The 115343-nt window shown below is 42.3% G+C and carries 85 protein-coding genes and 1 pseudogene (1 of these 86 running past the window's edge); 45 read left to right on the top strand and 41 right to left on the bottom strand.

The genetic code is table 11. The annotated features are described in order from the left end of the window. The 4 genes in view from Q4557_RS04095 to Q4557_RS04080 are tightly spaced (at most 14 nt apart) and all read right to left on the bottom strand, a layout consistent with a single transcriptional unit that may run on beyond the window. Window positions 1–6025, bottom strand: partial view of a beta-ketoacyl synthase N-terminal-like domain-containing protein gene (locus Q4557_RS04095; protein ID WP_303410979.1) — the 5' portion only. It extends 71 nt beyond the left edge of the window; only the first 6025 of its 6096 coding nucleotides appear in the window; it begins with the start codon at window positions 6023–6025; the stop codon falls past the left edge of the window. 14 nt (window positions 6026–6039) lie between these two features. Further along, window positions 6040–8307, bottom strand: coding sequence for a PfaB family protein (locus tag Q4557_RS04090; protein ID WP_303410855.1), 2268 nt, complete (start codon window positions 8305–8307; stop codon window positions 6040–6042). Next, a complete protein-coding gene (locus tag Q4557_RS04085; RefSeq protein ID WP_303410853.1) occupies window positions 8304–16652 on the bottom strand; it encodes a type I polyketide synthase in 8349 nt (2782 codons plus the stop codon). Before Q4557_RS04085 ends, Q4557_RS04090 begins: the two co-directional genes overlap by 4 nt. After that, window positions 16649–17506 (bottom strand): transcriptional regulator, encoded by an 858-nt coding sequence (locus Q4557_RS04080; protein ID WP_241901113.1) that lies wholly within the window; start codon window positions 17504–17506, stop codon window positions 16649–16651. The genes Q4557_RS04085 and Q4557_RS04080 overlap by 4 nt, the downstream gene beginning before the upstream one ends. A 519-nt stretch (window positions 17507–18025) precedes the next feature. On the opposite strand from Q4557_RS04080, the gene fusA reads away from it, so the two are divergent. Next, window positions 18026–20056: an elongation factor G gene (fusA, locus tag Q4557_RS04075; protein ID WP_102475708.1), complete on the top strand. Its 2031-nt coding sequence runs from the start codon at window positions 18026–18028 to the stop codon at window positions 20054–20056. 192 nt (window positions 20057–20248) lie between these two features. Then, the gene (locus Q4557_RS04070; protein WP_303410850.1) at window positions 20249–21076 is read left to right on the top strand and encodes a 4'-phosphopantetheinyl transferase superfamily protein; all 828 of its coding nucleotides are present in this window, start codon (window positions 20249–20251) and stop codon (window positions 21074–21076) included. Between the two features lie 106 nt (window positions 21077–21182). Here Q4557_RS04070 and queF read toward each other — a convergent pair whose 3' ends face one another. After that, window positions 21183–22037, bottom strand: coding sequence for an NADPH-dependent 7-cyano-7-deazaguanine reductase QueF (gene queF / locus Q4557_RS04065; protein ID WP_303410848.1), 855 nt, complete (start codon window positions 22035–22037; stop codon window positions 21183–21185). 121 nt (window positions 22038–22158) lie between these two features. Between queF and syd the strand changes: the two genes are divergently transcribed. Further along, window positions 22159–22812 carry a SecY-interacting protein gene (syd, locus tag Q4557_RS04060; protein ID WP_102520708.1) on the top strand — a complete coding sequence of 218 codons (654 nt, stop codon included), beginning with the start codon at window positions 22159–22161 and terminating at the stop codon, window positions 22810–22812. Between the two features lie 139 nt (window positions 22813–22951). Here the strand turns inward: syd and Q4557_RS04055 are convergent, their stop codons facing one another. Then, entirely contained in the window at window positions 22952–23725 is a 774-nt protein-coding gene (locus Q4557_RS04055) for a Zn-ribbon-containing protein (protein WP_102475705.1), read from the bottom strand. Window positions 23726–23769: 44 nt separating this feature from the next. Then, complete coding sequence (locus Q4557_RS04050; protein WP_102437528.1) at window positions 23770–24102, bottom strand: hypothetical protein; 333 nt, start codon at window positions 24100–24102, stop codon at window positions 23770–23772. Between the two features lie 191 nt (window positions 24103–24293). On the opposite strand from Q4557_RS04050, the gene Q4557_RS04045 reads away from it, so the two are divergent. Then, window positions 24294–24680, top strand: a complete 387-nt coding sequence (locus Q4557_RS04045) for a DUF3192 domain-containing protein (RefSeq protein WP_102475704.1) — start codon at window positions 24294–24296, stop codon at window positions 24678–24680. On the opposite strand, the gene Q4557_RS04040 is transcribed toward Q4557_RS04045, so the two are convergent. Next, window positions 24677–24907 (bottom strand): DUF2789 domain-containing protein, encoded by a 231-nt coding sequence (locus Q4557_RS04040; RefSeq protein WP_102437524.1) that lies wholly within the window; start codon window positions 24905–24907, stop codon window positions 24677–24679. The two genes, Q4557_RS04045 and Q4557_RS04040, sit on opposite strands and share 4 nt — an antisense overlap. Before the next feature lie 165 nt (window positions 24908–25072). Here Q4557_RS04040 and Q4557_RS04035 point away from each other — a divergent pair, with 165 nt between their 5' ends. Together Q4557_RS04035 and Q4557_RS04030 are read left to right on the top strand one after the other, a co-directional pair. Continuing rightward, window positions 25073–25711 carry a GNAT family N-acetyltransferase gene (locus tag Q4557_RS04035; protein ID WP_102437597.1) on the top strand — a complete coding sequence of 213 codons (639 nt, stop codon included), beginning with the start codon at window positions 25073–25075 and terminating at the stop codon, window positions 25709–25711. Continuing rightward, complete coding sequence (locus Q4557_RS04030) at window positions 25712–26026, top strand: DUF962 domain-containing protein (RefSeq protein WP_102475703.1); 315 nt, start codon at window positions 25712–25714, stop codon at window positions 26024–26026. A 1606-nt stretch (window positions 26027–27632) separates the two neighbouring features. Here the strand turns inward: Q4557_RS04030 and Q4557_RS04025 are convergent. Next, window positions 27633–28019, bottom strand: a complete 387-nt coding sequence (locus Q4557_RS04025) for a DUF3301 domain-containing protein (protein WP_102437520.1) — start codon at window positions 28017–28019, stop codon at window positions 27633–27635. Continuing rightward, window positions 28016–29044 (bottom strand): DUF3549 family protein, encoded by a 1029-nt coding sequence (locus tag Q4557_RS04020; protein WP_102437518.1) that lies wholly within the window; start codon window positions 29042–29044, stop codon window positions 28016–28018. Before Q4557_RS04020 ends, Q4557_RS04025 begins: the two co-directional genes overlap by 4 nt. A gap of 119 nt (window positions 29045–29163) precedes the next feature. Between Q4557_RS04020 and Q4557_RS04015 the strand changes: the two genes are divergently transcribed. From Q4557_RS04015 to purU, 5 genes are all read left to right on the top strand, one after another. After that, complete coding sequence (locus Q4557_RS04015) at window positions 29164–29481, top strand: YqcC family protein (RefSeq protein ID WP_102520705.1); 318 nt, start codon at window positions 29164–29166, stop codon at window positions 29479–29481. Window position 29482: 1 nt separating this feature from the next. Then, window positions 29483–30328 carry a tRNA pseudouridine(65) synthase TruC gene (gene truC, locus Q4557_RS04010; protein WP_102437514.1) on the top strand — a complete coding sequence of 282 codons (846 nt, stop codon included), beginning with the start codon at window positions 29483–29485 and terminating at the stop codon, window positions 30326–30328. 440 nt (window positions 30329–30768) lie between these two features. Continuing rightward, entirely contained in the window at window positions 30769–31233 is a 465-nt protein-coding gene (locus Q4557_RS04005; RefSeq protein ID WP_102520704.1) for a flavodoxin, read from the top strand. Then, window positions 31185–32657 carry a PTS transporter subunit EIIC gene (locus Q4557_RS04000; protein ID WP_303410841.1) on the top strand — a complete coding sequence of 491 codons (1473 nt, stop codon included), beginning with the start codon at window positions 31185–31187 and terminating at the stop codon, window positions 32655–32657. The genes Q4557_RS04005 and Q4557_RS04000 overlap by 49 nt, the downstream gene beginning before the upstream one ends. Window positions 32658–32857: 200 nt before the next feature. After that, a complete protein-coding gene (gene purU / locus Q4557_RS03995; protein ID WP_303410839.1) occupies window positions 32858–33730 on the top strand; it encodes a formyltetrahydrofolate deformylase in 873 nt (290 codons plus the stop codon). 100 nt (window positions 33731–33830) lie between these two features. On the opposite strand, the gene Q4557_RS03990 is transcribed toward purU, so the two are convergent. The 14 genes from Q4557_RS03990 to Q4557_RS03925 all read right to left on the bottom strand — a co-directional run bounded on the left by Q4557_RS03990 (window position 33831) and on the right by Q4557_RS03925 (window position 50797). Then, window positions 33831–34166 (bottom strand): rhodanese-like domain-containing protein, encoded by a 336-nt coding sequence (locus tag Q4557_RS03990; RefSeq protein WP_303410978.1) that lies wholly within the window; start codon window positions 34164–34166, stop codon window positions 33831–33833. A gap of 94 nt (window positions 34167–34260) precedes the next feature. Next, window positions 34261–34470, bottom strand: coding sequence for a DUF2892 domain-containing protein (locus Q4557_RS03985; protein WP_102437507.1), 210 nt, complete (start codon window positions 34468–34470; stop codon window positions 34261–34263). Window positions 34471–34492: 22 nt separating this feature from the next. Then, window positions 34493–37756, bottom strand: coding sequence for an efflux RND transporter permease subunit (locus Q4557_RS03980; RefSeq protein ID WP_303410836.1), 3264 nt, complete (start codon window positions 37754–37756; stop codon window positions 34493–34495). A gap of 3 nt (window positions 37757–37759) precedes the next feature. Continuing rightward, entirely contained in the window at window positions 37760–38833 is a 1074-nt protein-coding gene (locus tag Q4557_RS03975; RefSeq protein ID WP_102530718.1) for an efflux RND transporter periplasmic adaptor subunit, read from the bottom strand. 214 nt (window positions 38834–39047) lie between these two features. Beyond that, window positions 39048–40352, bottom strand: a complete 1305-nt coding sequence (locus tag Q4557_RS03970; protein ID WP_303410832.1) for an OmpP1/FadL family transporter — start codon at window positions 40350–40352, stop codon at window positions 39048–39050. A 404-nt stretch (window positions 40353–40756) separates the two neighbouring features. After that, complete coding sequence (gene putP, locus Q4557_RS03965) at window positions 40757–42208, bottom strand: sodium/proline symporter PutP (protein WP_102475696.1); 1452 nt, start codon at window positions 42206–42208, stop codon at window positions 40757–40759. Window positions 42209–42369: 161 nt separating this feature from the next. Then, window positions 42370–43074, bottom strand: coding sequence for a DUF3379 domain-containing protein (locus Q4557_RS03960; RefSeq protein ID WP_303410830.1), 705 nt, complete (start codon window positions 43072–43074; stop codon window positions 42370–42372). Then, entirely contained in the window at window positions 43067–43630 is a 564-nt protein-coding gene (locus tag Q4557_RS03955) for a sigma-70 family RNA polymerase sigma factor (protein ID WP_102437495.1), read from the bottom strand. The genes Q4557_RS03960 and Q4557_RS03955 overlap by 8 nt, the downstream gene beginning before the upstream one ends. Before the next feature lie 96 nt (window positions 43631–43726). After that, complete coding sequence (locus Q4557_RS03950) at window positions 43727–45349, bottom strand: BatD family protein (RefSeq protein WP_102520699.1); 1623 nt, start codon at window positions 45347–45349, stop codon at window positions 43727–43729. Then, complete coding sequence (locus Q4557_RS03945) at window positions 45343–47331, bottom strand: VWA domain-containing protein (protein WP_303410825.1); 1989 nt, start codon at window positions 47329–47331, stop codon at window positions 45343–45345. The genes Q4557_RS03950 and Q4557_RS03945 overlap by 7 nt, the downstream gene beginning before the upstream one ends. After that, on the bottom strand, window positions 47331–48335 hold the full coding sequence (locus Q4557_RS03940; protein WP_102475692.1) for a VWA domain-containing protein: 1005 nt from the start codon (window positions 48333–48335) through the stop codon (window positions 47331–47333). Before Q4557_RS03940 ends, Q4557_RS03945 begins: the two co-directional genes overlap by 1 nt. Then, window positions 48323–48874: a DUF4381 domain-containing protein gene (locus tag Q4557_RS03935; protein ID WP_303410822.1), complete on the bottom strand. Its 552-nt coding sequence runs from the start codon at window positions 48872–48874 to the stop codon at window positions 48323–48325. Before Q4557_RS03935 ends, Q4557_RS03940 begins: the two co-directional genes overlap by 13 nt. Further along, complete coding sequence (locus Q4557_RS03930) at window positions 48875–49822, bottom strand: DUF58 domain-containing protein (protein ID WP_241904013.1); 948 nt, start codon at window positions 49820–49822, stop codon at window positions 48875–48877. Between the two features lie 18 nt (window positions 49823–49840). Continuing rightward, entirely contained in the window at window positions 49841–50797 is a 957-nt protein-coding gene (locus Q4557_RS03925) for a MoxR family ATPase (RefSeq protein ID WP_102437486.1), read from the bottom strand. Window positions 50798–51197: 400 nt separating this feature from the next. On the opposite strand from Q4557_RS03925, the gene fadI reads away from it, so the two are divergent. From fadI to Q4557_RS03910, 3 genes are all read left to right on the top strand, one after another. Beyond that, window positions 51198–52508, top strand: coding sequence for an acetyl-CoA C-acyltransferase FadI (fadI, locus tag Q4557_RS03920; protein WP_076537168.1), 1311 nt, complete (start codon window positions 51198–51200; stop codon window positions 52506–52508). A gap of 5 nt (window positions 52509–52513) precedes the next feature. Next, entirely contained in the window at window positions 52514–54634 is a 2121-nt protein-coding gene (fadJ, locus tag Q4557_RS03915) for a fatty acid oxidation complex subunit alpha FadJ (protein WP_303410820.1), read from the top strand. Window positions 54635–54897: 263 nt separating this feature from the next. Continuing rightward, window positions 54898–55086 (top strand): hypothetical protein, encoded by a 189-nt coding sequence (locus tag Q4557_RS03910; RefSeq protein ID WP_241901111.1) that lies wholly within the window; start codon window positions 54898–54900, stop codon window positions 55084–55086. Between the two features lie 198 nt (window positions 55087–55284). Here Q4557_RS03910 and Q4557_RS03905 read toward each other — a convergent pair whose 3' ends face one another. From Q4557_RS03905 to Q4557_RS03895, 3 genes are all read right to left on the bottom strand, one after another. After that, entirely contained in the window at window positions 55285–56334 is a 1050-nt protein-coding gene (locus tag Q4557_RS03905) for a hypothetical protein (RefSeq protein WP_303410818.1), read from the bottom strand. A gap of 88 nt (window positions 56335–56422) precedes the next feature. Continuing rightward, window positions 56423–60712, bottom strand: coding sequence for an EAL domain-containing protein (locus tag Q4557_RS03900; RefSeq protein WP_303410816.1), 4290 nt, complete (start codon window positions 60710–60712; stop codon window positions 56423–56425). Window positions 60713–61002: 290 nt separating this feature from the next. Further along, a complete protein-coding gene (locus Q4557_RS03895; RefSeq protein ID WP_303410975.1) occupies window positions 61003–63735 on the bottom strand; it encodes an insulinase family protein in 2733 nt (910 codons plus the stop codon). Window positions 63736–64109: 374 nt separating this feature from the next. On the opposite strand from Q4557_RS03895, the gene sixA reads away from it, so the two are divergent. After that, window positions 64110–64583, top strand: a complete 474-nt coding sequence (gene sixA, locus Q4557_RS03890) for a phosphohistidine phosphatase SixA (protein WP_102437476.1) — start codon at window positions 64110–64112, stop codon at window positions 64581–64583. 146 nt (window positions 64584–64729) lie between these two features. Here sixA and smrB read toward each other — a convergent pair whose 3' ends face one another. After that, on the bottom strand, window positions 64730–65257 hold the full coding sequence (smrB, locus tag Q4557_RS03885) for an endonuclease SmrB (protein ID WP_102437474.1): 528 nt from the start codon (window positions 65255–65257) through the stop codon (window positions 64730–64732). An 80-nt stretch (window positions 65258–65337) separates the two neighbouring features. On the opposite strand from smrB, the gene prmB reads away from it, so the two are divergent. The 6 genes and pseudogenes from prmB to Q4557_RS03855 form a co-directional block, all read left to right on the top strand. Further along, window positions 65338–66282: a 50S ribosomal protein L3 N(5)-glutamine methyltransferase gene (gene prmB, locus Q4557_RS03880; RefSeq protein WP_303410812.1), complete on the top strand. Its 945-nt coding sequence runs from the start codon at window positions 65338–65340 to the stop codon at window positions 66280–66282. A 56-nt stretch (window positions 66283–66338) separates the two neighbouring features. Next, window positions 66339–67433, top strand: a complete 1095-nt coding sequence (gene aroC / locus Q4557_RS03875; RefSeq protein WP_102437470.1) for a chorismate synthase — start codon at window positions 66339–66341, stop codon at window positions 67431–67433. Next, entirely contained in the window at window positions 67433–68599 is a 1167-nt protein-coding gene (locus Q4557_RS03870; protein ID WP_303410809.1) for an MFS transporter, read from the top strand. Before aroC ends, Q4557_RS03870 begins: the two co-directional genes overlap by 1 nt. Next, the gene (locus Q4557_RS03865; protein ID WP_102437466.1) at window positions 68596–69735 is read left to right on the top strand and encodes an ATP-NAD kinase family protein; all 1140 of its coding nucleotides are present in this window, start codon (window positions 68596–68598) and stop codon (window positions 69733–69735) included. The genes Q4557_RS03870 and Q4557_RS03865 overlap by 4 nt, the downstream gene beginning before the upstream one ends. A 3-nt stretch (window positions 69736–69738) precedes the next feature. Continuing rightward, on the top strand, window positions 69739–70014 hold the full coding sequence (locus Q4557_RS03860; RefSeq protein WP_076537149.1) for a YfcL family protein: 276 nt from the start codon (window positions 69739–69741) through the stop codon (window positions 70012–70014). A gap of 18 nt (window positions 70015–70032) precedes the next feature. Then, window positions 70033–70554, top strand: a pseudogene (locus Q4557_RS03855) (RNA methyltransferase); the annotation flags it as partial. A 102-nt stretch (window positions 70555–70656) separates the two neighbouring features. On the opposite strand, the gene Q4557_RS03850 reads toward Q4557_RS03855, so the two are convergent. Together Q4557_RS03850 and mnmC are read right to left on the bottom strand one after the other, a co-directional pair. Beyond that, a complete protein-coding gene (locus tag Q4557_RS03850; RefSeq protein ID WP_303410805.1) occupies window positions 70657–71196 on the bottom strand; it encodes a hypothetical protein in 540 nt (179 codons plus the stop codon). Window positions 71197–71229: 33 nt separating this feature from the next. Then, entirely contained in the window at window positions 71230–73227 is a 1998-nt protein-coding gene (mnmC, locus tag Q4557_RS03845) for an FAD-dependent 5-carboxymethylaminomethyl-2-thiouridine(34) oxidoreductase MnmC (protein WP_303410803.1), read from the bottom strand. 337 nt (window positions 73228–73564) lie between these two features. Here mnmC and fabB point away from each other — a divergent pair, with 337 nt between their 5' ends. From fabB to purF, 9 genes are all read left to right on the top strand, one after another. Continuing rightward, window positions 73565–74776: a beta-ketoacyl-ACP synthase I gene (fabB, locus tag Q4557_RS03840; protein ID WP_076537142.1), complete on the top strand. Its 1212-nt coding sequence runs from the start codon at window positions 73565–73567 to the stop codon at window positions 74774–74776. 230 nt (window positions 74777–75006) lie between these two features. After that, window positions 75007–76140 carry a 4-phosphoerythronate dehydrogenase gene (locus Q4557_RS03835; protein WP_102437460.1) on the top strand — a complete coding sequence of 378 codons (1134 nt, stop codon included), beginning with the start codon at window positions 75007–75009 and terminating at the stop codon, window positions 76138–76140. A 2-nt stretch (window positions 76141–76142) separates the two neighbouring features. After that, window positions 76143–77159 (top strand): aspartate-semialdehyde dehydrogenase, encoded by a 1017-nt coding sequence (locus tag Q4557_RS03830; protein ID WP_102437458.1) that lies wholly within the window; start codon window positions 76143–76145, stop codon window positions 77157–77159. 197 nt (window positions 77160–77356) lie between these two features. Continuing rightward, on the top strand, window positions 77357–80761 hold the full coding sequence (locus Q4557_RS03825) for a FimV/HubP family polar landmark protein (RefSeq protein ID WP_303410799.1): 3405 nt from the start codon (window positions 77357–77359) through the stop codon (window positions 80759–80761). Window positions 80762–80904: 143 nt separating this feature from the next. Continuing rightward, window positions 80905–81690 carry a tRNA pseudouridine(38-40) synthase TruA gene (gene truA / locus Q4557_RS03820; RefSeq protein ID WP_102437454.1) on the top strand — a complete coding sequence of 262 codons (786 nt, stop codon included), beginning with the start codon at window positions 80905–80907 and terminating at the stop codon, window positions 81688–81690. A gap of 90 nt (window positions 81691–81780) precedes the next feature. Beyond that, entirely contained in the window at window positions 81781–83082 is a 1302-nt protein-coding gene (folC, locus tag Q4557_RS03815) for a bifunctional tetrahydrofolate synthase/dihydrofolate synthase (RefSeq protein ID WP_303410796.1), read from the top strand. A gap of 4 nt (window positions 83083–83086) precedes the next feature. Beyond that, on the top strand, window positions 83087–83713 hold the full coding sequence (locus Q4557_RS03810) for an SPOR domain-containing protein (protein WP_102437449.1): 627 nt from the start codon (window positions 83087–83089) through the stop codon (window positions 83711–83713). A 115-nt stretch (window positions 83714–83828) separates the two neighbouring features. Beyond that, a complete protein-coding gene (locus Q4557_RS03805) occupies window positions 83829–84317 on the top strand; it encodes a CvpA family protein (RefSeq protein WP_076537127.1) in 489 nt (162 codons plus the stop codon). Window positions 84318–84356: 39 nt separating this feature from the next. After that, window positions 84357–85868, top strand: coding sequence for an amidophosphoribosyltransferase (purF, locus tag Q4557_RS03800; RefSeq protein WP_102476956.1), 1512 nt, complete (start codon window positions 84357–84359; stop codon window positions 85866–85868). 171 nt (window positions 85869–86039) lie between these two features. On the opposite strand, the gene Q4557_RS03795 is transcribed toward purF, so the two are convergent. Next, the gene (locus tag Q4557_RS03795) at window positions 86040–87998 is read right to left on the bottom strand and encodes a hypothetical protein (RefSeq protein ID WP_303410791.1); all 1959 of its coding nucleotides are present in this window, start codon (window positions 87996–87998) and stop codon (window positions 86040–86042) included. A 403-nt stretch (window positions 87999–88401) separates the two neighbouring features. Between Q4557_RS03795 and Q4557_RS03790 the strand changes: the two genes are divergently transcribed. Beyond that, the gene (locus tag Q4557_RS03790; RefSeq protein ID WP_303410789.1) at window positions 88402–90387 is read left to right on the top strand and encodes a DNA topoisomerase III; all 1986 of its coding nucleotides are present in this window, start codon (window positions 88402–88404) and stop codon (window positions 90385–90387) included. A gap of 284 nt (window positions 90388–90671) precedes the next feature. Here the strand turns inward: Q4557_RS03790 and Q4557_RS03785 are convergent, their stop codons facing one another. Continuing rightward, window positions 90672–91970, bottom strand: coding sequence for an alpha/beta fold hydrolase (locus Q4557_RS03785; protein ID WP_303410787.1), 1299 nt, complete (start codon window positions 91968–91970; stop codon window positions 90672–90674). Window positions 91971–92239: 269 nt separating this feature from the next. On the opposite strand from Q4557_RS03785, the gene Q4557_RS03780 reads away from it, so the two are divergent. The 10 genes from Q4557_RS03780 (at window position 92240) to Q4557_RS03735 (ending at window position 102944) form a co-directional block, all read left to right on the top strand. Further along, complete coding sequence (locus Q4557_RS03780; RefSeq protein ID WP_102437439.1) at window positions 92240–92884, top strand: MBL fold metallo-hydrolase; 645 nt, start codon at window positions 92240–92242, stop codon at window positions 92882–92884. A gap of 345 nt (window positions 92885–93229) precedes the next feature. Beyond that, complete coding sequence (locus tag Q4557_RS03775) at window positions 93230–94273, top strand: XdhC family protein (protein WP_303410783.1); 1044 nt, start codon at window positions 93230–93232, stop codon at window positions 94271–94273. Then, complete coding sequence (locus tag Q4557_RS03770; protein ID WP_303410781.1) at window positions 94273–94905, top strand: nucleotidyltransferase family protein; 633 nt, start codon at window positions 94273–94275, stop codon at window positions 94903–94905. The genes Q4557_RS03775 and Q4557_RS03770 overlap by 1 nt, the downstream gene beginning before the upstream one ends. A gap of 3 nt (window positions 94906–94908) precedes the next feature. Further along, window positions 94909–95373 (top strand): (2Fe-2S)-binding protein, encoded by a 465-nt coding sequence (locus tag Q4557_RS03765; RefSeq protein ID WP_303410779.1) that lies wholly within the window; start codon window positions 94909–94911, stop codon window positions 95371–95373. A 2-nt stretch (window positions 95374–95375) separates the two neighbouring features. Beyond that, the gene (locus tag Q4557_RS03760) at window positions 95376–97619 is read left to right on the top strand and encodes a molybdopterin cofactor-binding domain-containing protein (protein ID WP_102476965.1); all 2244 of its coding nucleotides are present in this window, start codon (window positions 95376–95378) and stop codon (window positions 97617–97619) included. A gap of 295 nt (window positions 97620–97914) precedes the next feature. Further along, window positions 97915–99417 (top strand): pepsin-like aspartic protease, encoded by a 1503-nt coding sequence (locus Q4557_RS03755; RefSeq protein ID WP_303410775.1) that lies wholly within the window; start codon window positions 97915–97917, stop codon window positions 99415–99417. After that, complete coding sequence (locus tag Q4557_RS03750; protein WP_303410773.1) at window positions 99414–99980, top strand: GNAT family N-acetyltransferase; 567 nt, start codon at window positions 99414–99416, stop codon at window positions 99978–99980. Before Q4557_RS03755 ends, Q4557_RS03750 begins: the two co-directional genes overlap by 4 nt. 68 nt (window positions 99981–100048) lie before the next feature. Further along, entirely contained in the window at window positions 100049–100849 is an 801-nt protein-coding gene (locus Q4557_RS03745) for an SAM-dependent methyltransferase (RefSeq protein ID WP_303410771.1), read from the top strand. Window positions 100850–100897: 48 nt separating this feature from the next. Further along, entirely contained in the window at window positions 100898–101176 is a 279-nt protein-coding gene (locus Q4557_RS03740) for a hypothetical protein (RefSeq protein WP_102476969.1), read from the top strand. Between the two features lie 46 nt (window positions 101177–101222). Next, window positions 101223–102944 (top strand): GGDEF domain-containing protein, encoded by a 1722-nt coding sequence (locus tag Q4557_RS03735; protein ID WP_303410769.1) that lies wholly within the window; start codon window positions 101223–101225, stop codon window positions 102942–102944. A 145-nt stretch (window positions 102945–103089) separates the two neighbouring features. On the opposite strand, the gene xthA is transcribed toward Q4557_RS03735, so the two are convergent. From xthA to Q4557_RS03690, 9 genes are all read right to left on the bottom strand, one after another. Continuing rightward, window positions 103090–103899: an exodeoxyribonuclease III gene (xthA, locus tag Q4557_RS03730; RefSeq protein ID WP_303410767.1), complete on the bottom strand. Its 810-nt coding sequence runs from the start codon at window positions 103897–103899 to the stop codon at window positions 103090–103092. Next, on the bottom strand, window positions 103899–104198 hold the full coding sequence (locus Q4557_RS03725) for a YciI family protein (RefSeq protein WP_102437429.1): 300 nt from the start codon (window positions 104196–104198) through the stop codon (window positions 103899–103901). Before Q4557_RS03725 ends, xthA begins: the two co-directional genes overlap by 1 nt. An 18-nt stretch (window positions 104199–104216) precedes the next feature. Then, window positions 104217–104762: a septation protein A gene (locus tag Q4557_RS03720; protein ID WP_076537104.1), complete on the bottom strand. Its 546-nt coding sequence runs from the start codon at window positions 104760–104762 to the stop codon at window positions 104217–104219. A gap of 295 nt (window positions 104763–105057) precedes the next feature. Next, window positions 105058–105888 (bottom strand): tryptophan synthase subunit alpha, encoded by an 831-nt coding sequence (gene trpA, locus Q4557_RS03715; protein ID WP_198590468.1) that lies wholly within the window; start codon window positions 105886–105888, stop codon window positions 105058–105060. A gap of 4 nt (window positions 105889–105892) precedes the next feature. Continuing rightward, on the bottom strand, window positions 105893–107098 hold the full coding sequence (trpB, locus tag Q4557_RS03710) for a tryptophan synthase subunit beta (RefSeq protein WP_303410764.1): 1206 nt from the start codon (window positions 107096–107098) through the stop codon (window positions 105893–105895). A 73-nt stretch (window positions 107099–107171) separates the two neighbouring features. Continuing rightward, the gene (trpCF, locus tag Q4557_RS03705; RefSeq protein WP_102519773.1) at window positions 107172–108623 is read right to left on the bottom strand and encodes a bifunctional indole-3-glycerol-phosphate synthase TrpC/phosphoribosylanthranilate isomerase TrpF; all 1452 of its coding nucleotides are present in this window, start codon (window positions 108621–108623) and stop codon (window positions 107172–107174) included. Further along, window positions 108623–109663: an anthranilate phosphoribosyltransferase gene (gene trpD / locus Q4557_RS03700; RefSeq protein WP_102437425.1), complete on the bottom strand. Its 1041-nt coding sequence runs from the start codon at window positions 109661–109663 to the stop codon at window positions 108623–108625. The genes trpCF and trpD overlap by 1 nt, the downstream gene beginning before the upstream one ends. Then, window positions 109663–110298: an aminodeoxychorismate/anthranilate synthase component II gene (locus Q4557_RS03695; RefSeq protein WP_102437589.1), complete on the bottom strand. Its 636-nt coding sequence runs from the start codon at window positions 110296–110298 to the stop codon at window positions 109663–109665. The genes trpD and Q4557_RS03695 overlap by 1 nt, the downstream gene beginning before the upstream one ends. A gap of 38 nt (window positions 110299–110336) precedes the next feature. Beyond that, the gene (locus Q4557_RS03690) at window positions 110337–111887 is read right to left on the bottom strand and encodes an anthranilate synthase component 1 (protein WP_303410757.1); all 1551 of its coding nucleotides are present in this window, start codon (window positions 111885–111887) and stop codon (window positions 110337–110339) included. A gap of 475 nt (window positions 111888–112362) precedes the next feature. On the opposite strand from Q4557_RS03690, the gene Q4557_RS03685 reads away from it, so the two are divergent. The 4 genes from Q4557_RS03685 to scpB all read left to right on the top strand — a co-directional run. Next, complete coding sequence (locus Q4557_RS03685; protein ID WP_102437423.1) at window positions 112363–113223, top strand: PHP domain-containing protein; 861 nt, start codon at window positions 112363–112365, stop codon at window positions 113221–113223. After that, window positions 113220–113840, top strand: coding sequence for an L-threonylcarbamoyladenylate synthase (locus tag Q4557_RS03680; RefSeq protein ID WP_076537094.1), 621 nt, complete (start codon window positions 113220–113222; stop codon window positions 113838–113840). Before Q4557_RS03685 ends, Q4557_RS03680 begins: the two co-directional genes overlap by 4 nt. 241 nt (window positions 113841–114081) lie before the next feature. Then, a complete protein-coding gene (locus Q4557_RS03675; RefSeq protein WP_076537092.1) occupies window positions 114082–114870 on the top strand; it encodes a ScpA family protein in 789 nt (262 codons plus the stop codon). Window positions 114871–114903: 33 nt separating this feature from the next. Next, on the top strand, window positions 114904–115343 hold a 440-nt coding region (gene scpB / locus Q4557_RS03670; RefSeq protein ID WP_303410749.1), incomplete at its 3' end, for an SMC-Scp complex subunit ScpB.

Below are 115343 nucleotides of genomic sequence, written 5' to 3'. Positions count from 1 at the left end.
CGTCACCAATAATGATGCGCTTGCCGTTTTCATCTTTCACGGCGCTGATATGCACGTCTAATGACATTTGCTTGTTCAGCGGGTTAATTTGACCGCGATACTTCCACTTTATGTCAGATAAAATCTGGCCAAACTTCGGATTGGTAAAGCCTTTACCTAAGTCTTTACTGATGGCGTAAGTTTGCATTAACTCGATAATAGCTTCAACGCCTAATGAGCCAGGCATAACCGGATCTTGATGAAAATGGAACTGGAAGAACCAATCGCTTGGGTCAATGGTGCGTGAACCCGATAGGTAACCTAGACCATTTTTACCGCCTTTATCAACGATTTCAGCTTTGTCGATAAAGTTAAGCTGACCGCCAGCTAAGCGATAATGTGGCTGGTTAGCAGGGGCGTGGAATACCCGCGACTGCTTATCGAGTAAATCGACAGTAATATCAGCGGCGACATTATTATCAATATGCCAAGGATGAGTAATACGGCCGTTATCAATCCCTAATTGGTTTTTAAGGGCGTCGCCTTTAAAGTAACCAAATACTGCGCTGCCTTTATAAAATGGCTCGCCATCAACACTTAATTCAAAGGTAAAGCTTTGAATGATGTTACTACCTGCAATCACGGTGGATAATAACTTTGAGTCATTGACGATAGTTTTACCGCGTAAATCAACATCACGTAATAGCTCACCGCTACCATCTAGGTTACGGAAGAATAACTCTTGGCCCGGGAAACCTAGTGTGGTGCCCATATAGCCTGAGATAAAGCCGTTAGGTTGCAGAGAAATTTCCATTAATACCGAGTAAGGCATCACTGAAGCGTGGCTGTTTTTTGTAAAGTACCAAGCGTCTGCAGGCACTTCGTATTCAGCGATACACGATGACGGCTTTTTAAGTTCGCCACGTTTACCTTGAATATCGACCACTCGCGTAGTGAGCTGCAAATCACCACATGGGGTACGTGGTGGTATAAAGCCGCGGTAAATGCTGAAGTCTGGGCCAAAACAGTTTTCAATGTTGCCGGTTGCAAATTCGAACATGTGGTATGGCGTAAAGGGTAGCGTATCAGGGCTGCGGTTTGGGTAATCAGGAATAAGCGGCGCTTCAACATGTTGCAGCGGAATAACGCCTTTATTGGTTGCTGCAGATAGGTCAGGTATTTGTGACATTAACGGTGCATTTTTTGATGCTTGGCCGCTAGCTTTACTCGTCTCAGTACTCGAAACAGTCGCAGTGTCGTTAATAACAGTATCGTTAATATATCGCGCGCACTCGCTCTCTTCTTTAAGCATCACACCCAGATTTTGGAAATCAACCACAGCTTTACCGTTAAGCAAAATATCAATATTGGCTTTGGCATATGGGCGAGGGTGAATACCAATCTCAGTCACTTCCATGCGGTAAGTCAGTTCACCGTGTTGTGGCAGAACTTGACCACGACAACGCACTTTTTGCGAGGCATTTTCAAGTGGCTGGAAACGACCATTTTCAACTAAGGTGTGCATACCAATATGCAGCATGAAGAACTGCAGTAATTGACCACAACCTTCAGCCATTAGTGAGCCAGCCATGACTTGGTCGCCCTTAAAGTGACACGGGAAATACCAGTGATCAGGTGCCAGTGTTTTATGACCTTCAATGAAGCCTAAGCCCCATGCGCCGCCATGAACATCTAGATTGCCAACTTGCTCAATCATTAAGAATTTTTCAGAGGCGAAGCATAATGAATCTTGCTTACCTGAAGCCAGTTGATGGTTTTGATGCTCACCCGCAAAACAAGCGCCGATATCGGCGTGCAGTAAGTTATGGATTTGACCATAATCAAACTGGGTTTGAGCGCAATGCAATAATGGCTCAAAACGTGGCTTATTCGGGTTGTTAAACGCATCTTCACGCAGTTTAATTTCATCTTCGGTGCGAATTACGCCTTTACCATCATCAAGTTCTTGGTCAGTAAAGAAGCCTGCACAACCACCGTCCATTTTCAGGATCATCTTATCGCCAACAAAACACTCGTAAGAGAAGAAGAATAATAAGGTGTCGCCATTTTTAGCGAAATTATTAATCTTAATGTCATAACGAAGCGTGTCGCCACCGCGTGGTAAGTCGTCTAAAAAGGTCAGCGTACAATCAAGTAAACGATAAACGCGCTCACCTTTGTTTTCAAAATCAATGCCCAAGTAACTGATCAGCATTAAGTCACATTGACCAGATTCAACCGCGACAGCCCAAGGTATTTGGCCATCAACTAAATAGGGCGCATCAACTGGGATATCATATTCAGTGGTCATTGAACATGGCTTATATTGGTTCATGGTGGCATCTAATTTAGTGACGCGCGAGACCAATAAGTAATCAGTGGTAGGCAGGCGTACGCGGCGTGAGTAGTTATCAATAACAGCGTAATCAGGACCAAACACCTTGGCGATGTCGCCTTCAGCGTATTCAACTAAATCAGCATAATTCCAGATACATGGCTTATCCGCAGGGATAGGCGCGATATAAGGTGGCACACTGGCATGATTTGGGCGCAGTGTCGGCGCGACTGCGACTGCGACTGCAACTGGCTGAGCTAGCACGTTTACTGCTTGAGTCGGGGCGCTTTGTACTGGTAAAGCGTACGACTGACCATTGGCCTGCGCAAGTTGCTGCTTCATCAGTGCATCAGCCACTTTCAAACCTTCATTACGGCTTTTTAAGAATGCCAGTTGCGCTTGATGTGCTAACCACTGGTTTTGTTCAAAAGCAGTTAGATGTGCTGGCGGAACTTGTGCTTGAGCTTGTGCAAGCGAAGGTGTTTGCACTGAAGATGCAGGTTCCTGTTTAGCAGGACTGAACTGGGTAGAACGATCTGAAAACGGCATAGGGGACTCTATTATTGTTGATGGTGAATTCACCATCGCTTGTTTAGTCGTTGAAGTATTTTGCTGCTCACTCATTTGAGGTGCTTCAAAATGTCCTCGGCTCGTCATTGCTGTGACAGCAGCAGACGCTAAGGGTTTTATTTGGGCTGTTTTAGCTCGGATGCTATTAATCTCAGCCAGTGGCGCATCGACAATATGTTGGTAAATATCGCGGCCACCAAGGCTAACTTGCTTAACTAAGCTGAGCTTCTTGGCTGTTTGCTGCTGGATATCGATGTCTAAACGCTGCTGACTCGCACCTTGTTGCTGTGAAGTTTGACTCAGCAATAGCTGTGAACATTGGTTTTCACTCAATGTGGCTATGATTGCATGTTGTGGCTCTGCTGCGTTATTGAGAGCAAAAGACTTAGGCAGTGCTAACAAACCATGTAATAAACTGGCGATTCCAGATGCAGCAAAGGTATGGCCAATACAAGATTGAGCAGTAGTGCTTAGGGACTGGCTAAACAACTGCGATAAGGCTTGCGAAGCCTTGATGCTTGACGTGTTTAAACAAGCAGGTGCTTGGTTTAATTCTACTAATTTAATATCCGTACTAGTTAACCCTGTTTGAGTCAGCAAGGTATCAGCGATTGAGCCGATTTGTTCACTATAACCAAATTCAAGGCTTTCAATGGTGCCGTAACTGCCAGCAAAGCCAGATGCATTTATATCTGAATCAGTCATATCTTGATCAGAAAGCGCGCCTAGGGCTTGATGAATCAAGTCCACATTGGAAGCATTTGCTGTAGCGGCTTGTAATACGATTGCGCCAGCACCTTCACCAATTGATAAGTTCTGCTTACTGGCACTAGCTTGAGCAAGCGAGGCTGTCTTTAGGACGATATTCTCAATGCTACCTGATAAGTCTACTGCAGCAATAATCACTGCATCCAAAGGCTCTTGGCGAGATTCCATCGCCAGTAGATTTTGCGCCACATCAATACAGCGGTTAACCGATTGCTCACCGGCAGAAATCGTGAAAGCAGGGCCATTGAAGTCCCAAAGTGATGAGATGCGCGATGCCATAATATTACCAATGAAACTGGTATATTGATTTAACTTCGCCGCATCTAACACGCTATCCATCGCAATGGTTTCAAGGGCTTGGTATTCAGACTCTGACAAGTTAACGCCATGAGCTTTTAGGCTGGCTGCTATTTGCGTATGCAAGTTAACACGGCCACGGAATTGATGTAATTCAAGCTCTGTTTCCATTGCGACTAGCACAGCAACCTTACTGCCAGATTCAAGCTTTGCGTCATGAATGGCTTCATCTGCGACTTTCATTAATAGCAATTGTTGCGAGATTAAGCGGTCATCTTCATTTGGCGGCACTTTGAAGCGCAAGAAGTCAAAATCAAACTGATTGATGTACGCACCTTTTGGCGCCGCTTCACCTTCAAGGTTAATACCAAACTGTGATAATAATTCTGGGTGTTTATCTAAGCCTTTCCAACGTTGTTCAGGCAGGGCTGTAAATGCCGATTGTTTAGCATCAATCGCTTTAGCAAAGGCATTAATACTTGATAGTGGCCCGAAATGAGCCGCCATACCGGTAATGTGCATTGGCGCTTGGGCATTGATTGTAGAAGCATTAGGCGTAGAAGACTGAGCAGTAGAGCTATGAGCTGTTGTAGCCGACGCTGTATTTTGAGCTTTACCTTGATACGACTCAATCAACAAATGCGCGTTACAACCACCAAAGCCAAATACAGAGACTCCCGCATGACGGGCATTATTTCCCGCTTTGTCTGGCCAAGGCAGTACGTCACTTGGCAAGTTAGTTTTACCAAAAGTACTATTTGGTGAGTTGATGGGTGCGCTGACATTGATACTCGGTGGTAACACGCCTTGGCGCATGGCAAAAATCATTTTCATGATCCCTGGCATACCTGCAGCCGTTAATAAGTGACCTAGATTTGATTTAGCCGAACCAATTAACGGCGTATTCGAGCCATTAAGCTTATCTGCAAAGAAGCGTTCCATTGAGGTCAGTTCAACTTTATCACCTAGTGGGGTTCCTGTTGCATGGCACTCAATCACTTCAATGTTGGCAGGGCCAAAGCTTTCATCATGCATAGCCGCATCGGCATAAGCACGTTCAAAGGCTTTTACTTGGCCGTCGCTATTTGGGCTTAGTACAAATTGGCCTTTACCGTCATTAGATAGTCCAATACCGCTCACTAAAGCGTATATATGGTCACCATCACGCTCTGCATCTTCAAGACGTTTTAGCACTAATACGCCAGCACCTTCACCAGCAAACAGACCTTTAGAATTACTATCAAAAGGCGCTGAAATACCATGGTCTGGGTAAGCGTGAAATATGGAAAAACCCATATTAATAAAGAATGGGTCAGCACCTGATACAGCGCCAGCTAACATCATGTCAGCTTTACCAGTATGTAAGTAATCACAGGCAAGTTTTAATGAGTAAACTGAACTAGCACAAGCTGCATCAAGGCTTAATTGCGCCGCGCCTAAACCCAGTGCATCAGCAACCAGTTTGGACGCGTTATGGGCAATGGCACCATTTGACAGTGATGCTGGGATTGGTTGTTGATTAAAGCCTTCACTATCAAATGATTGTAAATTGAAGTTGGGTTGCTGCAATTTATGCTGCAAGGCTTTTTCAACTGCGCTGTGATATAGCGGTACAAATAATTCATTTGATTTTGCGGTTGGGAACGACAAGGTTCCCATGACAATACCGGTGCGATTAAGCGTTAGATTGTGCTCAGCGTTATTAATATCTACGCCGGCATCAACCAGTGCTTTACGGGCAGTATCGGTAGCCCATAAAAAGCTGTCGTCTAAGCCGCTAAATTGCTGCGCTGGAATGCGGTATCCTTCAGCATTGAAACTGAAGTTTTGAATGTAGCCGCCTTTGTCGCAATAAAAGCGGTCTGATTCACCTTGTACACCCTGATAATCGGCCGGATTAGCGTTCAGTTTTTGACTGCTAATGGTGCTGCGAGAATCTTTTTTATCCAGCAGGTTTTGCCAAAATTTAACCGGCGTGTCTGCGTCAGGGTATTGGGTGGCTAAGCCGACGACTGCGATTTTAGGGACGCTGCCAGCGTTATTTTTATTAGCATCGCTAGAGGCAATATTTTTCATATTCGATTGAGAACTCAAGATTGTTCTCCTTCTAATTGTGGGGCTAAAGTAGCATCCGCTTGAAGATTGTTCACTTCAAACTTAAGTGTGCTAGCCAACAAATTCGCTAACCCTTGTGTAAGGCAGGTCAGCGAAACAGGTGCTTTGTGGCTGATAAGCTGGGCGATACATTTAAGCAGCGCAGTTTGATCGTCTCCACCTTTGGCATTGACGGCAATGGCTTGGCAAGGCTCTGAAACTGTAGGACTTGTGCGAGCAATTTTATCAATCAAGGTGGTTGTTTGGCGATCTGCACCGATTTCAACAAAAAGTTTCGCGCCTAATTTACGTGCGTTGTTAACCAACTCAGTAAAGTTAAGCGGCTGACAAAAGGTGTCAGCGATTGAGGTTGCAATATCAAGGCTGCTGACATTAATCGGTTGTGAACTTGCAGCGCTGATAAATTTTATCTGTGCAGTTTGTTCAAGCTGCTCATTGTGGTGAAGCGCTTGTTGATAGAATTGAGCCACTTCGCGATGAATTAGCATGGCTGGCGCAGTATGCATTGCGGTCACGCGATTTGCTGCCATGCCGCGTTTGCCGATTTGTTTTAGCAGCGCTTTACAACTGGCTTCACATCCTGCCAGCACGCAAGTATCACCTTGAATGATAGCGAGATAACAACGAGGATATTGGGTTAAAACCGCTTCAATATCGGCTGGGGTTGCTCTAACCACAAAACTATTCCACACGATATCGTCGCTTTGATTCAACTGCCATGCCTGGCGCACGCAATCTAAACGACCTGAAATATCGGTAGTAAAAATAGTACTGGTTTGCGTCGCCTCAATCATACTGTGGGGTTGCTTCCAAATACCAAGACTTGCCCACATCGCCGCTTCGCCCATGGAGTAACCCATGGCAAAGTTAGGTTTTACATTAAAATATTCGCTAAGCACTTTGGTTAAGATATAACTTGCACCCACACCTGCAATCGCCAGTTCACCCAAACTCATATCAGTGACTTTAGCGTTATCAGCATAAATGCTATCTGCTTGCAGCATGGCTTTTACATCACCATCACGTTCTAGCTGAGCATATAAGTCAGGGAAGAAGCGTGGCAGTTGACTGAACATCTGTGGGTATACAGTGCCGACACCCGGGTAGACGAAACAAAGACCATTCGTGCCCAATGGCTCATTGGCCGTGAGTATCAAACAGCTACCTGATGGGGTCTTGTATTCAACTTCCGATGGCGAGCTTGCTAATGTATCTGAAGTACTTAGCATCGCCAACATGGCTTCAATCTCGCTGCATGCAGTTTCAATTGAATTGCCCATGATCACCGCAGCTTTACCTGCTTGGTGATCAAACTGGTTTAGATTGTTCAACATCAGTGCTAACAGCGTGCTGTGGTTAACATTGATTGCTGCACTGGTATTTGTATTAATAATAGCGTTTAGCTGGCTTTGTAACTGCGTCAGTTGCTGCTGTATACCTGAGACTGTGCTGGCAGATATTGGGAAAAACAATCTGGTGTTATCCAGTAATGAGCTTGCCTCACCAAGTTCAGTTCCCTGAACGAATACCACCGCGTGTTGTAGCTCGGCTTCAATAAAATTGAAACTGGCTACACGGCTTTGGTGCATCTCACTAAACCAATACTGTTTATTCGTACTGTTATTCTTACTGTCATTCGTTGTTGGCAAGCTACGAGTCGCAAGGTGGCCAATCAACTGAATCAGTTCAAAAAACTTATCTTTATAGCTAGTGCAATGAGTCGCATCGATTTGAGTTGGACTAACATGAGCCCGTTTGGCTTGAGTGAGTGCTTGTTGCACGGCATCTGATAACTCGTGGCCTTCACCCATACCGGTTAAATAGGCATGGGGATGACATCGATGTTTTGCTGCAACAATGGCTGGCATCATTAACAAGCTATATGGCAAAGCTGGATGGCTTAGCAATACCGTTTGTTGTTGCTCAATACGTTCAATCGCTTGAGCTAAATAATCGCGAAAACTCATGTTTAAGTTTGTGGCGGTATTTGATGTGCCATCTAATGACGACACATCAATTTCAAGCGGGATGGCTGTCGCGCCTAATGTTTCAGCCAATGAACAAGGTTTGATAGCAGCAAATGCATTGTTATTTGCATGCAAGGAACCATTAGCTCCATTAGCAGCTTGCGCCAATGATGCAGCATCATTGGCAATCAGTTTTAAGGCGATGCGCATGCTTTTTACTGATGCAACTTTTGTTGGCTCAGGCTTTGACATCACAGAAGTTGATTGATTGCTCACACCGACTCCTGCAAATCAGCAAGTGCTTTAGCCGGGGCTAAAAAAGCCTCATTCAAGCTTTTGCTAATGGTTGTTTTTGCCGCTGTCATGGTGCAACTTAAGCGACCATCTTCATGGTAAAGCGCAATGTCAGCAGTCAAAGAGCGACTAGTACTTTTTACGACATTAAGCACTAAATAACCTTGGTCATTTGATGCAAATGGCGCATAAGTGGTTAGCTCACCAATGGTTGATGGCAAACTTGCTGCGTCATGCTTTATTCGCGCCCACACTAGCATTGCTTGTAGCAGTAGATCTTCTGCAAATGCCTGACTACCACCGATTTCAAGTTGCGCTTCAAAACCTAAACAATCAGTTTGTTCAATTTCTGGTAAGGTCACTTTACAAATAAGCTGGCTATCATTTGCAACCAATACTTGCTTGATCCCTTGTAAACGTGGGCCATGAAATAAGCTGCCGTTTGAATAAAGTTCACTGTCAGTACTAATGGCCTTGTTGTTTTTAACCTTATCAATGATTGACGCTAACTGAGCCATTTTATCGGTTGCTGTAGTGGCAACTTCATTAAGTAATGCACTGTTGACGATTAAGTTCGCTTGGTATTGCGGTCTTAATAACGCGTTAGCATCACTGTTACCGTCAAGTACCCGGCTAGAAATCAATGCTTTTAAGCCTTCAGCGGTTTCAGTTAACTGCAGAGTTAACTCTTGTGGCTGGGCCGACTCAAAAATAATGCCTTTAAGTAACTTATAATCTTTGGTGCTTACAGGTAAACCACATAGCTTTTGCGCTGTTTCACGCATCCATTGTATGGCGCACACTGTCGGCAGTACTGGATTACCCGCGATGCAATGATCTTCAATGAAGGGCATTGCAACCGGATTAAGTACTCTTACAACAGATAAGCTGCGAGGCTTATCTGCTGCAGTTGCACTGTTAGATACAGTATTTAAAAAAGATAATGTCAGCGAACTCTCAGCATTTAGCGCAGAGTCCGCATTAAGCTTTTTTACAGCTGAACCTGTTGCTTGTGCTGAAGAATCTGAACCTTGCATGCTCGAACCAATCAGCATTTGAACACCGGTTTCAGATAACAGACTGTGGGCAAATAAGTTTGCGCCTTTATCTAACGGAATAACGTAAACGCCACGTTCAACAAACATCTTCTTCAATGCTGAGCTGACCATTCCGCCATCCCAAGGGCCCCAGTTAAAGCTCATTACTTTGGCTTGCGGATAGTTATTGGCAAGTTGTAATGCGGTTTTATTGAGGATCTCATTGGACATTGAATAGTCACTTTGTCCGGTGTTGCCGTAGAAACCAGCAGCAGATGAAAACATAGCAACCAGCTTTAATTTACTCGTATCAATGGCATTAATGATACCTGCAAAGCCGGTGACTTTAGTGCCGTATACACGACCTAATTCAGCTAAGGTTTTGTCTTGGATATGCTTATCAGCCAATACACCTGCGCCATGAATGATGCCGGTAATTGATTTGAAAGCTGAAAGCGATTGCTTAATGGCATCATCTGAGCTGACATCCATACTGATATATTCAGCACTTGCGCCCACTTCAGTGAATGCTGCTAAGGCGCGGTCAATTTCTAAACTACTGGTAATTGGCCATACTAACGCGTCAATTTGTTTTGGCGTTGGCTTGTTACCTTGAGATTGAATAAAACCAATTGCAGCCGCTTTTAATTCTTTAGCTTGTTTGCCTTGCGCCCATGTTGGCAAGTTTGCCCCAAGGTGTTGGCTACGGCCTGCAAGGATAAAGTGAGACTTTGTCTGTTTAGCAAGTGTAAGCGCACATTCAAATGTAACCCCCTTAGCACCGCCTGTGACTAACACAGTATCATTGCTATCAAGGGTCGTAGTTTGATAGCGAGTTTTTGCGGTTGTGGTCGCTGTTAATGTATGACGGCCTTCGCTACTAATACCTACCTCAACAATCTGATTGGCAGCATTAACATCAAATAACTCAGCAATAACGGCATCAGCAAGGTCCACAGCTTCAAAGCTTGGGGCGATATCTAATGCTCGACAAAACACTGTTGGCCATTCATGGCTAAGGGTTTTGCTTAGACCTGAAAGCGCTGCTTGATTTAACTCAGCAGTGGCAAGTTCATTACTTTTTAAGTAACCAAAACCACCATCAATACGACTAACCGTCATAAAGCTTACACGTTCAGTTTTTGCTAATTCGGTAAAGCTTTTCTGCAGGTGCTTAGCCATTAAAAAAGCTTGTTCAACAGCAACAAAACCTGCATCACTTAGCGGTATGACATTGTTCGCAGTGGCAAGTTGTGGTTGTAGGTGAACAAAGCCAGCCACTTTATGGGCTTTACTGATTTGTGCAATGACATCACTAATCGCGTCATCATTTACAGCCGTTAGGTTGTAACTTTTGATATCACTGCTTAGCGGTGATTGTGCGCTAGTGACTGATTCTGGACTACGAATAACGGCGACGGTTAGGCCTGTTGCGGTAAGTTTTTCTGCGAGAACGCCTGCGTTATGACCATCATCATTGATGACGATACACGCTTCTTTAGAAAAACCATCAACTAACTTATCCGCCGCTGGTAGCTTTTTTAGCGCGACTTCCTGATGTGGAGGTAAGTCAGTTGCTAATTCAGATACTGTAGTCGCTGTCGTGTCAGAAACTACATCAGCTGATAGCTTGCTGTTTATAGCGCCTGTGGCGAGTTTAGAGTTCATATAAGATACGATTTCACCAAGCGTGCGACACTCAGCTAAATCTTCTGGGTTAAGCTCTGGTAAACCTGCTAGCTCGTCTTGTACCGTACCAAGAATCTCTACGCGCTTGATAGAATCGATACCCAGATCTGCTTCCATGTCCATGCTAAGTTCTAGCATTTCAGTTGGGTAACCAGTTTTGTCAGCAACCACTGACATCATGGTGCTTTGTACTTGTTCAGCACTTAAACCAGAAGCGACAGGTGTTGCAGGATGAGAGCCATCAGCGGCTTGTGTATGAGTTCCTACGGCTGGCAGTTTAGAGCCTTCAGCGGGTAACTTAGAGTTCATATAAGAAACGATTTCACCAAGGGTACGGCACTCAGCTAAATCTTCTGGGTTAAGCTCAGGTAAGCCTGGTAGCTCATCTTGAACAGTCCCTAAAATTTCTACACGTTTGATTGAGTCGATGCCTAAGTCTGCTTCCATATCCATGCTAAGTTCTAGCATTTCTGTTGGGTAACCAGTCTTCTCTGCAACAACTGACATCATAGTGCTTTGAATTTGTTGGGCGCTCAAGGCTGTCTCCGCGGATAAACCAGAAGCTACAGCAGCGGCAGAAATCGCTGGTGATTCAGAGCTCATAGCGCCTGCGGCTGGCAGTTTGCTGTTCATATAAGAAACGATTTCGCCAAGGGTACGACACTCAGCTAGATCTTCTGGGTTAAGTTCAGGTAAGCCTGGTAGCTCATCTTGTACTGTGCCTAAAATCTCAACACGTTTGATTGAGTCGATGCCTAAGTCTGCTTCCATATCCATGCTAAGTTCTAGCATTTCAGTTGGGTAACCGGTTTTTTCGGCAACCACTGCTAGCATGGTATTCAATACAGTTTCAGCCGATAAACCTGAAACGACATTAGAAGCAACTGGCGCAACTGAAGCTGTAACGGCTCCAGCGGTAGGCAGTTTAGAGTTCATGTAAGATACGATTTCGCCAAGAGTACGACACTCAGCTAAATCTTCAGGGTTAAGTTCAGGTAAGCCTGGTAGCTCATCCTGTACAGTGCCTAAAATCTCAACACGTTTGATTGAATCAATACCTAAATCCGCTTCCATATCCATGCTAAGTTCTAGCATTTCAGTTGGGTAACCGGTTTTTTCAGCAACCACTGCTAGCATGGTATTCAATACTGTTTCAGCCGATAAACCTGAAACTACAGCAGAAGCAACTGGCGCAGCTGCAGCTGTAACGTTTCCTTCCGCTGGTAGCTTAGAGCCTTCAGCGGGTAACTTAGAGCCTTCAGCGGGTAACTTAGAGTTCATAGCGCCCGCGGCTGGCAGTTTGCTGTTCATGTAAGATACGATTTCGCCAAGGGTACGACACTCAGCTAAATCTTCTGGGCTAAGCTCTGGTAAACCAGGTAGCTCATCTTGTACCGTGCCTAAGATTTCAACACGCTTGATTGAATCGATACCTAAATCCGCTTCCATATCCATGCCAAGTTCTAGCATTTCAGTAGGGTAACCGGTTTTTTCAGCAACCACTTCGAGCATGGTATTCAATACGGTTTCAGCAGATAAACCTGAAGCTACTGGTGCGGCTTGAGCTACTGAAATTGCTGGTGGCGCAGAGTTCATAGCGCCCGCGGCGGGCAGTTTGCTGTTCATATAAGCTACGATTTCGCCAAGGGTACGACACTCAGCTAAATCTTCTGGGCTAAGCTCTGGTAAACCAGGTAGCTCATCTTGTACCGTGCCTAAGATTTCAACACGCTTGATTGAATCGATACCTAAATCCGCTTCCATATCCATGCCAAGTTCTAGCATTTCAGTGGGGTAGCCAGTTTTTTCAGCAACCACTTCTAACATAGTGTTCAAGACTGTTTCTGCTGATAAACCAGCAGGCATTAATTGCACTGGAGCTGCAGACGCTGAAATAGGTTCTGCAGTAACGGTTCTTGCTGGTGCTAATGGGGCTGTTACTTTTGCTGCAGGCTCTTGTGCTATCTGTGATTGTGTTACCGGAGCTTTTGCTACTGGCGCTGCAACAGGCGCAGGTACTTGAGTTGGCGTTTGAACTGTCGCTGTTGCTGCAACAGCCTGAGTCATTGCTGGTGCTGCTGTTGTTGCTACTGTCTGCGGCTGAACTGGCAGCGAAGTGCCTGTTAGCATAGCAAGGGCAGACTGGCTTGATTGTGCTTGCTGCTCAAGGAACAATGTATGGCTTTGTAGTGTTTGTGCTTGATGCTGGTGGAATAGCTCCATTGAGCGCTGTAAGCTCTCTGGAATAGCGAGTCCTGCCGCAACCATTTTGCTTTGCTCTGTCATCAGGTGAGTAAAGGTATCACCGTATTGTTGAGGAATAGCCAAGAACTGCTGATGTAAGTTTGCAGCTTGTTGCTGGGCATTGAAAAATGCTTCTAAGCTACCAGTTCCTGCAGCAGGTTGCGCTAGTGCATTGCCAGCTACAGGCGCAGTGGTTACTGTATTGCTAACAGCTGGTGCGTTGGCATTGGCTGAGGCCACTTCAATATATTCAGTTTTTATCACTTCTTTTTCCACAATCTTTTCTACGATTTTCTCAACTGGCTTTTCAACAATCTTCTCAACGATGGTTTCAACCACTTGTGATGTTACTTGGCCTGTCGCCAATGATTTTTCCATTTTTGCAAGGGTTGGCGCGCTAATATGGTTCGATGCATTCAGTTTGACGTTCATGCCTTTAGGTTTAGCAGGCGCTGCAATGTCAGCTTGGTATGGATCAATTTCAGTCAAGGGTGCGCCCAATACACAAAGTTGCATAGCAGCAATGCGAAGCTGGGTATCACTATTACCTTTAGGATTCGGGTTTATGCTGACAACAGAAACTGACTCAGCTTTATCGCCCAAGGTGGCTTGTACCAGTTTTTGAAGAATGTTCTTAGGACCAAATTCAACAAATACCCGTGCACCCGCGTCATACATATTATTTAGCTGATCAGTAAAGCGCACTGATTGCAGCATATGTTGCTTGAATGCCGCTTTAATTGATTTAGCATCTGTTGGGTGTTGCTCACCGCTAGCATTTGAGAACAAGGCCACTTTACTTGCGCTAAATTTGGCTTTATCGATCGCTTTAGCAAATGGCTTTTGTGCATGACCCACAAGCGGAGTATGGAAGGCGCCAGATACTGGCAGTGCAATTGCTTTAAAGCCTAATGCGCTAATGGCTTTAGCCGCAGCTGCGCAACTTTCAGTAGGACCTGCAATAACAAGCTGAGTCGCTGAGTTGTAGTTAGCCACTTTTACGCCATCAAAATCACTGATGCAGCTTTCTAATTTTGCGATATTTTCAGCATTGGCCGCGTCAGCATCATTTGCTGGCAAGATAATGGCGTACATGGTGCCTTTATCAAGTGCATTACCGTCTTTATCAACAGCAGATGCTGCCATTGACTCGCCGCGTGCAAAAGATAATTGGTAGTAGTCATCATTAGAGATAACACCCGCTGCACATAATGCAGAAAGCTCACCAAAGCTGTGACCCGCAAACATGTCAGCAGCAAATCCTGCTTGAGTGAATAACTGGTATTGACTCATGCTGACGACACCAATGGCGCTTTGGGCGTTATCAGTGCTCGTCAGTAACGCTGCTTGAGCCTCTTTATCTGCTTTTTCAAATGCAGGGATTGGAAATAAGACTTGTGAAAGCGGCGTTTTGTTAAAGCTAGCGAAGACTTTATCAGCCTTGTTAAGCTGCTGACGCATTTCTGGGAAATGACAAGCGACTTCAATACCCATGTTTAAGTATTGAGAACCTTGACCTGCAAATAAGGCTGCAACTTTAGCTGACTTGTTACCTTTAGCGGCAGTATTAATTAAAGCGGCTGAGCGGTAGCTAGTGCCTGAAGGCAATTGCCAAGCATCACTGCTTTGGCTTTCAAGCTGTTTTAATGCCAATTGTAATTGAGCCGTTAGCTCTGCTAAATTCGCAGCAACTAAGCCTAAACGTGGCGCGTTTACATCTAATGTTCTAACGGCATATTGCTTAGCGATGCGGGTAAGTTCAGCTTGAGCAATACTGGTGTTGTCAGTATCAGTTAGCTTAGCGATGGCAGCGATTAACGTGCTAACTTCAGTTTGAAGTGCCGCTTTATTATCGGCGCTAATTAACACACTTTGAGGTACTTGGCGTTGACGGTATTTCGCATCACGAGCATGTTCTGCTGTGTATTCTTCAAGCACCATATGGAAGTTAGTACCGCCGAAACCAAATGAGCTAATACCAGCACGACGCGGGGTGCCATCAGGGCGCGGCATCCAAGGGCGGGTTTCGGTATTTAAGAAAAACGGCGAATCTTCAACATTTAGTTTGGGATTAGGCTTAGACACGTTTATGGTTGGTGGCAGCACTTTATGATGCAGGGCTAGGGCTGCTTTAATAACACCTGCCGTGCCAGCTGTTGACTTAGTGTGACCCACTTGAGACTTAACTGAACCTAAAGCAATGTGTTGTTTAGTGTCATTAAACTCGCCAAAAACGGACTTAAGACCGTTAAATTCAGCTACGTCACCTGCAGCAGTACCTGTACCATGTGCTTCAATTAAACCAACAGTGTGAGGCTCAAAACCGGCATCATCATAAGCTCGTTTTAATGCTTTTGCTTGGCCTTCTGGGCGTGGCGCATAAATTGATTTAAATTTACCATCTGATGACGCGCCCACACCTTTAATAACAGAGTAGATTCTATCGCCATCACGTTCAGCATCTTCAAGACGCTTCAGCGCCACCATGCCGATACCTTCACCGATCATCATACCTTTTGAATCGATATCAAACGGTTGAATGGTTTCGTTAGTGGTAAATGCAGGCGTTTTAGAGAAACTCATATACATAGAAGGTGAGTTATCAGTACACACACCACCGGTGATCATCATTTCACTGCGGCCTTCAACCAGCTCTGTTAATGCCATACGCATAGCGGCTAGTGAGCCTGCACATGCTGCATCAACCACACAGTTCATGCCACCTAAATCAAAGCGGTTAGCAATACGACCAGCGATAACATTACCTAAAGACCCCGGGAATGAGTTTTCTTCCCAGTGAACATATTGGTCTTGGAATTTCTTGATCAGCATATCGCTGTCTGCATCACTTAAGCCGCTACTTTTAAATACCTTTTTCAGTACAGGATATTGTAGGCGCGCAGTTAGGCTAGCATTGATTTTTTGACCGCCGCCCACGCCGAGTGTAATACCGATTTTATCGGTGTCATATTCAGGTGTTACACCCGCATCGGCAAGCACCTCTTTGGCGATAACCAATGATAATAATTGTGAGGTGTCAGTGAGCTCTAGGATATTTGGCGGTAGGCCAAACTCCATAGGGTTAAAGTCAACGTCAGGGATGAAGCCACCGCGCTTACAGTAACTTTTATCTGGGGTTGTTTTGTCTGCATCGAAGTAATCTTCAGGGCGCCAGTGCGACTTAGGTACTTCAGTAATGGCATCAATTTTTTCACTGATTAAGTCCCAAAACTTATTCAAGTAACGCGAATTAGCAAAGATACTTGCCATGCCGACAATGGCGATAGGCATATCTTTAAGACGCTTATTGAGTCGTTTGTCTTCAACTAACTCTTGTGGGGTCGGTTCTTGGCTCATTTTGAGTCTCCGTTGTTCAGTCTATCCATAGCTGAATTATTTGTAGAGTGTGCTGCTTCCGAAGCATGCATGGTTTTAGCGCCCGGGAAGCGAGCTAAAAAAGTGTGGTAATTTTTTACGAGTAATTTTCTTAAATGAAACGGGCCGTGCTTTAACACATAAGCGATATAGCGATTAGTCGCTTGGGTATGGCTGTCTTGATAGATGTCGAGATAAACCCAGTCAGTTGCGAAATCAACACCCAGTAAAATCGAGTAACTTTCTTTATCCGTTAATTGTGGTGGAATCGTCAGTGACACCACTTGCACCACATTGTCTTGAGTGGCTTCAGGTAAGGATAAGGTTTTGGCTAAGGTTTCTGGGTTCAAAGTATAAGTGGCGACATCAGTGCCTTGAACAATAGGTAACTGGTTGAAATAGCGCTCGGGCACATAGGGGCTTTCGAATTCATCAAGCTTTGATACCCCGTAGCGTTTTAAGCAGCGGGCAAGCCCTGAGCGAGAGACATCCTTATTAATAAACTGCTGGGTTACCTTAAGCAGTCTGTCCAACGGCATTTTTAATTGGTAGCGCAAACCGATCACCACATACTCTTCCATTGGCGACAATGTGGTTTTGAGGTGATGTGGCGTGGTGGGGGTATCGCTGACAGAATCACGCTTACGCCACTTTCTCACGGTGGCCTCTGAAATATTGAGGATTTTAGCTAATTGGCTCACGCTAAAGTCAGACGTTTGAATGAACTGACGCATTTCAGGGGTGGTGGTGGCATTACGGTGACGCACCACTGGCGTGCTAGTGTCTGTCGTCACTGATTTCTTTATCGCAGCTTTTGCGCTTGGCTCTGCTGTCATTTATATAATGCTACTGTCATTAAGGCTTAACCTTGGTCTGTATTTTTGCAATACAATCTGTTGGGACTAGTAAAGATGAACAATAGTTAATCTTCATAATCATCGTTTTAGCACAATCGAGCAAGCAGAGTACCTGAGGTTTCGGGTCGATACAATCACCCGAGACTGATTATTCACAGATCAGACCATAACTAGCGAGCAGTTGTAAGCTCAAATGAGTATTTGTTATGAAATTTAATTGGTGAGTTAAAGCCTGATCTAGGTCAACTTTTAATCATAGTTACAGTTCTATACTGAATTTAAATAGCGCTAGGCACTTGCTTTAAATGACATGAATTATCTCACTTGATTTGCAAGGCGGACAGGCTCTTAAAAGGTGAACAGCAAGGTTTCACTGACTAATCAGTTAATCCTGTCGGCATACTTTTACTGAGATTGAGTTATTACAGCTAAACATGTGAAGCTAACAGTGCTTAAAGCGAAATGGATTGATTAACTATGTGATAAAGGGAGGCCACAATGGCTGATTTCACCACTGAGCAAATCCGTAATTTGGCTGTAATGGGTCACACCAACGCAGGCAAATCCTCTTTACTCGAAGCATTACTGTTTAGCGCCAATGCAATAACCTTAAAAGGCAGGGTCGACAAGGGCACAAATCATGCCGATTTCACTGCCCAAGAAAAAGCCCACCACCACAGCCTAGAACCTTCCTTTCTTAATTTTGACTTCCAAAACCACCATTTAAACGTTATTGATACTCCAGGTTTACCTGATTTTATTGGCAGAGCATTATTGCCTCTTTCTGCCGTTGAATCGGTATTATTGGTGGTCAATGCCAGCACTGGGATTGAATCGGTAACCAAAAGAGCCTTTGAAGCAGCCCGAGCGCAGGGCAAAGCAGTGATCATTGCCATTAACCACTTAGATGGCAACGAAGCTTTAGTTGCTGAATTGCTGACTGATATCCAGCAGCAATTTGGTCATCGCTGCTTACCCGTTAATCTCCCCAATGAAATGGCTAATGATGTGGTGGATTGTTATCTGCATTGCGATCTAAAAGCGAAAACCTTATTCAGCGATGTGGAAACTGCCCGTGATGAACTCATTGATACCGTGCTTGAAGAAGATGAGCGGTTAATGGAGCTGTATTTAGAGCAAGGTGATTCATTAACCCCAGAGCAATTGCATGCGCCGCTAGAAGCCGCATTGCGAATGGGTCATTTAGTACCAGTATGTTTTACCAGTGCAGAACAAGACATTGGTATTAGCTCGTTACTGGAAATGCTGACTAAGTTGATGCCAAGCCCTCTTGAAGCTAATCCGCCGCAATTTATCAAAGGCTTTACTGAAAATGCCACCCCTATTGATGTTAGCCAAAAAGCTGATGACCATGTATTAGCCCATATCTTTAGAGTGTCAATCGATCCATTTTTAGGCCGCATGGGCGTTTTTCGTTTATACCAAGGCACCATAGAAGTGGGCATGAAACTGTTTATCGGTCATAGCCGTAAACCCTTTAAAGTGACTAACATTCTTAAGTTACAAGGGGACCAGCATAGTAACGTCAATCAGGCTATCCCGGGTGATATCTGCGCCATTGCTAAAATTGATGAGTTAGAAGTTGGCGCTGTGCTGCATGACAGCCATGATGAAGATGAATTTCATTTACCTGAGCTGGTATTGCCGCAACCTATTTTTGGCTTGGCCGTGTCTGCAAAGCGCCGCGGTGATGAACAAAAAATATCGGAAGTGCTACATAAGTTAGTGGCAGAAGACCCAAGCTTACAGATTGCCCGTAATGAGGCAGAAGGACAAACTGTGCTGCAAGGCCAAGGTGATTTACATCTGCAAATTGCATTAGAAAAAGCGCAAACGCTGTTTAATGTTGATATGGACACTGACACTCCAGCCATTGCTTATCGTGAAACCATAATGGGTGAGGCGAGCTTTAGATATCGTCATAAGAAGCAATCCGGTGGCTCTGGCCAATTTGGAGAAGTAGAGCTTAAAGTTGAGCCCCTTGAGCGTGGTCAAGGTTTTGAGTTTGTCAGCAAAGTGGTCGGGGGCTCGGTACCCACTCAATATATTCCCGCGGTTGAAAAGGGAATTAAAGAAGCTATGACAGCTGGTGAGCTTGGTGGGTTTCCGATGCAAGACATCAAAGTTACTGTATTAGATGGCAAACATCACAGTGTGGACTCTAAAGAGATTGCCTTTGTGATGGCGGGTAAAAAAGCCTTTATGGAAGCCGTTAAACTTGCTCAGCCAGTGGTTTTAGAGCCTATCGTTGAAATGAATATTTGTGTTGCTCAGCAACATGTGGGCGATATCACCGCCGATATCAGTAGCGAGCGAGGTATGGTGTGCGGCACACAAGCCGATAGCTCTGGCATGGTTACAGTTGAAGTCGAAGTGCCCTTGGCTAATGTCAGTGACTATTCTACTAGACTAAAATCGATGACGGGTGGTGACGGTCAGTTCTCGATGAGCTTTAGTCGCTATGACGTACAACCTCAGCAAGCGGCAAAGACCACCGCGATGGCTTAATCGCCAAGGGTTCACTATGAGTAGTTAATCGTTGCCAACGGCAATAAATGGGTCTTAATCGCAAGCTAATAGGATTAAAACGGCAGGGGCTGTAATGTTCCAGCCGTTTTTATTTATTTGGCGTATTACACAGACTATAAATTCAGTTAGAAACAAGCGACAATGGCTTTTTGTTTTACTATTGAGTTGATTTTGAATTCTGACACCAAGATAAATCTATTTTTCTGTCCGCTTACCACGGCAGTATTGGATCAAGAAACCACCTCATTGGTGTCATCTTGGTTGCCTGCAGATGAAACCCAAAAAGTGAATCGCTATATTCAACAATCAGCCCGTGAAAAAGGCTTAATGGTTAGAGGTTACTTGCGGGCTTTGTTGTCGCGTTTTGCCGATATAAAGCCCAATGAATGGGTATTTGAATATGGCGAAAAAGGCAAACCGCGTTTAACTGATCTGCAATTTCAGCAAACGGGTTTAGGTTTCAACATCAGTCACAGTGGTGACTGGTTATTGGTGGCTATTTATCAAACTAATGCCCCAATGCAAGCGTTTGAGCTGGGGGCGGATATTGAGCGGCGCCGTGATAGCACCAATATTCATTCGATATTAAATCATTACTTTTCTGAACCTGAAGCGGCAGCTTTATTAGCTTTACCAGCAGTGGAGCATAGGGAACGTTTCTTTGATTTATGGACCTTAAAAGAGTCTTACATTAAGGCCAAAGGCTTAGGCTTAGCTTTATCGCTTAAATCATTCGCATTTGATTTTCAATCGGCTGAAAAAAGCGAGCTTAAGCTGAATAAAGGCGCTGTCATACCTTTACAATTCAATGTCTCTTTGCAGCTGATAAATGATGACAAAGAGCGCTTTGAGATTGAAAACCAATGGCATTGTAGTTTAGGTAAGCTTAATGAGAGCTATCGGTTTGCCATTAGCTTTTATAGTGGATGTGTTGCGAACGAGCCTGAATATAACGCTGAAGTAATAGATTGGGCTGAGCTTATTATTGATTCTCATTAAGTTGCCTTAAAGGCATGCCTAAATTGATCGTTAGCTAAGTCGGTTTACCTGCAGATCAAAAAAGGCACTAAAAAGTGCCTTTTAAGTTGTAATATCATTTTTGAAATTACTGTCTCGCTAAACGATGTGTCTCAGGCGGTTGCTCAAAATCACTTCTAAATGGATTAATATCTAAACCTCCACGGCGAGTATAACGGGCATAAACCGTTAATTTAGAACATTGGCAATAACGTTTTAAGTCAGTAAAAATACGCTCAACACATTGCTCGTGAAATTCATTGTGTTGACGGAATGAAATCAAATAACGCAGTAACTTCTCTCGATCGATTTTAGGACCTTGGTAGCGGATCATCACGCTACCCCAATCAGGCTGAGAGGTAATTAAACAATTCGACTTTAGCAAGTTGGATGTAAGTGTCTCAGCAACATGTTTCTCTTCAGTGCTGTCTTCAAGGTACTCAGGTTTAAATTGATAATCATCAACTTCAATATCAAGTTCATCAATACAGTTACCCGGTAACTCGACAATGCGCTGGGTATTAAAATGTTTTGGCTCGATGATTTTTACCGTGACCTCGCCATTGGCACAGCGGCTAAGATCTTGTTGTAAAGTTTGTTGTACTAGTTCAACACTGTCAAAGCGGGTTTGATTAAAGCTATTTAAATAAAGCTTAAATGACTTCGATTCAATTAAGTTATCACTTTCGATGGCAAGGTAAACTTCAATGATGGCTACCATAGGCTTGCCTTTGGCATTAAGCCAAGATAGTTCATAGCCAGTCCAAATATCAGCACCTTGAAAAGGTAACTCAGCCGTTAATGCAATGGCATCTCTATTTAGCTTACGAGGAACCCCTTGCAGCAATGATGCATCATATTCAGCTTGATATTGCGTCGTTTGACCTAAAGTTAAACCTTTAAGTGCTTCAGCATCACTATAGGGATCGTGATTGTGTGTCATCTAGTGTGTTTCCGTGTCAAAATAGGCCTTTATTATAATACCAATTTATACAATTAGGTAATCACTGTACGTGACAAATACACCAATCTATTTGGTCACAAACAATATTGGAGCATCTTAAGTGTCTTGTTCAACATCATTGGATCAATTTTCTAACCGTTATATTCAAGCTTACCAAGATACCTTAGGGGAATTACCGCGATTTTACCCAATGGGTCAAGGGTCTAGTTGTATTGAGGGCCAGTATGATCTTGAATCTGATGAAGCGGTATTTTGGCAGACTGTTAAGCGTAAAAGCACCGCAGACTTTAGTAATGTCGAACATGCTTTAGAGCTTAAGCTGCATGATGATATCAATGATTTTTACGGCCACTTCTTTTCAGCATCACTGTATTTTGATTCAAACTGGGGCGAAGGCGAATTACTGCAAGTTTGGAATCAGCAAGACTTTGAATCTTTGCAGCAAAATATCATTGGCCACTTGATGATGAAGAAAAAACTCAAACAAGCACCAACCTGGTTTATCGGTGTATTGGGTGATGGCGATAACATGCTAACCGTTGATAATGAAGATGGCAGTGTGTGGATTGAAGTGCCAGGCAATAAGCCCCATGAAAAGCTTGCTGATAGCCTAGCTGGGTTTATCGATAGCCTAACGCCAAGAGTCACACCAGCAATTGAACCTGTAGAAGAAGATCATGGCCATGTGCCACATCCGGGGATTTGGCAGCGAATGAAAATGATGTGGAATGACTTATTGAGACGAAAGTCATAGATCAACGTTATTAATTTGCGATAAACCAAAAAGCCTGACTTATAGATTAATTAAGTCAGGCTTTTTGTTGAAAAGAAGGTTAATGATGCAGCTGTTCTGATCGATGTTAGATACTTCAGAACAATAACGTTTGAAATTATTACTGATGATCCCATGAGATATTCGACACAATTCTGCATGGCTCACATCTGAAGTGAAACATATCCAATAATGGCTCATCCAATAACCACTGTTTCGATCCACAGCGTGGACAGGCTCGTTCTTTTTCAGACTGTAAACTTTCACCACCAACGCGATAAAGATAATAGTAAGTCGGAATTTTGGTAATAAATTCAATTCTGCCGCGGATATCCCAGCCTCGTCTAAATAAATCACTTTTATGACTGGTCAGTTCTTCTAATGCTGCAAATTCAGCTTTGGTTGCCGCCGCCATTTGCAGTTCATCACAAGCTTGCCACTCTGTTTGCCAGCGAATAACTCGCTTATGGTCGCCATTAAAGCTTGCTGGAATTTGATATAGCGGAATAGGGAGAAGGTTGTCGCCACTTCTTAATGGTGAGCACATATGTACATAGCTGGTGTAAAGCACCTGCCAGCTGGGAGTGTCGATATTACTTTGCTCTGAATTGATATCTTGGCCGATAAACTTTTCACGTGGCGCCAATAACTTTGCTTCAGTTAGCATAGTTAATGCTTGCTTGACCCATGGGCTGTTGTTACGGGCTGATAAACTGTTTTTTTCAGGTATTAATAGCCTGACTTTAAACTCACCTTCATTAAATGCGACAGCAAATTCTCTTCCTAATACTTGGCCATTGGCTCTGAGTGCTTCTAGAAAGTTATTAATGGCTTTTTCTGCCGCGGTGATAGTGGTATCGGCGAAACATTCAAATCTGAGTTCAGTGACAAACATGGTTTTCCGTTTTTAGCTGGTTAAATGTATTGAGGATGTGGTGCTTAACTTTCTAATTGTACAATTCGTTTTTCAAGTGCTGCTATCTTTAGGGCAAATTCACTTTCGACAGCGTCAAATTTAGCCTGCCATTTTTGTTCTAGCGCCGTTAATGGGTCTTGAGCCGTTTCAGTATTAGCTGGCTGTATCATGGCTGCTAAATCGGGTAAGTCTTGCCATTGCTCTTTGGGGATGGCTTTAAATTGCTGCAACCCCTGAATAAGGGTTGGCATGGCTATCCGCGTACCTAATTTACCTTTTATTAACGCTAATGTTGGCGTATGACCTGCTACAGCAATGGATTTTGCCGCCGCAAGGACTTGTTCAATTGGACTCATAATTAGTGAAAATCCTTAAATATTGGTAGTGAAATTACTCAAAAAGTGAGACTTGGTTTTAAATGATGAATAAAATCAAGGCTTTAACTTTTGGCACACTTTTAGCTTAATCAGTATTGAGAACAGTATAACTTACTCTGAAAAACAGTTTCAGTAGAAATTACATTAGAACCATTTGAAAGGGACGTGTTATGAAAGCAAAATTGGGTGCAGCATTAATTATGGCTATAGCAGCGACTTCACTAACTGGTTGCGTATTGAATGTGGGCGATCACGAAGGTAAGCGTAGTGATTCATATTGGCAAAAACAACAACAAACTAATCGTAATAACTTAGCGAAACTTTCAATCGGAATGGCAAAAGATCAAGTCACCATTTTGATGGGAACGGCTGATTTCAGTGAGGCTTATGTGACCCAAGCTGACGCTGAAAGTCCAAAGAAAGAGGTTCAGGTGTTTTTCTACCGTACTCAATGGAGTAAAGGTGACGGCAAAACCACAAAAAGTGAATGTACCCCAGTTGTAATAAGTGACAACAAATTAGTGGGTTGGGGTGAAACTGCTTACCAAAACATTTAATTTCTTAATAAAACGTCCAGTTGGTCTATTAATTCAGACCACTGGCCGTCTTGATGTAAGGCCTCTTCAATAAAGTGTCTTTGCGATTCTGACCAAAATCCAGCCTGTGCAATGGTGCTATTTTTAGCCAGTTTATGTTGTTCGATAAACTGGTTAATATCTTCCTTAGATGAACTTAATCCTAATTGCTGAAATAAGTGTTCAAATGTTGTCGTTGTCGTATCCATGAGCTTTCACCATGTATGAATGATATTACTTTACTAAGATTAGGTGACCCTATTTAAATTGCAATATGTTTCAAAGTTGTTAAGTTGAGACTATCAACTGGATTAGTTAAGAGTGACATCATGGAAAACAACACTTTGCCCCCGAAAACTCAAGCAGCGCCGTCTTTGGATGAACAAACTAACGATCAACCTAGAGCGGTTTATTTGACTGCGGAAGATCTAAGAGTTGCAGCATCGATTATTTATAATGCCTATCATGATGATCCATTTTTTATTGAAGCTTTAGCCACTGCTAATAAAGCCAATTACGAACAAAAACTGCGGGCTGCAATCAGAGAAGAGCTCACAGAGTTATGGCAGCAAGAGCAACCATTAATTGGTTGGTTTGAAGGCAAACGTCTCATCGGTGTCGCCTGTGTGATCACCCATCAAGTGCCTCTTGGTGAAAGTCGTTACTGGCACTGGCGTTTAAAAATGGTACTCGGCACTGGTTGGAGTTCAACCCAAGCATTTATTAAAAAAGAGCATACCATCTTAGAAAGTTTACCGAGTAAACAATACGGTATTTTACAATTTATCGCTTTGAGCCCTAATGAGCAAAGAAAAGGTAATGGGGCAAAATTAATTCAAGCGGTGTTGAGTTGGTGCGATGAGCAGTTAGAGCTCGATGGGATCGGAGTATTTGTTAACAACGATAAACATGCAGCGCTTTTTATTGGTGAAGGTTTTGGCCATTTGTCTGATCAAACCATTGGCTCTGTTGATGGTGAGATATTAATTTATCAAAGTAAATCGGAGCAATAAATGGCTGATAAACAGTATCAAGACTTTAAGTCGTTTTATCCTTTTTATTTATCACAGCATCAAAATGCCACATGTCGGCGCTTACATTACCTCGGCTCTGGACTGATAGTGTTATTGCTGTTGGTGACTCTAGTTAGCCAGCAATGGTGGCAACTATTATTTATCCCTGTCATCGGTTATGGATTTGCATGGATTGGTCACTTTGTATTTGAAAAAAACAAACCTGCTACTTTTGAATACCCGCTATACAGTTTGCTCGCTGACTGGGTAATGTTTGCGCAAATGTTAAAAAAGCTATTCCTCTCAAAGTCATAAACAGGCAAGTTTCACTTTGGCGTGTAAGACTTATCTCACATACCCTGTAAGTTATCTAACTTTAGTCTGTATGCATTCTCTAGCTGAATTTGTTTTTTACCAATTAAAACATAGCCTTAAGTTTTCAGGTCTGTTTTGGTGACGAGAATTTATTGGTTTGTGAGTAAATGGGGTGTTTTCTCGCCAATGAATTTAGCTAAAATATTCCACAAGGTCGCAACATAAATAAAACAGGGTGTTTTGTTTAATATTGCACTTATAATGAATAGTCATATTGTAAAGCCAACAACCTTTGGTCGTTAATGTCTCAGGATGAGATGACAATTAAAGGAAGGGGGCTGGTTATTCATTGAGATATTTATATGAGAAAACCTCTTATTAGCTATCTCAAAATATGAATTCAGGACGAAGTCAGGACACGCTCAAGGAAAGGGCATAAGCTCAGTTATGGATAACTGAAACTAGGATGAACCCTCTCAGGATGATGACGGATTGCAGGATGCAGCATACCAGGATGGTAATCTAGGAGTAAAACTGTCAGTCAAAGGGATAGACTGTTCAATGGATTGAAAACTCAAGTATTCAGCAACTGGCAAGAATACAAGGAAATTGAGTAACAGGGAATAAAGGGAGCAGGGAGCAAATAATCGCATGGATGGAGCAGGGAAGCACAATTTAGCCGGATAAGCTAACAGAGCGTAAAATAGGCGCAATCTTAATTTATTAGGATTGCGCTTTTTACATTTCAGAAATACAAATGTTAAATATGTGAATTTTTTTGCAGTGATTAATTTCCCTAATAGCCAGAGTGTTTGTGCGATATATCTCACAAGGGGTGTAAGCCTTATCGCATTTGAAACGCGCCATAAATTAGGTTTATTTTAAAGTTGTTGTTTTTATTGATTTTAATTTGACGCCTGCTGGTTTAGTGGTGTTACTACTTTGTAATTACGCTGTAATGTGAATACTTATGACTTACCTGTTGAACCATATGAACTATAATAGATACCAAGAAAGCAAATATGCACAGGAAGTGCTTAAGTTGTATCAATAGGATTATAAGTAAAGTGTTTTCTGCTCTACAGTGACTTTCAAATCAAGGTAAAATGTACGCTATGGACAGTGGCATGATTAAAAGGTTAGTGACAAGGAGTTAACTAATACCCCATCACTGCAGTTTATGGATATAAGCGACTTTATTAGATTGAAGGACATCAATTAAGGGATTTACGCCATAAGGGATTTATGGTGATTGCATTGGATGCAATAACTTGATTAAAGGATGTCATGGAAGAACCCCAAGGATGAATTAAGGACACGCTTAAGGATTTGAGCAGGCTCGGTCAATGGATAATCGAGTAAGATGGAAAGTACTTAAGTGTACAAGGAATATCAAGGATTGAATAAGGATAGCGCTCGGAGCAAGTTAGACGCATGGATGGTGCAGGGAGCACAACAATAGCTGGATGGCTTAACAAAAGCACAAGAGACCGCGGCAATGATTTGTCGCGGTCTTTCTTTTGGCTAGCGTTTAATAAATAACGATTTTCCAGTAAAAAATGGTTTATGCAGTATGGCTTACCTATTGAGTCGTTAAGCCAATAAATTACTTACACTTTCCGGAGTTGCAGCTAGATGCGCCGCCACAACCACCAAACTTACCTTTTGCCATCGGCGCATCCATCCATTCTGGCTCTGGGAAAATAGGCCAATTTATTTTTTCTATTTTTTTACCATGCATTTGGATATGCGCGCGATATTGGTTCATGCCATCGGTGCTAAATTCAAACAAAAATTTAGCACGCCAACAAAGGCCAGTAGTACCACCCAGGCTAGGTCTTGCTGACTCCATTGCGATAGCAAGGAGTTGTACTTTTTGCTTGCCGCAGGCGCTTTCAGCATACTTACGGCTAATTTCTGCCATTTGTCGTAATTGCCAAAAGAATGCGCCCACAACCACGACTGCTACGATTAAAATAAAATCTGACATCATTGGCTTAGTGCCTTAAATAAACCGCCAATAGCCGCTGATAGTTTCTCACTTCGTTCGGTATTTCTTAGTTCAAGCAACAGCGGCTGGCGTAAACTCGGTATAGACACGATATCAGCAAATACTTGGTTAAAGAAGATTTGTGGCTGATTTGCTAAGACTTCTAGATAAAGTTTGCGAGTTTGGTCATCTTTTAATGCAATCCAGTTTCTGGCAGCAATGGTGATCAATAAGTTTTCATCAAGTTGTTGGTAATTAACCAATTGCTTAATGGCTTTTTGAGTTAACTCAGCTTGTGAAGCAAGGGCTCTAAGATAGATATGCTTATGCTCAACCGGCGCTTGAGATAACTTATCAAACAAGGTTTGTGCAAGCACTGCATCAATGGTCACATGTTCTAAGCATTGGCAAATAGCTGCTTGAACTTCAACTGGGGCAAATTCAAAAGCGGCATTAATTTCTGCAGCGTGGTTATGTTGATCTAGGCGCACACAGATGTCGGCAATGCCTTGAAGCCCTAATTGCTGCCACGAGTCATCCACTTTCTTTGGACTTGCTATCAGCGCAGCAAAGTAGCTAGCGGCAAATTGATATTGCGCTGATGGTTGCTGGCTTAATTGACGTTTTACTAAGGCATTAAATAGCGCTAGCTTTTCCTGGCTAGGCTTGAAGCTAAAAGGGTGATTAGCATAGCGCTCTTGTTCTTCATCACTTAATGCTTTGGTTGGATCTTGCCCTAGAGCTTCGAGGATCATTTTGATGAATTGACTGCGCTGCGCTGGAGACAACAAGCCTTGCTCATCCAGTGGCAGCTTTAAAAACCAAATAAAAGGTGGCTGTGCTTCGCGCCAAAACACGATGGCAAATTGTGCATGACCTTGAGTTGGAAAAGGGTAAGGGGTTTTTAATGCTTCAATTTGATTAAACAACATCATATCGATGTTTTCGACTCTGCGGCCTAAATCATAAACCTGAAATTGAGTATTAGCGGTGTCTAAAAATTCACTTAGGGTTTCGAGTTGTGTCATGGTGTTTTTATATAGCGATTAACTTGTGCGTATTATAGGGTTAACTGCCTCCTGATGATATAATTAGTCGCACAAACAATCGTGTTATTTCAAACTTGTGTGAGCGATAAATCACAGTTATGCCGTATATTAAAACAGAGCAATACTTAATTCAGATAGAACAAAACCTTAAAGATGCAAACCTTTGGTCATCGACTAAACCTTCTGCTCAAGCGCTTGCGAGCAGTTCTCCTTTTGCCTGCGATACCATGGGGTTTGAGCAATGGTTGCAGTTTATTTTTATCCCTAAGATGCAACAGCTTATTTGTATGAAGCAGGCTTTACCTACTCAAATAGCCTTAGCCCCTATGGCGGCACATGTGTGGAGTCAGCGTGATGATCTTAATCCTTTGATACGTTTATTGGCTGAGTTAGACACCTTTTTAAGTGAGCAATAACATGATAGATGATGAATATTTCGATGACCAAGAAGATGCAGCGAGCCTTCAAGCTGAAACGCTAGCAGCGGAGGGGCTTGAAGATGAAACACCGCCTGAGTTAGAAATTCTTTTTGAAGATGAGCATCTGGTGGTTATTCATAAGCCGGCTGGTTTGTTGGTGCACCGCAGTTACCTTGCAAGAAAGGAGCGCTTTTTTGCGATGCAACTGACTCGAGACCTAGTGGGCTGCCATGTGTTTCCGGTGCACAGATTAGATAGACCCACATCTGGAGTGTTAGTTTTTGCCAAAAGCAGTGAAGTCGCCAGAGCGCTTTGTGAGCAGTTTGAACATCATCAAGTGACGAAAGAATATATCGCTTTGGTTCGAGGCAATATGCATGAGGCAGGCCGTTTAGATTACGCTTTAAAAGTAGAACTAGATGATGTTGCCGACAAAAAGGCCAATAAAGATAAGCCCGCACAAGAAGCGGTAACTGATTATAAGCCGTTAATGAATGCAGAGATCCCATACAGTTCTGGACGTTATCCCAGTAGCCGCTTTTGCTTAATTAACCTTACACCGCAAACGGGCCGTAAACATCAACTGAGACGACATATGGCACATTTACGTCATCCTATTATTGGTGATACCACCCATGGTGATGGTAAGCAGAATAAGTTTTTTAGATCGCACTTTGAGATAAATCGTTTATGGCTTATCGCTAAGTCAATTCGTTTTACTCATCCTGTGACCTTAGAGAAAATGCATATAGAAACAGAATTGGAGCAAGAATGGCTGAGGATATTTGAGCAGTTTGGCTGGGATGATGCGCTTGATTGCTCAGCACCTATGGATATTGCTTAGTAGGCTATAAAAAATTCTTACGTAAAAACTATCACGTAATAATAAGTTACGTAAGAATCTTAAAGATAAATCCAAGTACTTGGTAAGTGCGCTTATTAAGTACTTTGTTTTAAAGGGGTTTTATTGTGTTTTAACAATAATGCCTTCAACTTCTCGAACTCATCAATTTTTGCAAGTGGCTCGCTAGTATCTTGTTGTTCACATCTAAAGTAAAAGTTTCGCCTAATATGGGCGGCCTTATGCTGGAGTTTGAACAATCTATGCCGGTTGGCTTGGCGCATAACAATAACCTTAACGTTTAGATAAGTTGTTACTTTTGTTTGTATTTCATACTTGCAGCCCAGCGCTGGAATGCAGTATGGTGAAGCTATTAACTCAAATTAGTCAGCATTTAAGCTGTAATAATCAATGCAGTCAGTGAGCTTGGGGAAAAGTATATCATGGATAAAGTTAATATAGTGTTCGGAACAGTGTATGGAAGTGCACAATTTGTTGCTGAAACATTAACCGATAAGATCGCACAATTGGATTTTAATACCCAATTGTTTCAGCCAACTGAGCTATTAGGCTATGTTCCAGCTGAAGATGAATTACTGATCATAGTGACCTCTACCACTGGTCACGGTGACTTACCTGAAGATATTGCGCCATGGTTTAATGAGTTGCGCTCAATAGCGCCTTATTTGCCTAAGCTTAACTACAGCGTTATTGCCTTAGGTGACTCAAGCTATGAAACATTCTGCGGCGGAGGAAAACAATTTGATGAACTGCTTACTGAACTCGGTGCAACCAGTATTACGCCGCGCCTTGAAATCGATGCCTGTGAAACCATGGAACCAGAAACAGAAGCCACACAATGGATAACAACTTGGCAAACCGCAGTAACCCAGTCGCAAGACAGTTAAGGTTATTAAGCCAGCGGTGGTTTAAATTTGCTCAGCGTCTTAGTCAGGCGCTGTTAATTCCCATCGCCATTTTACCCGCTGCAGGTGTCATGCTCGGGCTTTCTGCCAATCCCCTTCCTTTTATATCTACCGAACTCGCCATCGTGCTTTCGAATGTGGGTAATCTAATTTTTACCATGATGCCGCTATTATTTGCGATAGCTATTGCCATTGGCTTTTGTCAAGACCAAGGTATTGCCGCCTTTATCGCAGTTTTTGGCTTTGGCGTTTATATTTCAAGCCTTGGAGCAATGACAACCCTTTATCACTTACCCTCGAGGCCCATTTGGGGGATGGAGACAATGGATACCGGAATTGCTGGTGGTGTGCTGATTGGCGCGCTGACTTGTTTGGTGGTGCGATTGAGTGAAAATGTAAAACTGCCAGCAGTGTTCTCATTTTTTGAAGGCCATCGAAGCGCTGCGTTAATCATTATTCCATTTTCCATGCTGATGGCGTTCATCTTGGCCCATATTTGGCCCACACTGGCGTATGAAATCGATTCTTTATCCTTATGGGCTGTATATCAAGAGCCTGCTGTCGCCTTTGGTGTTTATGGCGCCATTGAACGATTACTTATTCCATTGGGCCTACACCACATTTGGAACGCGCCATTTTACTTGGAAGTGGGACAATATATTGATGACGGTAAATTGGTGAGAGGTGAAATAGCTCGCTATCTTGCTGGTGATCCTGCTGCGGGTAATTTTGCTGGGGGTTACCTCATAAAAATGTGGGGACTCCCTGCTGCAGCGTTGGCTATTTGGCGTAGCGCGGATAAATCTGAACGTAATCGCGTTGCCGGGATTATGCTGTCAGCGGCAACCGCAAGTTGGTTAACTGGGATCACCGAACCCATTGAATTTGCCTTTATGTTTGTGGCGCCGATATTGTTTTTAATTCACGCCATTCTGACTGGTGTGGCCTATAGCGTTTGTGTTTTGCTTGAAGTAAAACACAGTGTGGTGTTTTCCCACGGACTGATTGATTTCAGTTTGTTGTTTGCTCAATCAAGTAATACTCAATGGATTTGGTTTTTAGGGCCATTAACGGGGTTTGTTTATTATCTTTTATTTAGGGTGAGTATTGTAGCATTTAACTTAAAAACCCCTGGGCGGTTAGAAGCTGATGGTCACGGCAATAAAGAAAGCCTACGCAGCATGATTAGTGCTCTTGGCGGGGCAGACAATATTGTTGAATTAAATGCTTGTTTAACCCGCTTACGCATTACAGTCGTGAATCCAAAACTTGTCGATAAACCCAGGTTGATGCGCTTAGGCGCGAAAGGGGTGATCAAAGTGGGGCATGGAGTACAGGTGGTATTTGGGACTAAGGCGGAAAGTTTGCGCAAACTACTGCAAAAGTACCTCGACACCCGTAAATGATTATTAAAACCTCATAAATATAGCAACTCTTTTAACTATTTAATAATTAGGTTGCTATAAAAAAATCAATTATTGATATATCTGGTTATTTAATTACATCTCCCATAAAAGCTATGTTAAAAGTAAAATATAGTTTTTAGCCAGCTGCATTTTATTTGAATGTAAACGTCATCGATTTAATTCTTGTGAGCCAATAGTTTATGAAGTCTAAAAGTAACCCAGTTAACAATACAGCAAGCCTAGAGCGAAAAATTTTGATCACTGATTGTGAAGATGCAAAAGGCCTTATCGCTAAAATTACCGGTGTGTGTTTTGCCCATAAGCTAAATATTATTAAAAACACCGAATTTGTTGACCATGAACAAGGACGCTTTTTTATGCGTACTGTGCTTGAAGGGCAAATTAACGATCAGCAGTTATTGGCAGACTTAAATGAGGTGTTACCTCTACAAAATCACATGAAGTTGGTGGATGCAGGCCGAAAACGTATTGTCATTTTGGTCACCAAAGAAGCCCATTGTTTAGGTGATATTTTAATGAAGTCCTATTATGGCGGCTTAGATGTTGAAATCGCCGCAGTGGTAGGTAATTACGATGTGTTGCAAGGCTTAACTGAAAAGTTTGATATTCCATTTCATCATGTTAGTCATGAAGGTTTAGACCGAGCCCAGCACGAGCAAGCGATGCTTGAGGTTATAAAAACCTATAATGCTGATTACATTGTATTGGCAAAATATATGCGAATTTTAACTCCTGAGTTTGTCGCTGAGTTTCCCAATACCATTATCAATATTCATCACTCATTTTTACCGGCATTTATTGGCGCCTCACCTTATCGTCAAGCGTGGGAGCGTGGGGTAAAAATCATTGGTGCGACAGCCCACTTTGTCAATAATTGCTTAGATGAAGGGCCTATTATCAAACAAGATGTGATTAATGTTGATCATAGTTTCAGCGCAGAAGAACTCGCTCATAATGGCCGCGATGTTGAAAAAAGCGTGCTGAGTAAAGCCCTGCAGCTTGTCCTTGATGAACAAGTAGTAGTCTATGGTAACAAAACCGTGGTTTTTTAGACTTTTAATGAAGTAACAAAAAGGTCTGTCAGAGTTATCTGGCAGACCTTTTTTATATCCAATAAGGGGCTCATTTAGCTGTAAGCGTTAATAAAGCGGGTTATTGCTTATTTGCTGATAAAGCGGCAATGCCGCCACCGTTATAAGTTTGAGTGTAGCCTGCAGCGGCTAACTCATCGTTGGCAATACCGCTTCTGCGGCCGCTGCGGCAATACAATACGATGGCTGTATCTTTGGCAATATTTTGTTTATTTAGCTCTTTAAGGGCGATATTAAAGGGAATATTAATCGCGCCCTCAAGGTGACCTGCGGCAAACTCTTCAGCGGTTCTTACATCCAATATCATCGCACCCTTGTTAATTTTTTTCCACGCAATAACGGGATTCATATCTTGGGCAACGCTGATTTTACTCACTGTTAATACCATTAAGCACATGGCAAGTAGGGTGAGCGCTTTAACTGTTTGCATGGTCAATTTATTACAATCTAATGGCTGCACTGTGGCTCCTTATTGATATATTTTTGCAATGCTATTGGGTTGCTTTTTCTGCTTCGGTTTTTAGACCGAGTTTTTTCATCACCATAGCGGCGGGACAAAAACCAGTAAAAGCACTTTGAAATAGATTAGCACCAACAAATGCTGTCAGCCAAATAAAATGGTGACTGACGGTAGCGGTAAGCACTAAAGATAACAGCACCATAAAGCCGGCAAAAGCCATAATTGATCTTTCAATAGACATAAGTAACTCCTTAAACGTTAGATTAGTTGTGGATCCCTTGGCGGTTTTTCATTACTGCGTAATACAGCACTGGGATAACGACCAAGGTTAAAATGGTTGAAATAAATATCCCGAAAATAAGGCTGATTGCTAGCCCACTAAAAATCGGATCATCAATGATAAATAATGCGCCAATCATGGCGGCAAAGGCCGTTAACATAATCGGTTTGGCGCGCACTGCAGCGGCATTGATCACGGCTTGTTCAAACGGCACACCTTCGGTTGCCTGTTGATGGATAAAATCAACCAGCAAAATTGAGTTTCGCACTATGATACCGGCCAGCGCGATCATGCCTATCATTGATGGGGCGGTGAATTGCGCCCCGAGTATTGCGTGTCCTGGCATGACCCCAATAATGGTTAATGGAATGGGCGCCATAATAATCAGCGGCACGGTATAAGACTTAAATTGTGCGACCACTAATAAGTAAATCGCAATCATACCCACCGCATACGCAATGCCCATATCACGGAAGGTTTCATAAGTGATCTTCCACTCGCCATCCCATAGTACGGCAACTTCATCTAAGCCGTCGGGTTGATTGGCAAAGTATTGGCTCATTGGGTATGCAGCTTCACCACTTTCTTGCTCATGGTTTATTTGAGCTACCATATCAAACATGCCATACAAAGGGCTGCCTGTCGGGCCTGCCATATCGGCAATGACCATGATCATGGGCACCATATTTTTATGGATAATAGTGGTATCAATGCTGGTTTGTTTAATTGAAGCCACATCAGCAAGGGTGACCATTGCTCCTGAGGCTGAAGGGATTTTTAATAACATCACCTGATGCATATCCACCTTGGCGGCTTCATCAAGCTGCAGCCTGATTGGTGTTGGCAGGTGCAAGTTGCTTTGATAAAGGTAACTGGCATCTTTGCCATCAATTGCCGCTTGAATAGTATTAACAATACTTGAGTAAGCCACCCCAGCAATTGCAGCGCGATTACGATCAATACTCACTTGCCATTTGCTTTGCTGTGCGGGTAAATAAATATCCACATCTACAACATGCTCAGTTTGCTGAAAACGGCTCATTAAATCGTTAGCCGCTTGTTCGCGCAGCGCTGTGGTTGGCGCGTAAACTTCAGCCACAATCGGTGACCATACTGGTGGCCCTGGAGGCACTTCAACAATTTTGATATTGGCATTGTAAGCGACACCAATGGCTTGTAAAGGCTCTCTCACTGACATAGCAATATCATGACTGTTTCTATCACGTTCTGACTTTTCAACCAGATTGACTTGAATATCAGCCACTTCTTGGCTTTCACGTAAAAAGTAATGTCTCACTAGGCCGTTAAAATTCATTGGCGAGTGGGTGCCTGCGTACAACTGCAAGTGTTCAACTTCTTCAACAGTCGTCAGATAAAGTCCAAGCTCTTGTAGCAGTTTTTGATTTTGCTCAAACGGCGTGCCTTCAGGTAGATCAACAATCACCTGAAACTCCGATTTATTATCAAAAGGCAGCATTTTAAGCACAACGGCTTGCATGAAGGGTAATGACACCGCGAGTGCGATTAGTAGCACAATGCCTAACGCCATAGCTTTACGCGCCTTACTGGCGTGTTCACCATCAAGAAATGGTTTCATGATGAAAGTGAAAAAGCTCAGTAATTTAGTTGAGGCTGTTTCTGTATGGGGTTGCTCATTTAGGTCACTGCTGGTGTTACCTCGGTGAGCTTTGGCATTAAGCCATTTATTACTCAGCCATGGGGTCATCACAAAAGCAATCAATAGCGAGATAAGCATGCCCATACTGGCATTGATGGGAATAGGGCTCATGTAAGGCCCCATTAAGCCAGAAACAAACGCCATTGGCAGTAATGCCGCAATAACGGTAAAGGTGGCCAAAATTGTCGGCCCGCCCACTTCATCCACAGCCTGTGGGATTAATTCTGTGAGCGGTTTATTACTCATCGCCATATGACGGTGAATGTTTTCTACCACAACAATGGCGTCATCCACTAAGATCCCAATTGAAAATATCAGTGCAAAAAGTGAAATACGGTTAAGGGTAAAGCCCCATGCCCATGAGGCAAATAATGTCAGTGCTAAGGTAATAATAATAGCGACGCCAACAATGGCTGATTCGCGGGCGCCCATAGTTAATAGCACCAATATCACCACTGCAGCGGTAGCAAAAATTAATTTAAATATCAGTGTGTTGGCTTTTTCGCCCGCGGTAGCGCCATAGTTACGGGAAACAGCGACATTGACGTTATCAGGAATAAGTAAGTTATCGAGTTTGGCAACTTTATCTGTAATTAAATTGGCAATATCTACCGCGTTTTCACCGGCTTGCTTACCAATAGCAATGGTTACAGCAGGGAATTGACCTTGCTGATTAGCATGCCAGACCTGCTGCTTTTGAATATCGCTTTTTAAGGTGATATCAGCAACATCGGCTAAATAAACCACCTTGGCGCTGGCAGGCTCAGTGATTGAGTTATTAGCGGGTATTACTTTGATAACCAGGTTTTTAAGATCGTCAACTGAGTCTAAAAACTGTCCAGTTTGAACCTTAATCTCTTGATTATTTTGGGTTAATGAACCTGTTGTTGAGACGGAATTATTACTGTTTAGCACTTGCTCAATTTGTTCAATCGTGACCCCAAAACTGTTTAGCTTACTAGGATCTAAGCGAACATTGGCAATAAGCTCATGCCTACCTTGAGAATATATCTCACGGGTGCCTGGGATACGTTTTAGTTCAGTTTCTAGTACCGTAGCGACTTTAGTGAGTTGCTCAGGGTTCATGGTGGGATCATCTGACCATAAGGTGAGACCAAAAATAGGTACGTCATCAATACCGCGAGGTTTTATCAGCGGCTCACCAATGCCTGCGGCTTGATTGAATTTATCAAGATTAGAATAAATTTTATTGTATAAATCGACAACAGCTTGTTCTCGAGCAATGCCCACTTTGAAGATGGCAATGATTAAGGCGCCGTCAGGCTGTGAGAATGAATAAAGGGTATCAACACCTTTAATTTCTGAAATAATTTTTTCGGCAGGTAAGGTAACCTGATTAGCGACTTGCGTAGGACTTGCACCTGGATAGGGGATAAACACATCAGCAAAGGTGACATCAATTTGCGGCTCTTCTTCTTTAGGGGTTATGAGTACCGCAAATAAGCCGAGTAGTAATGCCAAAATAGCCAGTAAAGGGGTGATAGCACTGGTTTGAAAGTTCTTAGCAATGGTGCCAGAAATACCTAAACGAGGTTCTGAATTAGCCATGAACTACTCCTTACTTTGGTTAGCTGCGCGCAGTAACACGTAGCGACTGGCGTTAAGGATAATTTCATCACCTTTATCAAGACCTGATAACACTTCAACGGTTTGCTGTTGCTTGTCAATTTTTCCGAGGCGAATTTGTGTTAACAAGGTGTGCTGACCCACTTTTCGGTACACGCCATCCAGATCATTGACCTGATAAAGAGCACTTAAGGGAATAATGACCACGTTGCTGGTTTTAACGGGTACCGCGATTTTAACCCATTGGCCGGTGAGTGCTTGAGGATGACTAAAGTTAATTCTTACTTGATGCTGATGACTGTTGGCATCGGCAAATTGGTAAACATTGATATCGTTGCTGATAACTTTTTCACCATTGGTTAAGGTTAATTCAAGCTGCTTAGCCGCTTGCAGGTTGGCTAAGTAACGCGAGGGAACATTAAAAGTGGCACGTAACTCTCGGGTATCAAAACCGGAAAATAATGGCTGACCGTATGAAATGGTTTCACCGAGTTCAATAAAGCGTTCAGTCACTCGGCCTTCAAATGGCGCAGAAACCACAGTGTAATTTAAACTTTGTTTTGCTTTATTAAGCTGAGCTTTTGCCGCGGATACCGCTTGCTTACTGGATTTGGCATTGGCGGTCGCTTCATCCATTTGCCCTTGAGATATGGCACCTTGAGGAAACAGCGCCGCATAACGAGTCAGTGTCGCTTGTGCTTCAAAGTTCATGGCTTCTGAACTGGCAAGCTGAGCCTCTGCCGCATTAAATTCTGCGGTCTGCTCATCACTGGTAATTTCAAGTAAAGACGCGCCCGCGGTGACCACATCATTGACATCATAATTGACCTGAATAATGCGCCCTGAGGTTTGTGCTGAAACGGTAGCGGCTTTAATCGCTTCCACTTGTCCATCAATGATTATTGATGAAACAGACTCTGTTTCAGTGACTGTTAGGGTATCAAAAGCTTTATCGGTTTTTAGTTTGTCTGTATCAGCTATAGCGCTATAGCTAACAATAGCCAGCAAAGTAGGTATTACTGCACTAAATAAAGATAAGCGTTTGTGAAAGGTTGCCATGTTCCACCTCAAAAATTTGTTTATGAGAAAATTCTAATGGACTTTAGTATTAAGCGCAATTTATTTATGAGAAAAATCTAATGAAAGTATAGCAGATATAAAAAAACCACCGATGGATCATCGATGGTTTTTAAATTATTAACCGTTTTAGTGATATAGAATAAGTTTTAATTACTCAATCTGTTTAATGAAGTCTGTTTAAGTCACTGTCTGCTTAAAAAGTGTAGTTGTACTGTAATGAGTAGTAGTTTGCACCTGATTCTGTATAAGCGCCAATAGAAGGAGTTAACAGGCTATCTTCGATAACATGGACTTTCTCGCCAGCAACCAGGGTGTAACCGAAATCAATGCTCGATTTTTCATTAATGTGGTAACTAAAACCTGCTGAGTACCACATACGGTCTGAATCAGGGATTGATAGCGATGATACTTCACCAACCACACCTTGGTCCTTTGCAATACCCGCTCTTACAGTCCATTTATCATTGATGTCATAAGTGGCACCAAGGCTTAAGAACCAAGAATCATCCCAGTTATAATGCTTAAGAATATAACTATCAGAGCCTTTATCACCATCTGTTAATTCGATGTTGTCGAAGTTACTCCAGCTGGTCCACTGGGCTGTATAATGGATAGCGAACTTGTCAGTTAGCTGATGAAAACCAGCAAGCTGGGCAATATCGGCCAGAGGGATATCAATTTCATCAAAATTTTCGGCTACCATAAGTGGTATATTGCCTAGGTTAATATCTTGACCAAATGTAATGTCACCTGAAGCCTTCATGTTCGGGCTTTTGCGATAGCTTAAGCCGATTCTGTTGTTTTCATTGATCTCATAAGCAAGACCGAAAATGGCGCCAAAGCCCCAACCATCTGCATCAATATTGACAAGGTCTAGATCTGCAGGTAAATCGCCAATAGGCGTAGAGAATGTGTAATTACCTTGCCTAGTCAGTGTTCCCATACCTTTTATGGCATCAATACCCAGACCTAAACTCAAAGAATCGTTAATACGATATGAAACACTAGCATTAAAGTTAATGGTGGTCACTTCAGTATTACCCAATAAATCAATTGGGGTATTGATGTCATGACCTGAATTTAGCGGGGCTAAATCAGTGCCTGTACCATAGTTACTAAATGCAGCAACACCAAAAGCCCATTTGTCATTAATTGGGTTGATGTAATAAAAACTTGGGATAGGCTTACCTTCAGCGGCATTATCCATAGCGCCTAAATATTGACCATCACCAGAACCATCACCAATCATGGCATCAGTCACTTCAACATTCACATCAGCATAAGTACCAACAACCGAAATTGCTGTCTTATCAAATAATGCCATTGCCGCTGGGTTGCGAGCCAATACTGAAGCGTTATCTGCGATGATGGCATCCCCCGCCATTGCGCGGCCTAAACCGGTTGCAGACTGGCTGTTGAGTTGAAAACCCGCTGCGAATGTTTGAGTACTTGCTAAAGCTACAGCTGCTGCCAGTAGTGTCTTGTTGAATTTAGTCATAATTATTGCTCATCTTTATTGTCGCATATGCATGAATACTGCATGTGTTCATATCACTGCCACTTATATTTGAGCGCATCTTAGGTAACACAAGTAAGCTATACAACTCCGACCAGTGACTTTTGGTGTTGAATTTTTGTTAATAATTTGAGCTGTTAAATATAATTGTGAGAAGGTCTTACAAACCTTTGTGGGAGTTAACGCTGTAATTTCAGTGGTTTGAGTTTGATTTTATAATGATAACTTTGTTAGGTTGCTGTAATTAAGAATTGTGACTAGGGCTGCTTTTTAGCTAACACCTGTACGCTGAGTTTAGAATCTTTACTCTAGAAATGAGCCAGCCGACTAATTGTTGTTAACGAAAAAGTCGGCAGGTGTTTACTAAGGGTTAACCTTGTAAAGCACTAAAGTGACTGGCGAAAGACCTTGAATGAGGCCACCGTCTCTGTGCTTGCAGGAAATAGCTTACTGACTAAGATACCTGCCAATGAGGCGAGCAAAAATCCAGGGACTATTTCGTACAAGTCAAAAATACCACCAGAGAGTTGTTTCCAGACCACCACGGTCACCGCACCGACAACAATTGTTGCTACAGCGCCGTTGCGACTATATTGCTGCCAAAATAGTGATAGTAATACCACAGGGCCAAATGCTGCGCCAAAGCCTGCCCATGCGTAGCTCACTAACCCTAGGACACTGCTTTCAGGATTAAGTGCAATGACTGCGGCCACAATAGCAATGGCGATAACCCCCAAACGGCCCACGAGCATTAACTCTTTATTACTCGCATCGGGTTTAATCCATTTGCGATAAAAGTCTTCAGTTATTACGCTTGAACAAACCAAAAGCTGTGAATCAATGGTGCTCATGATCGCGGATAAAATTGCTGCAATTAACAAGCCGCCAACCCATGGATTAAACGCAGCATGGGCAAGGTGAATAAATACAGTTTCAGGGTTATCTAGGGGAGTGTCGGCAAAATACAAGGTACCAGCGATACCCGTTGCCAATGCACCAATCAGAGAAATACCCATCCAGCTCATAGCAATGCGACGAGATAACTTAATGTCTTTAGCGCTGCCAATGGCCATAAAGCGAGATAGAATATGTGGCTGGCCAAAATAGCCTAAACCCCAAGCCAGTAATGACACTAAGCCGATGACTGTGGTGTTTTCACTGACAAACGACAGCATGGCAGGGTCAAGTTGCTGCAGGTTTTCTTGAGTCTCAGGTTGGCTGAAGATGGCAACAGGTACAATAAGTAAGGCCACTAACATTAAACAGCCTTGGAAAAAGTCAGTCCAACTGACGGCAAAGAAACCGCCTACAAAAGTGTAAGAAACGATGATTACTGAACCTATAATGAGTGCTAAGGTGTAATCAAGGCCAAATACTTTTTCAAATAATATTGCGCCGCCTACCATACCTGATGAGGTATAAAAGGTGAAAAAGACTAAGATGGTGACCGCAGCAACCATTTTTAATACGCCTTGGTTATCATGAAAGCGATTTTCAAAAAAGTCAGGTAATGTCAGCGAGTTGTCAGCCAGTTCAGTGTAAATACGTAAACGTTTGGCGACAAAAAGCCAGTTGAGCCAGGCACCAAATATCAGTCCAAAACCAATCCAAGCTTCACCTAAGCCGCCTAAATACACTGCACCAGGTAAGCCAAGTAATAACCAACCTGACATATCTGATGCACCAACACTTAAGGCGGTGACAGCAGGGCCCATTTTTCGGCCACCCAGAATATAGTCGTCAACGGTATCTGTTTTACGATAAGCCCAGTAGCCAATCCCCATCATTAACGCGAGGTAGCCGATAAAAGTGATTAGAATGGGGGTTTCTATGGTCATGATACTTCCGTATTTTTATTATTGTGGCGCATATGCTAGCAGATGTATGAGCCAGTGCACAATTTGGGAAGTAAATTTGATGTGATAACAAGCACTCAATAAGTTTACATTGACTGCTTATTATCTAATTGATAGGAGATGGTTACAGGTTGTGACTATAACTAGATAAAGGTTTGCTCTATTTCAGATTTAACAAACTGTAAATCAGTATCTTGCTCTGCAACTAACATCATGAATGCCCCAGCTGTTTGAAAGCCCAAGCCCTGATAGTGTTGATCTGCAAAAGTTTCTTCGGTGACCATTCTATTTTCAGCCGGGACAATAAAGAGGGTGACTTTACCGTCTTTACCTTCCATCACTAAGTGCAAGCTTTTAACTCCTTGAAAGTCACAATAGGAGGTATAAAACACTTTTCCGGGCTGTTGAATGAATTTGGCGTTTTCTAAACCGCCAATACCAGCCAGTTTAAAATTAACATCTTCAAAGCCAACATTTTGATCAACCAGCATTGATTTGGGTTCATGGTATACATGAGCGAGCGCATGCTCAGCTAAGTCAACGGGGGCAAATTTTAACATGCTAAAACTTAAACCGATGACTAATGCCACGGAGGCAGCCATAGCCATTAAATAACGAGTATGCTTTTTTTGCTCCTGATGTTTATTCAGTTGCTGACGTAATAATAATTTATCTGCTAAATCATTAGGCACATCAATATTAAGCGCATGGGTAAGCTTACTGTCTAATATTTTTAATTCACTGACTAACTTTGCATCAGACTCAGACGCAGCAATTTGTGCCAAGAAATCTTCATCTTGGCTGTTGGGGTCGTCATAGGCATGGCGACGAAATTGTAGATCATCCATTTGATTGACCTCTAACTTCAGGAGACTCTAAAGCGTCTTTTAATTGATTACGGGCACGAAATAATCGCGTCATGACGGTGTTTCTATTAAGTTCAAGCAACTCTGCAATTTCTTCACCACTAAAACCGCCAATGAGTTGCAGCAGTAATGGCTCTCGATATTCAATCTCTAATAAGCCGATCTGTTTACGTAGCCAATATTGCTCTGTTTGCTCTTCGGTAGTGGAAGACTTTTGGTCTTCAAGCAACTCTTGCTCTACATCACTGTAGTCAAACTGCTTACGTTCAAATCGACGGGCATTCTCTCGGCGCAAGATAGTGATCAGCCATGCTTTAGCGGCTTTGTCATCTTTTAAAGAGTCAAGCGCACGCCATGCACGTAAAAAGGTTTCTTGGGTGACGTCTTCAGCAACATGTTTATCGCCGATGAGCCAATAGGCATATCGGAAGATATCTGCGTGAAGTGCCCGGACGAGGCTGTCGTATCGTCGCTGTTTAGTTAACATGTCAGATATGACCGTGGGTTCGGACTTTTTATTTCGCAAGCTATCAAACATTTTTATCTTTTTGTTAAAAATATTATGTTCGATAGCTTAAAAGGTTACTGATGAATAGCAAGTATAATTATGCTTGCTATTCAATCAGTTTATTCGTTAAGGGTTTAACGAACTCAGCGCAGATGGGGAGTTTACTGCAGAATTATGACTGTAACTCTCAATGGCTTTTAATAAAGCCGCTTTATCAACAAATGTTGAAGATTGGCTGTATTTAGCCTGCTGTAATTGATGAGTTGCTTGAGCTAGCGCAGTTGATAACTGGCTAATATCAGCCAAGTTCATTGGTTTGTTTAGTAATGTAGAAAAATGCTGCTGCAGTAATGTAATGACTTGAGATACATCATTTTTATCACAGGCGAGGCTGATGTCTTTGATGCTCACTCGAGCAGAGGAGGACTGAACATCAACATTTTCAGAGGTAACTGTTAGCGACTTTTGCTTACGGGCGTTTAACCACAGGGCGATTGTGATAAGCCATAATGCGGCAAATAGCAGTGTTAACCAAGGCCAAAAACCAGGGTTATTGCTGGGCTGTGTAACCTCAGGTGTAATTGGCGTTGGTGCTTGTTCTGGATTAGCCGCAATGGTCACTGTTCTTGCTGGAATGGTGGTAAACTGCTGCTGGCGTAGCTGCGAGTTCCACCACGGAATTGTAATTTCAGGAAGGGTAAATGTTCCAGCTTTGGTTGGCACGATAGCCGTGGTAAGGCTGTACTGGGCCACTACATGGTTTTCTCTAAGTACAGTTTGTCTAACTGGTTTTTCTGGATATGATTTCAGCGCACTTGGCATAGCTAATTCAATGTCAGGCAGGCTATTACTGTCAGCATTAGATGCGATGATATTAATGGTGCGGGTGATTGGGCTACCCACTTCAAATTCACTGCTGTCTTCAGGCCACACTTCTTTAGCGATTAATAAATCACTGACGAGCCAATCACCTTGATAGCTGTCAGGTATGGGTTTAATTATGATTTCAGTATCTTCAGCAGCAGCTTGCATCGGACGGCTTTCATTAAAGCCAAACATGCCGCCACGTCGTGGTGCTTCAACTAAAATATCACCTGAAAAACTCGCACCTTTAATGGCGAGTTTACCTGGAGTATCGGCAATCATGGCATAGGTTCGCTCAATTACGCGAAAACGGCGGCCATTAACCACTTCAACACTGTCTTGATCTTCGCCAAGCTGCTTGATCTCAGCACCTGATATTTCTGGGGCGCTAATGACACCACGCTGTAATTCAGCAGCTAAAAATAGCTTAACTTTATAGGTAATTAATTGGCCCACATAAGCTTCTTGAGTGCTAACTTCGCCTTCCACAAACAAATTGCGCATTTGCTGAGGCTGGGAGCCAGCATCTAAAACCGTTAACTCGATGGGATTAGATTGAATACCTTCCATAGTAAAGGCAGGAATAGTCACAGTGCCGCTATTTTTAGCCGATAATAATACTTGCCAGCGGGTTTCTTTACTGGAGTTGAAGTTAACGATTTGCGTGCTTCGTCCTACGCTAGTGCGGCCGACAACAAAGTCTTTTAGCAATATTGAGGTGTCTAATGAGCCTGCATTAACATCATCATCTGCGGTGACGTTTAATACAAAATACTCACCTTGCATGACGGGGTTACGGTCCACCGTTGCTTGAATGTTAGTGACCGCGAGTGCTTGCCCTGTAAAAAGAATAGCGACTAGGGCTAAAATGATTCTGTTTACCACTGTTGTTTATCCTTAGGAAGTTGGCCGTTTTGACGACGCTTTTGATATTCCAATAGCATTTTGTTTCTAATTAATACTTGTGGATCTTCACTGACTGCGCGAAGTGCTCTTTCTAAATCTGCTGGCAGCGGCTCTTCAGATAAAGCCGATGAGGCCACTGGTGTGCCAGACTCAGATTCTGGCTGTTGTTCTGATGTTTCAGCAGCTTGAGCTTGTTGTTGAGTCTTGTCTTGTTGCTCAGCAGTTTCAGGCTCAGCTTGAGCTTGGTTAACTTGACTGTTAGCTTGCATTTCAGCTTCATTATTATCGGCTTGTTGCTCATTTTGTTGAGATGAAGCTGATGAACTTTCGTCAGCCTCATTGGGGCTGTCATCTTGTTGATAGTCACTAGATTGCTGATCCTGCTGAGAATCATTCGCAGATTGCTCTTCTTGTGACGGGTCATTTTGAGACTGCTGCTGTTGAGATTGCTCAGAGCTAGACTCATCACTTTGAGATTGATCTTGCTGTGATTGATCTCCTTGAGATTGATCATTTGATGACTGCTCATCATTTGACTTCTGGTCAGATGATTGGTTGTCATCACTTTGCTGATCCTGCTCCGACTGTTGCTCTTGTTGCTGCTTCATTTGCTCAGCCAAAGCGAGGTTTTTCTCGGCCTGAGGAAAATCTGCTTGTTGAGTTAATGCTTGCTTATAACGCTTTATCGCCTCATCAATTTTATTGAGCTGCAGTAAACTATTGGCTTGATTATATAAACCATTGGCAGAGTCATCTTGCTCAAAACCGCTTAAGGCATTTTCATAGTCACCAGCCTTATATTGGGCGCTAGCTTGCCATTGAGGCTGGTCAAATTGCTCGGCAGCTTTAGAATAGTCTTCTGCTGATTGAGCCTGATTAAATTGCTCTGAGGCTTGTTGATCGGCGGTTTGCCATAAATCATCCCAGCTATTAGCTGAAGCAGGAGTTGGCTGCATCAATAAGCCTAGCGTGAGGACACTCACCATAGGCAGTACTGTAAACCTAAAACTCAGCAGTACTGGAATAATCAACAGGAGGGCAATATAAGGGCCTAAATCTTGCCAAGCTTCACCTTCAAGTTCGGTGGCTTTTGCATTACCATCATTAGCAAGCCATGCTTCGAGTTGGCCCAGTGCTGCGCCGTCTGCCCGTGCTGGTAACATTAAACCGCCAGTGGGAGTAACCAATTTATCAAGCAATGAAAAGTCAGTTTTATCAACCACGATCTCACCGGCATTATCGCGCATGAGCTGACCATCTGGCAGCTGTATTGCTGCGCCTTGTTGGCTACCAAATGCCATCACCGATACTCGATATCGACTGCCATCCAGCGCTTTTGCTGCCTGCGCATATTGGGCTGCATTAACACCATCGGTCATCACAATAATATCACCGCTGATATGCCCGCCTTGACCTAATAACTGTTGGGCAAGGGTAAGGGCGGCGGCTAAATCTGAGCCTCTAACGGGCATAATGTCCGGGCTTAAGGTTGGGAGCAGATTTAATAGGGTAGAGCTATCACGGGTTAACGGACTAATAGTAAATGCATCTCCCGCAAAAGCGATTAACCCAGTTTCACCTTCTTTTAAATTGGTTAAAAAATCGGTGGTTCGATATTTGGCCTGGGATAGTCGATTAGGTTTTTGATCGGTTGCATACATGGATAAAGACATATCCATTACCAGTACACGCCCTTGCTCGCTAGCGAACACAGGTAGGCTTTGTTTATTCACGGCAGGGCCCGATATGGCCACAACCGCAATAAACCAACACAGCATTAATAACCATTTGGGTTGTTTTTTGATGTGTGCAGACTCACTGATCAGGGTGCTAGCAAGGTGAGGGGCAATATAGTGTTGCCATGCAGAGTTATTTTTACTCTGGCGCCACAAAAATAGTCCAATAATGGTTAATGGAATTAAGGCCAATAGCCATTCAAGGCGGATAAAATGCAAACTCATTATTTATCCTCCTTGTAAAAGGCTGAAGTCAGATTTTTAGGTAAATTCATTTGACTACGTAGACTAATACTTAAACTGATTAATAACGCTAACAACAATGGCCAGTAAAATAACTCGCTTTGGGGGCGGTAGGTTAATTGGTCGCGACTGACAGGCTCTAATTCATCAATTTTTTGATAAATTTCTTCTAGCTCTTCGCTATTACGGGCTCTAAAGTAATGACCATTGGTCATTTCTGCAAGCTGTTGTAATTGCGCTTCATCAAGATCTGCTGACGGGTTTACTTTTTCAGTACCGAAAATACTGCGTCTTTCCAGTATTTCAGCGCCAACACCGACGGTATAAATAGTGACATTGCGCTCTGCAGCGATGCGAGCTGCCACTTCAGGTTCTATGTTACCTGCGTTATTTGAACCATCGGTGAGTAAAATGAGCACTCGGTTACTGTCGTTAACGTTATCAAAGCGTCTCACCGCCAATGCAATTGATTCACCAATGGCGGTTTGTTTGCCCACTAGGCCAATTTGACTATCGGCGAGAAACTTTGCCACCGAGCGTCTATCTTGGGTCAGTGGCGCTTGTAAATAGGCGTGATCGGCAAATAAAATTAACCCAAGGCGATCGCCATTACGGCGTTCGATAAAGTCGCCAATCACATGTTTAATAAGGGTCAATCTATCAACCGTTTTGCCTTCAACAACCATGTCTTCAATTTGCATACTGCCGGATAAATCGACTGCCAGCATTAAGTCGCGCCCTTCAGATGGCAGCTCTATAGGCTCGCCTAACCATTGGGGCCTGACAAGTGCGCACAATAAACATGCCCACATTAACCAATACAATTTACGGGATGGTTTGTCAGCATGGCTTGATATGACCTGATCAGCATTGGCTATACCTGGAAGCTGCAGGTGACCGCCATTATTTTTTGAAACGCGCTTTGGTTTTAACAGCCAAGGTAATGGCAATAAAAGCAATAACCACGGCCATGCTATTGAGAACATGATGCCTCCAGTGGACTATTTGCTTGCGTATTTGCGCTGTTAGCGTTGCTTTTGATGGCATTAAGGGGCGCAAAGCGAGCTTTTTTAGTTAACCAAGACTTGGCTAACTTAAATAACTGCTGCTTTTCAGCTGCATTTAAGCCACAAGCTTGATAACGCTTGGCTAATAACAAGCCAATTTGGCCTTGCTCTGCTTGCGGTAACCTTAGCTCAAGCCATTTGAACCATTGGTCGCCATCAAGTTGTGCAAAATCCTGTCTGGGTAAATAACTCAAGGCAGTTCGTTTTAGTAAGCTATTAATCTGGCTTGGGTATTGACTGTCATTTATATCAAGTTGCTGTAGTTGCGCTAATGCGGCCTTTCTCGGGGCGTGATATTTGGCACGTTTTCGCAGCTTGATGAAAGTGATGACACCAGCCGCGATAATGATAATCGCCACTAGCCAATAACCGGGGGCAATGGGCAATTGTGATATTGGCTGCGGCAGCACGATATCTTCCATTTGCATTAATGCGGGATTGATTTGAGGAGCATTCATCTAACGTAATAGTTCCAATTGATCGCTAAGACTCTTACCTGCATCGATAAAGCGGGTTTGAACTTTGAGCATTTTCATTAATTCAATAAACTGTTGTTGACGAGCTAACTGTTCATTTAACCACACATCGTAGCTATGGCGAGTTAAGGTAAGTTGTTGCTTACCATCACGTACAGGCAGTGAAAATCGCTTTGGTAACGCTAAAGTGCCTTGTCGTAATGGGTCTGTAATAATAAAGGCACCCACATCACAATGGCGTTTAAGCTCGGTGAGTGCCGCTAAACATTCTTGGCTAAAGTGCTGGCCATCAGTAATTATCCATACCAGTGAGCCGGGTTTAGCGATGCGTTGCAATCGCTGGCAAGCCCGTAAAATATGCTGGGGATCTTGGGGTAATTCATCAAAGTGATTTAACTGGTTTTGATGCACTTTGATTAATGCTGATGTGAGCTGCAAAATACCTTGTCGGCGACTGCGGGGTTTTAACTCCACATGTTCGGTTTCACTGGCAATCAATGCCCCCAAACGGTCACCGTGGTTAATGGCGTTCCAGCCAAGTGTTGCTGCGACATGGGCGGCTTGCAGAGACTGTAAAAGCAAACTCGAGCCAAAAAATAAGCTATGACTTAGATCGACCAGCAAGATAATAGGGCGTTCACGTTCTTCAATAAATAATTTGGTGTGGGCCTTGCCAGTTCTGGCCGTAACGCGCCAGTCTATGGTGCGCACATCATCACCATTTTGATAATGTCGCACTTCGGCAAATTCCATTCCACGCCCTTTTATGAGGCTGCTTCTATGGCCTGCAAGGCTGGCTTTTGCGCGGCTACGTTTCTCAGGCATCGCACGGGCAATACTCTGGCAACTTATTAGCTCTTGCTCATTAAGGTTGACGCCATTACTAAATAGCGGCAACTCTTTTTCAATTGACATAGCGGTTACTGACATAGTGGCTATAACTCAACATTAAGGTACAGCCACTTGGCTTAAAATATGATTTATGACGTGATCTGCACTAATCCCTTCTGCCTGTGCCTGATAACTCAACAGTAGACGGTGGCGTAAAACATTAGGCGCCACAGCTTGAATATCTTCAGGTGAGACAAAATCGCGTTGATGTAACCAGGCTCTGGCTCGCGCGCAGCGCTCTAATGAAATTGAAGCGCGGGGACTCACGCCGTATTCAAGCCACTTGGCTAGTTCTGGGCTATAACGCTCTGGCTGACGAGTGGCCATAATAATTTCTACGATATAGCTTTCAAGGGGCTCAGCTAAGTACAGTTCCATCGCTTGTTCACGGGCAGAAAATACATCTGCTTGTACCACAGGCTCGATGGTCGGTAACTGATGAGTCAGTGCTTCGTTACGAGACTGACGCAAAATCTGACGCTCGGTATCGGCACTTGGGTAATCTAAATTTAAGTGCATTAAGAAGCGATCTAATTGCGCTTCAGGTAGCGGGTAAGTCCCTTCGTTTTCAAGTGGGTTTTGGGTTGCCATCACTAAAAAGAGTTTTGGCAGCGGGTAACTGTGTTTACCTACGGTCACTTGTCCTTCAGCCATGGCTTCAAGTAATGCGGATTGTACCTTCGCTGGAGCGCGGTTAATTTCATCGGCAAGGATTAAGTTATGGAAAATCGGCCCCGCTTCAAATTCAAAGGTACCCGTTTGAGCGCGATAGATATCGGTGCCGGTTAAGTCCGCTGGTAATAAATCAGGCGTGAACTGGATGCGATGAAAGTCGCCTTCAACGCCATCACATAATGCTTTTACTGCACGGGTTTTGGCTAAACCTGGAGGGCCTTCAACCAGTAAATGACCATCGGCAATAAGTGCGATGAGCATATTTTCAGTTAAAACCGGTTGTCCCAAAATGACATTATCTAAATAAGCGCGTAAAGAATGAAATCGACTCAAAGGCATGATGATACTCAAATTTATTGTCTAAAAAACGTTATCTAATTCACTCTATGTTAATGAATTTTATTGGCCTTTGGCTAGTAGCATTAACAGAATTTCATTTTTATTTATTCGTGGTGTTCATTAGCTGCAACTAAAGGTGCGTTAGCTAGCTTTAATCGATACTTAAATATATTAATAAAGCTAATGCTCTAAAGTTTAACCTTCTGTATTTAATATATAAATCACAATCGGGTTGTTAATTTTGTTGGAAATTGTCAGGTTATTTTCATACGGGTGTTTTAAACTTGCTAATTAAAAGTTAGAATCAGATCACACTTTTATGGTCAGACCAGATAACGCTGACAAAATGGATTTTCACTGAAAAGCCTATAAAGGCTAAACAATTAAAAGAGGGTGAACAATGAGTGATAGACAACAAGTAACCAATGCCCGCGGCGAGCGCATTGCAATTGTAGCGGGTTTACGAACGCCTTTTGCCAAACAAGCCACCGCATTTCATGGCGTTTCAGCTTTAGATATGGGCAAAATGGTGGTTAATGAATTGCTTTCTCGCTCAGAGTTAGACCCAAAAACCATTGAGCAATTAGTTTATGGTCAAGTTGTGCAAATGCCTGCTGCGCCAAATATTGCTCGTGAAATCGTATTAGGCACTGGCATGGATGTATCAACGGATGCTTACAGTGTCACTCGTGCTTGTGCGACAAGTTTTCAATCGGCAGTGAATGTGGCTGAGTCAATCATGACTGGTAATGTTGAAATTGGTATTGCTGGCGGCGCAGATTCATCTTCTGTTTTACCGATTGGCGTGTCAAAAAAGCTGGCTCATGCGCTAGTGGACTTAAATAAGGCCCGTACCTTTAAACAAAAATTTGCCATTGCACGTCGTTTGGGTTTAAAAGACTTAATGCCGGTACCGCCAGCGGTTGCAGAATATTCTACCGGTTTGTCAATGGGGCAAACGGCTGAGCAAATGGCTAAGACCTATTCAATTAGCCGCGCCGATCAAGATGCACTGGCTCATCGCTCACATACTCTGGCAACAGAAACTTGGAACTCAGGTAATTTACGCGATGAAGTGATGACGGCTCATGTGCCTCCTTATAAGCAGTTTATTGATCGTGATAACAACATTCGTGAAAACTCAGTTTTAGAGTCTTACGCTAAATTACGTCCAGCTTTTGATCGCAAACATGGTTCAGTTACCGCAGCCAACAGTACGCCGCTAACTGATGGCGCATCAGCAATTATCTTAATGAGTGAAGGCCGTGCCAAAGCATTAGGTTATCAGCCTATTGGTTACATTAAGAGCTATGCCTTTACTGCCATTGATGTTTGGCAAGATATGTTAATGGGGCCATCTTATGCTACGCCGCTAGCACTAAAGCGTGCTGGTATGCAGTTAGAAGATTTAACCTTAATTGAAATGCATGAAGCATTTGCAGCGCAAACCTTAGCCAACATGCAAATGTTTGGCTCTAAAAAGTTTGCTGCAGAAAAGTTAGGCCAAAATCGTGCGATTGGTGAAATCGATATGAGTAAATTTAACGTACTAGGTGGTTCATTAGCTTATGGGCATCCATTTGCGGCTACGGGTACGCGTTTGATCACTCAAGTATGTCGTGAACTTAAACGCCGTGGTGGTGGAACCGGTTTAGCCACAGCCTGCGCAGCAGGTGGTCTTGGCGCTGCAATGATAGTAGAAGTGGAGTAATTCTGATGGAAAAGACATTTAATTTACAACGCCGTGAAGACGGTATTGCGGTTTTGACTATGGATGTTCCTGGTGAAACCATGAACACCTTAAAAGCAGAATTTGGCCCAGAAATTAGTGACATTCTTACCGAGATAAAAACTGACGCTAGCATTAAAGGTTTAGTGATTATTTCAGGAAAATCTGACTCTTTTGTTGCTGGCGCTGACATCACCATGTTAGATGCCTGTACCAGTGTTGCTGCTGCCAAAGAACTATCACAACAAGGGCATGTGGTATTTAATGAATTAGAAAACCTCACTATACCGGTTGTTGCTGCTATTAACGGTGCCTGCTTAGGTGGTGGATTAGAGCTAGCGCTAGCGTGTCATTTGCGTGTGTGCAGCGACAGTAAGAAAACTATTATGGGTGTGCCTGAAGTTCAACTTGGGTTATTACCAGGTGGCGGGGGAACCCAACGTTTACCAAGAAAAGTCGGTATTACTACAGCGCTCGATATGATGCTAACAGGTAAGCAGCTGCGTCCGAAACAAGCACTGAAAATAGCCTTGGTTGATGACGTTGTTCCAGAGTCTATTTTGCTTGAGACTGCAGTTGCCATGGCAAAAAAAGGCAAGTCTGCTGCTAAAGTGGTTAAAAAGTCTGCTTTAAACAAGTTGCTTGAATCAACCAGTACGACTCGTGACATTATTTTTGATCAAGCCGCTAAACAAGTGATGAAGAAAACCCAGGGTAATTATCCAGCTCCTGCTAAAATCATTGATTGTGTTAAGCAGGGTATGAATAAAGGCATGATCAAAGGCTTAGAAGTTGAAGCAAGTCATTTTGCTGAACTTATTATGTCACCAGAGTCAGAAGCGCTTCGTAGTATATTCCTTGCAACCACAGAAATGAAAAAAGAAACCGGTGCAGAAGGGGGCAAACCTCGCAAAGTGAACAAGGCACTGGTTATTGGTGGTGGCTTAATGGGTGGCGGAATAGCCTCTGTGACGACAACCAAAGCTAAAATTCCTGCTCGTGTTAAAGATATCAATGAAACCGGCTTAAGTAATGCGTTGGCTTATGCTTATAAGTTGTTAGCCAAAGGCGTTAAGCGTCGTCATATGACTCCGGCAGTTAGAGATAATCTAATGGCGTTAATGACGACAACCACTGAATATAGCGGCGTAAAAGATGCTGATATCGTAGTAGAAGCAGTATTTGAAGATTTAGCATTAAAACATCAAATGGTGAAAGATGTAGAACGTGAATGTCATGAAAATACTATCTTTGCATCTAACACATCTTCATTACCAATCAGCCAAATTGCCGAAGCGGCCAGTCGACCTGAAAATGTGATTGGTCTGCATTATTTCTCGCCAGTTGAGAAAATGCCGTTAGTGGAAGTGATTGCGCACAAGAAAACCTCTCCAGAAACCATTGCTACGACAGTGGCCTTTGCTCGTAAGCAAGGTAAGACACCGATTGTTGTTCAAGACGGAGCCGGTTTTTATGTAAATCGTATTTTAGCCTTATACATGAATGAAGCTGCGCAAGTGCTTCTTGAAGGGCAAAAAATTGAATTTTTAGATAAAGCGTTAGTTAAGTTTGGTTTCCCTGTAGGACCTATTACTTTGCTAGACGAGGTAGGTATTGATGTTGGTGCTAAGATCGCGCCGATCTTAACTAAAGAACTGGGTGAGCGCTTTGAAGCTCCAAGTGCATTTGATAAGTTACTTGCAGATGACCGTAAAGGCCGTAAAAACGGCAAAGGTTTTTACCAATACGGCAACAAGAAAAACAAAGCTAAGCTAGTGGATGAAAGTGTATATCAAGTACTAGGCATTAATAATCAGTTAAGTGGTAGTGAAATCGATATTGCTATGCGTTGTGTTGTGCAGATGCTAAACGAAGCTGTTCGTTGTTTAGATGAAGGCATTATTGCCAATGCAAGAGACGGTGATATCGGTGCTATTTTTGGAATTGGTTTTCCGCCATTCTTAGGCGGTCCTTTCCGTTATATGGATACCATGGGGATCAATAATCTAGTGTCAAAATTACGTCAGTATCAGCAATTACATGGCGAAAGATTTGCCCCTTGTGAAAGATTAGTCAAAATGGCTGATGAGGGAGCGAGTTTTTATTAGTCTAAACTAAGACTTTAAGGATTACACACTTAACAAAGCGGCAACATGATGCCGCTTTTTCATTCTAAAGTGGCAGGGATTTGCCTGTTTTATGTACGCTGCGGAATATTTTGACTGTGGCTCAATTAAAAATCCCCATAGCTTTGAGTATTTGGCTTGGTTATAATGTGACCAAAGCTAGCATTGAACACAAAAACTTAATGCTACAAGCTTAAGAAATGATGTTAACTGAATGAATTGTAGAGGTTTCAGTGGTATTTCTAGTGTTTATTATTTCAATCTTATCGGCGATTTATCTTGGCAATTGTGCTTTTGCTCAAGGTATGGCAGTAAAAAGATGGTCATTTGCCGGTTTGTTGATGGGCCCTCTGGCTTACCCATTGTTCAACAGTCATAAATATTTATTAACCCGTAAACTAGCGGTTAGTAATGAACAGCAACAATACTTTTAGCAAACTCCGCGTATTAAAAAGGGAGCTAATGCTCCCTTTTTCTTTGCCTGTAAAATATCACTACAAGACTTAGTTCCACCATGCTTTAGCTGGGATGACCTCTAGATGCTCAAGGCCTTCAGGTAATTTAACTTTCTTACGTTGCGGCTGTGCAATTCCTAGTGCTTTTAATAAAGAGTTAAACATAATTTTATCTCCTTAAGCGATGCTTGAATTGGTGTATTTAATGTATGGGTTATGCGCTAATTCAGTGGTCGCTTCAGAGTACTTAATATAAGGGCTGTGCGCTAATTCAGTTGTCGCTTCAGAGTACTTAATATAAGGGCTATGGGCTAATTCAGTGGTCGCTTCAGAGTATTTGATATAAGGGCTGTGAGCTAACTCAGTAGTCGCTTCAGAGTACTTAATATAAGGGCTATGGGCTAATTCAGTGGTCGCTTCAGAGTATTTTATATAAGGGCTGTGAGCTAACTCAGTAGTCGCTTCAGAGTACTTAATATAAGGGCTATGGGCTAATTCAGTTGTCGCTTCAGAGTATTTGATATAAGGGCTATGGGCTAATTCAGTTGTCGCTTCAGAGTATTTGATATAAGGGCTGTGAGCTAATTCAGTAGTAGCTTCAGAGTACTTAATATAAGGGCTATGCGCTAACTCAGTCGTTGCTTCTGAGTACTTAATATAAGGGCTGTGAGCTAATTCAGTAGTAGCTTCAGAGTACTTAATATAAGGGCTATGGGCTAATTCAGTGGTTGCTTCAGAGTACTTAATATAAGGGCTATGGGCTAATTCAGTGGTAGTTTCAGAGTACTTGATATAAGGGCTATGGGCTAATTCAGTTGTCGCTTCAGAGTATTTGATATAAGGGCTATGGGCTAATTCAGTTGTCGCTTCAGAGTACTTGATATAAGGGCTATGGGCTAATTCAGTAGTATCTTCAGAGTACTTGATATAAGGGCTGTGCGCTAACTCAGTGGTCGATTCAGAGTATTTGATATAAGGGCTGTGAGCTAATTCAGTGGTCGCTTCAGAGTACTTAATATAAGGGCTGTGAGCTAATTCAGTAGTAGCTTCAGAGTACTTTATATAAGGGCTATGTGCTAATTCAGTACTAGCAGATGCATGATTAATATGTGGATTTCCAATATATTGACCTTGGTTAGGTAGGTTAACTAAAACTGTTTCCGTCGTATTAATAGCAGCGTTAGAAGTTGAAGATAAAATTGCAGCTACGATAATTCCATTAATCATTGTTTAATCTCTCTATTCAGGGTTAATTAAAGTTTTAACTTTTATTTGACATCTGAATAGAGGATTGCAGTTGTTATGCCAATGTTGCTTAAATGGCGGTTTTTTTACTTTGTTTTTTTTGATTGATGTTTAATAATTCGGTGAAATCTTTTTCTGGAACAGGCTTACTAAAGATGTAGCCTTGGATTTCTTCACATTTTAAGGCTTTTAATATATTTAATTGCGCGGTTTCTTCTACACCTTCTCCGACAACAGATAAGCCCATGTTATGTGCGATAGTAATAATGCTATCGACCATTTTTAAATCACGATCTGATTTATCGATATCATCCACAAAAGATTTATCAATTTTCAAACAATGAATTGGGAAATGTTTGAGATATGAAAGCGATGAATACCCAGTACCAAAATCATCAAGGGCTAGAGTCACCCCCATTTGGGCAAGCTGATTCATTACTTTGATGGCATTATCTGGATTTTTAATAATGGTACTTTCAGTAATTTCTAGTTCAAGGTGACAAGCTGGGAGCTTTGTGAGCTCTAATACACTTAATATGCGTTGCTGTAAATCAGGTAGGGCAAACTGTCTTGAAGATAAGTTTATGGCTACACGGCCGTTAAATACACCTTGTTCGCGCCACTTCTGTGCTGCAAAGCAGGCTTTACGTAAAACCAGATCGCCAATTTCGACAATTAAACCATTTTCTTCAGCAAGTGGAATAAATTCATTTGGCGGGATGACACCAAATTCCGGATGAACTAATCTAACTAAAGCTTCCATTCCAGCAAGGCTGTCTTGTTTTAAATCGACTTTGGGTTGGTAATAGACTTCAAAGTAATCTTCTTTTAATCCTTCTCGGATCAAGTTTTCTACTTCTAATTGGCGTAGCGCATTTTTGTTTAAAGACTCTGAATAGAATTGGTAACGATTGCCACCCCCTGATTTGGCATGATACATAGCGATATCTGCTTTTCTTAATAGGGCTTGTTCATTTTGCTCATCTTCAGGGTATAAAACTATCCCGATACTTAAGCTAATAACGAGGGATTCGTTATCAACTTTAAACTCTTGTTTCAATGAGTCTATTATTCGAGAGGCGATAGCCGCACATGAACCAATATCAGGGTTATGGTCAACTAAGATGGCAAATTCATCACCGCCAAGACGATATAAACTAACGTGATTTGGAATATTTTCTTGAAGCCTACGAGCGACATCAATAAGTAACGCATCACCAGTTTGGTGGCCTAGCGAGTCGTTAATACGTTTGAAATTATCTAAATCCAATACCATTAATGTATGGTGGACGTCTTTTTTCACTAGATTGTTCAAGGTTACTTGTAAACTAGAACGGTTAGGTAGCCCGGTGAGCAAATCACTATTGGTTAATTTGCGTAGTTCTTCTTCTTCTTGCTGTTTACGACGAGTAATATCTGAGAATACCCCTACGTAATGACTGGTTTCGCCTTGTTCGTTGTATATAGCATCGACGGTGAGCTCCATTAAGAAATGGCTACCATCTCCGCGATTGGCCTCTACTTCATTACTCCAGCTGCCCTGTTGGGCCAAAGCTGCGTGAATTTGGTTAGAGTAGCTGTCAGGGTAACGAGTAAAGTTAAATAATTGTCCAAGAAATTCAGCTCGGTTTTGGGCGGTTAATTGACAACAAGCATCGTTGACTTCAACAAAATGAAATTTGTCATCTAGAATAAACATGCCTTCAGAAATGTTTTCAATTGCTCTTTCGAATAGTCTTAATTGTTCTTCGGTTTGTTTAATATTATTGATGTTTTTGATGGTACCCGTCATACGCAGCGGTTTTTCTTTGTGATCCCTTTCAACAATTTTTGCTCTATCTAGTACCCAAACCCATTTGTGTTGAAGGCTTTTAACGCGGTATGCAACTTCAAAATGATCTGTTAGCCCTTTAAAGTGGTCATTAAGGGCTGTTTTAACTCTATTTTGATCGAGGGGGTGAATATTGCTTTCTTCTCCAGGTTTTCCTGAGCGATGGCCATCTTGAGGAAACTCTAATGTTCCCCAGATATTGGATCGGTAAATTTCACCGGTTTCAATATCCCAATCCCACATTTCATCACCGCTACCCCATAGTGATAATTTTAATCTTTCTTCACTAAGGGCTATTTGTTTTTGTATTTCTCGTCTGCGTAAAATTGTCTTGGCTATGAGTAGCAATATTAATAAGCCCAATACGGTATAGGATAGTTTTGCTTCAAAAGATAAATACCAAGGTGGGGTAATAGTTACCTTAATCGATTTTGTTGGGCCTTGCTTTCCAGATAAATTATTTACTGCATAGACATTAAAATAGTAAGTACCTGCAGATAGATTCGTGTACGTAGCAGAGTTAGTCTTTTGTGCTGGTAACCAGTCGTCATTTAGTCCTTCCATCTGGTAATAGAAGTCATAGTCTTCAAGGTACTTCCCAGGTGCAATGAAAGTAAATGAGAAAGGGTAGTCTGAGTATTTTAAAGTTATAGAGTCTTGGTTGTTAATTGGTTTTGATAATACATTTCCGCCAACCTTTTCAGAGATGTTAAAAAGTTGAAGATCTATCAAGGATACATTTGAAGAACTACTGCTAATGACTTCATTGTATATTTCTCTAGGGTTAACGATGCTTATCCCGCCCGACCCTGTAAATAAAGCATAATTATCAATTGCTAGTGAACTAACAGAGTTATAGTCACTCTGGGCACCATTTTTATTTGTAATAGTGGTGTTGGATAGGTTTATCTTATTTGTGATATTTATTTCTGTAGCTGAAGACGATACTATGAAGTCGTTAAATATTTCAATTGAAAATACTAATTTATTATTTTTATATATAGTTTTTAGACTAAGATCGTTAGTTGAAAGTTTTATTAGTGAATCCCTTGTTCCAAATAGCAAATTCTCTCCATCCAAAGCAAGACTAGTCACCATACTTGTGCTATATATTTTATCACTTTTATCTTCAGTTATTCTGAATAATCCGCCTTGAGTAGCAGCCCAAAATGTGTCACCCTTTCTTATTAGTTGAAAAATAGGATAACGTTCCCCTGTTTCCATAGATTGAATTATTCTATTGTTTTCTAGGATTAATATTTTCCCATTAATTGTAGATAAATAAATAATTTCTCTAACTTCATCTCTCTTAATGTATGTTATTTTTTCATCTAGTATCTTCTCAATTATTAGAGTGTCTAAATTAACTTTAAACAGTCCGTTTATACTACCTATATATAGTTCTCGCCCTAGTAACTCTATTGACTTTGGACCTGATGCATTATCTAGTTTTATTGAAGATTGCTCTTTTAGTGTACTATCTAATACTTTTACTTCTGATGAATCCATAGCAATAAAAATGTTTTTATTGTCTTTAGTAATTGACCAAATATTATTAGTTACTAGTTTTGAGTTTTTTATTAGATTTTTGCTTCGTTCGATTTTTATCAAACCATCATGAATGTCAGCAACAATAATTGCAGATTTGGTTTCTTTTATCAGTGGACGCTTGATTGCGCCTTCTTTATTAATGTACCCTAGTTTTTTTATTTCTTTTTTAGATGAAAAAGTTACAATGCTTGAACCTGCTATTGATATTAATTCGTTTTTATTTAGAGAGCTTTCCAAGTATGTTAAAGCGAGATCTGAAAATTTAGTTGTAGTATTGTTTTTGAAACTGTATAAACCATCATTTGTTGAAATAATTAATTCATCATTTAACCTAGCTATATCATTGGAGTGATGCCCGACAATTGTTAAGTCATTTTCAAACAGTTTAAAAACCTGACCATTATAGTTTCTTATAAAAAAATTATCACCAATTTGAATTATTCGTTTTACCTCATGTAACACTTTACTTTCAAAACTCCAGATTACTCTATTTAATTTCTCATTTAGGATGATAACCTTGTTGTTGAGACCTAGAGCAATGCCTTCAGAGAGGTGGGATAGGTACCAAATTGATTCATCAATTTTTTTACCTTCTATTAAAATAGGGTTAAATTTTTCAGAATTCTCATCAAAGACAACAAGCCCTTTATCGGTACCAACAATGAGTCTATTTTTTTTATCAATTAGCAATGTTTTTACGAATGAACTAGGTAAACTGGATTGGCTGTCATCTGCATAGAAATGTTTAAAATTAACACCGTCAAACCGATTAAGCCCATTGACGGTACCAAGCCATATATAACCCTGCCTATCTTCTACAATACTAGTGACATTTGATTGTGATAAGCCGTCTTCAACATTATATCGATCGGTATTTAGGACTAATTCATAGTCATCTGCGCCAGCAGACATAGCTGAGTGAGAAATGCTTTGAAGAATAAAAAATGCGCATATTAAGAATGGTCTAATCATTGACATATTAAGGATACTTTTGTCTGCTGCAATTGATAATTATTTACAATAAAGTACCACTTTTTCAGAAAGTTAAGCCTTTGTCAAAAAATGGTTGATTTCTAAGGTTGTGAATGATCAGTATAGTGTTTTCTTTGTAGGGCATATAGTGTTTATTTAGTGTTATTTGTTTCATAATTATCTAATTTTAACGTTTTTATAGCGTATTCCACTGGGTTGCTGTATTTATGCGCAGTTTAGTAAAGTAGTAACAATTAATTATGTGATTAAGTTACGGGTGAAAAATATTACGTTTCTCAAAAATTAAACTTCTCTGCTTGCTGCTTAAAGCCTTTCAAGTCTGTTATCACTTGAGTGTTAGCAATAGGCTCAAGTTGTTGATGCTGCTCTCCAACATTAAATAACACTAATCGGTCACTGTGCTTTGAGCGCATATTTTCTACGATAAACTTAATCAAATCAGCGCGGGTGAGCTTTTTAATTTCCTCTATTACTTTTTCCCTTTGATTAAATTCATAATCACGATTACCAAGACAGACCCAGTAGCGTTGGCTTCGGCTTTTCAAACTAGCATCTTTTTCTGAAATTTGGTTGATCAAACCTTGCTTAGTAGCTTCCCACTGCCCCTTGGTTATCTGCATGACTGCATAGTTAAAGTCCGCGATAAATTCATCGATGGCTTCAAGAAGCTTTCGTGGCGCAGTTGTGGGTGATTGGATGTAGAAAATCATCCCCGGGTGTCGATTTAAAGGTAAATAGCCCGTTCCGACCATATAGCCAAGTTGTTTTTCTGTTCTGAGTTCATGGAAAAATGTCGAAGACATCGTATGATTTAATAAACTAAACAGCCCAATTTGATGGGGAGTTGTTTGTTTTGATTGGTAGTAAATAATGATCGCGCTGTCTTGATGCTCAATGTTGAGTTCGCGCATTAACATGCCGCGATTAGACAGATTAATGAGTTCGCGACTAGATTCGTTACTGGGCTTTGTTACCAATGACAGAACCTGTTTTAAGCGTCTCGCCAGTTGCTGGGCTTCACTCGCTAACCAGTCACCATAGACTAAACCTTCAACATAAATTTTTTCATAAAATGCCCCTACGTGTTCATGTAATTCATCTAGTGTCACTTCCTCTAGCATTTCTGCCATTCTAGTGGGCTCGTAAGAGCGTTTCTGCAGTGTCACAGTCAAGCTAGTGAAGAGCTGCGCGATGGGTTTGGCTTGGGCTGCGTTAGTCCAACTGCGGATAAGCTGCTTTTTGATAAGCTTAAACCTATCTTGGGTAAAGTTTCGCTCTCTGGCTTTTTCAATTACTAAAGCTAATAGCGTTTCTTGATTACCGGTAAAGCCGGTTAGATGCAGTGTTATTCCACCTTGATGAGGGTAAATATTATAATTTAGTCCTGCTACTTCAGCCTGATAAGTGGCTTCAGCGAGGTAATCTAGCACCATCTCAACATACAGTCTTGTTAACGCGGCATGCTTTGGGGTGGGGCTAGCTTGATCTGAGTCCAAGGATAAATATAAATGTCCTTTGGGTACGTTAAACTCATCATCTTTACGATGCCAAAAACGGTAACCTTCATCTTCAGCCACAATGGTCGGCACAGCACTGGTACTTAGTTCACTTCTAGCTTGTGGGTCGTCAACGATAAAAGGATTTTTAAGGGGTAATTTTAGTTCTTTTCTTGGTTTTACCTGCTGCCAATGGGCCACTTTTTCTTTTGAGATCTCCTCAATAGAGTAAGGGGTAAAATACCATTGCGCCTGAGTGTCAGTACTTACTTCCTTTGAGAGTAACTGAGTACGCATGTTGTTAGGATTAAAATAATGAAGTAACTCAAGAGTTTCGGTCTCAATAAGTTTATCCATTCGGTAATCACCGTAAACCACATCTTCAACATCATAGTGCTGCATGTTGATACTAAGGTGGCTGGCAAGATCTAGATTTTTGATTTGTTCTTGAAATTTAAAGGCTGTAGATAACAGGCTTGCTCTTTCTTGATAACGCCAAGGCTCAATGCCTGACTCTTTAATTAATTCAAGGTATTCAAATGTGCAGGTTACGATTTCATCAACTTGCGTTAAACCTTTGTCGGTTAGCTGGATACTGATGCTGTAATCTTTGAAGTTGTAACCACTGACCCCACCACCTGCCGATAAATTATTGGCTAGACCATGCTCTTTTAAATATGACAGTAAACTACCAGGACTTTCATTGCCTAATAAGTGACTAATGAAAGTCAGTGGTTTGGTTTTATAAAAAGGTTCCATGCTAGGCAGGGCAAAACTAATATTGAGCCTCTTTTGCTCTTTTACTGGCATGATATTAATTTTTTTTAGTAATAACTCTTGGCTTAAATAAGGGGTGTCAGGGTAGCTCTTTATTATCTTTTTATTATTAATAGCACTGAAATATTGTTGTACTTTTTTAGCTTGCTGGTCTACCGATAGCGGCGATATTAGGCATAATGTCATAATGTTGGCGCTGTATTTTTCTTGATAGAAATCCAGTAATTCTTGGCGCACATCAGCTTCGTCGCCTGCTAAGGTTTGCAGATTGCCCACTGAAAATTTACTGAATGGATGTGCTGGATTGATTGATTCTTTTTGTACTTGGTAAACCCGTCTAATATCGTCTTTAAGCTTTAAACTGTATTCAGAATCAATGGCATGCCTTTCTCTATCAACGAGTTCTAAGTCAAATTTAGGAGCGATAAAAAATTGACTAAATCGGTCTAAAGATTCTTCAAATTGCTCAGCATCAATACTATAGAAAAAATTAGTTTGTTCAGTGCCTGTCCAAGCGTTGTTGGTACCACCATGGTGATTGATAAACTGATGATATTCACCAGAATCTGGATACTTTTCAGTGCCTAAAAACAGCATATGCTCTAAAAAGTGCGCCATGCCGGGTCGCGAAGTGGGGTCGTCAAAGTGACCCACAGATACGGTCATGGACGCTGCCGCATGGGTAGCCTTGGTATCTTCAACTAATAACACCCGCAATTCATTTTCCAAAACCATATATTGGTATTGGCGATGATCATTTGGGCTTTTCACTATTTCAGGCTGTGTAGTGTCTGGTTTTATGGTCAAGATAATGCTCCAGATGAGAAGGCACTGTATAACGACTTGAGTAACTACTTGGGTTCTTTGTTGCTCACTTTGCAACTATTAAAAAAGTAGTTTGAATATATATAGTGATATTGTTAGCGGTTTTTAGCAACTTTTAGTCACACTGTTGAAAGAGTTTAATAGCTTTTCAGAATAATACGCATAAAATTCATAGAAACATCGACTAAAGACTAATTAATTTTACTTCATAGTTTCTTTGTGGATGAATTATTTAAGGCTACAATTAGCCAATAAACACTATAATAATGAGTAGCGAGAGAAGTATGCAGCTATTTTTAATGCGCCATGGCGAAGCAAGTTTTGACGCCCCATCTGATAGAGAGCGTATGTTATCTCAAGTTGGGCGTAATCAATCAAATACCATGGCCAATTGGTTAACGCAGAAAGTAAACAGTGTCGATTTAGTGATAGTAAGTCCTTACCTAAGGGCACAACAAACATGGCAAGAAGTGGCTAAACATCTACCGGAACCAAACAAATGGTTAGTGTTAGATGATATAACGCCTTCTGGCAGCCCTCAAATCGCTGTTGATGCTATTTTAGCTTATGCTGAACATTACAATGCTCAAAAGGTGTTAGTTATCGCTCACATGCCTATTCTAGGTTATATGGTCAGTGAATTAGTTGCAGGTATGGAGCCTCCGATATTTGCTACATCGGCTATTGTATCGATTGATAAAAACGAACACGGTTTTCATTTTGAGCTAATGCAAACCCCAACTCAAATAAGCGCTTAAGTTCTTCCAATGAGTGATTGGTAACTGTAACTGCAGTTATTGAATCTTGGTTGAGTATTTAATATAAAAGAGCCTTTTAAGGCTCTTTTTAGTTTTGGCTCAAGATAATTATTTAAATGCTTGTCGTTATTAACTGTAAATAGCCGCTATCTTCTATGGGGATGCTCACCAATATCAATCAATACCAGTAGCGCAGCATCAGCGCCCCATTCTTTGGTGGCTTGATGAAAGGCTTTGACTTTTGGGTGTTGAGCCAGCCACATGGGTAATTGCTGTTTTAAAATCCCTGAGCCATAGCCGTGCATGACGCAGCAACAGATAACATGCTGTTTCACACAGGCTTGTATTAAGGCTGCAAGCTCAAGTTTAGCTTCAGCTTGTCGCATGCCGTGCAAATCAAGTAACAAGTCAGGTTGGTAATCACCACGGCGAAGTCGTTTTAATTCAATCTTTTCAACACCATCGTTTAACCAGCGCATCGGCCCTTCAACGGGGAGTAACGGCTGATAGTTATCTGAAAAATAACTGTCGGCATAAACCTGCTGTTCTTTGATTTCGACTTGTTGTTTAGTTTTGACTGACTGTTTAAAATGATGCTTATCTTGGTTTAATGGCCTAATACCATCCAAGTGCTCTGAAAACAGTGCAAAGTCAGGGTTATTTTCTTTATTCATGCTGCTATTGTATTGAATTCTAGGTCATCTTAATAGACTTCAGTTACAATGTGCGGGAACAATTTTTCAGGAGCGATGTTTTGGATAAAATCTTTGTAGATGAAGCTGTCACCGAATTAAGAACCGTTGGCGATATGTTACGTTGGGCCGTTAGCCGTTTTAACGATGCCAACATTTATTATGGTCACGGAACTGATAATGCTTGGGACGAAGCGATTGCTTTGGTTTTTTACGCACTGCACCTTCCTGAAGAAATCGGCCAGCAAGTGGTTCATGCCAATTTAACCAGCAGTGAAAAGCATAAAATAGTGGAATTAATTATTCGCCGTGTTCGTGAGCGTCTACCTGTTCCATATTTGACTAATAAAGCACGCTTTGCTGATTTAGAGTTTTATGTTGATGAACGTGTGTTAGTACCACGTTCTCCAATTGCTGAAATGATCAACAATAATTTCAGCCCTTGGCTTTATAACAAGCCAGTTCATCGTGTGATGGATTTATGTACCGGCAGTGGCTGCATCGCAATTGCGTGTGCCTATGCATTTGAAGATGCAGAAGTCGATGCATTAGATATCAGTGAAGATGCACTTGAAGTTGCTCAAATTAATATTGAATCCTTAGACGTGCTAGATCGTGTTTTCCCTATTCAGTCAAATATCTTTTCTGCTATCCCAAAAGGGCCGCAGTACGATTTGATCGTATCTAATCCACCATACGTAGATGAAGAAGATATTGGCGATATGCCAGATGAATATCATCATGAGCCTGCCATTGGGCTGGCATCGGGTCGTGATGGTTTAGATTTAACCAAGCGTATTTTAGCTAATGCATCAGACTACCTAACAAAAGATGGTCTGTTAGTGGTTGAAGTGGGTAACTCAATGGTGCATTTAATTGAGCAGTTCCCAGACGTACCATTTACATGGGTTGAGTTTGAACATGGCGGCGATGGCGTGTTTGTATTGACTTATGATCAGCTAGTTGAAAATGAATCACTTTTCGCCATCTACAAAGATAGTGAATAATAGGGATAGTGAATAATAGCTATTAGCATAAAATTTAGCTGAGGTAATCAGAACGCATGTCAGGAAATAGTATTGGTCAAAACTTTGTAGTGACTACCTTTGGAGAAAGTCACGGTGTCGCGTTAGGTTGTATTATTGACGGTTGCCCTCCAGGGCTTGAGTTAACCGTTGAAGATATGCAGCATGATCTCGATCGTCGCCGCCCTGGGACATCTCGTTATACCACCGCGCGTCGCGAAGCTGATGAAGTTCGTATTTTGTCAGGGGTATTTGAAGATAAAACTACCGGTACATCGATTGGCTTATTGATTGAAAATACCGATCAACGTAGCCAAGATTACTCAAATATTAAAGACTTATTCCGTCCTGGTCATGCTGATTACACTTACCAGCAAAAATATGGCTTGCGTGATTATCGTGGTGGTGGACGTTCATCAGCGCGTGAAACGGCGATGCGAGTTGCTGCTGGCGCTGTAGCTAAAAAATATTTAAAGCAAGTACATGGTATTGAAATCCATGGTTACATGTCTCAGCTAGGTCCTATCTGCGCTGAATCAGTTGATTTAAATGAAGTTGAGCAAAATGCCTTTTTCTTCCCTGATGCCAGTAAGCTTGAGCAACTAGACGAATACATGCGTGATTTGAAAAAATCTGGCGATTCAGTCGGTGCTAAAATTACCGTGGCAGCAACAGGTGTTCCTGTTGGTTTAGGCGAGCCAGTATTTGACCGTTTAGATGCCGATATTGCTCATGCGTTAATGGGTATCAATGCGGTTAAAGGCGTTGAAATTGGTGATGGCTTTGGTGTGGTAACCCAAAAAGGCTCAGAAGGACGTGATTTAATGTCGCCAGCAGGATTTGAGTCTAACCATGCGGGCGGAGTACTTGGCGGTATTTCTTCTGGTCAGCCTGTTGTTGCGCATATTGCATTAAAACCAACTTCTAGTATTTCAGTACCTGGTCAAAGTATGACTGCTCAAGGTACCACAGCAGATGTGGTCACTAAAGGTCGTCATGATCCATGTGTTGGTATTCGTGCTGTACCGATTGCCGAAGCCATGCTGGCTATCGTATTGATGGATCACTTACTTCGTCATCGCGCGCAAAATCAGGACGTGGTTTCCCAAACCCCTGTCATCGGAATGAAGTAATGCCTAATTTGTTAAGCACTGAGCCAAAAGCAGTTTGGCTCAGTGCTTGTTATTTCTTTTTCTTTTCCATCCTCGGTTTAATGGTTCCTTATCTCGGTGTGTTTTTCGATAACCGAGGCTACAATGCGCAAGAAATTGGTTTTCTCATGGCAATACTCATGGGAACACGCATCATTGCACCTAACGTTTGGGCGTTTGTCGCTGATAGAACGGGCATGCGCAGTGAGTTAGTTAAGTTTGGATCAGCTGCCGCGGCGATAACTTACATCAGTTTTTTCTTTGATGCTGGTGTGGTTTACCTTGCCATTAGCTTGTTTATCTATACCTTTTTTTGGAATGCAATTCTCGCTCAGTTAGAAGTGATTACCCTTGAAAGTTTGGGTGATGAAGCGCATCGCTATGGCGCGATTCGAAGCTGGGGCAGTGTCGGTTACATTTGTTTAGTGGTGGCTGGTGGCTTTGCTATCAGCCAGTTTGGCGCTGACATATTGCCCTCAATTGGCATGCTGTTATTCATCGGTATGTTTTTGTGTTCCTTGGCGTTGCCTGCTAATCGAGTCAACGTTGCTGACGCATCTTTAAGGCCCCCTTTAAAAATTACCGCGCCTATATTTTGGTTTTTAGTCTCAGCCTTATTATTACAGATGAGTGTTGGGCCATTTTATGGCTTCTTCGTACTTTACCTAAAGCAAGCGGGTTACTCTGAAGCGAGCGCGGGGTTATTTGTCGCTTTTGGTGTTGTGGTCGAGATCTTAATGTTCATGCTAGCACCAAGGTTACTGGGTCGGTTTGGGGTTAAATTATTACTGCTACTCAGTGTGGCATTAACGGCTGTTCGTTGGTTGTTGTTAGCTTATGGGGTTGATAGCATCTTTATTTTATCCATTAGCCAAGCGCTGCATGCCTTTACTTTTGGTTTAACCCATGCGGCTTCTATTCAGTTTATTCATCGTAATTTTGATATTGCCCATCGCAGCAAAGGCCAAGCCATGTACGCCAGTATCAGCTTTGGTTTTGGTGGCGCGCTCGGTATTTGGATAAGCGGGCTTATTTGGGGTGATGGTTCTGGCTCTACCAATACTTGGATTTTTGCCGCTATGTGTGCATTTTTATCTATGCTTGCCGTTATGGCCATTTCAGAGAAAAAAAAGGACGTTATTTCGTGAAGCGTTTTCGTTTAGGTTTGATTATCAATCCGCTTGCTGGATTAGGTGGTAGTGTCGGGTTAAAAGGCTCTGACGGTGTTGCGACGCAAGCTATTGCAAAAGGCGCTGAGCCCAAAGCGCAGCTTAGAATGCAACAAGCTTTAGAGGTTGTGCTGCCATTTAAAGATCAAATCGATATTATTACCGCATCCGGCGCGATGGGGCATGATTTAGCCCAACAGCTTGGGTTTAATACTGAGTGCGTTTATCAGTCTGCGAATATAACCGAAGCCAAAGACACTCAATCAGCCGTTAAAGCACTGATCAATGAATCGTTAGATTTACTGTTATTTGCCGGTGGTGACGGCACTGCCAGAGATATTTATAGTGTCATTGAGCAAGATGATACTGCGCTTTTACCTGTGTTAGGTGTGCCTGCTGGGGTTAAGATTCACTCTGGGGTGTATGCGATTACCCCCCATGCTGCCGGTGTTGTGGTTGAAATGCTGTTAAAACGTGAATTGGTGAGCTTGATGGACGCTGACGTGATGGATATTGATGAAGTGGCGTTTAGGCAAGGTGTGGTAAAAGCTAAACGATACGGTGAAATGCAGGTGCCTGCAGAGCCACGTTATATTCAAGCGGTAAAAATGGGCGGCAAGGAAGTCGATGAACTGGTGTTAGCTGATATCGCAGCTGATGTGATTAGTCAGATGGAAGATGAGCTGTATATCATAGGCAGTGGCTCTACTGTTGCTGCGTTAATGGAAGAGCTCAATATTGATAACACCTTATTAGGTGTTGATGTGATTCATGATCAAACCTTAGTAGCCAGTGATGTTACTGCTAAGCAGTTAATTGAGCTTACTCAGCATAAACCCACAAAACTGGTTATTACCCTCATTGGCGGTCAAGGCCACATATTAGGTCGAGGTAATCAGCAGTTGTCTCCAGAGCTAATAAAACAAGTTGGTAAAGACAATATTATTATCCTTGCTACAAAAACTAAGTTAAAAGCACTTGAAGGCAGGCCATTAATTGTGGATAGTGGCGACCCAGAATTAGATAGAGAGCTTACGGGCTATTATAAAATTGTTACTGGATACCACGATTACGTGATGTACCAAGTGGCAAATCCAGATTTATCGGAGAGCTAAACCATGTTAGAAAAATATGATGCTGCATTAGAGTCATGGATTGAAAGTAACGTTGCCCATGGCGATGATGATGCGTTATTTGCCAGTGGTTATTTGCAAGGCCATATCGCTGTTGTATTGTCACAGCTTGAGCAAGAGCAGACTTCTGGCATCGATGCATTAGATGATAAAATGGTCGATTGTTTAGCGCTAGCAAACGATGAACTAGATGAAGCAGATTTCAGTCTAGTCAAGGCTGCATGGTTACAGCTTCGTCAAATTATTAGCGACATTAAATAATCTATGACTAAGCAAACTGTTTCAATTGGGCTTGTTAACCCAAAAACACCAGTAAATGTTGGCGGCATTATGCGCGCTGCTGGCTGTTACCGAGCTAATTCGGTTTTTTACACTGGCAATCGTTATGCATTGGCGGCACGTTCTGGTGAAGCGCAATATGACATCGATACCAAAAATGCGGCCGCTACTATTCCGCTCACCGCTGTTGAGTCTTTACTTGAGCAAGTGCCACAAGGCGCAAAAATCATTTGTGTTGATCTAGTGGTTGGCGCAACGCCGCTGCCTTTGTTTGAGCACCCGCAAGATGCATTTTATATTTTTGGCCCTGAAGATGGCACCATACCCCAGCAAATTATCGATGCCGCGGATGATGTGGTTTATGTGCCAACTGTCGGTTGTATGAACTTAGCTGCGTCAGTGAATGTATTGCTTTATGACCGCTTATCAAAAAGTACTCAAATAGCGGCAGACGATGAATTAATTCGTGAAAGTCGCGACAATAATAATCGTACCAAAGTCAAAACTTGGCTAAAAAAGTAAACGGTTAATTGGATCAGCGTTAATCGCCTGGTAATAACTAAAGCTCAATAAGATAATGTCCTATTGAGCTTTTTTATGCCTGATTTTTAGATGCTTAAGTGGCTATTTGTTGTATTTGTTCAAAAAAGAGCTTAAATATTCCAAGCCACTTTTTTGTGTTGTTACTTGTGTTGTTACTTGTGTTGCTACTTGAGTTTCTGCTTGTGCATAGGCTCGAGTTAGCTCAGCTTGTAAGCAGTGATAAATTGCAGTTTCATGTTCTGCTATAAGTTCAAATGTCGGTGCTAATTGACGGCTCTCTTGACTATCTTGAAGCTGACATTGCTGTAACCATTGTCGATATTTTACTTCATAAGGTTCAACCCATTGGCTTAAGGTCTGCATTAATTCAAGCCAAGGTAAGTCGATCCACTTTTTGGCATCGTCATCGCCTTGTGCGGTTAATTCAGCGGTTTTAAACACATATTTTTGAGGTTGTTTCAAAAGATGCTGTAGTAATAACTCTGCGGTAACCGTTTCTACTTCCACTAACGCCTTCCAGAGCTTATTTTGCTCATCATTATCGTCAACATTTTCAAAGTAACTAAAAAATGCAATGCCGTAAATCTCGCCTTCGTAAGCTTGATGGATTAGATGATTCATTGTTATCTCTGTCGATTGAATTAAAACGCTCAATTAGCTTAACGCTTTACCTTTGAGTAACTTTCTTAACCACATTCGATTGGGGTTAAGCATTGCCAGCATTTCATAGCTAAGTGGTGGCGTGTGATTGCATATCATTGCCGCTAATGCCTCTGCAGCTAAAGGCCCAGAACTTAGGCCTCTTGAGCCTAGTCCTCCCAAAATGAATAAATTGTCATAGCTTGGTGCTTGGTGTTGCTGCCAAAACTTTCGGCTAGCGGGACTATGCTGATGTTGCTCTAATGGCTGCTGATTATATTGGGCATAAATGGCTTCAACATTAGGGGCGAGTCCCATCATAGGGCAATGATCACGAGTAACCATTCTAACGCCCACTCTGGCGCTGGCAGCTGATACATCAATATCGCACAGCCAGTTACGCTCAGGAAAACTCTGATGCATTTTTTGGGCATTTTCTAATTGCTCAGTGGGACTGTAATCTACATTATCGGGCGACTTTACATAGCTTGCCCCAACACAGTGGCGCTGATTATTACTGGGAGTGAGATAGCCGTGGGCGCAAATCACCGTATCAAGTTGAGCCAGTTCACCTTGGCTGGGTATATGGCTCACTTGGCCACGAAAGCCTGTGACCTGTAATAATTTAGTTTGTTTAAAATCAGTTAATTGAGCCCCTGAAGCGATGACGACTATACCATGCCTAAAGCTATCATGTTGCTCGTTGTCATGACTGGCGTTAAGTTGCCAGTAAGCACTCTGAGAGGGCACTTTGCCATCTTGTGTTAAGTCAATGTCGTGCTCAAGGCTGTTAACCCGTTCAGGACTGTTAACTCGCTCAAGGCTGTTAACGCGCTCAAGGCTGTTAATTTTAGTGTTGAGCTTAATTATTAATTTACAGCCATTTTTTTCTGCAACTGAAGTGGCATGAGCAATGGCTGCCTGAGCAAATTCAAAAGGGCAGATCCAACCAGCCCAAGGATAGTAAAAGCCATTTTTGTTGATGTCGATTTTTGCCAGTTGATTGGCTTGCTCAGCGTTAACACTGAAAGCAATTTCTTTTGGCCACTGCTGACCAAGCATAATTTTATTCAGTCTGGCATCACTGCGCTCATCAAACCCAGTTTGCAGTACACCACAAAATTGATGGTCAATCTGGTGACCTAACGCTGTTAATTGCTGCAACCTACGGCGACTGAATAAAAAAGCTTGTTGAAAGTACTGACTCATCAGGTTGTTATCAGGAGTGAGTAGGGGATAAATAGCGCCTTGCTTATTACCCGATGCGCCATCAGCCAATTGGTTATCTTTGCAATAAATGGTGACACTCTGCCCACGTTCAATCAGTGATAACGCCAAATGGGCTGCAGCTATACCGCCACCAATAATGGCGATAGTGTCGTCACTGCTTTGATGATGTTCACTGCAAGGGCTCAAGCAATAGGCGTAATGGCTATCAGTACTGCGGCGCAGCGCTTGGCGCTCTTGTAAGGCAATAGAATCGTGTTTTTGAGTATCAGGTTGACATTCACTTTTCTGGTTAAAAATATTATTTACGCCAAAACCGCTTCTGCTGGCTAATAGGTTAAGTTGTTTAAAGCTCGTTGCGTTATCATTGTCACTGGCAGAGTCAAAATAGTGAATATTGGCTGTATCTTCACTCAGTCTGCCCATTTGCCACAGTAACTTTTCACTAAGGTATTGATCTATATATTGGCTTGTAATCGTATGAGGTAAGCAATGCCAGTTTGATATCAACATTTTTTCGGCGTTGGGAATACCTTGGCAATTTTCTAACAATGAACCGAAATACAGATCAACAGTGAATAAACCTTTGGCTAACACCAATCTTTGGCAACCAGATATTTTGGCGATACAAGCTTGCTGAAGGACTAATGCTAATTCATAAAATGGATCTTGTTTATCAAGATGTTGATGTAAAAAGCCTAATTCAGCTGAATTTATAGGATTAGGTTCAAATATGCTGAGCAGTGTTTTTTGGTTTTTTGTTAGAGATAACTGCCATAGTGACATGAGCTCCATACCAATACCGAAGCCTATTTGAGCAATCGATAAGGTTTTATTTGAGACTGCTGCATCAGACAGGACAGTTTGATGATAATGCCTTATGCTAGAGGCATAATCAGGATTTTGACAGTAACTACTTGGATATTTGGCCGAAAATGTTGCACAATCTCGGTTTATAAAAAGGAAGTCAGTGGTTAATTTGGTCAAAGTTCGTTACTCAAAATGATTCAATTGAGATTATTTTACCTGTGTTTGCTGAAAGCTGACCACTTTATTCATCTAAAGCGGATATCATTGCCACAGCAAAATTAGGTACTGACATGTACAAAATGGATAGCATAAAATGAAAAGAGTCGTAATTACAGGTTTAGGTGTTGTTTCTAGCATCGGTAATAACAAGCAAGAAGTGACAGAGTCATTGAAAGCTGGACGTAGTGGTATCACCCATTCAGATCAATTTGAAGAAATGAAATTACGTAGTCATGTTTGGGGGGATATCAAATTAAACCCTGCTGAGCATATTGACCGTAAGGCATTACGCTTCATGGGAGACGCAGCAGCTTACGCTTATATTGCAATGCAAGAAGCAATCAGTGATGCTAATTTGACAGAAGAGCAGTATTCTCACCATCGCGTGGGTTTAGTGGTCGGTACTGGCGGCGCATCATCTAAAAATCAAGTACAAGCAGCTGACACCTTACGTGAAAAAAGCGTAAAACGTGTTGGCCCTTATATTGTACCGCGCATTATGGCCAGTACGGCGAGTGCTTGTTTAGCGACCCCATTTAAAATTAAAGGTATGAATTATTCAATTAGTTCTGCTTGTGCAACTTCAGCACATTGTATTGGCCATGCAGCTGAGCTTATTCAAATGGGTAAGCAAGATATGGTATTTGCTGGTGGTGCAGAAGAACTAGATTGGACCCTAACCATGGGCTTCGATGCTATGGGGGCATTGTCAACTAAGTATAATGACACGCCTGAAAAGGCTTCACGTACTTACGATGCTGACCGTGATGGTTTTGTTATCTCTGGTGGCGGCGGGATTGTTGTCGTTGAAGAGTTAGAGCATGCATTAGCTCGTGGCGCAAAAATCTATGCGGAAATCATTGGTTATGGCGCATCTTCTGATGGCTACGACATGGTTGCACCGTCAGGTGAAGGTGCTGTGCGTTGTATGCAAATGGCGCTAGCTGATGTTGATACCCCAATTGATTATATCAATACTCATGGTACTTCAACCCCAGTTGGTGATGTGCGTGAGCTTGAAGCTTTGCGTGAGGTTTTTCCGACAGACATGCCTCCAGTTGCATCAACTAAATCATTGACTGGCCATGCATTAGGTGCAGCCGGTGTTCACGAGGCCATTTATAGCTTAGTGATGATGGAAGATAGCTTTATTGCACCAAGTATCAATATCGATACCTTGGATGAACAAGCCGTTGGTATTCCTTTAGTCACTGAGTATCGTGATGCAAAGCTAACGACTGTGATGAGCAACAGCTTTGGCTTTGGTGGCACTAATGCCACTTTGGTTATGCGCAAGTATAAATAAGCTTAGACAGCGACTTTATTAGTCGTTCGTATAAAGTAATCAAAGCCTTCTAGTCGACAGACTAGAAGGCTTTTTTGTGTTTTTTGACCTTTAAAGCAGATTAAAACTATTTTTACACATAGCTAATCAATGCGGCTCGAAAACAATATTTCTAATTCATTGATACCTATGCATTCTAATAACTTGATAGAATAAGCAGATAATCACAGTATTTATGGCTAATTACACTTATGAAAATCGTTGCCGATGAAAACATGCCTTATGTGGAAGCCTTATTTGGGCACCTAGGGACAATTGAGCGCGTAAATGGTCGCTCATTAGCACCAGAGCAACTGATTGATGTTGACGTGCTGCTAGTTCGTTCAGTTACTAAGGTCAATCAAGGCTTATTGTCTAAAGCAAACAAATTACTGTTTGTTGGCAGTGCCACCATAGGTACCGACCATATTGATTTAGCCTATCTTAAGCAGCGTAATATCCCGTTTACTAATGCCCCTGGATGCAATGCCACAGCGGTGGGCGAGTATGCTTTTATCGCCATGCTTGAATTGGCTAAACGCTTTAAGCAGCCAATAAAAAATAAAGTTGTTGGCATTGTCGGTGCGGGTAATACCGGTTCAGCATTAGAAAAGTGCCTAAACGCTTATGGCATGAAAGTACTGTTATGTGATCCTATTTTAGAAAAAAGTGCTGCGGATGAACGCCAGTTCGTGTCATTAGATACCATAATCGAGCAAGCCGACATCATCAGTTTACATGTGCCAATTACCAAAGAAGGCGCAGATAAAACCTGGTATTTATTCGATGAAGCTCGATTACTGCAGCTAAGAGAAAATACCTGGTTATTAAATTGCTGCAGAGGTGAGGTCATTGATAACCGAGCCTTGATAAAAGTTAAGCGTCTACGTGACGATTTAAAACTGGTTTTAGATGTATGGGAAGGTGAGCCACACCCAATGGCTGAGCTGGTGCCGTTAGCTGAATTTGCGACTCCTCACATTGCTGGATATAGCTTAGAAGGCAAAGCTCGGGGCACCTTTATGTTGTTTGAAAAATTGTGTGACATCCTAAAGTTGCCCCATGAGAAATCAGTATCGAGCCTGTTACCGTCATTTTTTATTAATCAATTATCCGTGGCAGAGCAACCGACAGAAAGTCAGTTACTTACCCTTGCTAGACAGGTTTATAACCTCAAAGATGATGACGAATTATTTAGAAAAACCTTTCTAAATCACAATGGCTTCGATCATATGAGAAAAAATCACACTCATCGACGTGAATTTAGTGCATTGTCGCTAGTCAACACGGGTGCTTGTAAGGTAAATTGGGTCTATAAATTAGGTTTTTCAGGAGTCGAGCGTTAATTATGTCACAGGAATTTAATGTTGTTGTTTTAGGTGCGTCGGGCGCAGTGGGTCAAACTATGATTGAGATCCTTGAAGAGCGAAACTTTCCGGTTGCAAACTTATACCCATTAGCCAGTAGCCGCAGTGCAGGTGAAACCGTTAGCTTTAATGGTAAACAAGTCGAAATTCTAGATGTGGATACGTTCGATTGGAGCACGGCTCAAATTGGATTCTTCTCCGCAGGTGGTGACGTCTCAGCTAAGTGGGCCCCGATTGCTGCAGAGCATGGCTGTGTGGTGATTGATAACACCTCACATTTTCGTTATGACATCGATGTGCCATTAGTGGTACCAGAAGTTAATCCGCAGGCCATCGCAGACTTCCGTAATCGTAATATCATTGCTAATCCTAACTGTTCAACCATTCAAATGTTAGTGGCGCTAAAGCCTATTTATGATGCATTTGGTATTTCACGTATTAACGTGGCAACTTACCAGTCTGTATCAGGTTCAGGTAAGCAAGCTATTGAAGAATTAGCGGGTCAGACGGCCAAACTACTTCAAGGTTTACCAGCTGAAAATAAAGTATACCCAAAGCAAATTGCTTTTAACGTATTACCGCAAATTGATGTGTTTATGGACAATGGTTACACCAAAGAAGAAATGAAAATGGTGTGGGAAACGCAAAAGATTTTTGGTGATCACGATATCGTGGTTAATCCAACAGCGGTGCGTGTTCCGGTTTTTTATGGTCACTCAGAAGCAGTGCACCTTGAAACTCGTCAACCTGTTGAAGCAGAAGAAGTAAAAGCCGTCCTACGTGATGCTGAAGGTATCGTGTTATTTGAAAATGATGAAGATTATCCAACGGTAGTGACAGACTCTGCAGGTACCGATCCAGTATTTGTTGGCCGTGTGAGAAAAGACATTTCTCATGATTACGGTATAAATTTATGGGTGACTGCCGATAACATCCGTAAAGGTGCTGCTTTAAACAGTGTTCAAATAGCCGAAGTCTTGATTAGAGATTATTATTAATACGATAATATCCCTATAAATAGAGCTATTTAGATTAAAAAGCCTGCAGCCTGCAGGCTTTTTTCATTTTAGCGTGGTTCACAGTAGCAGGGTAATTAAATCTGGTTTATAGTCTTATGAATACTAAAACTAATAAATACAATTGCCTAAAGCCAGTTGTCATGATGACAACCCCATAGCGCTCAAAGGAAAGATTGATGATTCTTCGTACTGCTTATTTTGTTGGCATAATGGCCTGTGCTTTGGCCGCTGTTTCTGCTTCTTCTACGGTTGAGCCTGTCCATGCTCAGACGCTAAAAATTACCGGCCCCAACGGCGAAGTCAATTCTATCGTTGCCCGTCAATATGGTCCTACAACTTCAGCCGACACTTTTTGGAGTATTGCGCAAAAGGTTAGGCCCAATCAAAGTATCACCATATACCAAGTGATGGCGGCACTTTTTGATGCTAATCCCCATGCCTTTAGCAGTGATAATTATAATTCTTTAGAGCGGGGGATGACGCTGTTGGTCCCTTCTGCAGATGTGATGGCGCAAATCCCCAAAGCGGATGCCAAGCTTCGGGCTGAAGATAATGATAAACGCTTCGCGAATGCCAATATAACGGTCAAAGCGCCGCAAAAGCCTGCGGTAAGTGCTGGGCAAACGAGCGCAACTTCAGCTCAAAAACCGTTAGCCATCGTAGCTGAAAAAACACTTAAAAATACAGTCGAGGTTAACCAACCTCTCATTGATGAGTTAACCGTTAAACTCGAGAACGCACAAAGTAAAAGTTTATCTTTAACCGATGAATTGGCGCGTTCAGAAGATATGTTAATGATTAAGGACGCTGACAACGCTGCCTTAAAAGCGAAGATAAAAGAGCTGTCTTTGCAGCTTTCTGTCTCACAAGAAGAGTTACAATTACTTTCTGAAAAGCACACTGAACTTGAAGCGGCCTACGCGCTATTGGTTGCTGAAAATGCTAAGCCAACAGTCATTGAGCAGCCAACTAACTTTTGGCGGTCAATTGCTGACAACATGATATTGCTTGCCGTTATCGCGGCATTACCGCTTATTATAATCTTTCTGATTATTTTCTGGCTGATGCGCCGTAAAAATGAGCAGGATGAAAGCATCAATGAAACACCTCAAGCTGCAGTGGCTGAATCATTAGCCGTTACGGATGATATTGACGATCTCAATGACTTAGCGATTCATTTAGATGAAGAAGACTCTACGGAAGATTTGCTTGATCTAGATATCACCAACGAAACGCAATTATCTTTAGATGGTGCTGATGATGTTGATATGTATATCGAAGATGAAAAGGCTAGCGAACAAATAGCTGAAGGCACCTCACTAGATGATTTGTGGTCTGAAGCCATGAATGAGCAAGAAGTCGAATTGGCGTCTATAGAACACGAAGGAGACTATTTTGAAAGCTTACTTGACGGTCTTGATGAATCAGCAGAAGTTAAACAAACAGACGAAGAAGATTTAGACAGTTTACTTGCAGACTTTGATTTACCAGCAGAGGATACTACTGAAGTTGCACCAGAACTAAGCCAAACAGATACCCAAGATGACATTGACAGCTTACTGGCAGATTTTGATTTACCGACGGATAATGCTGGTGAAGTTGCTGCAGAAGCTGAATCTGAAGTCGCACCAGAACCAAGCCAAACAGATGTTCAAGATGACATCGACAGCTTACTGGCTGATTTTGATTTACCGACGAATAATGCTGGTGAAGTTGCTGCTGAAGCTGAAGCTGAAGCTGAATCTGAAGTCGCACCAGAACTAAGCCAAACAGATACCCAAGATGACATCGACAGCTTACTGGCAGATTTTGATTTACCGACGGATAATGCTGGTGAAGTTGCTGCAGAAGCTGAATTTGAAGTCGCACCAGAACCAAGCCAAACAGATACCCAAGATGATATCGACAGCTTACTGGCAGATTTTGATTTACCGGCAGATGAAGCTATAACCGAAGCAGGCAGTGAAGCAGACGGTGAATTAGATAGCGGATCTTTACAGCAAACGCCAGAAACAGATACTCAAGATGACATCGACAGCTTACTAGCTGACTTTGATTTAGCGCCTGAATCATCAAATGTTGTCGATACACAGGCTGATGAATCTGCCAATAGCGCAGTTGATGATTCAGTTGATGATATTGACGCCTTACTTGCATCCATCGACGTTACTGATGATGTTGAAGGGGCAGAAGATTTTTCTGCCGAAATTGCAGCTGAATTAGAAAGCGATGTTGCCACCACATTAGATGACAGCGAGAATCTTGATGAGTTACTGGCAACAGTCGATCCTGAAAAAGAGTTTACTCCGCTAGCCACTTCAGATGTCGATGTCGAGCAGCAATTAGCTTCTGAGCTAGCCCAAATTGAATCAGAGCTTGAAATTGATAGCGACAATAGCGATCTTGACTCACTCATTTCAGATTTAGAAACACAAACCGAGTTACCTCAACAGACAGCAGAGCCTGAAGAGTCATTTACTGGGGCAGATGATTTCGCCGCGCAAATTGCCGCCGAGCTTGAGCAGGAACAAGGCGAGCACGAACACGCCACCACATCGGATGCCGATTTAGATGCCTTGCTTGCTGACATGAATAATGAGCCAGAAGCCAGCCTTGCAGATACAGATACGCGCCAAGCCGAGCCACTCACATTTGCCTCTGGTGATGATGTCACTCTTGGCCTAGATGATGATCAGCACGATGATCCCCTCGTTAACCAGTTATTAGCGGCTGAGAAATCAACAGAGTCTAATAACGATAGCAATACAGATGCCGACGATCTTGATGCGTTATTGGCAGACTTTGATGTCGATAAGCTCGCCGAGGATGATGAACCGCCATTATTTTCAATCGATGAGTTTTCGGAGGACGAAAGAGGCTCTGAAGCTGAATTTGATAACATGCTGGCAGGCCTGTCAGCACTTGATGATGACTTAGCTGAAACTGATGCAGCTCCAGACACAGTCGCTGATAAAGACACTGACACTGACCATGACAGCAAGCTTAACGAAAACCCTGAATTTGAGCCAAAAGAGTCAGGCTTTTTTGATGATCTAAAATCAAAAAAAGCTGAGCCGGCCAAATTAGATTGGGAGTCAGAATTATTTAAACAAGCCTGCAACCAAGATGATGTTGATAGTGCAGATGAAGTTAATAGTGCAGATGATGGCAGTTATTCTCTTACTGAAGATAATTTAACTGTTGATGAAGCCCTTGCAGCCCTTGACGCTGAAGAAAAGCAATCAACACCATCTGAAGAGACTCTTAATACCTTTGAACAAGAAAACGGTTTCATCGATATTGACGTATTATTAAATGATGCCGATGAAATAGTTGAAGTAAGCGATCAGTACAAAGATGTTGAAGTGGATATGGGCGAAGTTAATGCCCTTATTGGCAATGCGGAAATGATTGATGTTGATGACGAAGAAAATTCAGTTAATGCCAAATTAGATCTGGCCCGTGCCTACATTGAGATTGAAGATGAAGATGCTGCCAAAGCATTACTCACTGAAGTCAAAATTGACGGTAATGAACGCCAACAAAGTGAAGCCTCAAAACTACTGAATGATATAAGCTAATCATAAAGTACATAAAACGGCGCAGATAACTGCGCCGTTTTTGTATCAGGTATACAGACTCTGACAGTGGGTTGTGCTTTTGCATTACATCTTCAGTTAATTTGTTATAAAATGCGCGCACTTAAAATTAGAGGGTTTAATCAATGCGTGTGGCCTTAGGCGTCGAATACGATGGTAGTCAATATTTTGGTTGGCAAAGACAGAAAGAAGTTGATTCTGTGCAAGCGCAAATCGAAGCGGCGTTATCATCAATTGCCAATGAACCGATTGAAATTATCTGTGCGGGACGTACAGATTCTGGGGTACATGGAACAGGTCAAGTCATACATTTTGATACTCAAGCTAATCGAGCGATGTCAGCGTGGACATTAGGCGTTAATGCCAAGCTACCTGATAATATTGCAATCCGCTGGGCGAAAGAAGTGGATGAGACTTTCCATGCTCGCTTTTCAGCGACTGCACGTCGATATCGTTATATTATCAATAACAGTGAATTTAGACCGGGTATTTTAAATAAGGGTTTAACCCATTATCACTACCCACTGGATCACAATTTGATGCACCAAGGCGCGCAATTGTTTGTTGGTGAACATGACTTTACCAGCTTCAGAGCATTACAGTGCCAAGCCCATAGCCCGGTAAGAACCATTGAATTTGTTAATGTCACTCGTCAAGGAACATTCATTATTATCGATATTAAAGCCAATGCATTTTTGCATCATATGGTGCGTAATATTGTTGGCACCTTACTTGAAATCGGCCAGTCACATCAAAAAATTGAGTGGGTTAATGAACTTCTAGCATTAAAAGATAGAAAATTTGCCGCGCCGACATCAAAGCCCAATGGCTTATATCTGGTGGATGTGACTTACCCAGAGCACTACAACTTACCTAAGCCGCCAATGGGGCCGCTATTTATGCAAGATTAGACACTTAGCTGCTACTGATCGCTAAATAGTCGCATTTTTACTGTTTACGAAACAACAATGTGAGCATGGGACAAATTCAAAAGGGATACAATGAAGACAGATAATGACACGCAATTAACCGTTAAGCCTGCAAAAGACGCAAGCTTGTCCCAATGGTTAGATTATTTATTATCGATTCACCCCACTGAAATAGATATGGGCTTAACCCGAGTAACGGCCGTTGCTGAGCGTTTAAGTCTATTGTCCTTAGCTGACTCTAAAGTGATTACCGTTGCCGGAACCAATGGCAAAGGTACCACTTGCGCCATGCTTGAGGCGGTATTTTTGCAAGCCGGTAAAACGGTTGGGGTTTATAGCTCGCCGCACTTAGTTAACTTTAACGAGCGCGTAAGGCTTAATCATATTGACGTGACAGATGCGCAAATTATTGAAGCCTTTAGTGTCATTGAACATGCCCGCTCTGAGATCTCATTAAGCTTTTTTGAATTTGCCACCTTAACAGGATTATATATTTTCAAGCTGGCTAAACCTGAGATTATTTTACTGGAAGTGGGCTTAGGTGGTCGTTTAGATGCAACCAATATTATTGATGCCGATGTCAGTGTCATTACCTCGATTGATATTGATCATCAAGAGTATCTAGGTGATACCAGAGATCTAGTCGGCCGTGAAAAGGCAGGAGTATTTAGAACTGAGTGTTTAGCGGTGATTGGCGAACCTGATTGCCCTAATTCCATAACCGAATATGCCCAAGCGATTAATGCGTATGCTTATAGTGTTAATAAAGACTTTAGCTATGTTATTGCAAATGACACTAGCACAGATAACCGCTCAACTTGGCACTATAGCAGTGCTAATCGCAGCATAGAGGCTATACCATTACCGAGATTACCTTTAGCCAATGCCGCCACTGCCATTGCTGTTATTGAGCAGGCTTTCCCACAACTCAGTGATAACGATATTAAACAGGGCATTGCCAATGCCAGTTTGTCAGGCCGCTTTGAGCAAGTACTAGAACAACCAAAAGTGTGGGTTGATGTAGCACATAATCCCCATGCTGCGAAATACCTTGCTACGCAACTGCAAGGCTTTAAGCCTGCGCGCATTATTGCCTTATGCGGTATGTTAAAAGGTAAAGATGCCGCTGCAGTTTTAAAGGAGCTTGAAGACAGTATTGATGAATGGAACTTTGTATCATTACCGGTTGATCGCGGAAATGATGCTAAAACATTAGCCAAGGAGTTAAATACAAGCTTGTCTGCATCACAATTTGACTCAATGGATTTGGCTTGGCGCAGTATTAAGTCAAATATAAATGCAGATGATGTAGTAATTGTTTTTGGCTCATTTTACACTGTGGCAGCGTTTAGTGAATTATTAAAAAAGGGATAAAGATTTGTCTGGTCAATTTCAAAACCGTTTAGTTGGCACCATAGTGATCGTTGCTCTTGGGGTTATATTTTTACCTGATTTATTAGACGGTAAAAAGCAGCGCCAAGTTGAAGAGTTTACAGAAATTCCTTTACGCCCAGTGATTACTGAGCAAGCAAGCGATCAAATTGGCGAGGGTTACACTCCTGAAACCTTTGAAGTTGAAGAGATTGCAGCAACCCAAGATTTAGCTCAAGTTTCAGAAAAAACCAGCACTACACCAGCGACTAAAACTGACAGTGGAACAAAGTCAGTCACAAGCGCCAACACCGCAACCGCATTAACAGCAGTAACCTCAAAGCCTGAAACTGTTAAATCAGCCATAAAACAAGCTCAGCCCATCAAAGCGGGATTTACCTTGCAGTTGGGTGGTTTTAATAACGCTAAAAATGTTGAAGGCTTAGTTCAAAAGCTGCGCACTAATGGTTTTACCGCTTATACATTACCGACTAAACCGATTGATGGTTCTTTAACAAAAGTGTTTGTCGGCCCTGAACTCTCAGCAGATAAACTGAAAAGTTATCAACAAAAAATACAGAAAATAACCGGTCTTCAAGGCAAGATTGTGCAATACAATCCCCTAGAAAACTAACTATTCATCATTGTTTTTTTCAGCGCACAGTCAATTTATTCTGCTAGAGGTGTGAAACTTTTCAGTCTCTGTTAGAATCGCGCCGTCTTAACATCTATACCGGATCCCTCTCTCAATGGTTTGGATTGATTACGCTATTCTCATTATCATCGGCCTATCAACTGTTATCAGTTTGATACGTGGATTTGCCAAAGAAGCCATGTCGCTAGTGGTATGGTTCGCTGCTTTCTTTGTTGCTAGCCAATTTTATCAAGATCTCGCTGTTCACCTAACGCAGATGAATGACGAAATGCTTAGAAATGGCGTTGCAATTGCTATTTTATTTATCGCTACTCTCATTCTTGGTGCCTTAGTTAATTACATATTAGGCCAACTGGTGTCAAAAACCGGCTTGTCAGGCACAGACCGCGTATTAGGTTTGTGCTTTGGCGCGCTTCGCGGGGCGTTAATCGTCAGCGCAATATTATTTTTTCTGGATGCGTTTACCGGTGCTTCAAGTCAAGACTGGTGGACGGATTCAGAGCTTGTACCCCAATTTGGTGTGGTTATTCAGTGGTTTTTTGACTATCTGGAAAATACCTCCAGCTTTGTACCCAAAATATAAATATAAATATAAAACATCTTACAATGAGGAAGCTTACCCATGTGTGGTATCGTCGGAATAGTTGGTCTGTCATCGGTTAATCAAACCATTTATGATGCGTTGACCGTGCTTCAGCACCGTGGTCAAGATGCTGCAGGCATCGTGACCGTGGACAAAAATGCATTTCGTTTACGTAAGGCTAATGGACTCGTTAAAGACGTATTTGAAATCAAACACATGCAACGCCTTCAAGGTAATGCAGGTATTGGACACGTACGTTATCCAACAGCAGGCAGCTCGAGTGCCTCTGAAGCACAACCATTCTATGTTAACTCTCCATTTGGTATTTCCTTAGCCCATAACGGTAACTTGACGAATACAGTTGAGCTTGCTGAAGGACTGATCAAAAAGCGCCGTCATGTAAATACCACCTCAGATTCTGAAGTGTTATTAAACTTGCTTGCTGATGAGCTGCAAGAAACCCGCAGCTTAACCTTAAGCGCTGATGAAGTTTTTGATGCAATAGCGAAAGTTCATGCACAAACTCGCGGTGCTTATGCTGCTGCGGCGATGATTATTGGCCAAGGCTTAGTGGCATTTCGTGACCCATTTGGGATCCGTCCTTTAGTACTTGGTAAGAACGAAACCCCAACAGGTACCGAATACATGGTCGCCTCTGAATCAGTGGCACTTGATGCAGTTGGCTTTGAAGTGATGCGCGACGTTGCGCCAGGCGAAGCAGTTTATATTTCACTTGATGGTCAACTATTTACTCGCCAATGTGCGGTTGAGCCAAGCTATGCACCTTGTATTTTTGAATTCGTCTATTTCGCTCGTCCAGACTCGAGTATTGATAAAGTGTCTGTCTATGCCAGCCGTGTAAACATGGGGGCTAAATTAGGCGCAAAAATTCAAAAGGAATGGGAAGATTATGATATTGACGTGGTGATCCCAATTCCTGAAACCTCGTGTGATATCGCCCTAGAAATTGCTCGTGGAATGGACCTGCCATATCGCCAAGGTTTTGTTAAAAACCGCTATATTGGCCGTACTTTTATTATGCCGGGTCAGCAAGAGCGTAAGAAATCTGTTCGCCGTAAGCTAAACGCGATTAAAACTGAATTTACTGGTAAGAACGTATTGTTAGTTGACGACTCAATTGTTCGTGGTACCACCTCTGAGCAAATCATTGAAATGGCTCGTGAAGCTGGGGCTAAGAAAGTGTATTTTGCTTCAGCAGCACCTGAAATTCGCTTCCCGAATGTCTACGGTATTGATATGCCAACCACCAATGAGTTGATTGCTCATGGCCGTGATGCTGATGAAATCGCTAAAATCATCGGCGCTGATGGGATTATCTTCCAAGACTTATCAGACTTGGTTGAAGCCGTTGGAATGGAAAATCCAGAAATTAAGCGCTTTGAAACCTCAGTATTTGATGGTCATTACATCACTAACGATGTTGACCAGGCGTACTTGGATCACCTGACTCAACTGCGAAATGATGATGCCAAAGCCAATAATAAAGACATTGGTACTAACTTAGAAATGCATAACGTTTGTCATCCTTAAACGATACTTTCTAAGTAACTGATTAAAGCCAGCTAGCCGCTGGCTTTTTTGTTTTTCTTTTCCTTCAGTAATCGAAACTAGTACTACAGATAAAAAAATGCCTGAATCACTTCAGGCATTTTGCTCGGTTTATTGATGATGAATCAATCTCAGATTATTAATATAAAAATATTAGTAATTATGAGCTTCAGCTAGTCTTGCAGGGGAATGACATACAGAACATGATTCAGTGATAGGTGCAGGGTCAAATACGGCAAAGTCGCCACTTTCACCCGTGTGCATATCAGCTTCTGGAGTGATAGCCACATTGAAATCACCACCTTGTTGTATCATGTGATTTTTCGCAGCATCACCTGTATGACAAGTGGCACAGTTAGCAGAAATCGCCGTGATACCGTAAACACTGCTCTCATCCATACCGTTTAACACAACCGCTGGTGCTACATCTTCAAGGTCAATCATACCAGTGTGACAAGCTTGACAGTCTACCGGCATGTTTCTGTCGGTTGTTGGCATGTCATTTAGACCTCGGTCTTGCTTGTATGCTCCAAAGTGCATGTTGTGAACAAATGGTCCCCACGCCATCGCGTAGTCTCCTATGGTTCCATCATCCTGTGTTTTACCTGGAGCCCAGTTATAAGCAGAGTGACACTGAGTACAAGCATCACCACCTAAATCAAAACCACCTCGAGCAGAACCATGTCCATCCAAGCCCTCAGTGTGACAAGTTAGACACTTCATGCCATCAGAGCTAGTACGACGGACATCTTTGATGTTCGATACCGAGATAGGGGCATTAGCAGGGTATCCCCAACGGTGAGTATAGCTAATACGACCATCTACACCACCGACTAATACTTCACCTTCAACATAGGGTAATGCGTGGGTAATGATATAGGTTACTTCACCGTTTTCACCAGCAATAGGCGCTGTTTTTGCTCGAGCAACATGACCTTCATCGCGACCAGGAAGCATCGCTTCGCCGTTTCTCATCACAGTTGCCCAACCATTAGGGCTAGCGTCAGTGAGTGCGTTAATGTCAACAACTTTACCTTCACTGTCAGTGGCTTTAGTTGTTACTTCGATGGTCGCTTTATCTTCGCTACGAACAACAGATATAATTTCAAAGTTATAACGGTTTAATGCTTCATCACGATTTGCACCGTTTTCATGTTCATGTTGGAACGAATTGTGACAGGTTGCACAATCAAGGTCAGTAAAGTTACTGTGATTAACAGTTAAATCTTTATCTGCATCTTGTAAATCAGCATGACAGGTTGCACAGCCATTGAGTGACGCAGTAAATACCACATCGTCAACGTGACAAGTTGAACAACGGTATTTATCCATTGAATAACTTGTACTTAATGAAGCATGGCCAGAAGCCTGTATCACACCATCATCGTCATATTTATAACCATGACCCAGCATTGCCATGGTGTTTTCAGCCCAGCCGCCATCTTTTTGTTCAGTTTGAGTGTGACAAACTAGACATGCTTCAACAATAATAACTTCTTGGTCATTGTCGATTGCATGGTGATGTTGATGCCAACCCCAAGTTGCGTTGCCAGTAGCATCTTCAAATTCACCGTGACAGGCGACACATTTAGCATCGTCAGTGGTGCTAACTTGTGCATAAGAATCGTTTTTGGTAAACATCACGCGTTTAGTACGTGGCATACCATTTTCGCCATTACCTGGTCGAATATAGCCAGTACCAATTGATTCAGATGTCGCAGCTTCATGTGGCATAGAAAGGTTATAAATACCCTCACCAGCGTGAGTTAGCGTACCCGGTGCGTTATCATCACCCGCAACCCAAGTCACATCAACAGTGTCAGCAAGTAAACCTGCTTCATTTTTGATGGTTGACATTAACTGGACTTTATCTAAATCTTCTACTGGAACCCCATCTTGGTTCTCCACCGAAAATTCAACATTCACGACACCCTCGGCATATTGCCATTCCATGACTTTTGCTACTGCTGATGTGGTCACTACTGGTGGCACCCAAGGTGCACCAGGTTCGCCAGGTAGGCCATCGTTTCCATCTTTACCATCATTACAAGCACTCATCCCCAGTGCAGTAGCCACAAGTAAAGCAACACGACATTTGCTCATTAATTTCATCTCATACTCCAAAATGTTTTTCTTACCTCTTAATGGGTAATTGGAGCGTAATGTAAAGATTGCTTGGCAACTGTTGACTAGGTCACAAACTAGGGGTATTACTAGTTTAATTGTTTATATTCAATAGTTTGAATATAAACCTCCTAGCTGAACATTCTGAATTAAAGCTTAATCTCCCGATGTGTTTTTGCATTAAGATCACAAATTAAAGTAAATTTTTATTGGTTGTTTTTGGTTAAGTTTAGCGCCTTAAAAGCGTGTTTTTTGATGCTTTAGCCTAGTATTTTGAGTGGCAGATTATCTTTCTAAGAAACCTGCCATTGCATTAACAGTTGCACTTATTTTTGCTATTCGCTAAATTACACTGTAATTTCATACAGTGTTTTAAAAGTCTAATAAATCTATGATGCTCTATATTGCTGAAAAACCCAGTCTAGGCCGTGCTATTGCCGATGTATTACCAAAGCCTCATAAAAAAGGTGATGGTTTTATCATGAGCGCCAATGGGGATTGCGTGTCTTGGTGTATAGGGCATTTGTTAGAGCAAGCAGAACCAGATGTCTATGATCCCGCTTTTAAATCATGGCAATTAGCCCATTTACCCATAGTTCCGAGTAAATGGCAGTTAAAACCTAAAACTAATACCCGCTCACAGTTGAGCATCTTAAAAAAGCTCATCAAACAAGCATCGAGTTTAGTTAATGCTGGCGATCCTGATAGAGAAGGGCAGCTGCTGGTGGATGAAGTCATTTCCTATGCAGGTGTAAAGGCCGACAAGATTGCTCAAACCCAGCGTTTACTTATTAGCGATCTTAACCCTTCGGCGGTAAAACGCGCCTTAGGGCAATTGCGCACTAATAAAGAGTTTGTCCCCTTATCTACCTCAGCCTTAGCCCGCAGCCGCGCAGATTGGCTATATGGCATGAATATGACCCGCGCTTATACCATTCAAGGCAAAAAAGTAGGTTATCAGGGAGTATTGTCTGTTGGCCGCGTACAAACACCGGTACTGGGGTTAGTGGTAAGGCGAGATGAAGACATTGCCAATTTTCAGCCCAAAGCTTTTTATGAAGTATTGGCGCATTTACTGACCGATAACCAAGAAGGCTTTTCGGCTAAGTGGAAACCCAGTGAAGCATGTCAGCCATATATGGATGAAGAGGGGCGAGTGCTCGCCAAAGGCTTAGCTGAAAATGTGGTGGGACGGATAACTAACAAGCCAGCTGAAGTGACCAAGCTTGAATCAAAAAATAAGCGTCAGAACCCCCCATTGCCTTATAGTTTATCCAGCCTGCAAATAGATGCGGCCAAGCGTTTTGGCATGAGCGCTAAAGAGGTGCTTGATACCTGTCAGAGTCTATATGAAAGGCATAAATTAATTACGTATCCGCGCTCAGATAGTCGCTATTTACCTGCTGAGCAACATGGCCTTGCACCCCAAGTTATTCGCGCAGTATTAAGTAATGATGCCGGTTTAACCGCTAAAGCAGATAAACCTAATGCCAAGCTTAAGTCCAAAGCCTGGAATGACAGTAAAGTTGATGCTCACCACGCGATAATTCCCACTGAAAAAACCACTAATTTGGCAAACTTATCAGCCAAAGAGTCGCAGTTATATTCTCATATTGCACGGCAGTATTTAGCCCAGTTTTACCCCGTCTATATTTATGATGAAACCCAAGTTGAAGTGACCATTGCGGGTGGCTTATTTACCACTAAAGCTAAGCAAGAGTTATCGTTAGGTTGGAAATGTTTGTTTGCGAAAATGCAGGGTAAAGATAATGCAGATGGTAGTGATGACGAAAATTTAGCGACCTTACCGCCACTGAAAAAAGGTCAACAACTCCATTGTGAGCGTGGCGAATTGCTTGAAAAAACCACTCAAGCGCCAAAACATTTTACAGATGCGACCCTGCTTGGCGCCATGACGGGTATCAATCGCTATGTCACTAACCCTGAAGTGAAGAAGATCCTAAAAGACACCGATGGCTTGGGCACCGAGGCAACCCGAGCAGGCATTATTGAATTACTGTTTAATCGCGGTTACTTATTAAGGCAGGGTAAATCAATCATTGCCACCCCAGTTGGCGTTGGTTTGATCCATTCATTACCAGAAACAGCCACCACACCGGATATGACTGCGCTGTGGGAAAGTAGCCTTGATGCCATAAGTCAAAAGCAGCTTAGGTATGATGCCTTTATGGAGCCATTGTTAGCGCAATTACAGCAACTGATTGAGCAAGCTTCAAATCAATTACCTACAGCTCTTGAGGGGATTAAAGGGCCTGGCTATAAAAAACGCCGCTCCAGTAGTGGCTATAAACGCAAAGGTGCAGCAAGCAAAACCTCTACGGCTAAAACTTCCCGTAAGCGCAGCTCGAGTAAATAAGCCGATAAAAGAGAGTTTGTATGAATAAATCATGGGATACAGGTATTGCATCGCTCGCACTCGATTGTTCTTAAAGGGAATAGCGGAATTTCAGGCAAAAAAAATGAGTAAACCGAATCAGGGTTTACTCATAAAAATTCACTAGTTCACAACATAAAGGGCGGAACAGGTTAGATTATGGCCGAACTTACTTAACTGAAAATTAATTTAATCTGTCGACGTGCTGTGGAGTGTGATCGACTTCAATATTAATCAATTTAAAACTGAACATTAAATTACATTTGTTATCGAATGCTATCCTTTCGGCTCAATGAAATGAGTTTATCTAAAATATGCTCACCATCCATACGAATGCCATTATGCTCATATTCTGATGTTAGCCAATAGCTGAGGTTATTCACTAGCTGCGCAGTTTCAAGGCTGTAATTCATATCAACATACATATCTTCACTGTAAATAGCCGCAGTGACCGGGACGGTGTTTTGCAGTAACACGTCCACATCGTATAAATTGCTCCAATCTGATTTTTGCGCAATTAATTCAGCCACCTCTTTGAGAGGCTTTAACTGATTAAATTGTTCAAAGAACCATGGATAAATCATTTCGCCAGTAAACAGTAAGCGCTGCCCTTGTTGATAATTGAATTTAGGGAACTGCTCTCTGACTCTATGGGCTGACCAATTAGCCCCTTGTTGATGAAACTGCTGGCAATAGATCGATTCATGCAATAACGCGAAAATTGGGTTGGTGTTGTAATCCAAAAATTGACTAAATTGATGCAAAAATAGCGGGTTTATTGTGCGACCTTGGGCAGTATCGATCATGGCTTGCTCAAGTAAGTAATAGAGGGCTTCAGGGCCTTGCTCCATACCTATATTAACCCCGAGCAGCTGTAGCATCTCAACGGTGAGTTTTTCGCCTGTGGCAAGGTAAACGTCATTATCAGCAATATAGTCAGCCAGTTCTGCTGTTAATGACTCAGCATCTTTGAAACGATGATAAAATTCAGCGTTTTTGGCAAGTACCCGTTTATAGGTTGCTTGATAGACGTCATCTGCTTGACGGGTTAATGATGGAATACCACCTGTGATAAAGGCTTCAGTTAGTGCTTGTGGCGCTGCGCTTAAATAGCGTAAAACACAAAAGCCGCCAAAACTTTGGCCTAAAATACTCCATGGCTGATTATTTGCTAATTGAGCTCTAATTACTTCAGCATCTCGAACAATGTTATCGGCTCTAAAGTGGCACACATAATCGGCTTGTTCTTGCGCGGTTAAATGCGCCAGTGTGGCGCTATTTAGTAAGCTTGAAAGACCGGTGCCGCGCTGATCAAGCAACAGCACTCGATATTCTTTTAGGGCGCGTTTTATCCAGCCACTATTCTCAACAGGGCGCACTGCACCAAAGCCCGGTCCACCTTGAAAATACACTAAATAGGGTAAGGATAAATCTTGGTTTTCTGTACTGACGATTTCCCGAACAAAAATTGATAATTGCTCACCTTCGGGCTGCTGATAATCTAATGGAACGCTAAAAAAGTGTTTTGTGGAAACGATCCCAGAAAGAATACTGTCAATTTGCATGGTGTGCCTGTGAAAATAGGATTCAGAAAGGTAGTATTGTATGAAGGTTAGTCCTTGGTCACAATGAAAATATGATGCTAATTAAATGAAGTGGTGATGTTAAATTATTCATTTGTTTGGGCAGCGATGCAAGCTCAGTAAAAATGCTTGTGTTCAAACCAACTAATTGGTTTTATTTTTTGATTCTTATAGATAGATCAAACATTTTATTAAGCTTTAACGCATAATAACTTGGTCGCGATAATTTTCTCAATTTGAGGATAGAAGTAATGAAGTACCAAATCATTCCAGTCACCCCGTTTCAACAAAATTGTAGTGTTATTTGGTGTGAAAAAACCAAACTGGCAGCCGTTGTCGATCCCGGTGGTGACATTGAACGTATTATTACTGAAGTTAATAAGTTAGGTCTGAGCTTAGAAAAAATCTTATTAACCCATGGTCATATTGATCATGTTGGCGGCGCGAAAACACTGGCTAATCAGCTTAATATTCCTATCATTGGCCCACATATCGCTGACCAATTTTGGCTACAAGGGCTAGCAAAGCAAAGCCAGAACTTTGGTTTTGCGCATGTTGACTCGTTTGAGCCTAGCCAATATTTAAATGAAGGCGATGAAGTGACCATTGGCGAAGAGCGTTTATCGGTGGTGCATTGTCCCGGTCATACTCCAGGACATGTGGTGTTTCACTCTAATAAATCAAACCTTGCATGGGTTGGTGATGTGCTATTTAGAAGCTCCATTGGCCGCACTGATTTTCCGCAATCGGACCATCAACAACTTATCCATTCTATTACTCAAAAATTATGGCCTCTAGGGGAAAAAGTCAGCTTCATTCCAGGTCATGGCCCTATGTCGACTTTTGAAGAAGAGCGTCAGCATAATCCATTTGTTGCTGATCAATTATTGGGCTAGGCTCAAGCATATTTTTCAGCTGCTGGCTATATTTTGCGGTGGCTTACGCAGCAAGCTAGCACTTACTGTAATGTAAAATACAGTGTTAGCCCAATTGGCATAAACCGTTACATTTTATCTTACACCAGCTTCACATCCCTTAAACCAGCGAGTAGCCTGACTTGCTGGTTCACACATAGTTACACTTGCCCTTAAATCGATACCGTTAAGTCTTTGGTGAATGCCATAAGGCTTTGCATTGTTTAGCGGCTTTGCTAGCTTATAGTCACTTAAAGCACTTATGCTGCTTTGATTAATTACTGCTGAGCGGTGTTTTCATATCAATCAGCATGCTGGCAGGGACTCATGGCACATCATTTATTATCATTGTTAGACACTTGGGCTGAAAAACCGCAACAAGACTGGACTTTAGCAGTCATCACTTCTGTTGAAGGTTCTTCATACCGCAAACCTGGCGCCATTATGTTGTTTGACCCTTTGGGGAAAACCTTAGGCATGTTAAGTGGTGGCTGCTTGGAAGCAGACTTACGTCGTCACGCACAAAAGTCCATACAAACCCAGCAAGTTCAGCAATTAACCTATGACGCCACTGATGAAAATGACACCAGTTACCAACTAGGTTGTGGTGGTTTGGTCAACATTATGATGGTGCCGCTATTAGGTGATAATCATTACCTCGGCTTAGCCGAGTTACATCACCAGCTGACGCTAGGTAAAAAAGGCTCGTACCAATTATCGATAGTTGAGCATCATAGCTATGCTGGCCAAGTCGTAGGTAAGTTCGTTGCTGATGACATAGCTTACAAGCAAACTGCAGCAGACATTATTACTGGTATTGTTACTGACGTGAGTTCTGACAATAACCTCAACTTGTTACGTATCCCAGTCAGAAGCCCATTTCATTTAGGGGTGTTTGGTGGCGGGTTGGATGCACAGCCTTTGGTGGCTATGGCGCAGCAGCTTGACTGGCAAGTCAGCGTATTTGATAGTCGCTCTGCGTATGCAAGAGGCTATGATTTTCCAGATGCTAAGATTTGTAAAAAACCACTAACGCAGATAGATTTGTTAGAAATACAACACCTTGATGCGGCCGTAGTTATGAATCATAACTTGGATATGGACGCTGCAGCATTAAGCCTATTGCAAGGAACAAACCTCGCTTATATCGCGCTTTTAGGGCCAACTCATCGAAGAGATAAGGTGTTGCAAAAATGTCAGCTTTCAACTGATGATTTTAGTGGCTTTTTCTCAGCCCCTGCAGGGCTGGCATTAGGCGGAGAGCTACCAAGTTCTGTGGCCTTAAGTATCTTGTCTCAATGCCACGGGGTATTACATCACGGACTTAAGCGGCAAGGTGAGTTAAGTAATCTTGATAAGGTCATGCTTTGATGAATTTATTTTCTACTCCCCCTAATGTGGTCTCCGTGATGTTAGCCGCAGGGGGTAGTACTCGCTTTAATGGGGCAAAACTTGCCGCAACGTTAAGCGCTGATAATAACGCGCAAAGCCTAATTCAACAGAGTTATGCAATATTGAGTAAGGCGACAACCGAGTTAGATCTATCGCCACCAGTTTTGGTACTTGGCGGCCATAAAGACCTACTTAGTCCATTACTCGCCAATGACATTGAGATATTAACCAATCAAAACTGGCAATCAGGTTTGGCAAGTTCAGTGGCTATGGCGGCAAGTTATGCCCAATCACAACAGGCTGATGTATTACTACTGACATTAGCAGATCAAGTTGCCATCTCTCATTCAGATTATTTAAGCCTGTATGGGCTTTTTTGCCAATTTGGTAAAACCACTGCGGCTTATTACCAGCAAAGCCCCGGTGTACCAGCCATCTTTCTCGCCAGTGACTTTGAAGCATTACAGCAACTTGAAGGCGACAGTGGTGCGAAAAAAATATTAACACGACATTTAGAACAGCAACAATTGACTGTTTTGCCATTAGCGCAAGCGGCAATTGATATTGATACTCAAACCGATCTCAAGCAGTGGTTGGTCAACAAGGAGTAAGTTATGACACAACAAACACAAACGTTGCAGGTAAATGGCAAAAATTTTAGCCTTGATGCCGACCCGAATATGCCCATTTTATGGGCGCTGCGCGATATCTTAGGCTTAACTGGGACTAAGTTTGGTTGCGGCGCTGGCTTATGCGGCGCTTGCACTATTCACCTTGATGGCAAACCGGTTAGAGGCTGCCTGACCAGTATTAAGCAAGCAGCAGGTAAGCAAATTACCACCATTGAAGGCCTTGAAGCTGACAAGTTAAAAGCGGCTTGGGTTGAACATAACGTACCGCAATGCGGTTATTGCCAAGCAGGGCAGTTAATGTCTGCAGCGGCATTATTAACCACGACAGCCAATCCAACAGAAGCACAAATTGATCAAGCGATGACCGGTAATATTTGTCGTTGCGGCACCTATCCACGTATTAAGGCAGCTATTTTTACTGCTGCTAACAGCAAAGCGGGGGCGTAATTATGACTACCTTTACCGCCGTAGAAAATATGAGTCGCCGTGGGGTGTTGAAGTTATTTGGCGCCGTAGGAGGTGGTTTAGCCCTTGGAGCATCTGGGCTTGCTTGGAGCCCAATGGCCATGGCAGAAGGCAAACAAGCGCAGCTAAACTTGTTTATTGCCATTGGTGAAGACAATAAAGTGTATTTGACCTGTCACCGCTCTGAAATGGGTCAAGGGATCAGAACGGGTATTCCTCAAGTATTAGCAGATGAGTTAGAAGCTGACTGGGAACAAATCGTCGTCGTGCAAGGTCTCGCTAACGAAGAGTTTGGCAGTCAAAATACCGATGGCAGTCGCAGTATACGTAAGCATTATCAGCGAATGCGTCAAATGGGTGCTACTGCCCGAGTCATGCTTGAGCAAGCTGCTGCGAATGAGTGGAAAGTACCGCCATCGCAAGTGTATGCCAAGGCGGGTAAAGTCCATGATAAGTCCTCCTCAAAGTCGTTAAGTTTTGGCGATTTAGCGCTTGCAGCAAGTGTATTAACTACGCCAGCACTTGATAGTGTGACTTTAAAGCCTGCGTCAAAATTTACCCACATTGGTAAATCTCCCGCAATTGTTGATATGGACGACATGATCAGCGGTAAAGCGGTGTTTGGTTATGATATTAAGGTTGAAGGCATGGTTTACGCCTCAATCACTCGCCCGCCAGTTTTAGGCAGCGATGTTGCCTCAATTGATGACAGTGCAGCAAGGGCGGTTGCAGGAGTGCTAGATGTTATTCAAATTCCTATTGCTAAAGGCGCGCCGTTATTTCAAGCCCTTGGCGGGGTAGCTGTTATTGCGAGTAACACCTGGAGCGCAATTCAAGGTCGAAAAGCATTAAAAGTAACTTGGACCGAATCAGCTAATAGCCGTTATGACTCTGATGCAGATTTAGCTCAGCTAGTGACTCGGGTTGGCCAACCTGGACAAGTTATTCGCCAATTGGGTGACAGTGTTACTGATTGGAATAAAGATAATAGCTTATCAGCGGTGTACACAGTGCCGTATCTCACCCATGCGATGATGGAGCCACCTGTAGCGGTCGCTTCAGTAACCAAAGAAGGTTGCGAGCTGTGGGCATCAACTCAAACGCCCCAAAGCACTCAGAAAAATGTTGCCGGCACTTTAGGGCTTAAAGACGAGCAAGTTAAAGTCAATGTCACCCTACTTGGTGGTGGTTTTGGACGTAAATCTAAGCCCGATTTTAGTGTAGAAGCGGCGATATTATCCAAGCAACTGAATAAGCCAGTAAAAGTCAGCTGGAGCCGTGAAGATGAAATTCAAAATGGCTATTACCATGCAATTAGCGCTCAGTATTATCAAGCTAAGTTAGATAACAACCAAGCGCCACAAGCATTACTGGCTCGCAGTGGTTTCCCGTCTATTAGTTCAACCTTTGCTGAAGGCGTTGATATGCCATCGGCTGGCGAATTGGACCTGGGCTTTTCCGATATGCCGTTTAATTTACCTCAAATTCAATTAGAGTCAGTGAAAGCCACGGCTCACTCTCGTATCGGTTGGATGCGCTCTGTGTGTAATATTCAACACGGTTTTGGGATCGGTAGCTTTGTCGATGAACTGGCGGTCAATGCAGGTAAACCTTGCATTGCAATGTGGCGTGAGCTGCTCGGTACGCCACGCTATGAAAAGCTTGAGAACCAAATCGTCAAATACGGTAACTATGGTGAAACCTTAGATGATTTTCCCATCGATATTGGTCGTTTTCTTGGTGTTATCGATGCGGTAGAAAAAGCGATGGCGAAACACCCTAAAGTCAAAGACGGTCAAGGCTGGGGTTTTGCAGTACATCGTAGCTTTGTCAGCTACGTGGCGGTTGCGACATTAGTTGAAGTTAACGGCGATAACCTCAAGGTTTTAAAGAGTATCGCCGCCATTGATGCGGGTACAGTGGTTAACCCTGATAGAGCGCACTCGCAAACAGAAGGTGCGGTTATATTTGGTTTAAGCCTCGCGATGATGGGCGAGATTAGCTACAAAGACGGTAAAGTGGAGCAATCAAACTTCCATAACTATCGGTTATTACGAATGGGGCAATCACCTGAAATTGAAACCATTGTCGTGGCATCAAGCGCAAAACCCGCTGGTGTGGGTGAGCCCGGTGTGCCGCCTGTGGCGCCAAGTTTAACCAATGCGATTTTTGCTGCTACCGGTAAGCGCTATCGTGATTTACCACTGAATAAAGTGTTAAAAATGTAACTTTAGCCAGCAAGTTTAAACGCCCAAATTGGTGATAGAATTTGGGCGTTTTTTTGTAAGTATTTTTAATAATAAAGTATAAATAACACTGAAATTTGCAAGACCAGCACAGGCTTTACTGAAGTGAGCACATATTCGATTTAGAAGGTCAACAGTGACGCTTTTTGTAAAAAGGGGCCATGCTAATGTTTTGGCTAAGAGTTAATTAAAACAAGTAAGGTAATTTTATTTAATATAAGCTAAAGCTAAATTATCGATTTTAAAAGTAAATCTCAACAGCACAGGACTGCGACACATGACAGCAACACATCCATTGGCCTTACCTCTCATCAATATTTATGCAAAAGGCGGTTACACAGTAAAGTTACATATTGGCAGTCAACAAACGGAAGTGAACTTAATTGTTGATTCTGGTAGTAGCACATTAGTTGTCGGTCAAGTCGCTTATCACCCCGAAGATGATACAGATTTAACGGCCACCAGTTTTGCTCAGGAAGTGACTTACGGTATCGGTGGTTGGGACGGGCCTGTCATAAATACGAATGTCACCATAGGCAATGATACATTTTCATTTACTTTGAATCCGTGTCCTGTAGCAGTGGTGTCTTCGCTGGCACAACGCAAAACATTTGGCGAAGCCAATGGTATTTTAGGCCTAGCTTACTATCAACTGAATTCAAGCTATGACCTGCATGATTATTTAGTTGAACGTAATGTTTCCCCGCCAGTTACCTATCCTTGGCCATTTTCAGAAGAGGATTCGGTTTGCCCAAATGATACTCATCACCACACTGATGAACATCAGCACTTTAGTAGCAATGATTTAACCCGCTTTAAGGCTTTTTTAAAAACTCAGCCAGAGCAGGATATTTTGCCGTATTTTACCCAGTTAGAAACTCAAGGATTATGTGCAAACAAGTTCGCTTTTTACTCTCAGCGATCCAGTGTGCATGTGGCAAGTGCAACGCCATCAAAAGCATCACTTGCTGCAGATCCTTTAAATCAGGGCTGGTTAATTCTTGGTGGTGGCAAAGAGCAAACACACTTATATCAAGGTCAATTCAAGCACATAAAGGTTGAACATAACGTACACTACAATGTCACCTTAGTTGGGATTAAAGTGGGTGACTTTGCGCAAATTAATGCCGCCGATCTTAAACCTGAATTTGCCTACTACTTAACCAATGCAATTATCGATACCGGCACTAGCGGTATCATGTTAACCGATGTGTTATTCGAGGGGTTAAAGCAGAACTTACACACACTGACTCAAACTGTAGCGGCGTCCAAACCAAACAAACACACTGGCATTCCACAGGATTTTTTAAGCTTAATTGCGCCTTTTACTGACCTTGCAGCACAAGAAGTGGGAATTGATGCCGAATTACTGGATTTAACGCAGTGGCCAGATATTGAGTTTATTTTTGCGGGTCATTCTGAGTGTGATGGTCATGGCGGTGCGCCAGCTTCTCATACTCACTCTCAAACTCAAACTCATACTCAAACCAATAGTCACCAACCAGAACCCATCACATTAACTTGCAAGCCCCATGATTACTGGCAACTTAATAGTCCTTTACAAGGTAAAGCGTGTTTCAAAATTATTGGCAAGTTACCTCAGTGGGGTAATCAGTCATTAATTGGCTTACCGCTACTCAACAATTACTACGTTATTTTTGATCGGGAGGAGCATAAAACTGGAGTGATTCGTTTTGCAGAGCAAGTACCCTTTGAATCAAAACTGGTGCAAGGGGCAGCCAAACATCAGCTATCAGTATCAACGGGTGCGGTTAAATGAATTACAGCTTTAACACTCAACGTCTGTCGATGCGATTAATACAGCAAGGTGATTTTGACATATTTGTGCAGCTTTATTCCGACCCTAAGACAATGCGAAAAATATGCGCCCCTTTTGAGCCGAAGCAAATCAAACAATTTTTCGAAACTGCCATTCAAAATAACCTTACCCCAACAAAAAAATACTGGGTTTGGATCATCGAACACAATAACCAAGCAATCGGTTTACAAAGTTTATTTGCACAACAAAATCAATCGAACCGCGCAGATATAGGCATTATGTTACTAAGACAATATAACGGTAAGTTACTTGCTGAAGAGGCGACTATCGGCTTAATTAGTTTTGGTTTTAGCACTGTTAAATTCGAACGAATTTACGCTCAATATGACAGCACCAATTATGCAACCCATAGGATTACCCAAAAGTTGGGGTTTATTAACGAACAGCCAGAAGCTGATATCACTGGTAAAAAAAGCACTAAAGGTAAACCTGAACACATCAGTAGTTATGTCACCGGAGAAACTTGGCAAAAATCACTGCCAAATCATATTAATACCTGTTAAATTGTTACCATCAAGGTAACATTGAAGCAACATTAGCTGTAATTATTAAGGCGTGAGAATACACTCCAATGAATGGATCTTTAGTTTGCGTAGGGTTAGGAATGACGCTAGGGGCGCATATTTGCCCTATTAGCAAGAGCCATATTGATAAAGCCGACGTGGTATTTTCTGGTGTCTCTAACGGTATTGTCGAGTTATGGCTTAAAGAAATGCACCCCGATGTCCGAAGCCTGCAAGTCTTCTACGATAAAGGAAAGTCTCGCCACATTACCTATAAACAAATGGTTGATGCCATGCTCGAACAAGTCAGAGCGGGTAAAAAAGTCGTTGGCGCTTTTTACGGCCACCCAGGCGTATTCGCTCAAGCTCCCCATGTCGCTATCGAACAGGCAAAACAAGAGGGGTTTGCTGCCAAGATGATCCCCGGTATTTCTGCTGAAGACTGTTTATACGCTGATTTAGGCATCGACCCTGGTCGCGTTGGTTGCCAACATTTTGAAGCAAGTCAATTTATGTTCTATCAACGCAAAATTGATGCATCTGCTTACCTCGTATTATGGCAGGTGGGCGTTGCTGGGGATAAGTCATTAGAGCGACTTGAGACAGGGCAAGCCCATAAGCAACTGCTAGTTGAGCTGTTACTTGAAACATACCCTGCAGACCATTCGGTCATATTGTATGAAGCGGCAGTGTTACCGATTGATAAGGTTCGCCAACAGCATATCCCAGTTAACGAACTAGCCCAAGTTGCTATCCATCAACATACCACATTGGTGATCCCACCTTCAGAAAGTATGAAAGTTAATACCAAATTACAAACTCGACTGCTTGAGCTTGAAGCTCAATTAAGTCACCACCAAGCAAGTTAATTTGTAAATATAAGCTGGATTTACAAGACATCATTTTAAGGAGAAAACATGTCAAACATTATTCAATTACTCGAGCGTATGGGCCAAGATGCGGACTTACAAAATCCACTTTCATTAGCGGATGCGATTTCAACATCCAATTTAACTCCTGAGTTAAAACAGGCATTATCAAGTAATGACATCACTAGCTTAGAAAAGCAGCTTGATATTTGCCCTGATATTGTTTGCATGATGCTTCCTGCAGAAGGTGAAAAACCAGCAGAGGATGAAAAACCTGCTGATGAAAGCCAGCCTGAAGATAAAGATAACGACCCCTCAAATACTTAACTATTTACATAGATAACTGGCGAAAATAAAAATGGATCTAAAGTTGATGAAAAAGTTTGTTTTTATTTTCGCACTATTTATTTCAACATCGCTAAACGCAAATTACATCGATGATTTGTTAGTTAAGGCTGATAATCTTCGTAGTAGCCACCCAGAAACGTTTCAGACAATATTATCAGAACTAGAACAAGCACAGCTGTCTCAGCAACAACAAGGGCATTACCACTACCTGCTGGCTTATCAAAAATCATTTAAAGGTGACTTTAAAGGCGCGATAGCGCTCTATACCGATATTGTTGATAACGATCAAACATCCACGTCGATTAGATTTCGGGCAACGATATCACTGGTTAACATCTATGCTATATCGAAAGATTGGAATCAAGGCCTAAAGCATCTGCTCATTAGCCAAAGCTTATTGCCCGATATTGTAGATAACGAAAATAAACAACGTGGATTACTCATCAATGCCATTTTTTATAATCAAATTGGTCAATATGAGCTAGGTGAAGAATATGCCAGTAAGCTATCTGATTACGTCACAAAAGGCCGTAATCACTGCATGGCGGCGCAGCTTTCATTAGAAGCCAAGTCTAAGCTCAATTTACTTGACTACGACAGTCCACTTTTTAATGATGGCATTGAGTCTTGCGAGCAGGCCCAAGAGCCTGTAGTGCTGAGTGGGATTTATACCTCTAAGGCTTCATTATTAATTAAGCAAAATTATCATCAGAAAGCGTTAGTGCTATTGCTAAAACACCAATCGATGATTGAGCAAACCCAATACACCCCAATATTATCCTATTACCATGGATTGCTTGCTCAAGCCTATTTCGACTTAGGTGAAAACCAGCAGGCTAAAAAAATGGCTTTAAAGACATTAACTTATACTGAAACTTTAGGCAGTTCAGAACCAGAAGTGATTGCTAATAAAATATTGTATAGCCTTGCTGAACAAGCGAATAACCCCATTGGGGCGCTTAAATATTATCAACAATTTGCCGAAGCGGATAAGGCTTACTTGAATGATATAAAAGCCAAACACTTAGCTTATCAACTCGCAAAACATCGAGCTGCTGAGCAACAAAATAATATTGAGTTTTTACGCCAACAAAACAATTTATTATTGCTAAAACAAAAGATTGATACCGTTGAATCAGAAAATAACCGTTTATTTATCGCACTGCTCATTTTGTGTGTCACCGTATTACTAGGGATGATTTTCAGAACCAAATCGACGCAAAAGAAACTGCGTCATCTAGCGCAAAATGATGCTCTAACCGGATTGTTTAATCGTCGCTATTTCACTCAACGTGCCACTATTGCGATTGCCAGATGTAATAACCTCAAGCAGTCAGGCAGCTGTATATTGTTTGACTTAGATAGGTTCAAAAACATCAATGACAGTTATGGCCATAAAACAGGGGACTGGGTATTAAAAATGGTCGCTTCAGAGTGCAAAGAAATAGTCCGTAATAAAGATATTTTTGCCCGTGTTGGCGGTGAAGAGTTTTGTTTGTTTTTGCCCAACTGCAGCATAAGCGATGCATTAGTCATAGCTGAAACCTACCGAGCCAAACTTAATGCAATCATCACTGATGAAACAGGGTTTAATTTTGAGATAAGTGGCAGCTTTGGGGTGAGTGACTTCAGCACTTCTGGTACATCATTAGATAAACTGATTGCTGATGCTGACCATGCCATGTATCAAGCTAAGAAATCTGGCCGAAACAAAGTTTGTGCATCAACTGAAACTTATGCTGATTAATCTAGGCATCAATAAAGCCACCTTGTTCATTTAAAGCGAGGCAGTTATCAAAAAGCCTAACTACTATATACTCAAGGTGTAGTTAGGCTTTTTAGGACAAGACATAGGAATGCCAACCTTAAGGTTTTACATTCGCATCAGAAAACTAGTCTGAAAAAGTACTCCAAATCGGGGCGTGATCTGATGGTTTTTCAATAGCGCGTAAATCGTAATCTACGTCTGATTCAGTCAGCCTTGGCAACATAGGTTTGGTCACCATCACCACATCAATACGTAAACCGCGGTTATCGACAAAGCCCTTACTGCGATAATCAAACCAAGAATAACGCTCAGTGCGATCTGGGTGTAATTCACGGAAACTATCAACAAAGCCCCAGTCTTTTAATGTCGCTAACCATTCACGTTCTTCAGGTTGAAAACTGCACTTACCGCTTTTAAGCCAACGCTTGGCGTTCACTTCACCAATACCAATATCTAAATCAATCGGTGAAATATTAATGTCGCCAATAATAGCGATATCTTCATCAGGGGTATGGTTGTCAGCTAAATGCTGCATTAAGTCTTGATAGAACTTACGTTTAGCGGGGTATTTAGTCTCATGGCTGATGTTTTCCCCTTGTGGGAAATAACCATTCATCACAGTAAGAATACGGCCATTAGCTTGAGTAAACTTACCCATAATCATCCGGCGCTGTGCATCTTCTGCATCGCCACTAAAGCCTTTAATGACTTCAACAGGTTCAGCTTTTGACAGCATAGCCACACCGTAATGCGCTTTACCACCGTGATAATGTACGTGATAACCCATGGCTTCAACGTCAGCGACTGGAAATGCTTCATCGTGGACTTTGGTTTCTTGCAGGCCAATAACATCAGGCTGGTGGCTGTCGATTAACGCTTGCAGCTGATGCAAACGTGCTCGAATACCGTTGATGTTAAATGAGACGATTTTCATTACACAAGTACTCTTTTAAATGGCTTAACGATAACTTTTTCATAAACGCCCGCTGCAATATACGGGTCTTCATCTGCCCAAGCTTGTGCAGCGACTAATGACTCAAAATCAGCAACTACTAACGAACCGGTAAAGCCTGCTTCACCAGGATTTTCGTTATCAATAGCAGGATGAGGGCCTGCAACAAGCAAACGACCTTCGCCAGCCAATGCTTCTAGGCGCGCTAAATGAGCAGGGCGGACAGCCATGCGCTTTTCTAAACTGTTTTCAACATCTTGTGACGAAATCATGTACCACATAAGTAAGTTTCCTTAAGTTTATTTTGCTTGTTCAGACTCATCATGTTCCATATGTTTATACAGATACACAACGGTAATAACAGTATTGACCAGTGTTAATGCACTTAAGCCAAAGACTTTAAAGTTGACCCAGGTTTCTAGCGGCAAACTGAAGGCAACATAGATATTAGCCAAACCACAGGCAACAAAGAAGGTAACCCAATACCAAGTGACGTTGGCCCAAATGTTATCAGCACACTTCATTTCTTTGCCAAGCATGCTTTTTAAAATTGGCTTGCCAATTAACTGGCTGACAAGTAATGCGATGGCGAAGAAGGCATAGACTATGGTGACTTTCCATTTAATGAATGCGTCATCATGGAACACTAAGGTTAAGGTGCCGAAAAAGGTCACCATGGCAAAGGTGATTAAATGCATTTTTTCGACTTGTTTATAGAGCAAATAAGTCACGATAAGCTGCACGGCTGTGGCAGCAATTAGCGCACCTGTTGCAGTATAAATATCATAAAATTTATAGACGGTAAAAAAGATAACCAATGGCAGAAAATCAAGCAGTTGTTTCATTAGATGCAATAACCTAAAAGTAAGTGTTAGCAGTCCGTTTGCTAAAGGAAAATAATGGCTCAAAGTGTAGCAGTTACCGCAGCTGATCTGAAGTTGATTCGCCGTCGTTCGGCTGAACTTGGGGAAATTTTGATAAGTTTTTATTGATCGTTGAGGATCGGTATTGGCGCTGTGTATGTTTGGCCCCATTAATATAAAAAAATGCCGCAATCCTATTGGATTACGGCATATTTAGTTTCAATGTTTTGCTTTAATTAACGTCAGCTTATGTCCGTTGACTTGTAAGCTTACTCAATTAGCCCTTATGCGTCGCCGCTTTCATATTACGGGTAAATTCAGCTAACTGTTGTAGCAATGCCGCTTCATCGTGCTGGTTTCGCTCAATGATTTTCACTACAGCAGAACCTGAAATTGCGCCAGCAGCGCCAGCGTTAATAGCTTCACTGACTTGGCTTGGCTCAGCAATACCAAAACCTAATAATGGTGGCGGTGCATTATATTCAGCCAGTTTAGCGAGTATTTGATCAATGGGCTGGCCAGCTTTTGACTCTGTTCCTGTTACCCCAGCACGAGATAACAAATAGGTATAGCCTTGACCTTCAACGCTGACCATTTTTAAGGTGTCGCTATCAGCATTAGGCGGGGCGATAAAAATTGGCGAGATCCCGTGTTTTTTAGCAGCTTCACTAAAGGGAGCTGACTCTTCAACGGGCACGTCCGCAATTAGCACAGAATCAACACCGGCTTGTTGCACTTTGCTATAAAACGCATCAATGCCATTAGTAAACACAAGGTTTGCGTATAACAATAAGCCAATAGGCATATCTGGGTATAACTCACGCACTTGGGTGAGCAGCGCAAAGCAATCAGCCACTGTGGTGCCAGAGTCTAGGGCACGTAAGTTTGCGCCTTGGATCACAGGGCCATCTGCTAATGGATCTGAAAACGGAAAGCCTAACTCTAATGCGTCAGCGCCGTTATCCACTAGGGTTTTAATGATGTTAAGTGATACTTCAACCGATGGATCGCCTAAGGTCACAAAAGGCACAAAAGCGCCTTGTTTTTTAGCGGCTAATTCAGCGAAAGCAGCTTGATAACGATTGGTATTATTTACAGACATGTTGATTTCCTTATTTCGTAGCATCAGCTGAAGCACGTTGTTCTAGAATGTCAGAGACGGTGAAAATATCTTTATCACCACGGCCCGAAAGGTTAACCACTAAAATGGTTTCTTTGGTTGCCTCTTTTGCTAATCGTACGGCATAAGCGATCGCGTGAGCTGACTCTAATGCTGGGATAATCCCTTCAGTGCGAGCCAATAACTGGAAACACTCTAAGGCTTCATCATCGGTTGCTGACTCATATCGAGCGCGGCCAATTGAATTTAAATAAGCATGCTGTGGACCAACAGATGGGAAATCAAGACCTGCTGACACTGAGTATGATTCTTCAATTTGGCCATCGCTATTTTGCATTAGCGGCGCTTTCATTCCAAAGAAAATACCAGTTTTACCGTGCTTTAACGGCGCGCCGTGCATTGGGGTATCAATGCCTTTACCTGCCGGCTCAACGCCAATAAGCTCAACGTCTTTTTCATCAATAAAGTCAGCGAACATGCCAATGGCGTTTGAACCTCCACCGACACAGGCAATCACGGCATCTGGTAAACGGCCTTCTTTTTTAAGAATTTGCTGTTTAGTTTCTTCACCAATCATGCGCTGAAATTCACGTACAATTGTCGGAAATGGATGCGGCCCAGCAGCTGTGCCTAATAAGTAATGTGCTTTGTCATAACTTGCAGACCAGTCACGCATGGCTTCATTACAAGCATCTTTAAGGGTACCTGAGCCTGAGGTGACAGGGATAACTTCTGCGCCCATTAACTTCATTCTAAATACGTTAGGTGATTGACGCTCAACGTCTTTAGCGCCCATGTAAACTTTACATTTAAGCCCTAATAACGCACAGGCTAATGCCGATGCAACGCCATGTTGGCCTGCTCCGGTTTCTGCAATAATTTCTTTTTTACCCATACGTTTTGCCAGTAATGCCTGACCTAATACTTGGTTAGTTTTATGGGCGCCGCCGTGGAGTAAGTCTTCACGCTTTAGGTAAATTTTTACCATTGGGTTAGGGCTTAAATTACGGGTTAATGTCAGCGCAGTTGGGCGGCCAGCATAGTTTTTCAGTAAATCAGTAAACTCTTTTTGAAACTCAGGATCTTCTTGAGCATCAACAAAGGCAGTTTCTAGTTGCTTAAGAGCAGGGACTAGAATTTGTGGCACATACATGCCGCCATATTCACCAAAATAAGGGTCTAACTTAAGCTTTGTCATGGGTATTCCTTAATGATTCTGTTTAATTTTGTTGTTTAGCAGGCGCTTTGCCATTCAGTCTTGCCTAATGGCACTAATTCTTTCTAATGGCGTTAAAGGCTAAATTAATTTTGTGTGCATCTTTAATTCCGGGCGCAGATTCAACCCCTGAATTAACATCTAAGCCATAAAAGCCTTGCTGGTTGGCTTCAAATATATTTTCGGGTGTCAGCCCACCTGCAAGCATGGCGTTATCTCGTTCAGTCGCTGTTATAACTGATGAATCGAGTAACCCTTGCCAGTTAAATGTCTCGCCGGTGCCGCCAAATCCAGCACTATTTTTACTATCGAATAAGTATCGGCCACAGCCTTGTGCTTTATCGCCAACGGTATTGGTGCTGCTTTCTACGCTCACCGCTTTCCAAATTTGGCAATCAAGCTTGGCGCTTGCGAGTAATTGTTTTAGCTCGCTTATGTCGGCGCTGGTTTCATTACCGTGTAATTGCACTACCTTTAAACCAACAGCCTTGACGGTTGCAACGATTTCAGCATTGGCTTGATTGACAAATACGCCGACAAAATGAAGTCCAATGCCTGCTTGCTGGCTTTGGTTAACAAGGTCTGCCGCGTGTTCAACGCTGACATGACGTGGCGATTTTGAATGAAAGATTAATCCGCCAAATACCGCGCCCGCTTGAGCTACCACGCTAATGTCTTCAAAACGGGTTAAACCACACACCTTATTATTGCCAAAAATGAGCTGACGACAGGCTAAATCAATATCATCTTGGGCCATAATTGAACTGCCAACAAGGTAGCCATCAACCAGTGGATTTAATCGCTTAACTTGTTGGTTGGTGTAAATGCCAGACTCACTAATAATAACTCGGTCAGCTGGAATTTGCGGCGCTAAGGCTTCTGTCATGGCAAGGTCGGTACTTAAGTCACGCAAGTTACGGTTATTAATACCGATAATAGCGGCATTAAGTTCAATTGCTCGGTCTAACTCTTGTTGATTACTGACTTCAGTTAAGGCATCTAAATTGTATTTTGCGGCTTCAGCGGCTAAAAGCTTGTATTGCTCATCATCAAGTACTGACAACATTAATAGCACTGCATCGGCGCCTTGATGAGCCGCAAGCTTGATTTGGTATGGGTCAACAAAGAAGTCTTTGCATAAAATAGGTTGGCTAACGCGAGCGCGTACTAACGGAATATAGTCGATATCGCCTTGGAAAAACTGCTCATCGGTTAATACTGAAATACCGGCGGCATATTTGACGTAAATGTCGGCAATGGCTTCAACATCAAACACAGGGCGAATGAGGCCTTTAGAAGGGCTGGCTTTTTTACATTCAAAAATATAACCGGCATTGGGTGCCTTAAGCGCATCAAACAAACTACGGTCTGAAATTTTTGGCTGTAAGCTGGCTTCAGGGTAGCGCAATTTTAATGAGGCAATATGCGCTACTTTGGTATCAACAATCTTGGTTAATACGTTTGATTCTTTATCCGCTGTATTAGCGCCAGAGTTAGTGGTAGTCATTATTTCGCATCCTCTTGTTGGCTTGCTGCAGCGAGTTGGGTTAATACTTCATAAGCTTTACCACTGTTGATGGTTTCAAGTGCTAACGCTGTGCCTTGCTGTACCGTGTCACACACACCGCTGACATAAAGCGCACAGCCGGCATTAATGGCGACAGCGTCACGATGAGCAGGTTGGCCTTCACCTTTTAAAATTGCTTGGGTGATAAGGGCATTGTCACTTGGCTCACCACCTTCTAGTGCTTTAATTTCTGCAGGCTCAACACCTAAGTCTTGTGGGGTTAATTTATAAAAACGAATTTTGCCATCATTAAGCTCAGCTACTTGGGTTTCGCCATGTAACGCAACTTCATCTAAACCGCTGCCATACACCACCATTGCACGTTTCACGCCTAAGGCATTAAGCACATTGACAATCGGCGCGATTAGTTTCGGTGAATACACCCCAAGTAACATGGCTTCAGGTTTTGCTGGATTAATCAGCGGGCCTAGAATATTAAAAATGGTGCGAGTTTTAAGGGCTTGCCTTACAGGCACAGCATGTCTTACACCGGCATGGTAATGGGGCGCAAACAAGAAACATAAACCAAAATCATCAACACATTTACTGGCAGATTCAGGGCTCATGGTTAAGGCTATGCCGCAGTGCGATAGCACATCAGATGCGCCCGATTTACTCGATACGCCGCGATTACCATGTTTAGTGACTTTTGCTCCTGCAGCTGCAGCAACAAAAGACGCGGTAGTAGAGATATTAATGGTGTTATGGCCATCGCCACCTGTGCCAACAATATCGACTACGCCTTGGCTTAACGACGATGCGCTTCGTGGGAAAGGTTTAGCCGCTCGACGCAGCGCATCTGCAGCACCTGTTATTTCATCAATGGTTTCGCCGCGCATTTTTAGCGCCACTAACATGCCCGCCATGGCGACGGGATCCATTTCGCCAGCAACAATAGCACTAAATAATTGCGCACTTTGGCCGCGAGTAAGGGCATTACCTTGGTATAGCGAGTCTAAAAGTGGTTGTAGCTCAGCCATTACAGGGCTCCTTTAACTGGTGAATCAACACTAGCTGACGTATCAACATCTGCAGATGTTTGAGTTAGGTAGGTAAGCGTTTGCGTTAATAAGGTGCTGCCTAAAGTGGTTAATATTGATTCTGGGTGAAATTGAAAACCCACCACTTTATCTTGAGGATGCAAAATTGCCATTGGCATATCATCTGTACTGGCAATGACCTCTAAACATGCCGGCACTTGAGTGGCGACTAAGCTGTGATAACGGGCAACGGGCAGAGGTGAAGGCAGGTTAGCAAATACACCTTCGCCATTATGAATGGTTGGACTGGCTTTACCATGAACGACAAAAGGAGCGCGTTCGACTTTACCGCCGTAATGCTCAACCATGGCTTGATGACCTAGACAAATTCCCAACATAGGGACTTTACCCGCCACTTTTGCAATAAGCTCCATCATGCAGCCTGCTTCGTGAGGCGCACCGGGGCCGGGAGATAATACTAATGCGGCTTTACCGTTTTCGCTTATTAGCTTTTCTGCTAAATAATCAGCACTGACATCATTACGATAAATCATCACTTCAAAGCCTAAGCAGCGGAATTGATCCACCAAGTTATAGGTAAATGAGTCGAAGTTATCGAGTAAATATAATTTCATATTATTGTCTTGCGTGGCAGTTGTGTTTAAAAGAGTGCTCATAGTCCGCCTCCCATTTTAATTGCTGAAATAACGGCTTGTGCTTTTTGACGGGTTTCGTTGGCTTCAGCTTGGGGATCGGAGTCAAACACCACACCCGCACCAGCTTGAATATGGGCAACATCATGTTTAACAAAGGCTGAGCGGATCACAATACAGGTATCCATATCACCTAAACCATTAAGGTAACCGACAGCGCCGCCATAACTGCCACGACGAGCTTGTTCAGCTTGTCTAACTAACTGTGAAGCACGAACTTTAGGCGCGCCAACTAAGGTGCCCATATTCATACTTGCTTGGTAGGCATGTAGCGCGTCTAAATCTTCGCGTAATTGACCTGTCACCCGACTCACCAAATGCATCACGTGAGAGTAGCGGTCAACTTTTAATAACTCGGCCACTTTACGACTGCCGCTTTGACTAATACGAGCAATATCGTTACGGGCCAAATCCACTAACATTAAGTGCTCAGAGAGCTCTTTTTTATCAAGGCGCAGTTCAAGTTCAATACGGCTATCTAAATCAAAATCAATCTGGCCATCGGCAGTTTTACCCCGTTGGCGGGTACCCGCAATAGGGTAGATTTCAACTTGATTGGTGGCGGCTTCATATTTAAGGGCACTTTCAGGTGATGCGCCAAATAAAGTGAAATCAGGACCACGAAAGTAAAACATGTATGGACTTGGGTTAGTCAGTCTTAATGCGCGGTATGCACCTAGAGTATTAGGGCAAGGCAAGCTAAAGCTACGTGAGGGGACAACCTGGAAAATATCGCCAGCAACAATGTGCTCTTTTAAATCAACCACGGTTTGTTTAAAGGCTTCATCGCTGATATTGACTTGAGTCGGGGCATCAATACTGACCAATGGCGCAACTGCTGCCAATGTTTGGCAATTGGCTTTAAGCTGAGTAACTCGCTCAAGCAGTGACGAGGCTTGAGCTGCACTGTCGAAAAATTGATGAGTAATAATGTCGGCTTGCTGGGTTTGGTGGTCAACCAAGATTAAGGTTTCAGCTAAATAAAATAAGTAATCAGGGCAATCGTTGTCGGCATTAGGAACATCAGGTAGCGGCTCTACCGTATCAATCAAGTCATAGGCCAACACACCGCCTAAAAATAAGTCCTCAAAAGTATCACTTTGATCAGTTTGTATGTGCTGGACAAACATTCTTAAACCATCAAGGGGTGAGGTGGACTTTAAGCGGGCATCTTCATCTTGTAGCTCTTTGGCTTTAGCAAGATGAATGGTAATAACATTATCTTGGCGTTGTTGCTCACTGGATTGGAAAAAGTTACTGATTGGCGTAAGTAAGCTGGCGCCGTTATCAGTTAATGCAGTAAAGGTGAGCTGGTAACCATCACAGCGGACCATCATGGCTGCATGGGTCAATACAATACTTTTAAGATGATCTTTGCTTTCTATTTCTGCTGACTCTAACAACATAGTATGCGGCGCATTAGCAGTAATATGCTGATAAAGACTAAGCGGGTCAGCGTGATATGCTAAGGTCTGCTTTTGGGTTACCACATGGGTAAATTGATGTTCCATAATGCTTATTGCGCCTCGCTTATAGTGTGCTTTTTCATACTCTGTTCTCTTCATTTTAGCTTGGATTGCGTTAGTTTTATTGGAGAGTGCAAGCCGTAAATAGCAAAAAAGCCCACATCTCTGCGGGCTTTTTAGTAAAATCTTGTGTTATTTAAATAACCACAACGCTTCACACCACCCGTTAATTTGGGAAGTGCCACCACCAACTGATGTTTAACGCGTTAAAGTTTGTCATTTAAAAAGGTTCTCTTTATGTCATTTGCAGGTCATTTCACTGCGAAGTCATTTATAATGGGTTTTATATTCTGTAACTAGCTATAGAAGACCTTAGCTGGCTTATAAAGTCAATTGAATATTTCTCAAATTTATTATTTTTTTACAACTAGCGACTAAAGCAGTAGCAATTTGATGTATATGTAGCAAATAAACGCTAGATGGCTAAGCATTCTAACAAAGTTTAAAGTACAATAACCTAATGATAACAGACTCCCTATTGGCCGATCTTCACAGCCACACGACCGCATCTGACGGCGTACTCACTCCAGCTGAACTTGTTGAACGTGCCATTGATAAAGGCGTGCAAATGCTCGCTATTACTGATCATGACACCGTTGCTGGATTGGCTGAAGCGCATCAATACAATAACCAACATTCCACGCCATTAAAACTGATTAATGGCGTTGAAATTTCAACTCGTTGGAATAACTTTGATATTCATATTGTCGGTTTAAATTTGGATATTACCGATGCTGCGCTACTTGCGTTTTTAACAAACCAACGTGAATTACGTGAGCAACGGGCTAAAGACATTGGTATTCGTTTAGCTAAGGCGGGTATTGAAGGTGCGTATGAAGGCGCACAAAAATTTGCAGCAGGCGCAGCTATCAGTCGAGGCCATTATGCGCGCTGGTTAGCTGAAAAAGGCTATGCCAAAGATATGCCGAGTGTTTTTAAACGGTATTTAGCCCGCAATAAAACCGGTTATGTTCCCAATAATTGGGGCGATATGGCCAGCGCGATTAATATTATTCACCGTAGTGGTGGCGTTGCGGTATTAGCTCACCCAAGCGGGTATAAGCTATCTGCTAAATGGCTTAAAAAATTAGTCCGTGAATATAAAGAAGCGGGCGGTGATGCGATGGAAGTCGTATTAGGACAACAAAGTATTGATGATAGAGCCAACTTGGTCGCATTAAGTCATTTGAATAACCTAATGGGGTCAATTGGCAGTGATTTTCATTTTCCAAGTAATTGGATTGAGTTGGGTAAAAATTTATTCCAACCTGCTGGAATACAGTGGGTGTGGCAAGCAGAATCTTGGACGGAGCGAACATGAGCCAATTTTTTTATATACATGATGAAAACCCGCAGGCGAGATTAATTAGCCAAGCGGTTAATATTTTAAAACAAGGTGGGGTGATTGTTTATCCTACCGATTCAGGTTATGCACTGGGCTGCATGATCGGTGAAAAAGATGCCATGACCCGTATGGCGCGCATTCGTAAGATTGATAACGACAATAATTTTTCGTTAATGTGTCGCGATTTATCAGAATTAGCCAATTTCGCTCGAGTGGATAATCAAGCTTACCGCTTATTGAAAAGCTGCACACCTGGGCCTTATACCTTCATCTTTAAAGCCAGTAAAGAAGTGCCGCGTCGACTACAATGTGACAAGAAAAAGACCATTGGTATTCGTGTGCCAAACAATTTAATTGCACTGGCATTATTGGAAGCGTTAGAAGCGCCAATTATGTCTACCAGTTTAGTGATGCCAGATGCAGAATTTGCTGAGTCTGATCCTGAGCATATTCGAGATATTTTAGAGCACAATGTCGATGCTATTATTCATGGTGGTTACCTTGCTGAAAATCAAACCACGGTTATAGATATGTCTGAAGGCGATATCGATATAATTCGTCAAGGCGCCGGCGATACCAGTATTTTTGAATAACCCTTGCAACGGTTGAATGCACAAGTTTGATTGATAGTGGTTTCAACCACAGTCAATAGTGCGTATAATCGCGCGTTTGGTAATTTCTCGCTAAAATTAGATGCAGATATTTTCTGAATACTTAGTTGATATAAGTTTAATCTTTGTGAAATACAACAGATATAGCCAAACAGTAGTAATGTAGTTTAATAAGTTATTTGACTTAGAAAGCTGATTTTAATCATTAAATTAAGGGACGACAATGCAAGGTATCCAGAAAAGTTTACCTTTAGCGGTTGTTCGAGGCGAAGCGTTTGACGCAATGCCTAATGATTTATTCATTCCTCCTGAAGCCCTTGAGGTGTTTTTAGAAACATTCGAAGGCCCGCTAGATTTATTGTTGTACTTAATTCGTAAGCAAAAACTCGACGTTGTTGACTTACCAATAGAAAAAATCACCAGCCAATATTTAGCTTATATTGAAATTTTAACCGAAGCGCGAATAGAGCTTGCCGCTGATTATTTAGTCATGGCAGCCACATTAGCCGAGATAAAATCACGACTACTGTTGCCTAAAATGGCAACCGAAGAAGACGATGATGAAGATCCTCGGGTAGTGTTGATTCGTCAATTGAAAGCTTATGAAGTTATCAAACAGGCATCAGCTGATTTAGATGAACTTCCGAGGCTAGAGCGAGATGTATTTTTAGCGAAAGCGACACTCTCGCCCAATGTAAAACCAATGGTGATGCCACCTGAAGTGTCTTTAGTTGATATTGCTCAAGCATTTTCAGAGGTACTCAAAAGAATTGATGCCAACGAACATCACCATGTAAAACGCGAGCTATTATCGACCCGTGAACGCATGAGTCAGATATTAGCTTTACTATCGACCGAGCATTATGTGCCATTTACTGATTTATTTGACATTAGTGAAGGCCGAGCTGGCGTGGTAGTGAGCTTTTTAGCTTTAATGGAACTGGTTAAAGAGCTATTGGTTGATTTGGTTCAAAACGAGCCGTTAACCCCCATTTATGTCAAAGCGTTTTAAGCTGCATTGCACAAGATACGATAAAGGATGACCATGCAAATAAACATGATTCAATTAAAACAATTAATCGAAGCCAGTTTATTTGTGTTGGGTAAACCACTAACCGTAAAAGCATTAAAAGACACAGTATTAGTGAAATTTGATGTCTCTCGAGCACGCATTAAAGAATGCCTCGATGAATTACAACAAGATTATCAAGAGCGTGGGGTACAACTGGTCGAAGTGGCTGGTGGTTATCGCTTTCAAACCCAAGAGCTGTTAAGTGAATTCTTACAACCATTGTGGCAAGAGAAATCCCCTAAATATTCACGTGCGACCTTAGAAACCTTAGCAGTAATTGCATACAGGCAACCAGTTACTCGCGGTGATATTGAATATGTAAGAGGTGTGGCCGTCAGCAGCCACATAATAAAGAGTTTAGCTGATAGACACTGGGTAAAAACAGTGGGTCATAAAGAAGTGCCTGGGCGACC

This window comes from Shewanella sp. 5_MG-2023 (genome assembly GCF_030547465.1).
Lineage (GTDB): Bacteria > Pseudomonadota > Gammaproteobacteria > Enterobacterales > Shewanellaceae > Shewanella.
The sequence above is the reverse complement of the archived record's forward strand: the minus strand, read 5'-3'. Positions and strand labels throughout refer to the sequence as shown.

Coding starts and splice junctions, on each gene's coding strand:
- Q4557_RS04085 (WP_303410853.1), bottom strand. CDS start 16,652: ATGAGCCAAGAACCGACCCCACAAGAGTTAGTTGAAGACAAACGACTC.
- Q4557_RS04080 (WP_241901113.1), bottom strand. CDS start 17,506: ATGACAGCAGAGCCAAGCGCAAAAGCTGCGATAAAGAAATCAGTGACG.
- fusA (WP_102475708.1), top strand. CDS start 18,026: ATGGCTGATTTCACCACTGAGCAAATCCGTAATTTGGCTGTAATGGGT.
- queF (WP_303410848.1), bottom strand. CDS start 22,037: ATGACACACAATCACGATCCCTATAGTGATGCTGAAGCACTTAAAGGT.
- Q4557_RS04055 (WP_102475705.1), bottom strand. CDS start 23,725: ATGTTTGTCACTGAACTCAGATTTGAATGTTTCGCCGATACCACTATC.
- Q4557_RS04050 (WP_102437528.1), bottom strand. CDS start 24,102: ATGAGTCCAATTGAACAAGTCCTTGCGGCGGCAAAATCCATTGCTGTA.
- Q4557_RS04045 (WP_102475704.1), top strand. CDS start 24,294: ATGAAAGCAAAATTGGGTGCAGCATTAATTATGGCTATAGCAGCGACT.
- Q4557_RS04040 (WP_102437524.1), bottom strand. CDS start 24,907: ATGGATACGACAACGACAACATTTGAACACTTATTTCAGCAATTAGGA.
- Q4557_RS04030 (WP_102475703.1), top strand. CDS start 25,712: ATGGCTGATAAACAGTATCAAGACTTTAAGTCGTTTTATCCTTTTTAT.
- Q4557_RS04025 (WP_102437520.1), bottom strand. CDS start 28,019: ATGATGTCAGATTTTATTTTAATCGTAGCAGTCGTGGTTGTGGGCGCA.
- Q4557_RS04020 (WP_102437518.1), bottom strand. CDS start 29,044: ATGACACAACTCGAAACCCTAAGTGAATTTTTAGACACCGCTAATACT.
- Q4557_RS04015 (WP_102520705.1), top strand. CDS start 29,164: ATGCCGTATATTAAAACAGAGCAATACTTAATTCAGATAGAACAAAAC.
- truC (WP_102437514.1), top strand. CDS start 29,483: ATGATAGATGATGAATATTTCGATGACCAAGAAGATGCAGCGAGCCTT.
- Q4557_RS04005 (WP_102520704.1), top strand. CDS start 30,769: ATGGATAAAGTTAATATAGTGTTCGGAACAGTGTATGGAAGTGCACAA.
- Q4557_RS04000 (WP_303410841.1), top strand. CDS start 31,185: ATGGATAACAACTTGGCAAACCGCAGTAACCCAGTCGCAAGACAGTTA.
- purU (WP_303410839.1), top strand. CDS start 32,858: ATGAAGTCTAAAAGTAACCCAGTTAACAATACAGCAAGCCTAGAGCGA.
- Q4557_RS03990 (WP_303410978.1), bottom strand. CDS start 34,166: ATGTGCTTAATGGTATTAACAGTGAGTAAAATCAGCGTTGCCCAAGAT.
- Q4557_RS03985 (WP_102437507.1), bottom strand. CDS start 34,470: ATGTCTATTGAAAGATCAATTATGGCTTTTGCCGGCTTTATGGTGCTG.
- Q4557_RS03980 (WP_303410836.1), bottom strand. CDS start 37,756: ATGGCTAATTCAGAACCTCGTTTAGGTATTTCTGGCACCATTGCTAAG.
- Q4557_RS03975 (WP_102530718.1), bottom strand. CDS start 38,833: ATGGCAACCTTTCACAAACGCTTATCTTTATTTAGTGCAGTAATACCT.
- Q4557_RS03970 (WP_303410832.1), bottom strand. CDS start 40,352: ATGACTAAATTCAACAAGACACTACTGGCAGCAGCTGTAGCTTTAGCA.
- putP (WP_102475696.1), bottom strand. CDS start 42,208: ATGACCATAGAAACCCCCATTCTAATCACTTTTATCGGCTACCTCGCG.
- Q4557_RS03960 (WP_303410830.1), bottom strand. CDS start 43,074: ATGGATGATCTACAATTTCGTCGCCATGCCTATGACGACCCCAACAGC.
- Q4557_RS03955 (WP_102437495.1), bottom strand. CDS start 43,630: ATGTTTGATAGCTTGCGAAATAAAAAGTCCGAACCCACGGTCATATCT.
- Q4557_RS03945 (WP_303410825.1), bottom strand. CDS start 47,331: ATGAGTTTGCATTTTATCCGCCTTGAATGGCTATTGGCCTTAATTCCA.
- Q4557_RS03940 (WP_102475692.1), bottom strand. CDS start 48,335: ATGTTCTCAATAGCATGGCCGTGGTTATTGCTTTTATTGCCATTACCT.
- Q4557_RS03935 (WP_303410822.1), bottom strand. CDS start 48,874: ATGAATGCTCCTCAAATCAATCCCGCATTAATGCAAATGGAAGATATC.
- Q4557_RS03930 (WP_241904013.1), bottom strand. CDS start 49,822: ATGTCAGTAACCGCTATGTCAATTGAAAAAGAGTTGCCGCTATTTAGT.
- Q4557_RS03925 (WP_102437486.1), bottom strand. CDS start 50,797: ATGCCTTTGAGTCGATTTCATTCTTTACGCGCTTATTTAGATAATGTC.
- fadI (WP_076537168.1), top strand. CDS start 51,198: ATGAGTGATAGACAACAAGTAACCAATGCCCGCGGCGAGCGCATTGCA.
- fadJ (WP_303410820.1), top strand. CDS start 52,514: ATGGAAAAGACATTTAATTTACAACGCCGTGAAGACGGTATTGCGGTT.
- Q4557_RS03905 (WP_303410818.1), bottom strand. CDS start 56,334: ATGATTAATGGAATTATCGTAGCTGCAATTTTATCTTCAACTTCTAAC.
- Q4557_RS03900 (WP_303410816.1), bottom strand. CDS start 60,712: ATGTCAATGATTAGACCATTCTTAATATGCGCATTTTTTATTCTTCAA.
- Q4557_RS03895 (WP_303410975.1), bottom strand. CDS start 63,735: ATGGTTTTGGAAAATGAATTGCGGGTGTTATTAGTTGAAGATACCAAG.
- sixA (WP_102437476.1), top strand. CDS start 64,110: ATGCAGCTATTTTTAATGCGCCATGGCGAAGCAAGTTTTGACGCCCCA.
- smrB (WP_102437474.1), bottom strand. CDS start 65,257: ATGAATAAAGAAAATAACCCTGACTTTGCACTGTTTTCAGAGCACTTG.
- aroC (WP_102437470.1), top strand. CDS start 66,339: ATGTCAGGAAATAGTATTGGTCAAAACTTTGTAGTGACTACCTTTGGA.
- Q4557_RS03870 (WP_303410809.1), top strand. CDS start 67,433: ATGCCTAATTTGTTAAGCACTGAGCCAAAAGCAGTTTGGCTCAGTGCT.
- Q4557_RS03860 (WP_076537149.1), top strand. CDS start 69,739: ATGTTAGAAAAATATGATGCTGCATTAGAGTCATGGATTGAAAGTAAC.
- Q4557_RS03850 (WP_303410805.1), bottom strand. CDS start 71,196: ATGAATCATCTAATCCATCAAGCTTACGAAGGCGAGATTTACGGCATT.
- mnmC (WP_303410803.1), bottom strand. CDS start 73,227: ATGTCACTATGGCAGTTATCTCTAACAAAAAACCAAAAAACACTGCTC.
- fabB (WP_076537142.1), top strand. CDS start 73,565: ATGAAAAGAGTCGTAATTACAGGTTTAGGTGTTGTTTCTAGCATCGGT.
- Q4557_RS03835 (WP_102437460.1), top strand. CDS start 75,007: ATGAAAATCGTTGCCGATGAAAACATGCCTTATGTGGAAGCCTTATTT.
- Q4557_RS03830 (WP_102437458.1), top strand. CDS start 76,143: ATGTCACAGGAATTTAATGTTGTTGTTTTAGGTGCGTCGGGCGCAGTG.
- Q4557_RS03825 (WP_303410799.1), top strand. CDS start 77,357: ATGATTCTTCGTACTGCTTATTTTGTTGGCATAATGGCCTGTGCTTTG.
- truA (WP_102437454.1), top strand. CDS start 80,905: ATGCGTGTGGCCTTAGGCGTCGAATACGATGGTAGTCAATATTTTGGT.
- folC (WP_303410796.1), top strand. CDS start 81,781: ATGAAGACAGATAATGACACGCAATTAACCGTTAAGCCTGCAAAAGAC.
- Q4557_RS03805 (WP_076537127.1), top strand. CDS start 83,829: ATGGTTTGGATTGATTACGCTATTCTCATTATCATCGGCCTATCAACT.
- purF (WP_102476956.1), top strand. CDS start 84,357: ATGTGTGGTATCGTCGGAATAGTTGGTCTGTCATCGGTTAATCAAACC.
- Q4557_RS03795 (WP_303410791.1), bottom strand. CDS start 87,998: ATGAAATTAATGAGCAAATGTCGTGTTGCTTTACTTGTGGCTACTGCA.
- Q4557_RS03790 (WP_303410789.1), top strand. CDS start 88,402: ATGATGCTCTATATTGCTGAAAAACCCAGTCTAGGCCGTGCTATTGCC.
- Q4557_RS03785 (WP_303410787.1), bottom strand. CDS start 91,970: ATGCAAATTGACAGTATTCTTTCTGGGATCGTTTCCACAAAACACTTT.
- Q4557_RS03780 (WP_102437439.1), top strand. CDS start 92,240: ATGAAGTACCAAATCATTCCAGTCACCCCGTTTCAACAAAATTGTAGT.
- Q4557_RS03775 (WP_303410783.1), top strand. CDS start 93,230: ATGGCACATCATTTATTATCATTGTTAGACACTTGGGCTGAAAAACCG.
- Q4557_RS03770 (WP_303410781.1), top strand. CDS start 94,273: ATGAATTTATTTTCTACTCCCCCTAATGTGGTCTCCGTGATGTTAGCC.
- Q4557_RS03765 (WP_303410779.1), top strand. CDS start 94,909: ATGACACAACAAACACAAACGTTGCAGGTAAATGGCAAAAATTTTAGC.
- Q4557_RS03760 (WP_102476965.1), top strand. CDS start 95,376: ATGACTACCTTTACCGCCGTAGAAAATATGAGTCGCCGTGGGGTGTTG.
- Q4557_RS03755 (WP_303410775.1), top strand. CDS start 97,915: ATGACAGCAACACATCCATTGGCCTTACCTCTCATCAATATTTATGCA.
- Q4557_RS03750 (WP_303410773.1), top strand. CDS start 99,414: ATGAATTACAGCTTTAACACTCAACGTCTGTCGATGCGATTAATACAG.
- Q4557_RS03745 (WP_303410771.1), top strand. CDS start 100,049: ATGAATGGATCTTTAGTTTGCGTAGGGTTAGGAATGACGCTAGGGGCG.
- Q4557_RS03740 (WP_102476969.1), top strand. CDS start 100,898: ATGTCAAACATTATTCAATTACTCGAGCGTATGGGCCAAGATGCGGAC.
- Q4557_RS03735 (WP_303410769.1), top strand. CDS start 101,223: ATGAAAAAGTTTGTTTTTATTTTCGCACTATTTATTTCAACATCGCTA.
- xthA (WP_303410767.1), bottom strand. CDS start 103,899: ATGAAAATCGTCTCATTTAACATCAACGGTATTCGAGCACGTTTGCAT.
- Q4557_RS03725 (WP_102437429.1), bottom strand. CDS start 104,198: ATGTGGTACATGATTTCGTCACAAGATGTTGAAAACAGTTTAGAAAAG.
- Q4557_RS03720 (WP_076537104.1), bottom strand. CDS start 104,762: ATGAAACAACTGCTTGATTTTCTGCCATTGGTTATCTTTTTTACCGTC.
- trpB (WP_303410764.1), bottom strand. CDS start 107,098: ATGACAAAGCTTAAGTTAGACCCTTATTTTGGTGAATATGGCGGCATG.
- trpCF (WP_102519773.1), bottom strand. CDS start 108,623: ATGACTACCACTAACTCTGGCGCTAATACAGCGGATAAAGAATCAAAC.
- trpD (WP_102437425.1), bottom strand. CDS start 109,663: ATGGCTGAGCTACAACCACTTTTAGACTCGCTATACCAAGGTAATGCC.
- Q4557_RS03695 (WP_102437589.1), bottom strand. CDS start 110,298: ATGAAATTATATTTACTCGATAACTTCGACTCATTTACCTATAACTTG.
- Q4557_RS03690 (WP_303410757.1), bottom strand. CDS start 111,887: ATGGAACATCAATTTACCCATGTGGTAACCCAAAAGCAGACCTTAGCA.
- Q4557_RS03685 (WP_102437423.1), top strand. CDS start 112,363: ATGATAACAGACTCCCTATTGGCCGATCTTCACAGCCACACGACCGCA.
- Q4557_RS03680 (WP_076537094.1), top strand. CDS start 113,220: ATGAGCCAATTTTTTTATATACATGATGAAAACCCGCAGGCGAGATTA.
- Q4557_RS03675 (WP_076537092.1), top strand. CDS start 114,082: ATGCAAGGTATCCAGAAAAGTTTACCTTTAGCGGTTGTTCGAGGCGAA.